The following is a 115,343-nucleotide window of genomic DNA, read 5'->3' as shown; positions in this document are numbered from 1 at the left end:
ATTTTCAATTAGCTTTGTGTAGCTTTTGTTACATTTTAAAACTTCTAATCTTTCTAAAATGGTCTCCTTAATAGAAAAATTACTTTGCAAAGCTAATTCATATAATTCTAAAAGCAACAACCAATCTCCTTGAAATTTGCTATTTAACTGATTAAATATTTCTGTTATTTTTTTATTGGTCGAAGTCTCTTCTTCTCTTAGACACCTGACTTCATCATACAAGGCATACAATTCTTGTTCACTTTCTGAATATTTAATTTTATGTGTTTTGGTTTCAGATACTTTTCCTAGACCTAAAAACGAGTCTACATCAGCAGGACCTGCATAGGCAGAAACTACCTCTTTACCAACTGCCATATCATAAATTCCCCATTCTGGTTGAAACAAAACTTCCTCCTTATAAGTAACCGTGCAATCATCAAAAGAAATAATTAAAATTTTACCTCGCAAATCTCTAGTTCCGGTAATTGCTTTTCCTTTTACAATAACGCCACTCTCAAACTCTAAAGTCATAAATTCACCTTCGTAAATTCCGTACGCTTTTAAATCTCTCGGGCTCATATCTTCTATGGGCAAATTAATTCCTTTTAATTTACCAACCGGACTCCCAAAACCACTAGCATGACTAGTAATTCCATGTCCAATTAATTCTTTATCTCTATTAGACAATGCAGTTGCACCTGTAGTTTGAAAATAAGCTACTTTATTGTTTTTAAACTGAATAACCTTGGTAAAAACACCCGAAATTTGAATTCCCGTTGTCAATTCGATGGTTCCTAAATTATCAGAATTTATCAATTTATGAATACTTTTTAATCCGCCAGTTCTTATTACCATTGTATTGGCAAATTCATCTAACACCAAGCTTAAATAAGCAAAATCTGGCGTTACATATAATTGCGGTTGCGGTTTTGTAATATCAAAATTAACGGTAGCTGCATCAATAGAATACGCAACTTTTTTCACTTCATCTTGCATACACCAGGCACTCTCTCCAATAGAGGAAAGTAAACCTGCTCCGTATATTTTAGGATTCTCTAAAGTACCAATCAACCCGTATTCTACAGTCCACCAATGTAAATTTCTAATTTGTGCCATTTCAGACAATTTCCCCATATTATTTTGCAGATAGGCTACTTTTTGCTCCGCGTCATCTATTTCACTTTCTGTTGAATTTGGATTTTCTTTTAAGATGGATAAAAGCCTGATGGCTTCATACATTTCATAATCTTTAGCAGAGGAAATTGCTTTACTACCTATTTCTCCAAACCTTCGTAAATATTCTGCATATTCAGGATTTGAAATAATAGGCGCATGACCTGCTGCTTCGTGGATAATATCTGGTGCTGGTGTATATTCTATATGATTTATGGTTCGCATATCCGACGCAATTACCAAAACATTATATGCCTGAAATTCCATAAATGCATTTGGCGGAATAAAACCATCAACCGAAACCGTAGCCCAACCAATTTCTTTTAAAATCCTGTTCATTCCTGCCATATAAGGAATGTTTTCTACAGAAATACCCGTTTTTTCTAATCCGCTTATATAAGATTTATGAGCAACCTTGCTTAAGTAATCCACATTCATTCTCATTACATAACGCCAAACAGCTTGGTTTTGTGCTGTATATTCTTCATACGGCTGCTGTACCACAAACTTGTGTAAATGTTTGGGTAATTTTTTAGTGACTTCGTTTAATTCGAAATGGAGACTCATTAAAAAAGTATTGAATTATTCTTACAATAATACGCTTTAAAATAATGATTATTTATTTTAAACATGTTAAAATCACTTTTACACACATTTATCATAATCTATATTTTTTTTATTGTAACAATTAGTCCTTTTCAGCTACCTATAAGTAACAAAAAATAAATACTATGAGTTTTGGAGGTTCAGTTGCTGCAATGATTGCGAGTTTAAAAGCGAATAAAAGAAGTCGTGTTTCTACTTTTGATAAAATCAAAGGCCATAAAAAAAACGAAAAAAGTGAACTTCATTTTGATAAAAAAGCAACTCCATATGAGTTAGAGCAGCTTAAAAAAAAATTGATAGCAGAAAACAACACCATCTTTAAAAGAAAAGTATTGATACTTGTAGTAATGATTACTGCGATATTAATCGCTTTAAACTATATTGAGTAATTCTTTTATCAATAAAACAACCTAAAAATTAGAATACATCATACAGAAATTATACTGCTCTTTTGCAATGTTAATTTACGTTATCGGTTTCGTAAAAATTTAATAAAATCAACATAAACGGCAAAATATTTCTTAATTTTACTGTTCAATTTTAAGACAATGGACAAGAAAGTTATATTAATGATTTTAGATGGTTGGGGAATTACACAAGACCCTAAGGTATCTGCTATTTACAATGCAAAAACTCCTTTTATAAACGGTTTATACGACAAATATCCAAATGCTCAATTAAGGACAGACGGAGAACATGTTGGTTTGCCAGAAGGACAAATGGGAAATTCTGAAGTTGGACACATGAATTTAGGTGCTGGTAGAATTGTATATCAGAATCTAGCTCGTATTAATAAAGCTGTTAAAGAAAATACTTTAGGGCAAGAAAAAGTATTATTAGATACTTTTAAATACGCAAAAGAGAATAACAAAGATGTTCATTTATTAGGTTTGGTTTCTAATGGAGGAATTCATGCACACATTAATCACTTAAAAGGATTATTAGATGTTGCTAAAGAAAATAAAGTAGATAATGTGTATTTACACGCATTTACAGACGGTAGAGATTGTGATCCTAAATCTGCTCCTTATTTCTTAAATGAGGTACAAGAACATATGGATAAAAGTACCGGTAAAATAGCAACTGTAACAGGTCGTTATTACGCAATGGATAGAGATAACCGTTGGGAACGTGTAAAGGAAGCGTATGATGGTATTGTTAATGGAGTTGGTACAAAAACAACTGATATTATTAATACTATAAAAACGAATTACGAAGCTGGTATTACAGATGAGTTTCACAAACCAATCATTGTAACCAATGAAGATGGTTCGCCAAAAGCACAAATTAAAGAAGGTGATGTGGTACTTTTCTTTAACTACAGAACAGATAGAGGTAGAGAATTGACAAACGCGTTGTCTCAAAATGATTTCCCTGAATTTGGAATGAAAAAATTAGACCTTTATTTTACAACCATCACTTTATATGATGCAAGTTTTAAAGGAATTAATGTTATTTATAATACTGATAATATTAAAAATACTTTAGGAGAAGTTTTATCTAAAGCAGGTAAAAAACAGATTCGTATTGCAGAGACAGAGAAATATCCGCACGTTACATTTTTCTTTTCTGGAGGACAAGAAACACCGTTTGAAGGTGAATCTAGAATTTTAAGAAACTCACCAAAAGTTGCTACTTACGATTTAAAACCAGAAATGTCTGCTTACGAATTAAAAGATGCTTTGTGTGAAGATTTAAAGAAAGGTGAAGCTGATTTTGTTTGCTTAAACTTTGCAAATGGTGATATGGTTGGACATACAGGAATGATGGACGCTGCAATAAAAGCTTGTGAAGCTGTAGATATTTGTGCTAAAGAAGTTATAGAAACTGGTTTAGATAATGGATATTCTATTTTATTAATTGCAGATCATGGTAACTGTGAAACAATGATGAATCCTGATGGATCTCCTCATACAGCACACACTACAAACCCAGTTCCTTTTATTTTAATTGATAAAGAAATAAAATCTGTAAACAGTGGTGTTTTAGGTGATATTGCTCCTACAATTTTAGATTTGATGAATGTAGCACAACCAAAAGAAATGACACAACATTCTTTATTATAATTAAAACAACTCAACTTATGAAAAAAGTCTTTTTATTGGCTTGTATTATGGTATTTGCATCTTGCATTAGCCAACAAAAAGTAACTGAAACTCAAAAAGTACTTGCAGTTAAAAATCAAAGTGGGGATTTGATTGGAGTGGCTAACAAAGCCTCTTTTCAACAAATCCCTTATAGCACTTGGTTTAATCAGAAGTTAGAGCGTTATACTCCAGACCCAGCAACAATTACCGCTCTTAAAAGTGAGTTAAAAGGTATTACAATTAAAGGTTTTATGGGAACTTGGTGTGGAGATAGTAAAAGAGAAACACCTCATTTATATAAAATTCTAGAACAAACGGATTTTAACTTAAATAATTTTGAGCTTATTACTGTTGACGTAAGTAAAAAAACTCCTGATAATTTACAGGAAGGTTTCGACATAAAAAGAGTACCAACTTTTATCTTTTATAGAGATGGAAAAGAAATTGGTAGATATGTAGAATATGCCCGTGAATCTTTAGAGAAAGACATACTGAAAATTGTTTCTGGAGAACCTTATAAACATTCTTACGACAATTAATGATACCTAATAACCCACTAATTATTGCCGTAGATTTTGATGGTACCATTGTAGAAGATGCGTATCCAAAAATAGGTGAAGAAATAATTTTTGCTTTCGACACCTTAAAAAGGCTACAATCTCAAGGGCATCGATTAATTCTATGGACTTACAGACACGGAAAAAAATTAGATGAAGCAGTTGCTTTCTGTAAAGAAAACAACATTGAATTTTATGCAGTAAACAAAAATTTCCCTGAAGAGGAATACGATGAAAAACACAGTCGTAAAATACATGCAGATTTATTTATAGACGACAGAAATGTTGGAGGCTTTTTAGGTTGGACAGAAATACACAAAGCTATTTTTAATTACGAGCCACCTAAAAAAAAGAAAAAAGGGTTTTTCTCTTTTTTCAAATAGACAAACCTTACTTCATTCTACCTAAATTATAGTAACTTTGCCATTCAATTTTTTTAACATGATTAAGATAAAAACAAGAGAAGAGATAGAATTGATGAGAGAAAGCGCACTAATCGTTTCTAAAACGTTAGGTATGCTTGCTAAAGAAGTAAAACCCGGAGTTTCTACTTTGTACTTAGATAAACTTGCCGAAGACTTTATTAGATCTGAAGGTGCTGTACCTGGTTTCTTAGGATTATACGATTTTCCAAATTCACTTTGTATGAGTCCAAATAACCAAGTTGTACACGGTATTCCAAATAAAAACCCATTAGTAGAAGGCGATATTATTTCTATAGATTGTGGCGCATATAAGAATGGTTTTCACGGAGATCACGCCTACACTTTTGCTGTTGGAGAGATTGAACCAGCAACTAGAAAATTACTAGATGTAACTAGAGCTAGTTTATACGTTGGTATTAAAGAATTTAAGGCAGGAAATAGAGTTGGTGATGTTGGTTATGCTATTCAAAAGTTTTCTGAAGACCATGGTTATGGTGTAGTAAGAGAATTGGTAGGTCATGGATTAGGAAGAGAAATGCACGAAGATCCAGAAATGCCAAACTACGGAAAAAGAGGTCGTGGTAAAAAGTTTGTAGAAGGTATGGTAGTTGCCATAGAACCAATGACAAACTTAGGTACTCATAAAATTAAACAACATTCAGACGGTTGGACAATTACAACTTTAGACAACAAACCTTCTGCGCATTTTGAGCATGATGTTGCTATTGTAAACGGTAAACCAGAATTACTTTCTACGTTTAAATATGTACACGACGCATTGGGGATTGTTACCGATGAGGAGGATGCATTCAGACAATAGTTTTTACACCGAGATTCACAGAGGTTATTTGATTGTGCTGTAAAAGAGTTTCACGGAGAAATTGTTTATATTATAAAACCATTTTATATATAAACTATGGATACTAAAATAACAGAAAAAATTATAGGTGCAGCCATTGAAGTTCATAAAACTCTTGGTCCTGGTTTGTTAGAATCTGCATATCAAGAGTGTTTATTCTTTGAATTAAAAAATCTAGGTTTAAAAGTAAAAAAGGAAGTTTCATTACCTATTATTTATAAAGATATAAAATTAGATCACGGTTATAGAATTGATTTATTAGTTGAAGATAAAATAGTTTTAGAACTAAAAACTGTCGAAGCTTTTACAGATGTTCATTCCGCTCAAATTTTAACATATATGAAATTAGGTAATTATCCATTAGGATTATTAATTAATTTCCATACAAAACTATTAAAAAACGGATTAAAACGTTTTATAAACACAATTTAAAAACTCTGTGATTCTCTGTGATAATACTCTGCGAATCTCTGTGAAATAGCCATGAAATTTTTTAAATCCATTCTAAATACCATCCCAAGACCTTGGTTAATAAAAGCTAGTTATCTAGTACGACCAATTATTGCTTTTTCTTTAAAAGGCGATAGATTTACAGACCCAATAGATGGCAAGAGTTTTAGAAAGTTTTTACCTTACGGATATGGTAAACAAAGAGAAAACGCACTTTCTCCTTCTACTCTATCTTTAGAAAGACACCGTTTAATGTGGTTGTTTTTAAGAGATGAAACTCCTTTTTTTACATCAACAGAAAAACTAAAAACTTTACACATTGCTCCAGAACAATGTTTTTTAGACATTTTTAGAAAGCAGAAAAACTTAGAGTACATCACCTCTGATTTAGAATCTCCTATTGCAGATGTAAAAGCAGATATTTGCGACTTACCTTTTGATGACAACTCTTTTGATGTTGTTTTCTGTAATCATGTGTTAGAACATATTACAGATGACACTAAAGCCATGCAAGAGCTATTTAGAGTGCTTAAAAAAGGCGGATTTGGTATTTTTCAAATTCCGCAAGATTTATCTAGAGAAACAACTTTTGAAGACGACACCATCACAGACAGAAAAGAGCGTGCAGAAATTTTTGGACAGTATGATCATGTAAGAGTGTATGGTAGAGATTATTTTGACAAACTACGTTCTATCGGTTTTAAGGTGGATGAAGTAGATTACACAAAAAAAATTGCTCCAGAAAAATTAGCAAGATTTTGCTTAATGAAAAATGAAATTCTTCCGGTGTGCTATAAAAATTAGTTCTTTTTGTGTTTTCTTAAAAAATCACTTAATTTTTCTAATTCTTTATCACCCAATACAATTACCTCGTTTCTTATAATTTGATATGTACCCGACGCTAATTGCACCACTTTAGAGTCTCCTGAATATTTTTTATAGCCATCTTTAACATCACTTACTTTCACTCCTTCTGGGTTGATCCAAATAACTTTACCTTTTTTAATCGCCTGAAAGGTTTCTTTATAATAAGCTCCAATATATTCAAATCCAGCATCAGCACTTATTATTTCTTTATTGGTAGAAAACAAGAAAGAACGGACTTTATAACTGTCTTCAGAATATAGTGAATATACGCCTCCTCCTAAATGACCTCCAAACTGATACCAAACTTTATTTATTTTAACCTCACTGTCTTTATTAAATCTGTCAACTACATCTTCCTTTTTTAAGGATTTTAATAAGTCTTCTTCATTAGGAATTTTAATGATTTTTTGATCTTTCAAATCATACACCAACGGCTCAAAAGAGTTATCTGGATACGTAACCACCCAACCATTCCCTCTAGGCAACATTACTTGACCGTAATCTGTGGCAAGTGGATTAAACTCAGTGACATTTGGTAGAACAAACCCTTTTTTATTATTTGTATTGAAAGAATAAATTTGATCAGGATTCACTTTTTTATTCTTTAATAAAATAAAACCTTCGGAAGATATGGCGTCTTTATAATCGGTGGCTGCTACAATAATTCTACCTCTATCATCTATAACTCCAAAATTTCCATCCTTTTTAAAAAGAGCTACATTGTTCGTATTAAAATTATAAATCTTATCTACGTTTATAGAAAGGGATTCAGATTTTTGATTCCAAAGACTTTTAAGTGAATCTATTTTTTTAGACGCTTTCTCTCTTCTAAGACGTTGTTCCTCCTCTTTCTTTAACTTGGTTTCTAAAGATTCTATAGATTCCTGAATTAAAATAAGACTCTCTAAGTTTTTGGTATACCCTTCGGCAGTATTATCTTGTTCTAAAACAAAATACCGTCTACTATAAGTTTCCGAGTTTTTAAGAAATGCTATTTTTTCTTTATCAGTAGTTTGAAATTGATAATTTTCATAATAAATAGAGGAAGCTAAGGTTGCTAAGTTCTTGTCTGAAATTGAATCGACATACTTTAATGCTTTTTCAAATTGCACTAATGCTTCTTTGTAATTTACATTGGTTTCTACCGCTTCTTTTGCTCTCCTTAAATACACATTAGCAATGTCTGTGTTAGACTGCGCATTTGTGAATGTAAAAGAAATTATGCATAAAAGTGTTAGAAGTAATCTCATCATATTAATACCAATTATTCAGCGTTATGTATCTACAATGCAAGATAGCAAAAACACAGCGTAAACGGTGAACTACTGAAAGGCAATTGTTGTGTATTCTTCTAATTCTCCATTCTCGTTATTAAATAATAAGATAGCATCAATGTTTTTATGAATATCTAAAAATTCTTTCGCTTTCTCTAATCCCATGGCCATAAAAGCAGTGGCATACGCATCTGTATCTGCACAATCTATACCCGCTATTACAGAAGCACTCAATAAATTACTTTCTTCAGCATACCCAGTTTTAGGATTTACAGTATGCACGTATTTATGTCCGTCTTTGGTAACTCTAAACTTTCTATAATTACCCGAAGTAGCCATCGATTTATTAGACAAATTTATTTTTCGATATCCTTTTATACTGTCCTTTTTTATAGGATTTACTAATTTTATAACCCAAGGATGATTTTCTTTTTTTATCCCTTTTGCCCTAATCTCTCCACCAATTTCAACTAAATAGTTCGAGATATTTTTACTATCTAGAAAACGAGCTACCACATCAATTCCGAATCCTTTGGCAATAGAGTTAAAATCTAAATAAATGTTAGGATCTTGTTTTTTAATTTTACCATTAACAATAGTCACTTTATCTAAACCAACATACTGCATTTCTTGTTTTACTTGATCTTCGTTTAAATTGATCCTTTCATTCTTTGGACCAAAACCCCAAGCATTAACTAGGTTTCCAACAGTAGGATCAAAATAACCATTGGTTTCCGTATAAATTCTTTTCGATTTTTTAAAAACCTCTAAAAATAAATCATCAACAATAACTGTAGAATCTCCTTTGTTAATTCTAGAAATATCTGAACTAGGAATATAGGTTGATAAGGATTTATTCATTAAAAAAAACAGACTATCTAAAGAGGTTTGATAGTCCTTAGCACCATCTAAATAAACAATCTTATAAGTGGTACCAAAAACGTGGCCTGTTAAGGTATAGTCTTTTGTTTTTTCTTTAGAACAAGAAAGAAACGATAGTAAAACGATAGTAATTATAACTTTATTTTTTAGAATCATAAAATTTAAAATCTTTTACAAACATAGAACATAAAGTTTTCATAAAATATCATTTATACTGTTTTTTGTAGTAACAATTCGTTAAATTTGTTCACTTAATTAAATATTATTACCAATGAAAAAAATATCAATCTTATTATTGACTGCAGTTATAGTTAGTTCTTGTGTTTCTAAAAAGAAGTTTGTTACTTTACAAGACGAACATGATCAAACTACAACAGAATTAGTAGATGTAAAAGCAACTTTACAGAAGTGTTTAATTGAAAGCGAAAAAGATGTAGCTACACTAACAGAGCAAATTAACTCTTTAAAAGAGGATAAAAAAGGTGCTTTAAAACAAGTTGAAAACTTAACGGTTTTAACACAATCTTCTTCTGATAATATTAAAAACGTTATTACACAGTTAAGTGAAAAAGACAAATTTATAAACGGTATTAGAGCTGCAATGACTCAAAAAGATTCATTAAACCTTGCAATTAAATACCACTTAACTAAAAACTTAACAGACGGAATTCAGGATGAAGACATACAGGTTAATGTAGAAAAAACTGTAGTATTTATTTCTATTTCAGACAAGTTATTATTTAAAAGCGGTAGCTATAATGTAACAGACAAAGCATACACTGTTTTAGAAAAAATATCTAAAGTAATTAAAGACCAACCAGAAATGGAAGTTATGATTGAAGGTCATACAGATTCTACACCAATAAAAAGAACTGTTATTCAAGACAACTGGGATTTATCTGCTTTAAGAGCAACTTCTATAACAAGAATTTTACAATATAAATTCGGAGTTAAACCAAGTAGATTAATTGCAGCTGGTAGAAGTCAATATGTTCCTTTAGTAGACAATAATACTGCTGCTAATAAAGCAATAAACAGAAGAACAAAAATTATCATCATGCCTAAATTAGATCAATTCTTTGATTTGTTAGAGCAAGATTCTAATAAATAATCTTTATTGAATAAAAATTTAAAAACCATCTGAAATTCAGATGGTTTTTTGTTTAGAAAAATAGTCAGACTTTAAAAATTTAAAAATGGAAAATTTAAAAAACAAAAAAGCAATTATTACAGGTGGCGGAAGAGGTTTAGGAAAAGCAACCGCTATAGCCTTTGCTAAAGAAGGAATTGATATTGCCATAACTGGTAGAACTGAAGCCGTTTTAAAAGAAACAGTTGCAGAACTAGAAGCATTTGGCGTTAAAGCGATTTACGAAGTTTTTGATGTTGGTGTTTATGAAGAAGTTAAAACAGGAATCAAAAACATTGTAAACTCTTTAGGTACTGTAGATATTTTAGTAAACAATGCAGGAATTGCAGCTTTTGGTTCTTTAAACGACATGGAAGTTAGCAAATGGACCCAAATTATACAAACCAATGTTATGGGAATGTATCATGTAACAAAAGAAGTTTTACCTTATTTAATTGATAAAAATGAGGGTGATATTTTTAATGTTGCTTCTACTGCAGGATTAAACGGAAATGCAACTACATCAGCATATTCTGCTTCTAAATTTGCAGTAATTGGTATGTCGGAATCTTTAATGAAAGAAGTTCGTAAAAACAACATTAGAGTTTGTACGTTAACACCAAGTACTATTGCATCTGATATGTCTGTAGAATTAGGTATTGCAAACAAAGATTCTGAAGACTCTGTTTTACAACCAGAAGACTTTGCAGAGTTAATTGTAGCTGGATTAAAATTACCAAGAAGAGCCATGCTTAAAGGAGCTTCTTTATGGTCTACAAATCCATAAATAGACTTTTATTACCCTAAGGGTATACCTATATTAAATAGCGTAAAAACCACCTCTAATGAGGTGGTTTTTTATGTAAAAGCAAATTTGAATTTGTTAAATAAATACGGTAACTTCGTTTAACTTCTGATATAAAATATTAAAACCCCCGATATCAATAGCGTTGTACCTAACTACTGAACAAAACAATAAAATGGCTAACATTAAATTTCCTTTACTAATTGCTTTTTGCTTATTATTTTGCAACACATATTCTCAAGAAATAGTTGAAAAAAAAATAGCTACCAATGTTAATGAGGTTACTGTATTTCTAGAAGGAGCTCAAATAACAAGAAAAAAAACGGTTCAAGTAAAACAGGGTAAAACAATCTTAAAATTCTCTAATTTATCCCCTTTTATTGATGCTAAAAGTATTCAGGTAAAAGCAGAAGGAAATATTACCGTTTTTGCAGTAAATCATCAACAAAATTTTATAGAAAAATTAGACAAACAACAAGAGTTAATTGATCTAGAAACGAAACTTAAAGAAGTTGATGATAAAATAGTATTAGAACGCACCTATTTGCAAATCTTGAAAGAAGAATTAGCTTTTCTTAAAGAAAATAGAAATATTGGAGGTAAAAACCAAGAGGTAAGTGTTACTAATCTTAAAAATGCATCCATCTTTTTTGGTACTAAACTAAAAGAACTTAAAATTAAAGAGATTGAAAGAAACAATACCTTACAAAATCTGACCATAGCAAGTAGAGATTTAACAAATCAAATAAATACAATATCAGGAAAAAAGGAATTTCCTAATGGAGAGATTTTGGTAAAAGTAGAAGCTAAAACTAATGCTACTATAAATTTTGAATTATCGTATGTTGTAGAAAATGCGGGTTGGTTTCCAACTTATGACATAAGAGCAAAAAACGTAAACGAACCAGTTCAACTTATTTATAAGGCAAATATTAAACAAGATACTAAGATCAGTTGGGATAATGTAAAATTAAACTTATCGTCTGCAAACCCTAATGTATCTGGAGTTGCGCCAGAACTTAAAACCTACTTTCTAAATTACAACACACGTCCTCCTGTTTACAATAGAACCACTAATGAAGTATCAGGAGTTGTATTAGATCAAAACAACGATCCGCTACCAGGCGCTACGGTGTTAATAAAAGGAACCACAATAGGAACATCAACAGATTTTGATGGTAAATACTCAATAACAATTCCTAATAATGAGAGTTCTTTAGTGTTTTCTTATTTAGGATTTATCAGTCAGACCAAACCTATTCAAAGTGAAGTACTAAATATAATGTTAGAAGAAGATTCAGCAACATTAGATGAAGTCGTTGTAATAGGATACGGAACTTCTCGTAAAAGTAAATCTATAACGAAAGCTCTTCAAGGCACAGTTTCTGGGGTTAATATTCGAGGAGCAAGTAGTTTGCCTGTCCCAACTGTTCAAACAGAAAACCAGACCACCGTAAACTTTGAAATAAAAACTCCTTACACGATAAAATCTGATAATAAAAGTTATTCTGTTGATATTGACACTTATAATTTGTCTGCATTCTATCAGTATTACGCTGTACCTAAAATTGATAAAGATGCTTTCTTAATCGCGAACATATCTAATTGGGAGCAATACAATTTATTGGAGGGTGAAGCAAACATCTTTTTTGAAGGTACCTATATTGGTAAAACATTGTTAGATGTTAGATATGCTACCGATACTTTGCAAATATCTCTTGGAAGGGATAAAAATGTAAGTGTAAAAAGAGAGAAGGTAAAAGAATTTATCTCTAAGAATTTTATGGGTAGTAAAAAGGAAGAATCTAGAGGATGGAATATTGATGTAAAAAACAATAAATCACAACAAATTAACATGGTGATATACGACCAAGTTCCTGTTTCGACAAACGATGAAATAAAAATTGAAGTTTCAGAAATTTCAGGGGCGAAAAAAACTCCTGAATCTGGTGAAATAAAATGGGAATTTACAATTGCACCAAATGAAAGTAAAAACTTTATTTTAAGATACCTGGTTAAATACCCGAAAAATAAAACGATAGTGTTAGAGTAGAGTTAGACACATTTAAAGCAACTCTAAAAAGATGTTTTTTTTGCTTTAGAATCTCATTTTAGTTTGTCAAAAAAAATGTTAACTTCGTTTAACTTCTGATATAAAACATTAAAACGTTCGATATCAATTGAATTGTGTGCAATGCGAAAGAGCACTCTCATAAAAAAAAATAAAATCAAATGATATTTAATATTTACTATATCAACTTCCCCAAGGTTTACGAGATTAAAATGATGCTTGGTAATGTAATTGCATTAAGTAGAGAGGAACAAACAGACCAAAATAAAGGGAAAGAAATTGATTATCGAGGAAAATTAGGTGCTAATTTTTTAACGATTTTTAATACGGGAATAGAAGCAGGAAGGAAAAATATTAAATCGGACTCTCAGAAAGTACTTGAAACATTTGAAATAAAAACAACTAAATCAATCATTTTAAATGAGATTATAGAAAAAAGTCAAACGGTTACTGACTTTTCTCAATTAAAAGAAGGAAAATTGATTAAGATAGATAACGTTAATCTTTCTCTAGAAAATGAAGCCGAATTAAGAACAGTTAAATTATTTGCAAGTGGTACTTTTAAAGGAATGAACATCCCTGGTACAGATGGTTTTGATATAAACAACCTGTTCAATTCAATGTTTAAAGATTATGCATATAAAATAAGAGGAACAATTAATGATTCAGAAGAAGAATTATTAGTTAAAATTCCACATACTTTTGAAAGTGAATTTGAAAGCTCATATAGCGTTGACGATTTATTTATAGGTAAAGTTTCGATAGTCGGTCTATATAAAGGAAAAATCAAAGTTGATTCTTTAAAAAATTCTTTCGAATTCTTCCAAGAAGTTGGAAATATGCAAAACCTTAATAATAACCCAAAAAACGAAAAGCAAGAAAATCAAGAAATTCAAGATAGCCAATTCACGACAAAAACAGAAAATTCAAATCATTTGTTCTTCAGTTCGAATCAAGATAATAAAGAATTTCATTATATCGATTTATTAGCAATAGTCCAAAACGTAACACTTCCAGAGTAAAATGATTGACAAACTATTATTTTACAATAAAAATTATTTTGATTTTTATAGAGAACTAAAATCTAAAGAAGGAATAGATATAATTTCAATTACAGAAAGCCTACGCAATTTTGATAATGCATCAGAAGTTAATAAATATAGTCAAATAGTAGATATAAGTTCTTTAGCACACATCAATGGCATTCAATATAACTCTGAATCTTTATTTCCTCTATTTCCACAAGAAACAAAATTTATAGCAGATAATAATTTCAAAAAAAAATTCGAATATGAACTTAGGTTTTGCTTTGAGGAGTTTAAAGATCTTGATATTGTAGAGGAATTCGAAGTAATAGATGGAAAAGAAGTTGAAGGAAATCTTAAGAAATTAAAACACAGAAAAATAATAGATTTAAGTAACAATGAAATTTCCGATTTCACAAAATCATTTGCAGAAAGAATTTATGGACACGATAAGTTTAAAACGGATTTTGAAGAATTAATTAGAAATTTCCGGGTATTCAATAAGTTAGGAGAACATAAAATTCTTTCTATATTCTTAATGGGAGATTCAGGTGTTGGAAAAACAGAGGTTGCAAGAGCAATCCATAAATCATTAAAAGGAAAAGAAAAACTAGCTAAAGTAAATTTTGGTAATTATAGTAGTGATAATTCATTGAATTCATTAATTGGAAGTCCAAGAGGATATATTGGTAGTGATACTGGAGAATTATTTATTAGAGTAAAAGGTTCAGATACTGGATTAATATTAATTGATGAATTTGAAAAATCTAATACAACTTTATTTAATTATTTTCTAGACGTATTGGAAAATGGAAAAATGGGGAGTTCTCTCTCAGAAGATATTGACCTGAATGGGTTTATTATAATTTTCACTTCAAATATTAGTAAAGAAGATTTTCCTAAGATAATATCACCTGAATTAAGGTCTAGATTAGATTACAAAGGCTTCTTCACTTTATTGAGTGCTAAAAATAAAAAAAAGTTCGTTGAATTCCGAGTTACAGATATTATTAAAAAATTTAATAAAAGTTATTCTACAGAATTACCTAAAGAAATTTATAATACTATTTGTAATCAAATTAAAGTTGAGCAATTCGAAAATATGAGAGAATTAAACAAAATTATTAAAGATACATTTGTGAAATGCGTTATGGTTTATACAGCAGAGAAGGAATAAAGCACTGAACACAACATCAAATACAACAACCTCAAACAACTCTACTCCAATATCTTAATAAAATCATCAAAAGCCTCGTAGTAAGGCTGATCTTTAAAAACAGGACTTTCAACACTTTCTGCGTTGGCAATTCCTACGCCAGCAAACCAAACTTTGGCATTTTGTTTTTTAGCGTGACTTTTAAAAGTCTCCATCCAAATGGTATCGTATTCATTCGGATTTTGAATATTATTACTCGCTTTTACCAAGACAAAAATAGTAGGTTCTCCCTTTTTAAATAACACAAATTGGGGATGTCTTTTTAACTGACTGTTTATAGCCTGAAATTCATACCCCATTTTTGTAAGCTTCTTACCAACAATGTTCATTGCCAAATTATGCAATTCTTGTGCTGTTAAAATCTGCATTATTTTTTCTTTTTCTTGTTATGCTTGTTGTAGTTTTTATCTCCTCTTGTTTTAGGTTTCTTATATTTTGCAGCAATTTCTCGTCTGTAAGAACCTCCTAAATTTATTTGGCTATTTTTCTCACTCTTTTCATGAAACGCAGGTCCTGGAACATATTCTAAAGAAGTTCTGTTCTTAGAAATTCCTTGATCTTCTTTCGGACGTTCATCTTCTGTTAATAATTTAGAAATTTCTAAGTCTTCAGGTAAGTCTAAAACCGGAATTTCATAATTCATCAATTCCTCTATACCTTTCTTTGTTTCTTGCTCTTTAGGAGTGGAAAAAAGAATCGTTTTACCTGCTCTCTCTGCACGACCCGTTCTACCAATTCTATGCATATAATTTTCAGGAAATTCCGGAGTATCAAAATTGATAACATGAGAAACATTATCAAAATCTAAACCACGCGCCATTACGTCGGTAGCTAGTAAAATTCGGTTTTTACCTTCATCAAACTGTTTTATAGAACGAATTCTATAATTCTGCGTTTTATTAGAGTGAATCACACACATTTCATCATTAAACACTTCTTGTAAGTGCTTAAATAACAAATCTGCAGTTCTTTTAAAACCAACAAAAATCAATACTTTATTATAGGTTTCTTTATCTGCTAAAAGCTCATGTAACAAATTAACTTTGGTAAAAAAGTTAGGTAAATTATAAGAAACTTGCTCAATATTATCTAGCGGTGTTCCACTTACTGCAACAGATATTTTTTCTGGATTTTTAAAGAAATCGTAAATTAACAAATCTACATCTTCCGTCATTGTAGCAGAAAACAAAACGTTTTGTCTTCTTTCTGGAATCACGTCAAAGATATTCATCAACTGAAAACGGAATCCTAAATCTAACATTACATCTACCTCATCAATTACTAATTTCTGAATAGATTTTAGCTTTAAAGCATTGCTCAACGCCAAGTCATATAAACGACCAGGAGTTGCCACAATAATATCTTGCCCTTGTAAAATAGCTTGTTTTTGGGTATTGATGTTTGCACCACCATACACACCTAAAACACGCGTATTAATATATTTAGATAATTGTTCTATCTGTTCAACTACTTGTAAAACAAGCTCACGCGTTGGCACTAATACCAAAACTCGAGGGTGTTGTTGCTTAGAAAACTTTAATTCTTGCAAAATAGGCATCATATACGCAAAAGTTTTTCCGGTACCTGTTTGCGCAATTCCTACTACATCTTTCCCCGATCTTACAACAGAAAATGCTTGTTCTTGTATTGGCGTTGGCGTTACATAACCCAAATCGTCAATAGCATATTGTAATTGATTAGAGATTCCTAAATCTTGAAAAGTCATTCTTAATATTTTTCTGCAAAGGTACGTTTTATAAAACGCTAAACAATAGCCCTTTTCACTAAGAATAATTTGTAGTTTTGCAGCTGAAATTTTACACAACATGATTACAGATACGCACACCCATTTATATTCTAGTCAGTTTAAAGAAGATCAATCAGAAATGATGCAACGCGCTAAAAACGCTGGTGTTACTCGTTTTTTTATTCCTGCGATAGATTCTACGTACACAGATAAAATGTTACAATTAGAAAAAGACTATCCAAATGATGTTTTTTTAATGATGGGCTTACACCCTACTTCTGTAAAAGAAAACTACTTAGAAGAACTAGCGCATGTTAAAAAATGGATTGATGAAAAGAAATTTTATGCTATTGGCGAAATCGGAATGGATTTATATTGGGATAAAACATTTTTAACACAACAGCAAGATGCTTTTAGAACACAAATTCAGTGGGCAAAAGAAAGAAAAATGCCGATTAACATTCACTGTAGAAATGCTTTTGATGAAGTTTTTGAAGTATTAGAATCTGAAAAAAGTGATGATTTAAGAGGGATTTTTCACTGTTTTACAGGGACTTTAGAACAAGCAAAACAAGCTATTTCTTACAATATGAAATTAGGAATTGGTGGTGTTGCTACGTTTAAAAATGGTAAGATTGATAAATTTCTGAATGAAATTGACATCAAACACATTGTTTTAGAAACCGATGCGCCTTATTTAGCACCAACTCCATACAGAGGAAAAAGAAATGAAAGTGCTTATTTAACCAACGTTGTTGATAAATTGGTAGATATTTACGGACTTTCTTTTGATGAAATTGCATCCATTACTACTCAGAATTCTAAAGATGTTTTTGGTGTTTAAGCAGAGAAAAAAACAAAAAGTTTACATTTAACGAAACTTTTTGTTATCTTTGAATAAAGTTTATAGAAAATGATAAAACGCTTTGAGACTAGATTATTGGAAGAAGCGTTTGAATTTATTCAAAAACAAGATCTTAAAACTAGAAATAAAATTTTTCAAAATATAAGGAGAGCTGAACAACATTCAGATCCAAAATTTTTCAAGAAATTAAATAGTGAAATTTGGGAGTTTAGAACTTTATACTCTGGAAAACAAATTAGACTTTTAGCTTTTTGGGACAAAGAAAACAAAAACGAAACCTTAGTCTTTGCGACTCATGGTATTGTAAAGAAAACTAGTAAAGTAGATAAAAAAGAGCTCGAAAAAGCTGATAAAATAAGATTGAATTATCTAAAAAATAAAAAGAAATGAAAAGCTATACTTTAGATGAAGCAGAAGACCTTTTAATTGGAAAAAAAGGAACTAAAGAAAGAGAAGAATATGAATTTGAATTAAAACTTGAGTTAATTGGTGATATGATTAAAACTGCCAGAAAAAAAAGAAAATTAACTCAAGAACAACTAGGTGACCTCGTTGGTGTAAAAAAAGCACAAATATCTAGATTAGAAAATAGTACTGGAAATGTAACTTTTGAAACAGTTATGAAAATTTTTAATGCGTTAGGAGCAAAATTAAACCTGCGTCTTCAAATATAACAAGCATACACGATCTAATTGACAATAAAAACCACATACTACAAAACACCTTTAGGAACCGCAAAAATTGTCGGTGATGAAAACGGAATCCAATCTGTTTCTGTTATAGATGAAGACTTCTCGAGTGCACTCGAAGTTGTAGAAGTGACGAATTCTGAAATCCCTGAATGTTTACAAGAATGTGTCACTCAATTAGATCAATACTTTTCTGAAGAAAGAACTGATTTCGATTTAAAATTAAATCCACAAGGAACCGAATTTCAGAAAAAAGTATGGGACGAATTATTGAATATTCCTTTTAATAAAACAAGAACCTATTTAGAACAAAGTAAAGCTTTAGGTGACGTAAAAGCCATAAGAGCGGTTGCTTCTGCAAATGGTAAAAACCCAATTTGGATTATTATTCCGTGTCATAGAGTTATAGGATCTGATGGTTCTTTAACAGGTTATGCTGGCGGAATTTGGCGTAAAAAATGGTTATTGTCGCACGAAAACCCAGTAAAACAGCAATCGCTGTTCTAATTTTATTATTCAAACATTAAAAAACATATTTTTACGTTTAAAACGTATAGTTTTTTATGATTCAAAGAATTCTCTTCTTCTTTTTACTTTTTATTGGATTCACGGTCCAATCTCAAACTGTATCTAAAGATTTTAGAGTGCAAAAATATTTGATTGAAAAAGACACTATTCAATTAGATTCTGTGGCTTTAAATCCTGATAAACTCAAAGTCTTAGATGCTTTTTTAAAGGAAATTCCATTTTCTGAATATACCATCGATTTTAGCAATGCCGTTTTAATTATCAATTCAGCAAAACACACTGAAATTACAGTTGAATATTTTAGGCTTCCAGATTTTATCACCAAAGTTTACACACCTTTTGATGAGAAATTTATCCTTCCAAACGGCACAAATACGGGTAAATTATACAGTTTAACCACCAATAAAAAAGCATCGGACATCAAATTATTTGATGGCTTACAAACCAAAGGTTTTATAACGAGAGGAATTACGTCTGGTAATAACCAAAATGCAGTTACAAACTCTGCTTTAGATTTAGAAATATCGGGTAAACTCTCTAAAGACGTCACGTTAAGAGCCAATATTTTTGATACAAATATTCCCATACAAGAAAATGGGTATTCTCAAAACATTACCGATTTTGATCGTATTTTTATTGAAATGTTTACAGATAATTGGCGCGTAAAAGCGGGTGATATTTCATTACAAAATACCAAAAGTTACTTCTTACCATTTACCAAACAAGTTTCTGGTTTATTGGTAGAAGCACAAATTAACGACAATCTTAAAGTTGCTGCGTCTGGTGCTGTGGTTAGAGGACAATTTAGCTCGTATAACATTACGAGTATAGAAGGAAATCAAGGTCCGTATAAAATTTTAGGAGCCAATAATGAAACTGCTATTTTAATGATTGAAGGCAGCGAGAAGGTATTTATCAACGGAATTCAGATTAACCGAGGAGAAGAAAATGATTATACCATCGATTATAATCTAGGAGAAATAGAATTTAACACTACGTACCCAATTACCAATGATATGAGAATCCAGATTGATTTTCAGTATTCCGAAAGAAATTATACGCGTTTTATAACCTACGATGAAGCTTCTTATGAAGGCGATAAATTCAGCATTGCTGGATATTTTTATTCGGAGAATGATGCTAAAAATCAACCTATTCAACAAAATTTAACTGCAGAACAAAAACAAATCTTACAAAGTGCTGGTAACAATACAGATTTAATGATTGCAGAAAGTGCCTATGAAGATGCTTTTAATGAAAATAAAATTCTTTATAAAAAGGTTTTAAACGGTAGTAAAGAAATTTTTGAATACTCCAATAATGCTACAGATGAATTATACACGGTAACTTTTTCTAATGTTGGTAACAATTTAGGAGATTATGTTTTAGATGAAACCACAGCAATCGGAAATATCTTTTTGTTTGTGGGTACAAATCAAGGAAATTATAACCCTATCATTCGTTTAACTCCACCAACAAAATCTCAGTTATTTATTGTTCAATCTGCATACAATCCTTCGGACAAAACAATTATTAATACAGAAGTTGCACTGAGTAATAATGATGCCAATTTGTTTTCTACTATAGATGATGCCCAAAATAAAGCAATTGCAACAAAGGTAAATTGGCAACAAACTTTAATTGATAAAAAATGGAAATTACAAAGTAATGTAAGTCATGAATTTGTGCAAAATAATTTTAAAACAGCTCAACGTTGGGAATCTGTAGAATTTAATAGAGATTGGAATATTTTAACAAACGACGCAACGAAAAGCTACTTTCAGTCGGAATTTAGTTTACAAAATAAAAAGGAGGATTTTATTCTATATCGATACAACAACCTAAATTATAAAGATATTTTTTCTGGTAACAAACATGAACTCCAATCTAAAATGAAGTTAAAAAATACTTCTTTTTATGTAAATGGTAGTTTTTTAAAAAACACCTCAACTACAGAAGATAACTCCTTTTTTACAGCAAAAGCGAAAGCAGAACAAGATTTTAATAAAAAATGGTTGGGTGCGTTTATCAACTTTGAAACCAATAGCAGAAAAGATCTTACTACACAAGAATTTATAAATACCAGTCATAAATTTAAAGAATATGAAGCTTATTTTGGTATTGGAGACTCTACTAATGTATTTGCTAAAATGGGGTTTAATTACAGGAATAACGACAGTATCAAATCGAACAATTTTACAGAAATCAATAATAGAAAAACGTTTTATATCAACAGTAAAATCATTCAGAACAAACAAACCAATTTAAGTGTTTTTGCCAATTACAGACTTACAGAAAACAAGTTTACCGAAAATGAAAAATCGTTGAATTCTAAAGTTGTTTTTAATCAGGAATTATTTAATAGTTTCATCAATTTAGGAACCGTTTATGAAACCTCATCGGGTAACGTTGCCCAACAAGAATATATTTATGTAAAAACAGAACCTGGTTTGGGCTATTATACTTGGATAGATTATAACAGCGATGGCGTTAAGGATTTTGATGAATTTGAAGTTGCAGAATTTCAAGATCAAGCGGAATATTTGCGTTTACCAAAACCAAACTTGCAATTTATTGCCACGCAACGTGCAAAATTTACGCAGTCTATCACTTTAAATCCAAGAATTTGGACAGCTAAAAATGGGGTTAAAAAATTGCTTTCTAATTTTTACAATCAGAGTTTTTTAAGTGTAGAAAATGAACAGCAAAGAATAAGAAATTCTTTTAATTTTAATCCTTTTGATTTTGATGAAAGTAAACTGATTGGTTTAAATTTCAGTCTTAGAAATAGTCTATATTTCAACAGAAACCTTCAAAAATATAGCACAACGTATACCTATGGAAAAAACAGAAATAAGCTACAGTACTTTATCGGAAATCAAGAAAATAACATTGAGTTACATCAGCTAGATTTTGCACATAAATTCGCAACTTTTTGGTTGCTTGAGTTAATGGGTAAAACCGCTGAAAATGATTTAAAAACAGCCAATTTCAACAACAGAAACTACACCATTAGTGCACACGAGTTTCAACCAAAAATTAGTTTTTTATATAATGACAGTAATCGTCTAACTGCTTTTTATCACTTTAAAAATAAAGAAAACCAACTCGCAGATTTCGAACATTTGAAGCAACAAAAATTCGGAATTGAATATTTCTACATCAATAGTAAAAAGAATCAAATTTCGGCCAATGCAAACGTATTTTTAAATGATTTTACAGGAGATACCAACTCGCCCGTTGCCTACCAAATGTTAGAAGGTTTACAAGATGGAAAAAATTACACTTGGAATCTTTTATTCAATCAAAAATTGAATGCTTTTTTAAATCTGAATTTATCTTATTTAGGTAGAAAGAGTGAAAGCACAAAAACAATCCATACCGGAAGTGTGCAATTGAGAGCTATTTTTTAGAAACTTGAGTGCTTTTTTAATACGTTTGTTACATCAACCAAAAAAAACTATTATGAAAAAAATTACATTATGCCTTTTATTGTTTATTTCAGCAATTTCAATTGCTCAAGAAAAAGAAGAACAATACCCACAAGACATCAATAAAAAACACGAAGTAAAATTAAATGTCTTGGGTGCACTAGTTTTTGAATGGATAGATGTTTCTTATGAATACTTAATTAATGATGAATCTTCTTTTGGAGTTGGAGTTTTAGTGGGGTTTGACAATAATGAAGATCTAGATGAGTATCGAAAATTTTCTTTAACGCCTTTTTATAGAAGATACTTCTCTAACAAATTTGCTAGAGGTTTTTTTGTGGAGGGTTTTGGGATGTTACACTCTTATGAAAACAATAATTACGACGTTTATATTACAAACTCTGGAAATTATAATACACAGCGCAATGATGAAACTAAAACAGAATTTGCCGTTGGTATTTCTGTTGGAGGGAAATTTATTTCTAAAAAAGGGTTTACAACAGAAATATATTTAGGAATAGGACGCAATTTAGGTGGAGATAACGGCTCTTTAGAGGCTGTAGGTAGAGGTGGAATCTCTTTAGGATATAGATTCTAAAACCAATCTTATTTATTAGATTTGCACTCTATAAAAATCATTAAATACAAAAAAACAAAAAACATGAAAAAATTACTTTTAGCTTTCGGACTTTTAGCGAGTACTTTAAGCTACGCACAACAAGAAATTAAATTAGACATTGGAGATGCATTGGTTATAAAAAGTTTAGAGTTTTCTTATGAAAACTACATCTCTGAAAGTTCTTCTTTTGGTATTTCTGCTTTATTTAACTTAGCCAATCAAGATGACAGTTTTAGATACAATGAAAACACGATGATTACACCTTATTATCGTAATTATTTTTCTACAAACGAAGAATGGAACTTTTTTGGTGAAGCTTTTTTAGGAATTAATTCTGGAAAAGAAGAGTCTGATGAAGAAAACAACCCTGGAGTTTACGATAACAAATATACAGATGGTGCCTTAGGTGTTGCTGTTGGTACAAAGTATATTACAGGAAGTGGTTTAACTATTGATGTACACGCTGGTATTGGTAGAAACTTATTTGGATCTAACTCACCTACTTTAGTACCTAGATTAGGTGTTAATATTGGTTGGAGATTCTAATACATTTCTTACTTTATAAAACAAAAAACGCACTCTAGGGTGCGTTTTTTTTGTTTTGCTTTTGGTCGTTTATTAATATAAGAAAAATTGTTGTTTGTCAGAAATGAAACGATCTTTAGTTAATCAATAATTTATGGCTTTTGTATACACCCTTAGAAACCTTTAATACTTTGTTTTCTAGTATCAAACATAATTGATTTTCAGGGTCGATTGAAGCTTTAAATCTACTAATTTAAGTATTGTATATCGCTCTCATTGCATTCAAAACTAAAAGGCCTTAAACAGCAAATTACACCTATTAATTTAAGCTAAAAAAAGCAGACTTTTCAGCCTGCTTTCTTTATTTATAATATTATTAAATCTTATAAACCTTTTGTCCAACCATTAGTCCAATCCGGAGCGGCAGCTCCATTTCCTGCACCTGTAGCTGTACCATTAGTAATAAAACTTTGGTTAACACCTATATAATCCGTCATAACAAATCCAGTTACACTATCTGCAAACTCTACATTCGTCATTACTAAATTTCCAGACTCAATTCTAACAGCAGCTTCTGCATCTGTACTTTTTACTTTTACTCCTAAGTTAACACCAGAAACAAATAAGTTATCGACAGTAAAATTACCACCACCTTCTTTAAAGTATAAAGCACCTTCTGTTACGGGACCAACTACTGTAATGTTTTTTAATGTAGCATTTGTTACAGGACTTGCATTTCCATTATCTCCGTTATTAGATCCTTCTATTCCTGCTTTAGCACCACCAGATATATACCAGTATTCTCCAGTTCCTGCCCATCCGTCAGCAAAATCAATTGAATCATCTCCACTATTTGTAGAAACTAAATATTTACCATTAACAGTTCCTCCAAAAAATTCGATTCCGTCATCTCCTCCTTCAAAAGACTGAACATACTCTACAGTAGTACCAGAACCTACACCAAATAAAGATAAACCATTAAATTCTTTAGAACTATTAAAAGTAGCTCCTGAATATTCGATTCTTAAATACTTAATGCTTCCAGAATTATCATTAGAAACTGTTCCTCCGTAAGTAAGATCTGCAACTTCAGAAGTAGCTACATCACCAACATTTGTTGGAGCTTTACCACAAACCACTAAACCACCCCAATCTGAAGCAGATGGGTTCACTGCACCAGAAGTCATTACTACTGGATTAGTAGAAGTACCTTCGATATAAATTTTACCTCCCTGAGCAACTGCGATATACGAACTTGTTCCTCCGGTTGCTTTAATTATTGTTCCTGCAGGAATCGTTAAAGAACCACCATCTTTTACTACAAAAGAACTAGTTAATTCATATTCTACATTAGCATTTAAAGAAACATTTCCTGTTACCTCACCTGCTAAGTTTTCATTAGTAACACCACTATTACTTAGACCTCTTGTCCATCCAGCAGTCCAATCTGGAGCAGCTGCACCGTTTCCTGCACCTGTTGCAATACCTTGTTGTATGAATGACTGATTATCTCCTGTATAATCTGTTTGAACAAAACCAGTTGCGTTGTCTGCAAACTGTACATTTGTCATAATTAAATCACTTGCCTCAATTCTAGCTGCAGCTTCTGTATCTGTATCTTTTATTTTTACTCCTAAATCAGCACCAGCAATATAAAAGTTATCTACATAAAAGTCTCCTCCACCTTCTTTAAAGTATAGTGCTCCTTCTGTTACAGGACCAACTACTGTAATATTTTTTAAAGTAGCATTTGTTACAGGACTTGCATTTCCATTATCTCCGTTGTTAGAACCTTCTATTCCTGCTTTAGCTCCACCAGAAATGTACCAATACTCTCCAGTACCTGCCCATCCATCAGCAAAATCAATAGAATCATCTCCACTGTTAGTAGATACTAAATATTTACCTTTAACTGTTCCTCCAAAAAATTCAATTCCATCATCTCCACCTTCAAAAGACTGAACATACTCTACAGTAGTACCAGAACCAACACCAAATAAAGACAATCCGTTAAATTCTTTAGAACTATTAAAAGTAGCACCAGTATACTCTATTCTTAAATATCTAATACTACCAGAGTTGTCTGTTGAGTTTGTACCACCATAAGTTAAGTCGGCAACTTCAGAAGTTGCAGTAGCGCCTACATTTGTTGGTGCTTTACCACAAACTACTAAACCACCCCAATCTGAAGCAGATGGGTTCGCTGCACCAGAAGTCATAACAACTGGGTTACTTGAGTTACCTTCTATAAATATTTTTCCTCCTTGAGCCACTGCTATATAAGAGCTAGTACCTCCAGTAGCTTTAATTGTTGTTCCTGCAGGAATCGTTAAGGTTCCTCCATCTAGAACGACATACGAAGCCGTTAATTCATATTCTACGCTAGCATCTAAAAGAACATCTCCAGCAACTTCACCTTCTAATATATTACTTTGCTCATCCACACATTCGTTGCAAGAAGAACCTCCACAGTCAATCCCTGTTTCATCTCCATTTTGTATACCATCTGTACATGAAGCTGTAAAAACTGGATCATCACTTCCACAAGAAACTACAAATGCTGTAGAAGCCATTAGTAACATTAATTTTAAAATTTGTTTTTTCATTTTTAAATGCGTTTTATTGTTTTATTTTATTTCCACAAATAACTTACTTGTACTTAAACTTAATGTTGCTTGTAAATTAATGTTTAGTTATTCAAATGTTAATTAAAAGTTATATGAAAACGATAACTTAACATTCATTCCTGCTTTATAAGAAGATACAACTACATCTTGTGTTTCTTGCTTTCTTTCTATAGTAGGGTTTAATAGGTTTTTTGCAGTTAAACTAACCCCAAAGTTCTTACTTAATTTTCCTTTTAGAATAAGATCTAATGTACCAACACCAGCATCTATAAGATCTCCTTTACCTTCTGTACCAAGAGCAAAGATTCTATCTGAAAAATAATTATATGCTACAGTTGTTTGTAGGCTTTTATTATTTTTAAAATCTTTAAAATAACTTACGTCTGTATTTAATAATAAGTCTGAAGCTCCTGAAATTCTACTTTCATCATTTGTAAAATCTACACTCATAGGAAATCCTCTTTCTGTTGTTTCTTTAACTACTTTATCTCCATCTAAATCTTGATTTGATTTCATGTAAGATGCGTTAAAACCTAAAGTTAAGTTGTTTTTAAGCGTAGTGTAATCATCAGTTTCTACCTCTTTATCGAAAAGTGTTTTTCGTATTTCAAATTCTGCACCAAATGCAGTTGCTTTGTCACCAGAGTTTACCCAACTAATATCATTTGAAGCAGAGTTTATTGTTGCTTCATTAATTGGATTTTGAATATATTTCCCGAAAAGACCTAAAGAAATAATTTCACTTGATTTAGGAAAATAATCCCATTTTAAATCGACATTATAATCAGTAGAAGCATATAAAGCTGGATTTCCTATATACGCCTGAGTTACATCTTCGTATTGAAACAAAGCTCTTTCTTTATACTGAGGCAATGTATATGTTTTACTTGTTGCAAATTTTAAATTTTGATCGTCATTTAATATATATTTTAAAGAAATAGCTGGAAGTATTTCAAAAATATTTAAAGCACTAGAATCTCCAGAAGGATCTAAAGATGTAGTCCAAGAGATCGTTTGATTGATATCTTCTCCTCTTACACCAAAAACTCCTGAAAATTTATCAGAAAAAACATATTCTAAAGAAACATAACCAGCATGGATTGTTTGATCTCCGTCATACGTTTGTGGCAATAAAACATTTGTACTTGTTGTTCCCAACCCACCTCTAAATGTTTTTATTTCGAACAAACCTGCATTAAAATTATCTTGATTAAAATAAGCATCTAAATTATAAATATCACTTATAATAGGTTGATTACTTTTATCTAAAATTCTAAAATTAAATTGAGTTGCTCTAAATTTCACATTTTTAAATCTTCCATTATACCCCAAGGTAATTTTACCCTTATATTCTTCATCTTCATTTTTGTTGAATTTATATGAAGTAGCAAAATTAGCCGCAACTTCTTCTTCTTCTAAATTTTGATAAAACCTATGATTGTCAGATTCATTATTTGTTTGTTTAAAAGATTTTGGTCCCTCAGGAATATCCCAATTATCTGGTGTTAAGATAACTTGTCTTCTATTTGGCACTTTATTATCTACAAAATTATATGAACCTCCCCAATTAACTTGAAATTGATCACTTAATCTATGATCTCCTAATAATTGATGAACTATTAACTGTGTTCTTTCAAATGTTTGACGCTGAACAAATGCGCCTCCCTCAGGTGCATAATCAAAAATATCTACAGTACCTGCATATTCATCTTGTTTCTGACTAGAAGTATTTACTCCTAAACCATTATATTTAAAAGTGTGATCTTTATGTTTTAAAACCATATTTCCCATAAAGGTTGCATTCGTTTCATATGCATAACTTTTAAAAGTGTAATCTCTTCTTGCTACACCAGAAACATTTACACTACCTCTAGAAACTCCTTCTTTAAATTTAAACTCATTATCAAAAGAAGCAACTGCAAAAATATTTAATTTTGTATTTTCTCCTAAACTATATGAGTCTCCTCCCTTAATAGAAAAACTAGAATTAATAGGAGTTCCTGTTTTTTCTCTATCCCAACTTGTAGTAAAATTATAATTATTTAAAGGAAATGCAGGATAATTTTTCTTGTAGAAACCAGATGTGTTTGGACCATCAGTTAAGTAAAAATCACTTTGAGAAATTGCTTCTGAATTTACACCAGATCCAACACCTACTTCAAAGAAACCTTTTCCTGTATAATTTTTAGAAGCTATATCAACATTAGCTCCAGCAAAATCGCCATAATTACTAGCATTATACGTCTTATCTATTCCAATATATCCTACAATATCTGTAGAAAAAATATCTAAATCTATATTTTTTCTTGAAGCATTATTAGAAGGTAAAGGCAAACCATTTAAAGTAGTAACATTGTATCTATCTCCTAAACCACGAACAAAAACGCCTCCAGAACCTTGTTCTTTAGAAATCCCTGTTGTTTTTGTTAATGCTACAGCAACATCACTAACTCCTTTTTTTGATAATTCTTGAGCTCCAATTTTTGTTTGTATAGTAACAGCCTTCTTTTGCTCTAATAACAAAGCAGACACTGTTTCTTTACTTTTAAAAGACCTTACGACTACCTCTTCTAAAGAAACTCCTTCTTCTGCAGATAGTATTTGATTTATCGTTAAAGTTTCTCCTACAGCAATTGTAATTGATTTTTCAATTGTTTTGTATCCTAAAAAACTAAAAACAACAGTATGAGTTCCTGCTGGTACTTTTAATACATAATTTCCATCAAAATCGGTAGTTGTACCCATTGCGGTTCCTTTAATAAGAACGTTTGCAAAAGGCAACGGTTCATTATTTGTTTCTTTGTCAGATAGTATACCCTTTAATGTACCTTGACTTTGGGCTACTAATAATTGACTAAAAGCTAAAAAAGTAATAAATAAAAATTTTTTCATTTTTTTCGTATAATTTACTGCCGCAAAAGTCCACCGCATTTGTAAATTCTATGTTAGCTTTAAATTATGCTTGCATCACAAAAACATTAACTAAATGTTAAGCGGGTATAAATCGTTAACATTTTTTTAATTTTGAAAAAACATTCATTTTAATTTTTGGTGAGATATTTGAACTATTCTTTAGAAATAAAGATTACCATAAATTAAATTAGTTTTTGTCGACTACAATTTATGATCTACTGCCTCTCACCAAGGCAGTTTTTTTGTTTACTTAATACTGAATTAACATTAATTTAACATTGTTAACGGTTCTTTGCATCGACAAAAACTAATAATTATGCAATTTCCAACACTACGTAAAGTAGTAGTTCTCATTATTATGTGTGCTTTTTTAAGTATACAAGCACAAGAAACAAACGCACCTAAATTTGGAAATGGCCTCTTTAACTTAATTGGTAAAGACAGTACCTTTACAATGAAGGTTGGATTAAGATTTCAAACACTAGCAATTTCTAAATGGGATGTAAGTAACGGGTTATCTAACCCGGAATCTTCTATGTTAATTAGAAGATCTCGCTTAAAATTTGATGGTTTTGCTTTTTCTCCAAAACTAAAATATAAAGTAGAATTAGGTTTATCTAACAGAGATCAAGCTGGTGCTTCTGAGTTTACACACGATGCACCTAGATATATTTTAGACGCTGTTTTAAAATGGAATTTTTCTGGAAATTTTGTATTATGGTTTGGACAAACAAAGCTTCCAGGAAACAGAGAACGTTTAATTTCATCTGCCAATATGCAAATGGTAGACAGATCTATATTAAATAGTAATTTTAATATAGACAGAGATATGGGAATTCAATTAAAACACCATTTTAACCTTTCAGATCGCTTTCTTGTTAAAGAAACAGTTTCCATTGCGCAAGGAGAAGGTAGAAATATTACAACAGGTAATATAGGAGGACATCAATACACTACAAGAATAGAATTGTTTCCTTTTGGAGATTTTGCAAGTAAAGGAGATTATTTAGGAAGTGATTTAAAATTTGAAAAAGACCCAAAGCTATCGTTAGCTTTTGCTTACGACTTTAACAACAACGCTTCTAAAACAAGAAGTAACCAAGGTTCTTATATGTATAATGATACTGGTTTTTTCTCTACAAATATTTCTACACTTTATTTTGATGCGATGTATAAACATAATGGTTTTTCCTTTATGGCAGAATATGCAAATAGAAATGCAGACGATGCATTAGCTAAAAATTCTGATGGCAGTTTAACTGGAGATGCAGTTCAGGTTGGTAATGGTTTAAATTTACAAACAGGGTATTTAGTATCTAAAACAATAGAAGTATCTGCACGTTACACCAACGTTACTTTAGACAAAAAAATAACAGGTGAAGGAGCCGAAAATGAATATACTTTAGGAGTATCTAAATACATGGCAGGTCATAAATTAAAAGTACAAACAGACCTAAGCTATACTGATATTGGTTTTAGCACAAATAAATTACGTTTTAGGTTGCAAGTAGATATTCATTTTTAATATCGATTAAGATAACATAAACATAACATTAGCAATTTTATATGTTTGTAAATTTGCACAACAAAAAAATTAAATAAACAAAATGGGAGATCCATATATTTTAATGTTAGTAGCTCTAGCTGTTTTAGCTATAGTAGATTTAGTTATAGGAGTTAGTAATGACGCCGTTAACTTCTTAAATTCAGCCATAGGCTCAAAAGCAATATCTGTAAGAAATATTATGATAATTGCAAGTTTAGGTGTGTTTTTTGGAGCAGTTACCTCTAGTGGAATGATGGAAGTTGCACGTAAAGGAATTTTTAACCCTAACATGTTTATGTTCCAAGATATTATGTTCATTTTTATGGCAGTAATGATTACAGATATTTTATTACTAGATATCTTTAACACGCTCGGGATGCCTACATCTACAACCGTTTCTATTGTGTTTGAACTTTTAGGAGCTGCCGTTTGTATTTCTTTAATAAAAATATCTGCTAACGAAGCACAATCTATTTCAGATATTTGGAGTTATATTAACCATGAAAAAGCTTTTGAAATTATTAATGGAATACTATTATCCGTTGTCGTCGCATTCTCTGTAGGTGCACTTGTACAGTTTGTATCGAGACTTATTTATACTTTTAACTTTAATAAGAGAGCTACTTATATTAGTGCGCTATTTGGTGGATTTGCAATTACTGCAATTACCTACTTTATCATTATAAAAGGAATGAAAGGAACTCCTTGGTATTCTGATATAGCACATTTAATTGAAGGAAACACTTTAGCTATTATTTTAGGAAGCTTTGTTATCTGGGCTATAATTTCTCAAATTTTAATTCAGTTTTTTAAAGTTAATATTTTAAAATTGATTATTGGAGTTGGTACTTTTTCGTTAGCAATGGCTTTCTCTGGAAATGACTTGGTAAACTTTGTAGGGGTACCAATTGCAGCATGGAACTCTTACCAATCTTGGAGTATCTCTGGTATTGAAGCAGATGCATTTTCTATGGGTATTTTAGCAAAAAAAGTACCTTCTAACATTTGGTTATTATTAATTGCAGGCGCTATAATGGTAGTTACTTTATGGACTTCTAGTAAAGCACAAAATGTAATAAAAACAGGTATCGATTTATCTCGTCAGGGAGAAGGACATGAAAAATTTCAACCAAACCCTTTATCTAGAGTTGTGGTAAGATTTGCAATGGGTCTTAACTTCGGAATTGCTAAAATTTTCCCGAAAAAAGCATTGAATTATGTAGATTCTAAGTTTCAAAAACCGGTAATAGAATTACCGAAAGATAAAACATACGAGTTACCTGCTTTCGATTTAGTAAGAGCTTCTGTTAACTTAATTGTTGCTGGTATCTTAATATCTATTGCAACTTCTATGAAATTACCATTATCTACTACTTATGTAACATTTATGGTTGCTATGGGTACTTCTTTGGCAGATAGAGCTTGGGGACGTGAAAGTGCAGTTTACAGAGTTGCCGGAGTAATAAATGTTGTTGGTGGATGGTTTTTAACCGCAATTACAGCCTTTTTAGCTGCAGCTTTAGTAGCTTACTTAATTAGTTGGGATATGGTTATGATTCCTATTCTATTGGCCCTTGTTGCATTCTTAATTGGAAGAAACAGTCTAATTCACAGAAGAAGATCTAAAGAAGTAAAAAAACAAGTATATATAGAAAGAGCCGAATTGATTACTATTAATGGTGTAATTGAAGAAAGCGCAGATCATATTTCTGAAGTTATAACCCGTGTAAATAAATTATACACCAATGTGGTAAATGATTTAGCAAACCACGATTTAAATAAATTACGTAAAACAGACAAACACGTTGCCAAACTTAATGATGAAATAGATGGTTTGAAAGATGGCGTTTTCTATTTTATTAAATCTTTAGATGAAACTTCTGTAGAAGCAAGTAGATTTTATATTATGGTTTTAGGGTATTTACAAGACATAGCGCAATCTATTAGTTATATTTCTAGAGCAAGCTACAAACACGTAAATAACAATCATAAAAACTTAAAGAAAGGGCAAATAAAAGATTTAAAAACTATTGATGTAGCCTTATCTGCTTTATTAACTAAAGAAGCTAATATTTTTGAAAAGAGAGAATTAGACAATTTAAACAGCCTATTAATAGAAAAGAATGAGTTGTTACAAAGCGTAAGATCTTCTATTGAAAAGCAAGTTGCAAGAATTAGAACAGATGAAACTAGTCCTAAAAACACAACTTTATACTTTAGTGTATTATTAGAAACAAAAGATTTAATAAAAGCTTTAATGAGTTTATTAGAAACGTATGAAGAGTTTCATTTAAGCACAAAACAAGTAAAATTATAATACTTATTATATTTCAAAAAAAACCATGAAGCGCTCTTCATGGTTTTTTTTGTTAAATACTTTACAGCTTTCTAAATGCAGCTGTTCTTAAGTTTAGTAAATAGAAAGCAAACAGTAACACCGTGTAAGTTAAAGGTGTTTAAATGCATAACTACACACAAATAACAGCAAGCCTTATACTCTTATTCCATAATAAAATTCTTTATTATGAGGTTAGAACTTAGACACGTTTAATATTCTTGCCCATTTAGTTTAATATACAATAGAGTATGTACAAAAAAGAAATCTAGTATTACACTAATAATATCAACAGAAAATAAAAGTTAATTTTAGAAGAGTATTACTAATGTTTATAGGCTTATTACTAAAACCAAAAACCTAAATTAAACAACCAATATTGTTCTTTAGTATCTGGAGACCAGCTATATTTTATTTCTAAAGGACCTACAAAAGAATTATAACTGTAACCAAGAGCGTAACCAGATTTAACATCAGTAAAAAGGTCTATGTTTTTAAAAATATTTTCATCTAAACGTCCGTAATTGGCTATAAAGGTTGCATAATGTTTACTAGCAAAGGCATATCTTAAATTAAACTCGGTCTTAACATAAGTATTATCTGAAAGTTCCCCAAACTCATAGCCGTAGAAAGGCACAAAAGTATTAATATAGTTTTGGTTGTATCCTCCCAAGTAAAAATCAAAAACATCAGAATCCACATCGTTTAATGTAAAACCAGCTTCACTTGTTACCTGTAGAGTAAGTTTATCTAAAAAAGTAGTAGCAAAACCTAAAGTTCCTTTTGTTTGGGCAAATTGCGAGAAATCATCATTATGATCTGATGAAACCATGTACCACTTAAAGTTTAAGTCTGCAAAATATCCTTTTGTAGGAAAATATTTTTTATCATAAGTATCTAACTTTAAATAGCCAAAAGAATTAAAATAGTTACTATTATCAAAAACAGTAGCTTCATTAGTTTCAGAAGCAATTGTTTCTGTAGTTGCCTTTACATATTTATACTCTACACCTAAACCTAGAGCAAATCTTCTATTAAAAGTTGTTTGCAGAAAAAATTGATTGGTAATATCTGTATATTTTAAATTAATACTGCTAACAGAAGGAAACTGAGATATAATGGAATTAAACTTAGAGTTTGTTCTAAAATGATTGTACCTAGATCTAAAACCATAACTAACATAAAATCCATTATCTACAAAATAATCTAAGTTATACCTTAAATTATCTCCTAAAACAAGGTTCAAAGAAAGCATATCATTATTTAATAGAAAGTGTTTCTTATTATAATTTGCCAAAAGACCAGACTTATATAAATAATCATAATGGATACCTAATTTTAGATTAGCACTCCCACTTGATTCGTTTAAATTCAGTTTTAGGTTATACGTATCATCTTCCTTTTTTGTTAAATTATACGTTATTCGTTCGTAATTTTTTGTAGCAGATAAGAGGTGAATTCTTTTTGTAATTTCTTTTCTCGTTAAACTATCTCCAGATTTTATCTTTATTTTACCTAAAACAAAAGCTCTGGTATAGATGTTACATCCAGACAAATTAATATCTGTAATCGAAAATTTTTCTTTATCAAAATTTAACTTTTTACGTTCTCTTTTATGTACTTGCTTTTCTGCTAATTCTTTAAAAACATTGCTAAATTTCTTTCCTTCTTTAATTCCTATTTCTAAAATATTTTGTTTATCATCAAAACTAACCACATTATAATCATTAACAACAGGATGAATATAAACGTCTAATTTTTCTTTTTCCATGTCTGTAGTTTTATACATCTGATAACTAACTATCTGATTTAAAAGAGCCACAATAGAATTTAGATTCTCTTTTTCATATAAATTCCCTTCCACATCAACTCCTATCACCACATCAACCCCTTTAGATTTCATGACACTAATAGGGAAATTATTAGCTATCCCGCCATCTACCAATAATTTATCATCTACAACAACCGGATTTAATAACGTAGGGAAAGATCCACTAGCCCTTAAAGCCAAAGGCAAAGAACCCTTTTCCAATAAAACAGGACTCCCATTTTCTACATCTGTAGCAATACAAAAGAAAGGAATAGGAAATTTTTTAAAATCATTAATAAGTTCTACTGATGATGATAATTCTGTTAAAAAGTTTAAGACATTCTGACCTTTAGAAACGGCCACCGGAAAACCTATGGAGCCTTTGTCAACAGGCAAAGTAATTACTGTCTTTTCGCCAAATTCTTTTTCAAAAAAAGGTTCAGAATTTCGAGGCAACTTATCTTGTAAAAGTGCCATAAAATCAGTTTCTAAAACAATCTGCTCTATCTGATCACCAGAATACCCTATTGAATATAAACCTCCTATAATTGCGCCCATACTGGTACCGCCTACATAATCTATCTGTAAACCTGCTTTATCAATTTCTTTTAAAACCCCAATATGAGCAAAGCCTTTTGCGCCTCCTCCACTTAGAACCAAACCTATTTTTGGCTGCTTTTCTTGACTATTTACAGTTATAGAAAGCAACAATAAAAATGCTAATATTTGTTTTTTCATTTTTTATTCGGTTGAAAATATTCATATACTTTTATAGCTCTTGCATTTCCAATAACTTCTTTTAACTCTTCTAAAGAAGCTTCTTTAACACGTTTTGCCGACTTAAATTTACGCAATAAGGTTGTAATAGTTTGCGCACCAACATCTGGAATTTGTTCTAACTCAGATTTTATAGCACTTTTGCTTCGTTTATTTCTGTGAAATGTAATTCCGAATCTGTGTGCCTCGTTTCTTAGATACTGAGTAATCTTTAGCGTTTCAGATTTTTTATCTAAATATAAGGGAATTGGATCACCTGGATAATAAATTTCTTCTAATCGTTTTGCAATTCCTATAATGGCTATTTTACCTCTTAAACCTAAACTATCTAACGCTTTTAATCCAGATGATAATTGCCCCTTTCCACCATCTACAATAATTAATTGCGGCAAAGGCGCTTCTTCTTCTAGCAAACGCTTGTACCTCCTGTAAACAACCTCTTCCATAGATGCAAAATCATCTGGCCCGTCAACTGTTTTAATATTATAATGTCTATAATCTTTTTTGCTTGGTTTTCCGTCTTTAAAAACCACACATGCAGCCACCGGATTTGTACCTTGTATATTAGAATTATCGAAACATTCTATATGACGCGGTTCTACAGATAAACGCAAGTCTTTTTTCATTTGCGACATAATTCTTTTTACATGTCTGTCTGGATCTACAATTTGTACTTGCTTAAATTGTTCTTGTCGGTAATATTTTGCATTTCTTTCAGATAATTCTACAATACGTTTTTTATCGCCCAATTTTGGGACGGTAACTTTTAATGTTTCACCCAAATCTACTTTAAAAGGAACATAAATTTCTGGTGATTGAGAATCGAAACGTTGTCTAATTTCAACAATAAACAATTCTAATAATTCTTTATCTGTTTCATCTAACTTTTTCTTAATTTCCGTAGTATGAGACTGAATAATAGATCCATTAGAGATTTTTAAGAAATTGGCATACCCATGTGTTTCATCAGAAATAATAGAAAAAACATCTACATTGTTTATAGATGGATTTATAATGGTACTTTTAGATTGATAATTGCTTAATAAGTGTAGCTTTTCCTTAATTTTCTGAGCTTCTTCAAACTCCATGTTTTCAGCAAAACTTAACATCATTTCGTTAAACTTCTCTAAACTTTCTTTAAAATTACCTTTAATGATATTTCTAATTTCTACGATAGAATTACTGTAATGACTCTCGGTTTCTAAGCCTTCGCAAGCACCTTTACAATTTTTTAAATGATACTCTAAACAGACTTTATACTTTCCTTCATTTATACTTTGATGGCTTAAATCATATTTACAGGTTCTTAGCGGATACAACTCCTTAATTAAATCTAACAAAACCCGAACAGTTTTTATAGAAGTATAAGGTCCAAAATATTCCGAACCATCTTTTATAACTCTACGCGTCATAAAAACTCTTGGAAAACGTTCTTTTTTAATACAAAGCCAAGGATAGGATTTATCATCCTTTAGTAAAACATTGTAACGCGGTTTGTATTTTTTAATTAAATTGTTCTCTAACAGTAAGGCATCTGTTTCCGTATTTACAACAATATGCTTTATGCGAACAATCTTTTTTACTAAAACTCTGGTCTTACCGTTCTCATGATTCTTATTAAAATAAGAAGCCACTCTTTTCTTTAAATTTTTAGCTTTACCAACATAAATAATAACGTCTTCTTTATCAAAATACTGATAAACTCCGGGTTCATTTGGTAACGTTTTAATTTGTAGTTCTAAAGGTGTAGGCATAGAACGAAATTACACATTTTTAAACATCCGGAATATAAAAACAAGTGAAAAAAGAAGTTTAAAAAAAAGAGGAAAACTGTTTTTTATATTTAAAATTACGTATTAATAGGGCATCTTAGTTATTTTATATACTTTTAAAACCTAACCAAAATTTTTTATTAACTACCGATACAAACTAATCATGGCAAAAAAAAACACCATTTCATTAAAAACAGCTAAAAAATGGACCAAAAGATGGCGCAAAATGGAAGGCACCTATAATGCACACCGAGATTGCAGAGCTTTTAACATTCCTTTAGAAGATTTAAAAGAGGTAATTGCAGAGGGAGCTGTAACAGTAAGAGCCTATTTAGGGGTGCATAAACACAAAATTGAAGAAGAAACTGTTTTTGAAGAAAAATTAATTATTGTGGGTGTAGATGCTGAAGGAAAAGATATGATTTCTTCTAAAGATGGAAAAAATCTAGATTCAGAGAGTGATTTTATTTACGACCTAACAACTCCTTGCCCTGAAAAATGCGATGCAGAAAGCCCTTTAAATTAAACTGATTATTATGAGTTTAGATGATTTTATTGTAAATGCTGGATATTCATTTTTAGCAATGAATACTTTAGTCTTTATTGTAAGCTATAACAAAAAGCACAAAGCTTTAAAATACTTTATTATGTATTTATTGCTTTGTTTTTTTATTCAGTTTTTATCTACTATTTTAAGTTCATTAAACAATTATAATCTTTTTTTAAGTCATTATTTTTTTATTGGTCAGTTTATTTTTTTAAGCTTATTCTTTTCTTCTCTTATTGATTTTAAAAAGTACAAGCCCTTCATTTTCTTTTTAACGTTTATAACAGCAGCATCTTTTATTATATACCTTTATAATTTTCCTGAGAATATAAATAGATGGAGTGTTTTAGAAATTGCAATTACATCAATACCATTATTATTTTATAGTTTTTTCTTTTTCCTAAAAAAAATAGATGATAATAAAAATAGAAAATACATTTATTTTAACTCTGGTTTCTTTGTCTACACATTGTGTAGTACATTAATCTTCACATTAGGAAATATAGGTTCTAGGGAGTTAAAACTTTATGTTTGGCAGTTTAATTCTATCTTATACCTAATTTTTCAGATAATGATTTTTGTAGAATGGTATAAAAACTTTAGAAAACCAATTCGCAAAGAACACATCCAACTATTTGCATCAAAAAATACAGATTAAATTTTATAGATAGTTCTATTACCAAGTAATAAAATGGCAATCATAAAAGTAAAATTATTTTTATGTAACTTCGTTTTCTTTGATTTAAAACCCCCAAATGAAAAAACTCCTTATTCAAGAAAACCAAGTGATACTTATCGCTCTAATTGGGGTTTTATTACTTCTTTTTATGGGAGTTGCTCTCTTGCTCTTTTTCTTCTCATCAAGAAAAAAAATTGTTGACAAAGAATTAGATAAAAAGAAATTAGAAGTAACACATCAAAAAGAAATTATACAGTCTATCATAATAACGCAAGAAGAAGAACGCAAACGTATTGCACAAGATTTACATGATGATATTAGTTCTAAACTAAATGTAATTAATCTAAATGCAAACCTTTTAAAAGACGGAGACCTATCTCCAGAAGAATACCTTATTGTTAACAATGGTATTTTAGAAGCTACGGATAAAACCTTAGAAAGTGCACGTAAAATTGCACATAATTTACTACCTCCAATTTTAGAAGAGTTTGGTTTTAAAGATGCGGTAGAAGAGCTTTCAGACTCTTTTAATAATAGTAGAAAAATTAATATAACATACAACATAAATTACACCAAGAACCATTTAACCCCACAAAACGAATTACATCTTTTTAGAATTACTCAAGAATTAATTAATAACTCTGTAAGACACGGTAAAGCAAAAAAGAGCACTATAACAGTTTCTCATAAAGACAACAACCTTATTTTTAGCTATACAGATAACGGTATTGGTTTTGATTCTAATAAAGACGAGCATAAAAAAGGACTTGGTATGAAAAACATAGAAAGTAGAGTTTCTTTGTTGAATGGAAAATATAGTTTTGGAAGTGAAGTAGGTAAAGGATTTAATATCTTAATTGTAATATAACCCCCAAATGATGAATAAAATTAATATCATAATTGCTGATGATGAAGAACTTTTTAGAAAAGGTATCCGATTTTTACTAGAAAGAGAAAATAATTTTAATATTACTTATGAAGCTGAAAATGGTAAAGAATTAATTGATTTTCTATCTTATACAGAACATACTCCAGATATTATTTTAATGGATTTAAAAATGCCAGAAATAAACGGTGTAGAAGCTACTAAAAAAATTCATAAGACACACCCAAACATTAAGATAATTGCATTAACTAGTTTTGATGGGAAGTCCTTTATAACCAATATGATTGATGTTGGTGCATCTTCTTACCTTCTTAAAAACACAAGTCCTAAAATGGTAATTCACACCATTAATGAAGTATTTAATAAAGGTTTTTATTATGATGAGAAAGTTTTAAAAATTATTCAAGAAAATATTAATTCATCTAGTGGAAAGCGCATAAAAATCGATTTAGATAAAAAATTGCTTTCTAAAAGAGAAATTGATGTTTTAGAATTAATTTGCGATCAATGCACTACTGCAGAAATTGCAGACAAACTTTTTATTAGCCCCAGAACCGTAGAAGGTCATAGAAACAACTTATTACTTAAAACGCATTCTAAAAACGTTGCAGGTTTAGTTATTTATGGTATTCAGAAGAAGTTAATAGAAATTACACCAGATTTTAATCTTTAAATCCCGCTAATGTTATTCATATCGATTTATAAATTATAGTAAAAATCCCGGTCAAAATAAAATATAAAACTTGTAAAAAAATTACTTAGAAACAGTAATTACAATATAAAAGTTTTAAACTTCTTAATTCATCTTAATAAAACCAAGGGTTTATACCTGTTTTTAAAATAAATTCTATTTTACTAATTTTAAAACGTATATTTAACTGGTTTTAAACAAAGTACACTACTTTAAGGGTATCTGGTGTACCACAAGGAAACACTAATATTACTATTTATAACGTACTTGGTAAAAAGATTATAAATACTTCTTTTACTTACAATGGTGTTAAAGACATTTCTTTACCTACAATAGCCAAAGGCATTTACTTTGTAAAACTTGAAACTAGAAACTAGAAAAGAGAAAGTGAGTAAAAAAATAATTTTTGAAACACAACATCATAAAAAAAAATACAGAAGAAATTACTCGTAAGGAAGCAATAAAAAAAATAGGAAATTATGGTAAATATTCTGCATTAACAGCATTAGGAACCTATCTAATATTAAATCCACAAAAAGCACAAGCGAATTCACTTACGGAACCTGGAAATAATTTTTAATACATCTTAAAAAAAGCTCTAAATTTTATTTTTGAGAGCTTTTTGATTTTTAATTTATAAGTTTTTCTAGAAAACCAGAATTTGTATTATCTATAACTTTCCAATTATAAACAGCAGAAAGTAGATATATTTTAGACAACTCCTCAAACAATCTTGTTTTTGCTTTTTCTTTTAAGTCAGTAACCGTTATGGTTTCTTTAATTTTTTCGATACTTTTTTGGTTGATTTTATTCAACTCGTTCTTGGTAAAAGTATTGAATTGACTTTGTTGTAAGTCGAAATATTTTATATTTGGAGCAATTACAACCTCTTCTTTCGGTATTTTATTGATGTAAATTTTCTTACCTACAGAATCTATCTGAATTTCTAATTTAGATAAATCATAACCAACCTCTACAGTAGCATTTACAGTTACAATAGCTTTTTTATCAAAAGAAAGATAATCGTAAAAATATTTTTTAGAGTCTGTATAATTATAAACTTCAGAAAAAGTTCCTTTAGAAACTACTAGTTTACTCAAATTTTTAATTGAGGTTACTACGACTTGTATTTCTTCTTGTTTATGATTTCTCTTGCTTTTATCACACCAATATTTGGCGATAAAAAATCCCAGAAAAAAAATAATAAGGTATTTTAGAAAGCGTTTCATAAGCTTAAACTTTCTTTAAAGGTAAAAGGTTATTCTTTTAAAGCAACTTCCTCTTCTTTAGGGAAAGCTTGCTTGCTAAAAATAAACAACAATGCCACACCAATACTTATAAAAGCATCTGCCGGATTAAATATATATTGAAAAAAAGTAAACATTTCTCCACCCATAACAGGAATCCAGTCTGGTAAAACACCTTGCCATAAAGGAAAATAAAACATATCTACTACTCTACCATGAAACAATTCGCCATACGGTTTGTCTGCAAATAGCGTTGCTACTTTGTGGTTAGATCCGTCAAAAATAATTCCGTAAAAAACAGAATCTATAATATTACCAACTGCTCCAGAAAAAATTAAAGCAACCGCTATAATTACGGCATTGTGTACCTTCTTTTTAATGTTTTGTATTAACCAATAGATTATTCCAGATACTGCAATCAATCTAAATAAGGTTAAAAAGAGTTTCCCTCCTTTACCTCCAAACTCAAAACCCATTGCCATACCATTATTTTCTGTAAAATGGATTCTAAACCAATCGAAAACAACCACTTCTTCACCTAAAATAAAATGTGTTTTTACATAAATTTTAATTACTTGATCTAAAATAATTGCGATAAAAATTATTAGAATAGCAAGACTCTTTTTTGACATCTGTTTTTAATTTGTGCTCACAAAAATAACAATAATATTGCGTTTATTGGGCTGTTAAGAAAATATTAGCTTTTGCAGAATTTATACGAACTTCTTTCATAGATTTTGCTACTCTTTTTTGATAAGTTTCATCAACTAAAACATCGTTAATTACTATTTTACCGGCTTTAGAAACAATGTCAATACTGGTATTATTTGAAGTTGCATATAAGTTTCCGGCATACATTTTTACTACTAAATTATCAATAATTGTATGTAATTTTAAAATTCCTTTTTCAATAAAAATATTTAAATCTCCTTTATAGCTTTTAGATTCAATATTTATTTCATCGCCAAATACAGTAATGTTTTTATTGCTTGGAATTTTAAGAACTACACTTGCTCTTTGCAATCTTTCTGTTATAAATTTTCTAAACACTTTGTCTTCTGGCAAACTTTCTGGTATTTCAAATTGAATCTTTAAAGTATTAAATTCTTCTTTGTAAATAATATGCTGTTCCGCTATATTTTCTGCAGTTAAAAAAATCTCTATAAAATTAGCGTCTGTATTCTCTATTAAAACATCATCTAACCCAAGTGTAGAAATTTCTATTTCTTTAGATTGAGTTTCAAATTTTTTAATCACTTTCTTTTGCGATAAAACCGTTGCAGAGGTCAATAAAAAGAATAGAAACAGCCTTAAATGCAGATTAGTAAACATTATATTAATAGTATAAAACAAAAAAAGCTTCCTAAAGAAGCTTTTTAATTATGATAAGTAATTTATTATTGTTTACGCTTAGCTTCTATGCTTAAAGTAGCATGAGGTACTATTCTTAAACGTTCTTTCTGTATTAATTTACCTGTTACTCTACAAACACCATACGTCTTATTCTCTATACGTAATAAAGCGTTTTTTAAGTCTCTAATAAACTTTTCTTGTCTAATAGCTAACTGAACATTTGCTTCTTTGTTCATCACTTCAGAACCTTCATCAAAAGACTTAAATGAATGTGAAGTATCATTTGTACCGTTATCTGAATCATTTTTATAAGCAGCTTTTAACAACGCTAAATCTTCATTTGCTCTTGCTATCTTCTTGTCTATAATTGCTTTAAACTCTTGTAAGTCTTCCGCTGAATATTTTTGTTTTACGTCTGACATAAATCTTACATTTTTTCTATTAATATTCTACTTTTTATGGTATCAAATTCAATTTCTGTACCATCATTTAATTCATCAACAAAAACCAATTCCTTAGTTAATGTTTCACTCATTATGTAGTCTTTATTATCCGTGATAGATTTTTGTAAGTTCTCGAAATTTAAAACCGTTAATTTTATTCTATCTGTTACTTCTAAACCTGTGTCTTTACGTGCATTTTGGATTCTATTTACCAATTCTCTGGCAACTCCTTCTTTACGCAAATCTTCTGTTATGGTAACATCTAAAGCAACTGTTAACGCCCCTTCATTTGCAACTAACCACCCTTCTATGTCTTTAGATGATATCTCTACGTCTGAGAGTTCTAAAATAATGCTTTTTCCATTAATTTCTAAAGAAATGTTTCCAATTTTCTCTATTTTGTTAATATCTTCTTGATTAAACTTCTGTACCTCAGCAGCTATAAAACGCATATCTTTTCCAAACTTTGGACCTAAGGTTTTAAAATTAGGTTTTATTTGTTTGATTAAAATATCTGAAGCATCATCTAAAATCTGAATTTCTTTAATGTTTACTTCATTTTTAATAAGATTAGCAACCGCTAAAATTTCTTCTTTCTGTTGTTCATTATCAACAGGAATCATAATTTTTTGTAATGGCTGACGCACTTTAATCTTTTCTTTTGCTCTAAGTGATAAAACTAAAGAAGATATTACTTGTGCATTTTCCATTTTACGCTCTAGGCTCTTATCAACAAAACTTGCATCAAATACAGGAAAATCTGATAAGTGAATACTTTCTGATGTTTCTTTACCAGTTACAGAGTTTAAATCTTGATACAATCTGTCCATAAAAAATGGCGCAATTGGCGATGCTAATTTTGCAATCGTATTCATACAAGTGTACAACGTTTGATATGCAGAAATTTTATCTGTTTGATAATCTCCTTTCCAAAAACGTCTTCTACTTAAACGCACATACCAGTTACTTAAGTAATCTTGCGTAAAGTCTGATATTGCTCTTGCAGCTCTTGTAGGTTCATATTCTTCATAGAATTTATCAACCTTAGCAATTAAAGTATGTAATTCTGATAAAACCCAACGGTCTATTTCTGGTCTTTTTTCTAAAGGAATATCTGCTTCTTCATAAGAAAAACCATCCAAATTTGTATATAAAGTAAAGAAAGAATAGGTGTTATATAAAGTTCCGAAGAATTTACGTTTTACTTCTTCTATTCCTTCTAAATCGAATTTTAAATTGTCCCAAGGATTTGCATTTGCAATCATGTACCAACGTGTTGCATCTGCTCCATACGTAGATAATGTTGTAAAAGGATCTGTTGCATTCCCTAAACGTTTAGACATTTTATGTCCGTTTTTATCTAAAACTAAACCGTTAGAAACAACGTTTTTATACGCTACAGAATCGAAAACCATTGTTGCAATTGCGTGTAAAGTATAAAACCAACCTCTGGTTTGATCTACTCCTTCTGCAATAAAATCTGCAGGGAAAGATTCGTTTCCATCAATTTTTTGTTTGTTTTCAAACGGGTAATGCCATTGTGCATACGGCATAGAACCAGAATCGAACCACACATCAATTAAATCGTTTTCACGTTTCATTGGTTGTCCAGATGCTGAAACTAATACTATTTCATCCACAATGTTTTTATGTAAATCTATTTTTGCATAGTTTTCTTCTGAGTTGTTATCAACTTCAAAATCTTCAAAAATATCTTTCGCTAAAACGCCAGCTGTTACAGCCTTTGCCATTTCTTCTTTTAATTCTTTAACAGAACCAACACAAATTTCTTCTTTACCGTCTTCTGTTCTCCAGATTGGTAATGGAATTCCCCAATAACGAGAACGAGATAAATTCCAATCGTTTGCATTTGCCAACCAGTTTCCAAAACGTCCAGTTCCTGTAGATTCAGGTTTCCAGTTAATGGTTTTGTTTAAACCGTGCATTCTATCTTTAACATCAGTTACTTTAATAAACCAAGAATCTAATGGATAGTATAAAATTGGTTTATCTGTTCTCCAACAATTTGGATAACTGTGCTTGTATTTTTCTACTTTAAAAGCTTTATTTTCTGTCTTTAACTTAATCGCTAACTCAACATCAATAGATCTTTCTGGTGCTTCACCTTCAGGATAATATTCGTTCTTTACGTATTTACCTGCAAACTCGCCCATTTCTGGTCTAAACTTACCTTGTAAATTTACTAAAGGAACTAAATTATCATTTTCATCTTTCACCAACATTGGTGGAATTTCTGGTACTGCTTGTTTTGCAACCAAAGCATCATCCTGACCAAAAGTTGGTGCAGTGTGTACAATTCCTGTTCCGTCTTCTGTAGTAACAAAATCTCCTAAAATTACTCTAAAAGCATCTTGCGGATTATCATTTGGTCTACAGTAATCTAAAACTGGTTCGTATTTAATATCAACTAAATCTTTACCAATAAATTCTTTTATAACATGATAAGGTATTTTTTTATCACCAGAATTATAAGAACTTAATTCTTCCGAAGTTTCAACTTCTACATTATTTTTACCTGCAAATTGCTTTCCAACTAATTTCTTAGCTAAAATTACTTTGATAGGCTCAAATGTATATTGATTAAAAGTTTCTACTAAAACATATTCTATTTTAGGCCCAACTGTTAATGCTGTATTAGAAGGCAACGTCCAAGGAGTTGTTGTCCAAGCGATAAAATAAACCGTTCCTTCGTTTTGTAAAAAGTCTGGAAGCGTATTTTCTACAGCTTTAAATTGTGCAACAATAGTGGTATCAGTTACATCTTGGTACGTACCAGGTTGATTCAACTCATGAGAACTTAAACCCGTACCCGCTTTTGGCGAATATGGCTGAATTGTATACCCTTTGTAAATTAATTTTTTATTGTAAATCTCTTTTAGCAACCACCAAACAGATTCCATATATTTAGGTTCGTAGGTAATGTATGGATCTTCCATATCTACCCAATACCCCATTTTATTGGTTAAATCGTGCCAAACATCTGTATATTTCATAACGGCTTTTCTACAAGCTGCGTTATAATCTTCTACAGAAATGGTTTTTCCAATATCTTCTTTGGTAATTCCTAATTCTTTTTCTACACCCAATTCTATTGGTAAACCATGTGTATCCCAACCAGCTTTACGCTTTACTTGGTAACCTTTCATGGTTTTATAACGTGGAAAAATATCTTTAATAGCGCGAGCTAAAACATGGTGAACTCCTGGAAGTCCGTTTGCAGAAGGAGGTCCTTCAAAAAACACAAAAGGTTTTGCATTTTCTCTAGAAGATACACTCTTTTCGAAGATGTTATTTTCTTGCCAATAGCTTAAGATTTCTTCTGCTACTTTTGGTAAGTCAAGTCCTTTATACTCAGGAAATTTCGCTTTCATTTTCTGTCTTTTCTAATAAGATTGCGAATTTACTGAAATTCTTCTAATTTTTAAGTTTGTTTCTAAAGAAGTTACAAAGCATAAAAAAAGTTACAAAGTTGGGAAGAAGTTACAAAGTTGCAAAGACTAAAAGTTACAAAGTAACTGAGCTTGTACTTTGTTACTCTGCAACTATGTAGCTTTGAAACTTTATTTACAAGCCACGTTCATTTTTTATCTTTTCATAAGCAGCTTGTATGCTTTGGAATTTTTCATTCGCACCTTTTAAATGCTCCTCTCCTAAACCTTGTAATTTATCTGGATGGTATTTTTTCACCATTTTTCTATAACCACTCTTTACTTCTGCATCTGTAGCCGTCTTTTCTATATCTAAAATTTTATAGGCATTTTCTGAAGCATCATGGAACATTGCTTTTATAGACTCAAAATCGTTTTGGTTGATGTACAAATAACCAGCCATCTTTCTAATTTCTTCTATTTCTGACTCTGCTACAAAACCATCTGCTTTTGCAATACCGAATAAGAAATGTAATAATTGCAAACGAGATGCGTGAGACATATTTTGTCTAATCTGTATACAAACTTGACGCGCTGAAACTTCCTTTTTTATAATTCCACTAAAAAGCTTAAAGGCGTTGTTAGCTCTTTCTTTACCGTACATGCCAACAAATTGAGAGCGTACAAAGTCTAATTCTCGCTGATCTACTTTTCCGTCAGACTTTATTACTATTGATGCTAAAACCAATAAACTCATTTCAAAATCTCCAGATTGTGTATCTGCAGCACTACTTCTAGCACTAGATTGTCTGGTTCTTTCGTAATCTAGTTGTTCTTGTGTTAGGTCTTTTATTGAAAAACCATCTACAAAACTACCTACTGCAAAACCAATGGCTGCACCTATTGGACCTCCAAAAGTAAATCCTAATCCTGCTCCTAACCATTTTGTAAAACTTCCCATTATTTATTTTTTATTTGAAGCAGCAAAGTTACAAAGTTTCAAAGAAACAAAGACTTATAGTTTTTGAATTTGAGTTGTTTGATTTTTAAAAATCTAGACACTGCAACTTTATTACTTTTTTTACTTTGTAACTCTGCAACTAATAAACTTTGATGCTTATATGCATGAAGGATTGAAAAGTTTGTTTGAGCTCTCCCGCTTTTTAGCGGGAAGCGAGCTTTGAAAGCCTGACGATTTTTAAAAAAAGTGCAGTGTAAACGGAACTTTGTTTTAAAAATGGGCATGCCCAAAGAATAAAGAATAGCTTTTTAATAATTTATTTGATATCAATTTTATTGATATTTCTATTGAGACAACTATTTTTATAAAGTTGACTTTTCTTTAACTTATACCTATCTTTGCATTTTAAAATTAGAAAATATGTATCCAGAAGAATTAGTAAAACCAATGCGCGATGAGTTAATTAACGCAGGTTTTGAAGCATTATATACAAGTGAAGACGTTGAAAACGCAATGTCTAAAAAAGGAACTACTTTGGTAGTGGTAAACTCTGTTTGTGGTTGTGCTGCAGGTACGGCAAGACCAGGTGCTATTGCTTCTTTAGGAGCAGACAAAACACCTACAAACTTAACAACTGTTTTTGCTGGTGTAGAAAAAGAATCTACACAAAAAGCACGTGAGTTTATGATTCCTTTTCCAGCATCATCTCCAGCAATGGCTTTGTTTAAAGATGGTAAATTGGTACACATGTTAGAGCGCCACCATATTGAAGGAAGATCTGCACAAATGATTGCACAGAATTTAGCACAGGCTTACGAAGAGTTTTGCTAGGCTTCTAAAAATATATTATACAAAAAAAATCCACTTAATAATATAGGTGGATTTTTTTTTCAATAACATTACTTATTATGGCTTCAGAATTTTCTACATACACCAAAGAAGAACTTATAACAAAACTAAAAAAGCAAAAAAACTTTTTTATCATTAAAATAGTTGTCATTCTTTTAATGGTAGTATTTGCTATTTTTTCTACCATTGAAAACGGTACCTCTTTTCATACCTTTTTACCTTTGTTTTTTATACCGATGTCTATTTATATGTATGTTGATATCAAAAATATAAAGAAGGAACTTGCATTAAGGAAATAACTTCTACTACCTCAAACTTTATAGTATCATAATATTTACTTAACATTTACTGTTTTGTAATAGTATTCCTTTGAGTTAAATTATAACTAATTTAATTTACCTATGGAATTAACAGTAATGTATTTAGGGTTTTTCTTAGCAGCATATTCTGTTGTAGGAAATGACACCATACAAACATTAGGAACCTTTTTAAGTTCTAACGAACGTAAAAAATGGTGGGTTCTATGGCTTTTTGCTGGTGGTATACTTGCCGTAACATTAATCTACGGTTACGTTACTCATAACGGAGATGTTTCTTACGGAAGATTGGCAAAATATCCTTTACCACAACCATTTGCTTGGTACTACATTCTACCTCCAATTGTTTTAATGCTTTTAACACGTACTGGAATACCGGTAAGTACCTCTTTTTTAATTCTTACATTTTTTAATGCAAAGAACTTAGGAGATATGGTTACAAAATCTGTTTCTGGTTATTTACTTGCGCTAACAGCATCCATCGTCTTATACCTAATTATCTCTAAATCGGTTGAAAAGAAATTTATTGAAAACCCAATTACAGATAAACAAAGAAATATATGGACAGCCTTACAATGGTTATCTACAGGTTTTTTATGGTCGCAATGGCTAATTCAAGATTTTGCTAATATTTACGTGTACTTACCAAGACAATTAAGTGTTTGGGAGTTAATAGGTTCTTTAGTTGTTATTTTAGGACTTTTGGCTTACATTATTAAATCTAAAGGAGGTGCAATACAAAGCATTATTCGCTCTAAAACAAACACAGTAGATATTAGATCGGCTACATTAATAGACTTTACGTATGGTATTGTTTTATTCTACTTTAAAGAACTAAACAACGTACCAATGAGTACAACTTGGGTGTTTATAGGAATTTTAGCAGGTAGAGAAATTGCCTTAAACTTTGTATTGCGTAAAAACGAAGCTCGTAGAGATATGTTTAAAAGTTTAGGAGTAGATTTATTTAAGGTGTTAATAGGCCTCTTAGTAAGTATTGCACTTGTCTATGGTGTCAAATTTATAGCAACTTCAATTTAACAATCATTCTAAATTAAAACCAATGTATTTTAAATTTAAAACTTGCATTATATTAGTTTATCTACTTTCTTTTACTGATTTAACAATGGCACAAAGCCAAAAAAACGGAATAGATACCGATGAAAAAGGAATCACTATAGCAGATTTTCTTCAAATGTCTGGTAATTGGTTTATCGCTTATAGAGATGGAATTTCTCAAACACAAGCCGATGACGAAATAGGCATTACAAATGATCATCAGAGTGCTTTTGTATTAAAAAGGAGTTATTTTACCTTAAAAAAAGACCTAAACAAAACCTATTCTGTACGTTATACGATGGATTTAACCGTGGACAGAGAAGGACCCGATGCTGGAAATATAGAAACGCGTTTAAAATATTTATATGTAAAAGCAAAACCCAATTTTAATAGTGATGTTTTTACAGGTAACTGGGTAGAAGTTGGTATGGTACATACTCCTTGGTTAGATTTTGAACAAAAAATAAACACCTACAGAGTACAAGACAATATGTTTATTGAAAGAAATAGAATTTTTAATTCTGCTGATTTTGGTATCACCTACGGAGGAAATATTGGTCCTGCAATGGATAAAAAGTTTCTTAAAGAAGTAAACGGTGCTATGCCTGGTAAATACGTAAGTTATGTAGTCGGTTTGTTTAATGGTGGAGGATATTCTGGTGAAGAGAATAACAATAACAAAGTATTTTCTGGGCGTTTATCAGTTAGACCATTTGCTAATAAAGTACCTCAACTACACATAAGTGGATATTTTAATATTGGAAGAGGAAATAGTGAATACAACCCTAAATTTAATCAGGTATTAGGGTTTATTGCATATACAGGAAAACAATTAACTTTAACAGGACAAATGCATAGTGGTATAGGAGATTTTAGAGGAGAATATGTAGATGAAAACGATTTTAGTAAAGCAATTGAAAATGATGGCTATAGTTTTTTTGGAGAATATAAAATTAAAAAATCGCCTTTAGCACTTTGGGCAAGATATGACTCCTTTCATTTAGAAACTTTAGACGATGCGAATACAAAACGTTTTATTGGTGGCCTTTCTTATACCGTAAACAAATATCTAAGATTGGTATTAAATGCAGAACATAACAACAAAACATCCAACGAAAATAATATTTACGAATTAAACCTCGAAGTATCTTTCTAAAACTAAAAATTATGAAAAACATATTATTTCCAACAGACTTTTCAGAAATTTCTTTAAACGCGTTTGCGTATGCAATGGAATACGCACAAAAGCTAGATGCTACCTTAATTATATATCATGCCTATCATGAAGACATATCGGTAGATGAAAAAACAAAATCTATTTATGAAAAAATTGATATTGATAATTTTAGAAATAAAAAAGATAAATTTCCGCCTTTTCAAAAGCTGATAAAAGCAAGTAAAAAAGGAGACTTAAAAGTAAAATATATTGTTGATGAAGGTGTTTTTTCTGATTCACTATTTAAATATGTTGCCAAACGTGATGACAAAATTGACATCATTATAATGGGAACTAGCAAAGGAAAAAATAGCAGCCTTTTTAATATTTTTATGGAGACCAATACCATTAAAATTTTAGAAGAAATAGACAAACCTGTAATCGCAGTTCCGGAAAACGCAAAATTTGATGGTTCTTTAGACAATATTATGTTTTTGGTAGATTATAGAGATGAAGAAATTGAACCTTTAGAAAAAATAACCAAAGTTGCAAAAGAGTTTAGTGCTCAATTACACGTTGTACATTTCGATTTAGCACATGGCGAATCTATTTCTCCATTAATGGATAACTTTAGACAGAACTTAACTTTAAAACATAAAAAAACCAAATTTGTTTCTATAGATACTTTACATTTAAAAACATCTTTAACAGATTATTGTACCGAAAATAAAATAGACATGGTTTGCTTATTAAATCAAGAACGTAACTTATACCAACGTTTATTTACCTTTAGTTTAGCCGAAGATTTAATCAATCATATTGATATCCCAGTAATGGCTATTTATAAAAAGTAACAGATACAAATATCTAGTTTAAAAATTAAAATCTCAGGTTCATGTTAATCTGAGATTTTTTACTTTTGTAACATGGATAAAAACAACATCATACTAAACACTATAAAATTTGTAAAAGAAACCTTAAAAGATGCCGAAGGCGGACATGATTGGTTTCATATAGAACGTGTCTATAAAAATGCTGTTTTAATTTCTAAGGATGAACATGTAGATGCTTTTGTAGTTTCTTTAGGTGCTTTGTTGCATGATATTGCAGATCCTAAATTTTATGATGGAGACGAATCTGTTGGTCCTAAAATAGCTACAACCTTTTTAGAAGAACAAAACGTAGCTAAAGATATAGTAGAGCATGTTATAAATATTATAAAACATATTTCTTTTAAAAATTCTTTAGAGACTAATGTTATAAAATTTACTTCTAAAGAATTAGAAGTTGTGCAAGATGCAGACAGGTTAGACGCAATAGGCGCCATTGGTATTGCACGTTGTTTTAATTATGGTGGATTTAAAAACAGAGCTTTGTATGACCCAGAAATTCTGCCAAATCTAAATATGACAAAAGAAGAGTATAAAAATTCTTCCGCTCCAACAATCAATCATTTTTACGAAAAATTATTGCTCTTAAAAGATAAAATGAATACTCTTGCTGGACAGCAAATTGCTGCAGAAAGACATTCTTTTATGGAATTATTTCTAAAGCAATTTGATGATGAATGGAACGGAGTTAAGTAATATAAAATGCTTAATTCTGAATTAAACTCATCATTTCACTTCTATATTTTGAAGCTGATTTCCCTGTAAATTCTTTAAATAATTTATTAAAGTGAGAAAAGTTATTAAAACCACATTCAAAACAAATATCTGTAATACTCGTTTGGCTTTCAGATAACAATTTAGTTGCATGTACAACTCTATATTCATTTACCAACTTAGTAAACGTTCTTCCTGTTGTTTTCTTAAAAAATCTACAAAACGCAGGAACCGTCATACTTACAAGATCAGAAATTTCATCTAAACTAATATGTTGATTAAAGTTTTCGTTTATATGTTTAAAGATTACATCTATTTTACTACTGTCTTGTGGCTGCGTCTCAAAAGCATAACCATCTGCATTCAATAAAGTATAATCGTCTGATTTAGAAAGTGTGTGTAAAATTTCTAACAAAATCAAAACTTGTTTAAAACCCTCTTTTTCAGATAATTTTTCAATTTTTGGACCTAATTTTTGTTTTGTTTTTACACCAAAAAGAATTCCTTTTTTAGCTTTTTCAAATAAAATACTAATAGGTTTCATTTCTGGAACTTCAAAAAACTCATTTCCTAAAAAATCTGGTTTAAATTGTACCAAGGTTTCAGAACCATTTGTTGTTAGCCTATCTGTAAAACCATTATGTGGCAAATTAGAACCTATTAATAATAACTGACTATTATTAAAGTAAGACAAATGATTACCAATATGTCTTTTACCCTTTCCCTTATTCACATAAACTAATTCGATTTCTGGGTGAAAATGCCAGAATGCTTTTATTTGTTTCAAAAACTCTGTGTGTTTTTTTACAAGTATTGAGCTTCCAAAATCTGGACTAATTTTTTCTAAAGTAGGTTTAACGTTCATAAATAGTACTATTTAACGGCAAATTTACGACACTTAACACTAAAAAGCTGTATAAAATTAACAAAATTATAGACTAAATTATCTTTACTTTCTTTTAACATAAAAATAACAGTTAATCTACTACATAAACCTACCAATTTAGATGTTTTCTAAACAGAATTGCTACCATAAATTTGCAGTGTTATTAATCATATAAATGACAAATAAAATGAAGAAAATTATATTAGTTGCTTTAATGTTCGGAACATTAATTAGTTATGCAAACGAAAACATCAATACTGAAGACGCAAAGAAAACTGTAAAGGTTGAATTTAATAATGTAAAAAAAGGTCAGACTTTAACTATTAAAAATAGTAACGGTTTAACTGTTTATAATAATGAAATTCAAAATTCTGGAGACTATTCTAAAACATTTGATTTTTCTGCTTTAGAAAACGGGATCTACTCTGCTGAGTTAAATAAAGACTTCGAAATTGTTATTAAACAATTTTATGTAGAAAATGGATTGGTAACATTTTTAAACAATAAAGATGAAAAAATATTTAAACCAATCATTAGAACGGAAGGTGAATTATTATTAGTATCAAAAATTAATTTTAACAATGAACCTTTAAAAGTTACTCTTTATTATAATGATGAAGCTGTACTTTCTGAAACCTTATCTGGGGACAAAATTTTAAAAAGAGTTTACAAATTGTCTCAAAAAGAAACTGGTATTTATAAAGTAATTGTTAGTTCTGATGAAAGAACTTATTCAAAAGAATTTAATATATAAAAATTTAGTTAATTGTTTCGTCAAATTACTGCTATAGTTTGATGGTAAAAGCGAGTCCAAAAGGACTCGCTTTTTATGTTTATAAACATCTAGACAAAACCTTTATTGCATAAATTAACACAAACATATACTATATTAACATATTAAAATCCACCAAATAAACACGCTTGTTAATATAACACACAAAAACACCAATTACGATGTTTTCTAAACAAAATTGCTGTCATAAATTTGCAGTGTTATTAATCATATAAATGATATATAAAATGAAAATAAAGAAAATTATATTAGTTGCTTTAATGTTCGGAACATTAATAACTAACGCAAACGAAAAAGACAATACCAATTATAAAGACGCAAAGAAAACTGTTAAGGTTGAATTTAATAATGTAAAAAAAGGTCAGACTTTAACTATTAAAAATAGTAACGGTTTAACTGTTTACAATAATGAAATTCAAAATTCTGGAGACTATTCTAAAACATTTGATTTTTCTGCTTTAGAAAACGGGATCTACTCTGCTGAATTAAATAAAGACTTCGAAATTGTTATTAAACAATTTTATGTTGAAAATGGATTGGTTACATTTTTAAATAATAAAGATGAAAAAATATTTAAACCGATCATTAGAACTGAAGGTGATTTATTATTAGTATCAAAAATTAATTTTAACAACGAACCTTTAAAAGTTACTCTTTATTATAATGATGAAGTTGTACTTTCTGAAACCATATCTGGAGACAAACTTTTAAAAAGAGTTTACAAATTATCTGAAAAGGAAGTTGGTGCTTATAAAGTAGTTGTTAGTTCTGATGAAAGAACTTATTCAAAAGAATTTAATATATAAAAATTTAGTTAATTGTTTCGTCAAATTACTGCTATAGTTTGATGGTAAAAGCGAGTCCAAAAGGACTCGCTTTTTATATTTATAAACATCTAGACTAAAAATATTTATTGTATAAAATTAACACAAACATATACTATATTAACACACTAAAATTCAACAAATAAACATACTTGTTAATATAACACATAAAAACACCAATTACGATGTTTTCTAAACAAAATTGCTGTCATAAATTTGCAGTGTTATTAATCATATAAATGACATATAAAATGAAAATAAATAAAATTATATTAGTTGCTTTAATGTTCGGAACATTAATAACTAGCGCAAACGAAAAAGACAATACCAATTATAAAGAAGCAAAGAAAACTGTTAAGGTTGAATTTAATAATGTAAAAAAAGGTCAGACTTTAACTATTAAAAATAGTAACGGTTTAACTGTTTATAATAATGAAATTAAAAATTCTGGAGACTATTCTAGAACATTTGATTTTTCTGCTTTAGAAAATGGGATCTACTCTGCTGAATTAAATAAAGACTTCGAAATTGTTATTAAACAATTTTATGTTGAAAATGGATTGGTTACATTTTTAAATAATAAAGATGAAAAAATATTTAAACCGATCATTAGAACTGAAGGTGATTTATTATTAGTATCAAAAATTAATTTTAACAACGAACCTTTAAAAGTTACTCTTTATTATAATGATGAAGTTGTACTTTCTGAAACCATATCTGGAGACAGACTTTTAAAAAGAGTTTACAAATTATCTGAAAAGGAAGTTGGTGCTTATAAAGTAGTTGTTAGTTCTGATGAAAGAACTTATTCAAAGGAATTTAATATATAAAAATTTAGTTAATTGTTTCGTCAAATTACTGCTATAGTTTGATGGTAAAAGCGAGTCCAAAAGGACTCGATTTTTATTTGTAAATACTTTTTGATAAAAATAAGATTAACATAAATATACTCTATATTAACTTAACAATTAATTAACATTAATTAATACTGGTAAAATAACATATAATCATACCAATTATGATGTTTTTAGAACTTAACTACCAACGTACCTTTGTAGTGTTACTAACCATTAAATAAGAAAAAAATGAAAACAATAATCAAAACAATTTTAGTAGTAACATTAATGTTTGGAACATTAATTAGTTACGCAAACGACAACAAGGAATCTACTAATGCAGTAGCTGTAAAAAGAGTTAAAGTTGAGTATAAAGCCGTAAAAAAGGGGAATGCTTTAACGATTAAAAATGAATATGGAATAACAATATATAAACAAGTATTACAAAGTTCTGGAAACTATACTAAAACTTTCGATTTAACGAATTTAGAGGATGGTTTATACACAACTGAACTAGAAAAAGACTTCGAAATTATTGTTAAAAAACTAGAGGTTAAAGATGGTTTTGTTACTTTTTATAAGGACGAAAATGAAATAATTTTTAAACCAGTAATTAGAACCGAAGGAAATTTGGTTATGATTTCTAAAATTGAATTTGAAGAAAAACCTTTAAATGTAACTTTATACTACCAAAATAACATTATCCTTTCTGATGAAGTAAGTGGTGAAAAAGTATTAAATAGAGTTTACAAATTATCTGAATTTGAAAAAGGAACATACAAGGTTGTTGTAAACACCAATGACAGAACTTACGTAAAAAATTTTACAATATAAAAATTTAGTTAATTGTTTCGTTAAATTACTGCTATAATTTAATGATAAAAAGCGAGTCCAAATGGACTCGCTTTTTTTGTATAAAATGTTCTCTATAGTTATAATACCAATTATATAACATTATAGATAATTAGCATTAATGTATACTGTATTAACTACTTTAAAATACTTAAATATATTTAATGATAATTTAGAACATAAAGTTACCAATTATGATGTTTTTAGAACTTAACTACCACCATACCTTTGTAGTGTTACTAACCATTAAATAAGAAAAAATGAGAACAACAATCAAAACAATTTTAGTAGTAACATTAATGTTTGGAACATTAATTAGTTACGCAAACGACAACAAGGAATCTACTAATGCAGTAGCTGTAAAAAGAGTTAAAGTTGAATACAAAGCCGTAAAAAAAGGAAATGCTTTAACTATTATAAATGAATACGGAATAACAATATATAAACAAGTATTACAAAGTTCTGGAAACTATGCTAAAACTTTCGATCTAACAAATCTAGAAGACGGCTTGTACAGAACAGAACTAGAAAAAGACTTCGAAATTATTGTTAAGAAATTTGAGGTAAAAGATGGTTTTGTTACTTTTTTTGAAGAAAAAGATGAAATAATTTTTAAACCTGTAATTAGAACAGAAGGAGATTTAATCTTAATTTCTAAAATAGCGTTTAACAATAAGCCTTTAGAAGTAACTTTATATTTCAACGATGCTATTATTCTTTCTGAGAAAGTAGAAGGTAAAGAACTTATAAACAGGATTTACAAGTTATCCGAAGAAGAAAAAGGAACGTATAAGGTTGTCATATTTACAGATAACAGGTCTTATGAAGAAAACTTCAGAATTTAAAAAACAGTAAATTTCATCATCAATCTACTGCCATACTTTGATGCTTAAAGCGAGTCTAATTTAGACTCGCTTTTTTTTTATAACTATCTCTAAAAATTTGGTTTTCTTTTATTTAAAAATGCATCAGTACCTTCTATAAAATCATCTGTTCCAAAACACTCTCCAAATTCATCTACTTCAACATCAAAACCATTAACACCATCTTCAAAACCTGCATTAACAGCTCTAATGGCTGCGCTAATAGCTAACGATGAATTTCTTATAATCTTACTTGCAATCTTTTCGGCTAATGGCAATAACTCCTCTTGGGTAGTAACATGATTCACCAAACCATATTCTTTTGCCTCATCCGCAGAAATCATACCTGCAGTCATAATCATTTCCATTGCTTTTCCTTTCCCCACTAATTGTGGCAAACGCTGTGTACCTCCATAACCAGGTATAACCCCTAAAGATACTTCTGGCAAGCCCATTTTTGCATTATCAGATGCTATTCTAAAATGACAAGACATCGCCAACTCTAATCCACCACCTAAAGCAAAACCATTTACGGCTGCAATAACAGGTGTAGATAAATTTTCTACATAATCGAATAAAGTATCGTGCCCTAATTTAGATAATCGGGTTCCTTCATCTACAGAAAAATCTGCAAATTCAGAGATATCTGCTCCTGCAACAAAAGCTTTCTCTCCGCTACCCGTTAAAATAATTGCCCTAATATTAGTATCATCTTCTAATCCTTCAAAAGCTTCATTCAATTCTATAATTGTTGCCTTATTAAGAGCATTTAATTTTTTGGGTCTGTTGATTGTTATTTGAGCCAAACTATCTTTTTTCTCAACTAAAATATTCTCGAATTTCATTTTTTATAAATTTAGTTGCCTATTCTTCACATTCAAGGCAATGATTAAATTAACTTTTGGCTAAGATAACTGTAAAAACAGTTCCTAATCCTTCTTTAGAAGTAAAAGAAATGGTTCCTTTATAAGCTTCAATAATATTTCTTATCATACCGAGACCTAATCCCATTCCACTAGATTTTGTAGTAAATTTAGGTTCAAAAATTAAATCTTTTAGGTCGTCAGAAATTCCCTTTCCATTATCAGAAACTGTAATCTTTATATTTAGATCTTCAGAAAAAACTTTTACTTCAATTAAAGGGTTTTCCTCAACATTTACGGCCTGAATTGCATTTTTAACTAAGTTTGTAATCACTCTAATTAATTGCGTTTTATCTAAATTAGCGTGCAGTTCTTTTTCTTGCGGATAGTATTTTATATATCGCTCTGAAAAAATATCTAAAGCAAACTTTACAACGCTAATTACATCTAATTGTTCTTTCTTTTGAGTTGGCATTTTAGCAAAATCAGAAAAAGCAGATGCTATAGAACTCATAACATCTATCTGCTGAATTAAAGTCTGGCTAAATTCTTTTAACTTCTCTTTTGCTTTTTCGTCTGTAGGATCAAATCTTCGCTCAAAACTTTGCACTGTTAAGCGCATTGGAGTCAATGGATTTTTAATTTCATGCGCTACTTGTTTTGCCATTTCTCTCCAAGCTTGTTCTCGCTCACTTTTAGCTAATTTAGCAGCACTTTCTCCCAATTCATCAATCATATGATTGTATGCTTCCACCAAAATTTCTATTTCTGAACTAGCCTTGTCTAAAATAATCTTTTCATTCCGTTTGTTTAAACGGGTTTGTTGCATTTTATCTGAAATGGTTTTTATAGACCTAGTAATATAACTTGATAAGAAATATGCAATTGCAATTGCAATTAGAAACATTAATATATACACCACACCCAATCGCAACATAAACTCTCTCAGCTCATGCTCTATCTCCGAGTTATCTTGCGTAAACTGCAACTCAATAATACCGATTCTTTTAAATTTTGGATCATGTATAAACGAGAACGAAGATTGATAACCCGTTCCATTTTCTACACTTGTTTTTAATATTTTATGATTAGAATTTTGCGATAATTCTTTTAAAACATTTATCGGAAGCGGTTTTATATCTACTTTTTCAAAAGCATTTGCCGTAGAAGATTTTAGTAAATTCCCCTTTAAGTCGTAGAACGAGATATTTAATTTATTAATAGATGATATTTCAAAAATACGTTCTTGAAATATTTTAGCTAAATTTTCAGTATTTACTGGGTAGGTGGTTTTGTTTTTAAGCTCTAATTCTATAATTTCTTTGGTAGTGGCCTCTTTCCGCTCAAAACGTTGAATATTGTAGTCTTTTGTCTGTTCATCATACTGATAAATAGTAACCACCAAGATTAATACAGATGCCAATAACACCAATAAAATCATTGATAAAAAGATACGTATTCTTAAGGATATTTTTTTAAAACTCACCAAATCTAATCTAATTTAATTCTCTTTGTCTTCATGGTTAACAGGTCATCAAATTTTCCATCTTCATCCCAATCATACTTGCTTGTACCTATAAAACCTTCTGTAGTCCTTTCAATAAAGTAGCTTACTTTCTTATCTTTTCCTCCATAGTTAAAAGCTACTTTTAAAGAATCTTCCACTACATCCCACTCTCCAATAGCTTTAGATATTTGCTCTCCTTTTGTGTTTTTAAACCAAGCAGAAAAGGTACCATCATTATTATATTGAGATTGTGCTACTAATTCTGGATTATCATCAAATTTGTCTTCGTAAACTTGCAAAGAATCTGTATTATTAACCGTATACATTTCTATTTTTAGGTAAGTGGTTTCCCAATTATCTACCATAAATTCTTTTGTAGAAAGTTCTGGTGTACAACTAGCAAAAAGTATTCCGAAAAGAAGAATAAAAAAATAAGATTTTGTTTTCATAATAAAAGTGAGATTACATAAATTTAAACATTCTAATTTACAACTAATTTAGCTCTTTTTTAGCTTCATTAAACTCTTCCGGAGTATTTATATTTCTAATATAGTCATCATCAATTTCAACAATTTCTACATCAGAATTAATTAACATTTTACGCGGACAAGAATATCCTTGTGCTAAATATTGTAATAAAATAGCGTATGCTTTCGGCTCGTAAATAGTAATTAAAGGTTCCGGAAAATCTTTACCTTTCCCCTTAATTGCCGTTGCTGCCTTACTAGGATTTCTGTATTTTAAAACTAACTGAATAATTTCTTCATTTACAAAAGGAACATCTGTTGCCAACACAAACCAAGCTGAATTTGGATCTTTCTGAAAAGCAGAACAAATTCCGCCAAACGGACCTAAATTGATGAATTTATCTGAAATTTCATCTCCTTTTTCTGATGAATTCTGAACAGAATAAAAGGTTTCTAAAGCATTATTTTCTAACAATTCTTTTACAACTTCTTTCTGTGGTTTTCCAAAATAATCCAATTCAGATTTATCTTGACCCATTCTGGTACTTTTACCACCAACTAAAACCAAACCTTTTACAGGAGCTATTTTTTCTTGAATTAAATTATTGATGTGATTTGAAATCGCATCAATTTCATCAATAGTATAACAAGTAATATTTTTTATCTGTGGGTATTTCTCTTCTAAAAAGTTAAAATATTCAGTTTCTGATTTCAACTTAATTATAAATTGAATGCGATCTAACTGATCTAACCTTTTTAAAACAGAGACTTCTTTTGCCTCATCTAAAATTAGAATTTGTTTTGCTCCTTGATAATGATTTCCGTTGATAAAAACATAATCAAACTTGGCAAAATCTAATCGTTGTTGAAATTTATTGATATTTCCAGATGTGGTAATTTGTAGATTTCCTTCGTGATGAAACACATATTCTGACAAGTTATTCTTCACGACATCCTTAGCATGGGAAGCATCAAAATAAGCCAATTTATAATCTGATAAATTTTTAGAAACCTTGTGAACCAAATCTGAAATAACACCACAATTTGTACCCAAAATTGCAATTTCATTCGGAGCAAAATTATCGTTATCTCTTCTTTCAAGATTGGTATGTTTGCTGTGTTTTTTCATAATATTATTCTATTGTTTCTAAAGCAAGTGTCATTTAGAAATGAGCTTTTTAAGCGATTGAGAAATCTCATCATTTAGAACTCCAAAATTTTATAATTTTCATGTAATTCTCCATAAAGAAGAAATAACAGAACTTCTCAGAATTGGTTGCTCTATAAAATTAGATTCCTCAATCGACGAAAAGTCTCATTTCGGAATGACATTTAATTCTTAATATCAGATTTCCCTCCCGTTTTCTCTAACAATTTAACTTCTTTAATAACCATTTTCTGACTGATGCTTTTACACATATCATAAATAGTTAAACACGTTATGTTTGCTCCCGTTAAAGCCTCCATTTCAACACCAGTTTTACCCGTAATTGTAACTTCACAAAAGACTTCTATATTTTCTGAATCTATAATATTAATATCAATATCCACACCATTAATTAATAATGGATGGCACATTGGTATTAATTCTGAGGTCTTTTTTACACCTTGAATTCCAGCAATAATTGCCGTTTGAAAAACAGGTCCTTTTTTGGTAAATAACTCATCATTTGTAAAATGAGCAATTACTTCTTCTCCTAAAAACATGGTTGCCTTTGCAATTGCCGTTCTTTTGGTAATTTTCTTATCAGAAACATTTACCATTTTAGGATTGTTCTTTTCGTTTAAATGACTAAAATCGCTCATTATCTATATCTTATTATCGGAAAAACCTCTCCTTTTTTAAACTCTGTTTTATCATTTGGCAACTGAATAAAAGCATCTGTTTTTACCAAACTTGCTAAATCTCCAGAACCATTTCCAATAATTGGAGTCGCAATTAAATGCCCAAACCTCGAACTTAATTTTACTTGTAAAAAATACGTTAAATTAGGTTTAAAAGAAACATCAGCATTTAAAATTGCCGTTTCAGTTTCAGCCTTTATGTCTACAGATTTATAATACCAAGGATAAAAATAGGCTACACAATTTACAAAAGTAGAAATTGGATTCCCAGGAAATCCGAATACAATTGTGTTCTTTTTATATTTATCATTTGTCTGATTATCTGAATTTAAATTATTTTCATTAAGAAAAGATTTTCTTCCAAACCAGAATGGTTTTCCAGGTCTTTGTGCTACTTTATGAAACAGTTTTTCAACTCCTAATTCATCAAAAACTTCTGGCAAAAAGTCATATTTACCTTTACTTACAGCACCACTAAAAAGCAAAACATCATATTCTTGTAAGTAGTTTTCTATTTTTGATTTTAAAATTGGCTTATCATCTGTAATATGTGCGGTTTCTGATGGAATATTTAATCTTTCTAACAAAGACACTAATGTAAACACATTGCTTCTTCTTATTTGATGTTCTAGCGGAATTTCATCTACCCCAACCAATTCATCACCCGTAGAAACAATCATTACTTTTGATTGTTTTGCAACTTTTACTGTAGATTTCCCAACGGTAGCTAAAACACCAATTTCTGCTGCAGAAATTATTTTATTTTCTTCAATTAATACATCTCCTTTTTGTCCATCTTTTCCTTTCGAATGAACATTTTGGCCATCGTTAATTGCATCAATATTTATGGTTGCAACTCCGTTTTCTATTGTTACATCTTCGTATCGAATAACAGTATTTGCATTGTTTGGTAAAACAGCTCCAGTCATTACTTCAATACAATTTTCAGTGTTTTTAAGTGTAATTTGTTCACTTCCCGCAGCTTGAATTCCTTCTATTTTGAAACTTAACGGTCTCTTCGAGCGCAGTCGAGAAGTAAATGCAGAATAATCAATTGCAATTCCATCCATAGAAACTCTATTAAATGGAGGAAAATCTCTATCTGCAAAAATTTCTTCCTTTAAAATTCTACCAACAGATTTTATAAACGGAATTTCTTCAACTCCAAAATCTTGATATGAATTTAAAACGGTTTGCAAAGCTTCTTCTACTGAAATCATATTTTAAAAACGTGTAATTGTTTATTTGTTTAATCGTGTAATTGTAACGCTCTGTTTTAAACAATTAAACACTTACACGATTACACTCTTTTTACCCTCCAATAGTACTCATACTCTCTGAAGCACCACCATCTTTTCTATTTGCTTCTGCTATAAAACCATTTTCTGGTTTCTGTTTTACCAAACCTAAAAATAGTTCTTTTAAATCGTCATTAGAAGCACCTTTTCTAATAAAATCTCTTAAATTAAAAACGCCATCATCAAACAAACAGTTTTTAAAAGTTCCGGTAGATGTTATTCTTATTCTATTACAATCGTTACAAATAGTTCTTGTAAAAGCAGGAATTATTCCGAAAGTTCCAACATGATTGTCTACTTTATAATTTCTAGAAGTTGATGATTTTTCTGATTGAATTTCATTAACATCAAACTCAGTTTTCACCTCGTTTAAAATCTTCTTAAAAGTCCAATTTTCTTTCATATCTCGTTGTCCTTTTCCATTAAAAGGCATTTCTTCTATAAAACGGACAGCAACATTTTTATCTTTTGTTAATCGTACAAAATCTACAATTTCATTTGTGTTAAAACCAGATTGTACAACTACATTTAGTTTTAAATTTAAACTACTTTTCTCTAGTAATTCAAAGGTTTTATAAACCTCTGGATACACATCTCTTCTAGTAATTTTCGCAAACTTTTCTCTATTTAAACTATCAATACTTAAATTGATATTTTTCACTTTTTCTAACTCCTCTATTTTAGAAATATGCTTAGAAATCATTGCACCATTTGTAGTAATATTTATGGCGTCTAACAAATCGTTATAAGACAACATTTCTAAAAAACCAACAAAATCTTTACGCACAAAAGGTTCTCCACCAGTTAAACGGACTTTATTCACCCCCAATTCGGTTAACACACGAATTAAACGATACATTTCTTTAAAAGTAAGTAATTCTTGTCTCGGAACAATATCTATACCATGCGCAGGCATACAATATTGGCAACGCAAATTACAACGATCTGTAACTGCTAGTCGCACATATTCCATTTGCCTACCAAAACCATCTACTAATTTGCTCATTTAATTGGGTAGTTTTTTACTTAAAACGCCATACAATAACGTTCCTAAAAGCGATCCGAACAACAAAATTAAAGCAGGAATTAATTCGAAACCAAGTATAACAAAAATTGGAGCTGCACAAGCACCAGAAATCCCCCAACCTAAACCAAAAAAGGTTCCTCCTAAAAGAGTTCTCACAAATCCTTTTTCTTTCGGTTTTGGTATTATTTTATTCCCGTGAATGTCCTTTATTTTTCCACTTTTAAAAAGTTGCATAAAAATCATAGAAATTACAACTGCTCCTCCAATTATTCCAAACATATGAAAAGATTGAAACTTAAACATTTCGTAAAATCGATACCAACTAATTGCTTGTGTTTTGCTTAAAACGATTGCGAAAAAGATTCCTAATATTAAAAATTTAATGTTTTTCATATCTAAAAAATTAAAGGAATTATAAACCAAGTAGCAATAATACCACCAATAAAAAACCCGATTACCGCCAATAAAGAAGGCAACTCTAAATTACTTAAACCTGTAATTGCGTGGCCAGAAGTACAACCGCCAGCATAACGAGTTCCAAAACCAATTAAAACTCCAGAAATAATTAAGATTAAAAATCCTTTTAAAGAGAAGACAACATCTTCACTAAAAATTTCATCAGGAAAATATTGATTTCCAACATTAGAAAAACCTAAATCTGTTAATTCTTGCACCGTTTTTGGGTTTAAATCTATTGCTTGATTTGGCGTTAAAAAATTTGCAGAAATAAAGCCACCAATAATTAAACCGACTACAAACATCAATGCAAAATCTCTGTCTTTCCAATCTTTCTTAAAATAATCCGATACTTTATCTGCACCAGCAATGGTGCATAAAGTTTCAAAATTTGTTGATGCCCCAAAATTTTTACCAAAGTAAAAATATAAGAGTAATGAAATTGCTATTAAAGGCCCACCAACATACCAAGCCCAAGGTTGTAATATAAAATCCATTATTAAATCTTCTCTTTTAAATAATTCATAATTAATTTTGTTGCTCCAAGGTTATCTTGAATATACCTCTTATTAATGACTCCTGTTAACTTTCTAAAGTTTTCATCATTTTTTAGACTGATAAAATTAGATGTAAATTCTTCTTGATTTGAAATTGAAATACAGCCACCTATTTTCACCAAATCTACCGCTTCTTTAAATTTGTCGTAATTATTACCAATCACAACAGGAATACCAAAAGTTGCAGGTTCTAATATATTATGTAAACCTGTTTTTAAACCTCCACCGACATAGGCTAAATCTGCTGCAGCATAAATCTTAGTTAAAATACCAATCGTATCAATAATAAAAACTTGGTATTCAGCGAGGTTTTTATCCGCTTTATCGGAAAATAAAACTGTTTTTTTGTTGATGGAATTCTGTAATTCTAAAATTGCATCGTGTTTAATATTATGTGGTGCAATAATAAACTTCTCATCTGCTGTTGCATTATTATTGATGTAATTTACCAACAACGCTTCATCTTCTTGCCAAGTACTTCCTGCAACAATTGTGTATTTACCATCTTTAAACTGATTGATAAAACCTAATACATTATCTTGTTCTAATATTTTAGAAACTCTATCAAAACGAGTATCACCAGCAATGGTAACGTTTTTAAAGTTGATAGATTCTAGTAATTCTTTAGATTTTTCGTCTTGCACAAAAAAATGATGAAAAGCTTTTAATGCGTCTCTCATAAAACCGCCATAACTCTTAAAGAACAATTGTTTTTCTCTTAAAATACCAGAAACTAAAATTGTAGGAATTTCTTTTGATTTTAATTCATTTAAAAGATTCGGCCAAAATTCATATTTTACAAAAACGGCAAATTTAGGATTTACAGTTTCTACAAATTTTCTTGCTTTTGCTTTAGAGTCTAAAGGTAAATAACAAATAACATCTGCTAAATTATAATCTTTTCTAATTTCATATCCCGAAGGAGAAAAAAAAGTGACTAAAATTTTATATGTTGGGTATTCTTTTTTAATTGATTCGATAATTGGCCTTGCTTGTTCAAACTCGCCTAAAGAAGCTGCATGAAACCAAATAACTTCTGAGTTCTTTAAGGCAGATATCTTAGAAAATGTTTCATTTCTACCAGATACAAAAAGTTTTATTTTTTTATTAAATAAAGCAATTATTGGCAGTAACAGAGCGGCAATAAAAACGACAAAGTTGTATAAAAATTTCATAGCCGTAAAAATACGAAATAGTAACAACTAAGCTTCTACATAATTAACTAGATAAAAAAAAAGCTACCCGAAGAGTAGCTTATTTTTATTTATGAAATTTAACTATTATTAATAACATTCATATTCCCCCGAAAAAAATGTTACAAGTAAATTAAATTTCATGGTTAAATATACAACAATAAAATGACTAGCAGTTGTAAACACCACAAAATACAGTTATAATAATCTAAAAAACACGTACTTACACCCATTCTCTATTACAACAACTTACTTTTATTCTTATTGTGAAATTTATTTAATAGGCTAGATATATACTGATTTATCACCTGAATTACCTTTCTTAAAATAGGAAATGATTCACTTTAGCAATCTAAAAAGTAATTAATTTACTAGTAATAATTTCTAAAAACAGAAACGCTCAAACATTTTCATGTTTGAGCGTTTCTAATAATTTTAAAACTTAAATAGACTAAGCTTCAAATGGAGTAATAGATACATAAGATCTGTTATCCTTTTTCTTACGGAATTCTACAACACCGTCAACTTTTGCATGTAAAGTATGATCTTTACCCATGTAAACGTTTTCTCCCGGATTGTGAGTTGTTCCTCTTTGACGAACAATAATGTTCCCTGCAATTGCAGCTTGTCCTCCAAATATTTTTACTCCTAGTCGTTTCGATTCTGATTCTCTACCATTCTTCGAACTACCTACACCTTTTTTATGTGCCATGTTATTGAGTTTTTATAGGTTAAAGTTAAATTTTTAGGAATTATTTTTCAATACCTCCGTCTAATCTATCTTGTAATTCTTTTAATTCATCCCACTTACCTTCTGCAGCTAAACCAGCTTGTTTAGGCCAAGTAGTTGTTACTAAATGAGATAATCTAGAACTAGCTTCAGTTAAGATTTCACTCAATTTTGCTGGATCTGCTTTTGCTACTTTTGCAAAAGTATCTAATCCTGCAGCTACTAAAGCTTCTGCAGCTTTAGGTCCTGCACCTTCAATTTTCTTTAAGTCATCTGCTTTAGCAGATTTCTTTGGAGCAGCTTTAGTTGCCTTAGGAGCAGCTTTTGTGCTACCAGAAGCAGCAATAGATTCGATAAGAATCTCGCTTAAAAATTGTCTGTGTCCGTTTTTCTTAATGTAACCTTTTCTTCTTTTCTTCTTGAAAACGATTACTTTATCACCTTTTAAGTGACTTAAAATTTGAGCTGTTACTGAAGCTCCTTCTATAGCTGGGGCGCCAATAGTTACATTACCTGCTTCATCAAGTAAAAGAACGTTATCAAAAGTAACTTTTGATCCTACTTCTCCTTGTAAACGGTGAACGTATACTTTTTGGTCTTTTGCAACTTTAAACTGCTGCCCTGCCATCTCTACGATTGCGTACATACTATTTGTTTTGCGTTTATTACTAATTATTTTGCATTATCCTAATGAAAATGCGGGTGCAAATATACATCTTTTTTACAACTAACCAATATTGTTTTTATAAATAATTTTATCAAAATCAGCACAATAAAAGAAATAACCTCCACTTTTTAAGTATATCTTTTTTTATTTTTGAAGTGTACACAAATTGTTTGACAAAAAGTGTAACAAATAAAACCTCCGAGCGTCAAACAGAATATCAATTAATAACTTATTAAATAAATTTTATGAAGAAAAGTATTTTATCTCTTACTTCTGCTTTTTTAGTCGCATTTTCTATAAATGCACAACAAGTAGAATTTGAAGAGTATGACTTAAGTAACGGAATGCACGTTATTTTACATCAAGACAAATCTGCACCCGTAGTTACTACGGCAGTAATGTACCATGTTGGTGCAAAAGACGAACAACCAGACAGAACTGGTATGGCTCACTTTTTTGAGCATTTGTTATTTGAAGGAACAGAAAATATTGATAAAGGAGAATGGTTTAAAATAGTTGCGGCAAATGGTGGAAAAAATAATGCCAATACAACTGATGATAGAACTTATTATTATGAAGTATTTCCTTCTAACAATCTAAAATTAGGTTTATGGATGGAGTCTGAACGTTTATTACATCCTATTATTGGTCAAGATGGTGTAGACACTCAAAACGAAGTTGTAAAAGAAGAGAAAAGATTAAGAGTAGATAACCAACCTTATTCTCGTTTTTTAGAATATGTAAAAAAAGAAATCTTTAAAAAACATCCATATAAAGGAACAACAATTGGAGAAATGCAACACTTAGATGATGCTACTTTAGAAGATTTTTTAGCATTTAACAAAAAATTCTATGTACCAAATAACGCTACTTTAGTGGTTGCAGGTGATATTGATGTTGCAAACGCAAAAAAATTGATTGAAGCTTATTTTGGTCCAATTCCTCGTGGAGCAGATTTAGAAAGAACAGTAATACAGGAAGAACCTATTACTTCTCCAATTGCAGCAAAAGGGTATGACCCTAATATTCAAATCCCAGCGATTATGACAGCGTACAGAACGCCATCTATGAAAACAAAAGATTCAAGAGTATTAGATATGATTTCTTCTTATTTAAGCACAGGAAAAAGTTCTGTACTATATAAAAAGTTAGTAGATACTAAAAAAATGGCATTACAAGCTGGTGCTATTAACTTAAGTCAAGAGGATTACGGAACGTATATTATTTTTGGCTTACCACAAGGTGAAACTAAATTAGCTGACATTGTTACAGAAATTGATGAAGAAATTGTAAAACTACAAACAGAATTAATTTCAGAAAAAACATACCAAAAACTTCAAAATCAATTCGAAAATCAATTTGTAAATTCTAACTCAAGTGTAGAAGGAATTGCAAACTCTTTAGCACGATACAATGTATTATACGGAGATACAAATTTAATTAATACAGAAATTGAGATTTATCGTTCTATTACTCGTGAAGATATTAGAGAAGTAGCTAAAAAATATCTAAACCCAAATCAAAGAGTAACTTTAGAGTATTTACCTAAAAAATAATTAACAAAAGACATACATATACAATGAAAAAACAGATAATATCACTTATCGCACTTATAGCAATGTCTTTTGCTACAACTGCGCAAATAGATAGAAGCCAACAACCTAAACCAGGACCAGCACCAAAGGTTCAATTAGGAAAATCAGAAAAATTTACTTTATCTAACGGACTACAAGTAATTATGGTAGAAAACCATAAATTACCAAGAGCGTCTGCTAATTTAACTATAGATAATAGACCTGTAGTAGAAGGAGATAAAGCTGGAGTTTCTACCATAATGGGAAGTTTATTAGGTAGAGGAACAGAAAACATTACCAAAGATGAATTTAACGAAAAAGTAGATTTCTTAGGAGCCGGAGTTAATTTTTATAGTTCTGGAGCTTCTGCAAGATCATTAACAAAATATTTTCCAGAAGTATTAGAATTGATGGCAGACGGAGTTAAAAACTCTCAATTTACTCAAGAAGAATTCGATAAAGAAATTAAAATAACTTTAGACGGATTAAAATCTGATGAAAAAAATGTTACTAGCACAGCCAGAAGAGTAGAAAGCGCTTTATTGTATGGTAAAAACCATCCCTACGGAGAGTTTATCGCTAAAGAAACTGTAAACAACATTACTTTAGAAGATGTTAAAAACAACTACAACACATATTACAAGCCTAATAACGCTTACTTAATAATTGTTGGAGACATCAACCCTAAAGAAACTAAGAAATTAGTAAAAAGTTTATTTAAAAAATGGAAAAAAAGTGATGTACCAGAAGTTGCTTTTACAAAACCAGAAAATGTTTCTAAAACAGAAATCAATTTTATCAATATGCCTAATGCAGTACAATCTGAAGTGGTAATTGCTAACAATATCGATTTAAAATTAGGTGACAAAGATTATTACGCAGCTTTATTAGCAAACAACATTCTTGGTGGTGGTGGAACCGCACGTTTATTTATGAATTTACGTGAAGACAAAGGTTATACTTACGGATCTTATTCTAGTGTTAGACAAAGTAAGGTAGCTGCAACTTTTAGAGCTTCTGCAAGTGTTCGTAACGTAGTCACAGACAGCTCTATAGTAGAAATTAAAAAGGAAATCGATAAAATTCGTGCTGAAAAAGTTACCGAAGAAGAATTAAAAAATGCAAAAGCACAATATGTTGGTAACTTTGTTATGGATGTACAAAAACCTGCAACTGCTGCTAGTTTTGCTTTAAATATTGCACGTTATAATTTACCAACAGATTTTTACGAAAACTATTTAACTAACATAAATGCAGTTACTGCAGAAGATGTTCAAAATGCAGCTTTAAAATACTTTAAAAGTGATGAAGCTCGTATAATTGTTACAGGTAAAGCGATTGATGTTTTAGATAATTTAGAAAAAACAGGATATACCATTAACTACTTTGATAAAAATGGAAATACTACTGAAAAGCCAGAAATGACTATAGCAATTCCAGAAGGAGTTACTGCAAGTTCTGTTATTGATTCTTACATTGATGCTATTGGAGGAGAAGATAAATTAATGGCAATTGAATCTGTTTCAATTACTTCTGCGGCAAAAGTACAAGGAATGGATATTTCTTTAGTAACAAAAACTGCTGCACCTAATAAAAGTGTTGTTATTGTTTCTGGGATGGGACAAGTTTTACAAAAAATGGTTTTTGATGGTGAAACTGGTTACCAAGAAGCACGAGGTAACAAAAAGGAAATGACAGCAGAAGAAATTACAAAATCAAAAGCTAAAAATACAATTATAGGAGAATTAGCATATAAAGAAGGAGAGCTTTTAAGAATTGAACCTTTAGAAGATAGCAAAGCTTACGTTATTAAATATGATGATAAAGAAATATTTTTTGATGTAAAATCTGGATTAAAATTACAAGAAGTTCAAGTTGTAAAAACTCCAGACGGAAAGGAAGTAAGAGTACCTTCTACTTTTTCTAATTACAAAGAAGTAAAGGGTGTTAAATTTCCATTTTCAATGGGACAAAAAATGGGTCCTATGGACATAAAATTTGAGGTAACAGAAATTAAAATTAACGAAGGTGTTACTGACGAAGATTTTAAATAAGCTACTTTAAAAAAGTATAAAAGGTTGAAAATTTCGGTTTTCAACCTTTTTTTATGTAAAATTAGTACAAAACTCTATAAATATTTAAATACCAACGCATTTATTGATAAATTTGTAAAATAATTTTATAACTTATAATAATGAAAATTCAAAAAATATTATTTTCTTTCGCACTTGCTTGTTTCCTTTTAATAGGATGTAAAAATGAAGTTAAAAAAGAAAAATTACCTGTACAGAAAGAGAACGTTTCTTTAGCTATTTCTGGTATGACTTGCGAAATTGGTTGTGCAAAAACGATTCAATCTAAATTATCTAAAAAGGAAGGTGTTATAGATGCAAAAGTTGTTTTTACAGACAGCATTGCAAACATTGCGTTTGATGCAAACACAACTTCTAAAGAAGATTTAGTTGCTTTTGTTAGCGGTATTGCTGGCGGAGAACTTTATAAAGCTTCTATTGCTCCTAAAAAAGTAGCACATACTTGTACAGAAGATTGTAAAGAAACTTGCCAGAATAAAACAACTGCTACAGAAACAGAGAAAGCTTGTTGCTCTGTTAATGAAGATGGAACAACATTTTGTAAAGAAGACTGTAAAATGGCTTGTTGTGCAGACAAAATAGCAGCATAACACTTATTTTAAAAGCAAAAAAAAAAAGCTGAATCTCAATTGAGATTCAGCTTTTTTTATCCTTAAACTTTAATTACATTTTCTGTAACCAAGTTTTAACTGCTACTTCTGCTTTAATAATTTCTTTTAAATCAGCTATTGCAACACGTTTTTGCTCCATAGTGTCTCTATGTCTTATAGTAACACATTTATCTTCTAAAGTGTCATGATCTACAGTAATACAAAATGGTGTTCCTGCTGCATCTTGTCTTCTATAACGTTTACCAACGGCATCTTTTTCATCGTAAAAAACGTTGAAATCCCATTTTAAATCGTCCATTATTTCACGCGCTACTTCTGGTAAACCATCCTTTTTAACTAAAGGAAAGATAGCTGCTTTAAAAGGCGCTAAAACTGCAGGTAATTTTAAAACAGTTCTTGTAGTTCCATTTTCTAACGCTTCCTCTTGTAAAGAGTTAGAGAAAACAGCTAAAAACATTCTATCTAAACCAATAGAAGTTTCTACAACATAAGGTGTGTAACTTTTATTTTCTTCGTGATCGAAATACTGTAATTTCTTACCAGAAAATTCTTCGTGTGCTTTTAAATCGAAATCTGTACGAGAGTGAATACCTTCTAATTCTTTAAATCCGAATGGGAAGTTAAACTCAATATCTGCTGCAGCATCTGCATAGTGAGCTAATTTATCGTGGTCATGAAAACGATAGTTCTCCGCTCCCATTCCTAAAGATAAATGCCATTTTAAACGCGTTTCTTTCCATTGATCGTACCATTCTTTTTGAGTTCCTGGTTTTACAAAAAATTGCATTTCCATTTGTTCAAACTCACGCATTCTAAAAATAAATTGTCTTGCAACAATTTCATTTCTAAAAGCCTTACCAGTTTGTGCAATTCCGAAAGGAATTTTCATTCTACCCGTTTTTTGCACGTTTAAGAAATTTACAAAAATTCCTTGTGCAGTTTCCGGACGCAAATATAAATCCATTGCAGTTTCTGCAGAAGCACCTAATTTGGTACCAAACATTAAATTAAACTGTTTTACATCAGTCCAATTTCTAGAACCTGTTAAAGGATCTGCAATTTCTAATTCTTCAATTAACAACTTTACATCGGCTAAGTCTTCTTTTTCTAGAGAAGACCCCATTCTAGCTAAAATTGTATTTATTTTTTCTTGATACCCAACAACTCTTCCGTTGGTAGCTAAAAATTCTTCTTTATTAAAAGCATCACCAAAACGTTTTTCTGCTTTAGCAACTTCTTTATTTATTTTACCTTCAATTTTAGCACAATATTCTTCAATTAAAACATCAGCTCTGTAACGTTTTTTAGAATCTTTGTTATCAATTAATGGATCGTTAAAAGCATCTACGTGTCCAGAAGCTTTCCAAGTTGTAGGATGCATTAATATAGAAGCATCTATACCTACAATGTTATCGTGCATTTGCACCATTGCTTTCCACCAATAATCTCTAATATTTTTCTTTAGCTCAACTCCGTTTTGAGCATAATCGTAAACCGCACTTAATCCGTCATAAATTTCAGAAGACTGAAAAACATAACCATATTCTTTAGCGTGCGATAATACTTTCTTAAATTGATCTTCTTGTTTTGCCATGCAGCAAAAATAAATTATTTATATCAATTTTTTATATATTAAAAATTACTTTTGTTAAAACTTTTATAACATGTTAAAAAGCCTTTTTACGGTTGTTTTCTCCTTCCTTTTTATCTCTTTAAATTTTGCTCAGATTAAAAAAACATCAACACCTAATTGGGTTGAAATACAAACGTATGCAAGCGAGCCAAATATTGATTTAGATGAAGTAACACAAGGAACTTTAATTCTCTTATACGATCAGCAAACACAGGTAGATAGCGAAGAGAATTACTTTAAAGTTGTCACTAAAATTACGGAAAATGTAGGTATACAAGAAGCATCGAGTATTAATATTTCTTTTGACCCAAGTTATCAAAACCTTAGTTTTCATGAAATTGATATTATCAGAAACGGCCAAACTATCAGTAAACTCAACAGTTCAGAGTTTCAAACTATAAGACAAGAGTTAGATGCAGAAAATTATATATATGACGGTAGTTTGTCTGCAGTAACCCATATAAGTGATGTAAGAGTTGGAGATATTATAGCCTATAGTTTTACACGAAAGGGCTACAACCCTATTCATAAAAATTATTTTGCAGAATATTATAATTTAGATAACTCCCATCCGATAGGTAAAATAAACATCAAAATTAACTCTAAAAACAAACTTGAAGTAAAGTCATTTAAAAACCAATTAAAATTTAAAGAAACTTTTAATAATAACAAATACACGTATTCTTTATTAGAAGAAAACATAAGCGCTACACATTTTGAAGACAACACACCTTCTTGGTTTCTAGACGCTAACTTTATAGAAATAGGTAATTACAAATCTTGGGAGAATTTAATTGATTGGGGTGTTCAGCTTTTTAAAGTTAAAGACAACCTATCTACTAGTCTATTAAAAAAAATTAAGGAAATTGATAAAGAAAACAATACTAAAGGTCAAAAAATAGAGGCGACATTAAGGTTTGTGCAAGATGAAGTAAGATATTTAGGGTTAGAAAACGGAATTAGCGCCTATAAGCCTTCGTCTCCCAACAAGGTTTATAACCAACGATTTGGTGACTGTAAAGACAAAAGTCTATTATTAGTAACCATGCTTAATCAAATGAACATTGAAGCGTATCCTGTTTTAGTGAGTACTTATCTAAAGAAAACGGTTACCAACTTATTGCCAAATCCTGCTCATTTTAATCATTGTGTAGTTAAAGTTATCGATGGTAATGAAGGTGAGCGTTGGTATGATCCAACAATCACAAATCAAGGTGGTACTTTTAATAAAGTTGTTTTTCCTGATTATAGATTTGGATTAGTTCTTAAAAAAGGAAATAAAGGTTTTGAAGAAATTTTTCCGTTTGCAGAAAATACCATCGATATAACAGATAATTATATTTTAGAGGAAGTTGGCAAAGGTGCAATCTTAAAAATAACTAGTGTTTACAGTGAAGCAGAAGCAGATAATATTCGTTTTTATTTTAAAAACAATAGTATTATCAACATCCAAAAGGAGTTTGAAAAATTTTACTCAGACTATCATGCGAATATAAAAAGTTTAGGTAAACCCGAATATACAGACAATCTTAAAACAAACACATTTACAATAAATGAAACTTATAAGATTGATAGTATTTGGCAACCATCATACATGGAAAACCAGATTGGTGTGGATTTTACACCTTACACAATAACAAATGTACTATCAATGCCTTCTAAAATTGAAAGAGAAACACCTTTTGAACTTAGCTATCCCATTACAAGAAGCCATACCATTAATGTAGAGTTACCAGAAGAATGGAATGTTGATGAAGATAATTTCAACTTGAGTTCTCCAAATATTTTTTACGATTTTGATGTATTATATAATAAGTCTAAAAACATATTAACTTTAAAACATTTACTTAAAATACAAAAAGACTTTGTAAGTGTAGCCGAATTCCCTGCATTTTATAATGACTTAAAAAAACTAGATAGTGAGTTAAACTATAACATTTCCTATAATATAGGAGGTAGTTCTACCTCAACTGGTTCAGCATTAAAATACTTAGGCATTTTTGTATTTATTTGTTTTTTAATCTTTTTTACTTGGTTAGCTTTTAAACTTTATCACTACGATGTAACACCAAAAATTGAATCTTATTATCAAGAAAATAAACCTATTGGTGGTTGGTTAATTTTAATTGGTATTGGACTTTGTATCTCACCAATAAGAGTTTTTATGGATTTATTAAATACAGAAGTATATTTAAATGGAGATTGGTTAGTCTATTTTGGTGGTGCAGACTTTAGTTTCTCTATAGGGCTATTATTGATTATTGAAACAATATTTAACGCAGCAGTTTTAGTCTTTTTACCACTAATTATTCTTTTATTTATAAAAAAGAGAAGTAGTTTCCCAAAAGTATATGCAATCTTTTTAATCGTTTATTTTGTATTTATAGTAGCAGACTCATTTATAGCAACAGCTTTAACAGGTGTTAATAGTTTAACAAGTGTAGAGGAAAATCAATTGATAAAAAGTTTTATTTCTACAGGAATTATTATTCCTTATTTATTATTATCAGAAAGAGTTAAAGAAACTTTTATAAAAAGATATCAATAAAAAATTAACCTACTTTTTTACAATGATAAACAAAAGCTGGAGGAAAATTTAAGGGCTCAAAACCTAAAGATATAGATTCATTAAACACATTTTTAAGTTTTTTAAAATATGTTAAACTATACTGAAACTGAATAAAGGTTCCATTATCTGCTAAAGCATGAAAAGATTTTTCTAAAATTTCATCTGTAACTTCCTCCGGAATGATCGTTAAAGGCAAACTAGAAATAATGTGACACGTTTTATTTAAGTTGAGTTTTTTCAGTTCTTCTTCAATTTTTTCTGCAGATGATTTTACAACAATTAGTTGCTTATTTTTTATTTCGGATAGTTCATTGTAAAAACAATCATTAATTTCAAAACAAATTAGAGTTGCATTAATGGGCAACTTCTCTAAAATAAGTTTGGTTATCGCTCCGTTTCCAGGACCAAATTCTACTAAAACTTCTACTTTAGAAAAATCTATTTTCTTTAACATTCTTTCTGCCAAAAATCGAGAACTCGGTGTAACGGTTCCTAAGGTCTTTAAGTTCTTAATTGACTCTTTTAAAAAATTTATTCTGTTGTTCAAATCTTGTTCTTAAATTATAATCTTATCTTTCTAAAAAAAAGGCTTTGTAAAAATGCGAATTTTAAAAGACTTATTCAATCTTTTTTACCCTAAATTATGTGCAAATTGCGATAATCAACTCATTAAGAATGAAAATGCAATATGTACATTTTGCAGGCACGACTTACCTTTAACTAATTTTACAAACTATTCTGAAAATAAAATAACTAAAACATTCTATGGAAGAATTACCATAGAAAAAGCATATTCTTTATTATTTTACAGAAAAATAGGGATTACCAAAAAATTAATTCACGAATTAAAATACAAAGGAAATGAAGAAGTTGGTGTCTTTTTCGGAAATTGGTTGGGAGAAATGTTAATAGAAAATAATGAATTTTCTGCTATTGACGTTATTGTTCCAGTTCCGTTACATCCTAAAAAACGAAGGGAAAGAGGTTATAATCAAGTTTCAAAATTTGGTAAGGCCTTGAGTAATCATCTAGAAAAACCCTTTGTAGAAGATATTTTATTAAGAACCTCTACTTCAAAAACTCAAACTTTTAAGGCTCGTTTTGAGCGTTTTAATAATAACGACACCAAATTTCAGTTATCTAATGTAGCAGCCTTAAAAAACAAACACATTTTACTAATTGATGATGTTATTACAACTGGCGCAACCCTAGAAGCATGTGCAAAAGAACTGCAAAAAACCGAAGGTGTAAAAATTAGTATTTTAACAATGGCATACACCGAATAAACTTTATGATTTTTAAGTCAAAAATATATTGTTAATTTGTATAAAATTTACTTTTTGTGAGACACTTTTTTAAATTTATTTTTTTTAGCATTTCAATTCTAATTTTAACCAACTGCGCAAGAACAGGAAACCCTGAAGGTGGCCCGAAAGATGAAGATGCACCTTTGTTTGTTACTTCTACACCTGCGTATGAAACTATTAATTTTGATGCAAAAGAAATAGAACTTAACTTTAATGAATACATAAAATTAAAGGATCTAAACACACAACTTATTGTTTCTCCTCCTTTAAAAACACCTTTATTGGTTACACCACAAAGTACAGCCAGTAAATTTTTAAATATAGAAATTCTAGATACTTTAACTAAAAACACTACTTATATTATAAACTTTGGTAACGCTATTGAAGACAATAATGAAGGAAATAAGTTAGAAAACTTTAAATATGTTTTTTCTACCGGAAAATATATAGATTCACTTTCTACTTCTGGAGCAATTAAAGATGCTTCCTCAGACGAAATTCAGAAAAACATTAATGTTCTTTTGTATAAAATTGATAGTTCTTTTACAGATTCTATTGTTTTTAAAAACAAACCGAATTATGTAGCAAACTCTTTAGATACTTCACTTTTTAATCTTACTAACTTAAAAGAAGGTAAGTATTTAATGATTGCATTAAAAGAATCTATTAATGATTACCTTTTTAATCCTAAAGAAGATAAAATAGGTTTTTTTACAGATACCATAACTTTACCTAGAGATAGTATTATAAAAAAACCAATAATATTGTTTAAAGAAACTCAACCTTATTCATTTAAACGTGGAAAAGAAATTACGAGAGGTAAGATTGAATTTGGTTATGAAGGTGAAATAAAAGATTTAAAAGTTCAAATTATTTCTGATACTCCGGATGATTTTAAAAGTGTTTCTAAACTTCAAATGGATAAAGACACACTAAATTACTGGTACAAACCTTTTGAAGCAGATTCTTTAAATTTTATAGTTACAAACGATAGGTTTATAGATACGGTTACGGTAAAACTTCGTAAGAAAAAAACAGACTCATTAATTTTAAGCTCTTCTGTAAGTGGAACATTACAACTTAGAGATACTTTTTTTATAAAAGGAAATAACCCGCTTGTAAAAATTGATACGAGCAAGATTACCTTGATAGATAAAGATACATTGTCAGTTCCTTTTGTTAGTATTATTTCTAACATAGAAAATAAAATAGCCTTTGTTTTTGATAAAGAACCACAACAGAAATATGCTTTTAAGATGATGCCAGACGCTATTTCTGATATCTTTGAACAAAAAAATGATACCTTAAATTATAAATTTACTACAAAAGAAATTGAAGATTACGGAAGAATTACCATGGATATTGTAAACGAAACTTCTAATCATTTAATTATTGAACTTTTAGAAGGAAAAAACAAAGACAAACTTATAGAAAGACGTTTTATTTCAGGTTCTGGTCAAATACGATACAATCTATTAGAACCAAAAACCTATTTTATTAGAGCCATTATTGATGAAAATAAAAACAATAAATGGGACACTGGTAATTACTTGCTAAAACAACAACCAGAAAGCATTATTTATTATCCTCAGGAATTAAAATTACGTGCAAACTACTACTTAGACGGAAATGTGTTTACTGTTAAGAATCCTGAATAAGTATAAAAACTTGAGATGCTAAACTTGTTTTAGCATCTCAAATTTCTAAAATTCAATCTTCATAAGAATCTGAAATAAATTCAGATTGACATAAAAAGGCTTTCTAAAAAGGATTCCATCTTGTCATACTGAACTTGTTTCAGTATCTCAACTTACTGAAATTCGAAAATTATAACAATCTGAAATAAATTCAGATTGACAAAAAAAAGAGCCAATTGGCTCTTTTTTTTATGCTTTTAATGCTTGTTCTAAATCAGCAAGTATATCTTCTATATCTTCTATACCAACACTTAAACGAATTAAAGAATTTGTAATTCCCACTCTTTGTTTTTGTTCTTCTGGCATAGAACCATGAGACATTGTTATTGGATGATTAGATAAACTCTCTACGCCACCTAAAGATTCTGCCAACGTAAATATTTTAGTATTTTCTAAAAATGCATACGCTGCTTCTTGTGTCTCCTCTTTTAATCGGAAAGATACCATTCCGCCAAAACCGTTCATTTGACTTTTTGCCAATTCATAATTTGGATGCTTTTCTAAACCAGGATAATAAACTTGACTAACTTTCGGATGCTTTTCTAGAAATTTAGCTACTGCAATTCCGTTTTCGCAATGACGTTGCATTCTTATATGTAAGGTTTTTATACCTCTTAATGCTAAAAAAGAATCCATCGGACCAGCAATTGCTCCTGCTGCAGATTGAATAAAATGAATGTCTTCTGCCAACTTTTTATCTTTTACAACCAAAGCTCCCATAATTAAATCACTATGACCACCTAAATATTTTGTAGCAGAATGCATTACAATATCTGTTCCTAAGTCTAAAGGTTGCTGTAAGTAAGGTGTTGCAAAGGTATTATCTACCCCTATTAAAATAGTTGAATCAACATCTTTTACAGCTGATGAAATTGCTTTTATATCGGCAATTTTCATCAACGGATTTGTAGGTGTTTCTATCCAAACTAGTTTTGTATTTTCTGTAATGGCATCTGTAATGTTTGTAACATCGTCCATGTTTACAAAAGAAAACTCTAACCCGTATTTTTGAAATAATTTGGTAAACATTCTATAACTTCCTCCATACAAATCGTCTCCTGCAATAATTTCATCACCCGGATTTAATAAACGCAAAACAGCATCTATTGCTGCCAAACCAGATGCAAATGCAAATCCGTGTGTTCCATTTTCTAAAGATGCTAAACTATTTTCTAAAGCAGCTCTTGTTGGGTTTCCTCCTCTTGAGTATTCGAATCCTTTATGTTCTGTAGGACTCGTTTTTGCAAAAGTAGATGTTAAAAAAACTGGAGGCATTACTGCTCCAGTAGTTTCTTCTGGTTTTTGACCTCCGTGAATAGTTTTTGTATTGAATTTCATCTTTAAAAATGTATTGGTAATTTTATATTGCTATAAGTTAGCAAACTAGTTTAGCCCAGATTGAAGTGGCATCCTTTTTATAACCTATAATGAGGAAAATCTATTTTAAGCTATGAGATTGCGAATCTCACAGAAAAAGTGTGATTCGCAATGACAGCTATAAAAAGATATAACGAAAAGCTGGAAATAGCTTCTAATAAACCTATAAAAATTTCTTGATAGATCTTATAATTCCATAGTGAATTCCTTCGTGAAAATTGTTAAAAGAAATAGCAGCTTCTATAGAATTTAGTACAAAACCAGTGCTTGTTGGGTATTCTGCAAAATTCTCAAAAATACCAGCTTCATAATCCTCTTGTAAAGTGTCTGGTAAACCTAAAAGCAACTCTTTAACTTCTTCGAACTCCTCTTCTGTAAAAGTCTTTGTTGGTACCGTTCCTTTTTTATAATCTTCAATTAACTCATCTGGACACAAACAGTTTAAATCTGCTAATTTGTAGTTTAAAAGTTGTTGTGTAACCACTAAATGTGCCACATTCCAAGCAATATTGTTTTTAAAACCTGCAGGAATTGTATGGATTTGCTCTAAAGTTAAGCCCTCTAATTCTTTTAAAACTAGTGTGCGAGATGTTCTTAAAAGATCGAATTGTATGTTCATTTTTTTGTGTAATTTTGGAGATGTAAATATAATCTATAAAAATGAAGAAAGTCTATTTTTTACAAACTTGTGATACTTGCCGAAGAATTTTAAAAGAGGTAAATACCGATGGTTTTGAACGACAAGAAATTAAAGCAAACAACGTTACTGCAGCTCAATTAGAAGAAATGTATGCCCTTTCCGGTAGTTATGAAGCACTTTTTAATAAACGTGCAAAGTTGTATAAATCTATGGATTTAAAAAACCAAATGTTGTCTGAGTCTGATTATAGACAGTTTCTTTTGGATGAATACACGTTTTTAAAGCGTCCGGTTTTTATTGTTGATAAAGAAATTTTTATTGGAAATAGTAAAAAAGTAATTGAAGCTTTAAAAGAGAAGATTAGTTAAACCTTCTCTTTTTATTCTTGTTTTTTAATTTGATGAAACCTTTAAATCTGATGAAGAAATCATTGCCGCTAATTCATCGTGTGTAATTTTAGTTTTTAAACCAAAAAGCACCATTTTATCTGAGTCGCTGTTTGCTCTTATAATTATTTCTCTAATATACTTGCCTTCTTCTATAAAAAACAATTCAGCTTTACTTCCGTTTTCTTTTACTCTAGCAAGTGTTTTTAGGTTATTTTTTCTCCCGAATTTTCTAAAATCCTTGGAAAGATTGCTATCTTCATTATTGAAAATCATCAATTTAAAATCACTCGATTTTCTAATGATGTTCATTAAATCGTCATCTTCTTCATTATCTAAAAATGAACCAGCCAAAGAAGCTGATAAATTGATAGAAAAAGTAGATTTTTCTTTATTTGAATTATAGAAATTTTGAAATGCTGCATCTTGTGCAGAAATTGCAGTTATAAAAAGTGAGAAAAAAATTATTGCTAAATGTTTCATGTTAGTCGGTTTTAAATTGAAGACGACCACCAACTACATTTGTTACAATTGTTTAAAAATTGGAGTTATTAAAAACTCATAGAAATCCCCATAGAAGCCCCTTTTACACTAAAATTAAAAGACGGATTAAGGTTAGAACTTACACTTGGAACATCTACATTATATAAATCTACAGCTTCTTTTGTTTTTCTATTAACGGCTTTTACAATAGGAATTGACGCTACAATGAAGGCTGCTCCTACTCCTACTAAAGCCCATTTTGGTTCTCCTCCGCCAATTGCAGTTCCTACAGGAAACCCAACTAAACCACCACCTGCAACACCTAAAATCATTCCCCAAGTCTGATTTGATTTTGCAGATTTCATTAATTCAAAAGCTTGTTTGTTGTCTTTCATTACTTCTTGCATTTGACTTAAAGTTAAGTTTGAGTCATTTTGAGAAAAGATATAACCTCCAAATACTTTTTTTGTTTCGATTTTTTGAGCATTCGCAAAGGATAATGCAAAAACTGATAAGACAATTGTAAAAATTAGTTTTTTCATTTTAAATGTAGTTTTGGTTAATTGGATTGATATACTTTTATTAAGTTTTCTGCTTCTTTTTCTGCACTCCAATTTTTTAGAATTTCTTCTCTTGCTTCTTTACCTAGAAGTGGAATTTCACTATTTAATGACTGAGATAAAAGTTTTTCTAATTCAGAGATATTTCCTGCTTCAACCAAATAACCATTCTTTTGATTGTCTATTAATGAAGAATGGACTCCCACATTTTTAGTTGCAATTACAGAACATCCACAAGACATAGCTTCTGCAGTTACTAAAGAAAATCCTTCTGAAAAACTAGGTACAACAGCAATTTTTGAAGCTTGATAATAAGAAACAATATCTGATGTTTCATCTACAAAATATACTTGATCTGCAATATGATGTTTTTTAGAAATCGTTTTTAATTCCTCTAAAAAAACGGGTTTATCTACTTTACCAACTATTACCAAAGCCCAGTTTTTATGGTCTTTTAAAACCTTAGCTGCTTCTAATAAAACTACTTGCCCTTTTGCTTTTCGAACTCTCCCTGCACATAAAATAATATTTTCTTGCTGAATGTTTTCTAAAGTAACATCCTTTTTAGGAGAAAACAAATCCACATTTACTCCATGACCAACAATGGTATTTTTTATACCTAAGTTTTTACTCATACTTTCTATGAGTGTTACCACTTTATCTGCTTTTTTTAATAATTTTAAAGTTAAACCAGACGGCGTAGTTTCTGCATGACGTGTTGCAATCAAGGTAAACTTTGCACCTAAAAAACGTAGAAATAACATTCTCATTATTTCATTATTTCTATGACAATGCACAACAACTTCTCGATCAGAAAAAAGAAGTTTCTTTAATTTTGAAGTTGTAATTTTTTTCCCTTCCACATTATAACCATAAATATAGGTTTCATATTCCTTTTCAAAAAAAGGAAGCACGTTTTCTATACTTCTAGTAACTCCGGTTCTTCGTTTATGAAAATGTGTATGTATTAAAATTGGTTTCAAGAGTTGTCCTGTTTTCTGGATTTAATTAATAAAATAGCGCAGCAAATAATACTGTTTTATAAAAATATTTGCGGCGCTACATTTAAAAAAAATTATGCAAATTTACGTTCTACAATTTCTATAAAACGAGCTTCTAATTCTTGTTGAGTAGACCAGTCGTAATCTGGTTTTACCATTTTATTGATAAATTTTAAAGCTTCCTTTTCGGTTCCGTACGTATTTAATTGAGAAACTACTCTATTAAAATCTTCTTGACTCCCATCAAACAAATTCTTTACAAAGGCAATTCTATCATTTAAACCTATTTGAATATTGGCAGAAAATTTATCATTTAATGATTTTGGTGCAGCAACAGGAATATCAAATAAAGTAGCCATTTGATCTACAGAGATAGTGTCTTGCAACTCTTCTTCTAAAGATAAAGTCTTACTTTCTTCAATTTTAACTTCTTCCTTTACTTCAACTGTCTCTGGTTCTGCAAATATAATATCTTCTATTTCATCAAAAGGTTGTTCTATAATTTCTTCAACTACAACCTTCACTTCTTCTTTCACCTCCTCTTCAATCTCTTCTTCTATCTGTTCTTCAATTTCCTCTTCGGCATCTTCTTCTGCTTCTTCTATCACTAACTCCTCTGCCAATTCTTCCTCAATTAATTCTTCTTCAATTAGCTCTTCCTCAATTTGGTCTTCAACAGGTAAAGTTACTTCCTCTTCTTCTATTTCATAAAGCGTTACTATTTCTTCTTCAATATCTTCTTTAACCGACTCAATATCAACCGAAACAACTTCTTGTTCTTCTTTTAATGCGATTCCTTTTTCTACATTTTCAATTAATTCATCTTTTGTTACTTCTAAATTGGGTGTTGTGTTTATATATTCCTCTACAAAAGCTAATAAAGATAATTTCTCATAAATTTCTTTCGATTTTTCTTTTAAAGCAAACACATCTTCTTTATTTTTTAATTGCAAAATGCTGTGTGCTAAACTCATTAAATCGGCTTCTAATTTTTTGTGCATAAGTTGTAAGTTGAAGTTATTTTTTCCTCGTAAATATTCCTAAATTTGTTGAAATTCAAAGTAACATCAAATTTAATATTCTAACGCCTAAAATTACAAAATGTTTCTCGAAAATACAGTAAATCATTCAGAACAATTTGGCTGGATTGAAGTAGTTTGCGGCTCTATGTTTTCTGGTAAAACAGAAGAATTGATTAGAAGACTAAAACGTGCTCAATTTGCAAAACAACGCGTAGAAATCTTTAAACCTGCGGTTGATACACGCTATGATGAAGAAGAAGTAGTTTCTCATAATGATAATAGAATTCGCTCCACACCTGTACCTGTTGCATCTAACATTCGCTTATTAGCCACTGATGTTGATGTTGTTGGTATTGATGAAGCTCAGTTTTTTGACGATGAAATTGTTGCCGTTTGTAACGACCTCGCCAACCGAGGTGTCCGAGTAATTGTTGCTGGATTAGATATGGATTTTAAAGGAAAACCATTTGGTCCAATGCCTGCTTTAATGGCAACTGCAGAATATGTTACCAAAGTGCATGCAGTATGCACACATACAGGAAACTTGGCAAATTACAGTTTTAGAAAAACCCAAAATGAGGATTTAGTGCTATTAGGAGAAACCCAAGAATATGAGCCTTTAAGTAGAGCTGCATATTACAAGGCACTCCAAAAACAAAAAATGTTAACACAAAAAGATGTTGATTCAACTGAGGAATAAATGAATAACCATGTTACAGTTTTAGAAATTGATGGAGATGCTCTATTGCATAACCTAAATTATTTTAAAGGCAAATTACAACCAGAAACAAAAATTTTAGCGGTTGTTAAAGCTTTTGCCTACGGTAGTGATGCCGCACAAATTGCTAAATTTTTAGAAGATAAGGTAGATTATTTTGCCGTAGCTTATGTTCATGAAGGAATTGCTTTGCGTGAAGCTGGTGTAGAAAGTCCTATTTTAGTCTTACACCCACATACACAAAACTTACAATCTGTTGTAGATTATAGATTAGAGCCTTGTTTATACAATTTTAAAATTTTTAATGCCTTTTTAAAACTGTCAGATGAAATTCCGTTAATGAATTACCCAGTTCACATAAAGTTTAATACAGGGTTAAATAGATTAGGGTTTTGGCATACAGATATTCCTAATATAATTGCTGATTTAAAGGAAACAACACACGTAAAAGTAGCTTCTTTATTTTCTCACTTGGCTGCAAGTGAAGATCTAGAGGAACAAGACTTTACCATTAATCAAATAAATAACTTTGCATACATTGCACAACAATTCTACAAACATTTAGGATACGAACCAATGTTACATATTCTAAATACTTCTGGCGTAATAAACTACCCAAAAGCACAATTTAATATGGTTAGAATTGGTATTGGCTTGTATGGTTTTGGTAATGATGAAAAAGAAACTGCTCAACTTAAAAATACACATAATCTAAAATCTATTATTTCTCAAATTCATATTATAGAACCAGGAGAAACAGTAGGCTACAACAGAGCTTATACCGCCAAAAGACAAAGCAAAACAGCAACAATACCAATTGGTCATGCAGATGGTTTGTCTAGAAGATTGGGAAATAAAAAGGGCTATGTGCTTATAAATAATCAAAAAGCACCCATTATTGGTAATGTTTGTATGGACATGATTATGGTAGATATTACTAAAATTGATTGTGCTGAAGGTGATGAAGTAATCATCTTTAATAATCAAGAAATGATACAACATATTGCTGATGTTTCTGAAACCATACCTTACGAAACCTTAACCGCAATTTCACAGCGTGTTAACAAAATGTTAAAGTGATGATTATTTTTATTACTTTTGTATTCTAACAAATAATAAAAATAATAAAAAATGGGAATGCTTAAAGAGTTTAAAGACTTTGCAATGAAGGGAAACCTTATTGACATTGCAGTAGGTTTTGTAATGGGTGCAGCTTTTAAACAAGTTGTAACTTCTTTTACAGGAGGAATTGTTTCTCCACTAATTGGATTAATATTTAATACTGATTTAAAAGATTTGAAATGGATCGCTAAAGAGGGTGTTGTAGATGACGCTGGAAAAGTTGTTGGTGAAGTAGCTGTTTTATACGGAGATTTCTTAACAAACGTTATCGATTTTATAATTGTTGCTTTTGTAATGTTTATGATTGTAAAAGGTATTAACTCAACTAAAAAGAAAGAAGAACCAGCTCCAGCAGCTCCTGCAGGACCAAGTCAAGAAGACTTATTAGCAGAAATTAGAGATTTATTAGCTAAAAAATAAGTTTCTACACTTCTATATAAAACAAAAACCCAAGCAAATGCTTGGGTTTTTTATATAAAATATTTTAACTATTAAGGTTCTAGAGTGTCTTCTTGTATATCTTCAATAAATTGCTCTACTGAAACTCCATTTACAACAGAAAAATCACCAATTTTAGTTCTTCTTAATGCTGATAAATGTGCGCCTGAGTTTAAAGCCAATCCAAAATCATACGCTAAAGAACGAATATACGTTCCTTTACTACAAACCACTCTAAATTCTACTTCTGGTAAATTTATTTTTGTTATTTCAAACTCTGTTATGCTTACAGTTCTTGCTTTAATCTCTGTAGTTTCACCCTTTCTAGCTAACTCATACAAGCGCTTACCATCTTTCTTAATTGCCGAAAAAATAGGTGGTTTTTGTTGAATATCACCAATAAATTGCTTGGTAGTTTCGTGCAGTAACTCTTCTGTTATATGATCTGTAGAGTAGGTTTTATCTATTTCTGTTTCTAAATCGTAACTCGGTGTCGTTGCTCCGATTGTAAATGTACCTGTATATTCTTTTTCTTGTCCTTGGTAAACATGTATTTCTTTTGTCTGCTTACCTGTACAAATAATTAATAAACCTGTAGCAAGCGGATCTAAAGTACCTGCATGACCAACTTTAATTTTCTTAATATTAAAGCGTTGTCTAATTTCCCAACGAAGTTTGTTTACTACCTGAAAAGAAGTCCAATTTAAAGGTTTGTCTATTAACAAGACTTGACCGTTTTTATACTCTTCTGCTGTTTTTATCATTTTGAAGAAAAACTTTTTATGATGAAATCTCTGCTTTCACAGAAATATCAGACTACAATTAATTTAAAAGAGCGTAACCAATAGCTACAAAACCAACAATAGCACAGTATAATGAGAAGTAAGATAACTTACTTTTTTTAACCAATGCAATCATCCATTTACAAGCTAATAAACCTGATAAAAAAGCGGCTACAAAACCAATTGAAATTGGCAACATTTCTGAAGATTGAAAACTTAAATCTCCACCTAGTAAATCTTTACCTATTTTACCAAAAATTAATGGAACAACCATTAAGAAAGAAAAACGTGCTGCTTTTGTTCTATCAATACCTAATAAAACAGAGGTAGAAATTGTTGCTCCAGATCTAGAAATACCTGGCAACATTGCAATTGCTTGAGAAATTCCAATTATTAATGAATTAGAAAATGTTACTTCTTTATTTGTATTTTTTGCTTTATCTGCTAATAATAAAAGTACAGCAGTTACTAACAACATACCCCCTACTAATAGAATTTTTCCTCCAAAAAAAGACTCTAATTCTTCTTCAAAAAGTAAACCAACAGCAACAGCTGGAATCATAGAAAGAATTATTTTTAAAGAAAACTTAGATTCATCATTCCATTTAAATTGAAACAATCCTTTAAAAATTTCTGCTACTTCTTTTCTAAAAATAACCAAAGTACTTAGTGCTGTAGCAAAGTGTAAAACCACTGTAAAGGTTAAACTTTCTTCCGGTACAGAAGTATCTCCTAAAATTACCTTAGCCAATTCTAAATGACCACTTGAGGAAACTGGTAAAAACTCTGTTAATCCTTGTATAACACCTAAGATTATTGCTTCTAATATATCCATTATTATTTTTTTGGATTTGCTAAAATAGCATAAATTTCAATTCCTAAACCTATAATTACTAATGTTGGCGCTAAACGAATGCGTTGCCAATTGTAGATTTCTTCATTAAAAAACTCTGGATCGTCACTTCCGCCACCTGCCATAAATATAAAACCCATTGCAATAACGATGAGTCCAATAATCATAAAAGTATAATTTCTTTTACCAAATAAAAAAACTGGTTGTTCTGTATTTTCGTTTGTCATTGTATTAATAATAAAGTTCGTCTGTTTGTAAGTTTAAAAAACGTTGTGTTGCGAAGTAAGTACTGATCCAAGTAATTAAAAAGGCTGATATTAAAACACCGCCAACTAAATATCCTAAGGTAACGTAGTCTTTAATTAGATGTAAACTAGGTGCAAATTGATCTACATAATAAATAATAACGCCCAATGCTACAAGCGCTAAAAGAGCCCCTAAAATACCCAATTTAATACTTTGCCAAATAAAAGGTCTTCTAATAAAACCCTTGGTAGCACCTACCATTTGCATGGTTTTAATATTAAATCTCTTAGAGTAAATAGACAATCTTATAGAACTATTTATTAAAATCATTGCTATTAAACCAAAGAAACCACAAACCACCAATAGCCAAAAGCTAATTCGTTTTATGTTTTTTGTTAATAAATTAATTAAAGGTTTATCATAAGAAACATCAGAAACAAAAGCATTTTTAAGAAATCTTTCTTCTAACTCTTGCATTTTTTCTGGTGTTACATAAGCTGCTTTTAAGTAGATGTCTATTCCGTTTTTTAACGGATTTTCACCTAAGAATTCTAAAAAGTCTTCACCAATTTCTTCACTATAAATTTTGGCTGCTTTTTCTTTACTGGTATAAATAATTGTTCTTGTAAACTCTTCTTCTAATAAAGAATCTTTAAAACTGTTTCTATTTTTAGTAGAAACATTATCTTTTAAGAACAAAGTTATCGCTACTTTTTCTTTTACTTTATTGGCAACAAAGGTAGATTTCAACAAAATTAACCCTAAAATACCGACCATAAAAAGCACTAAGGCTATACTTACTACTACTGATAAGTAAGAAGATAGCAGTCGTCGTTTTTGATAAGCATCAAATTTAGAAGACATATTATAGAATTTTTTTAAGCCTGCAAGATAATAATTAGAATGCAGTTACCGTAAATGTTAGCAGTATTTTAACTAATCTATTTCTTGACACAACTCAATAAGAACCCCGTTGGTAGATTTTGGATGCAAAAAAGCAACTAATTTATTATCTGCTCCTTTTTTTGGTTCCTTATTTAAAACAATAAAACCTTCATTTTCGAGTCTTTTTATCTCTGCTTTAATATCTGAAACCGCAAAAGCAATATGATGAATTCCTTCGCCTTTCTTTTCTATAAATTTAGCAATTGGACTTTCGGGGTTTGTAGCTTCTAATAATTCTATTTTATTAGGTCCTGATTGAAAAAAAGAAGTTTTTACTCCTTCGGATACTACTTCTTCTGTTTTATAATGTGGTTTTCCAAACAAAGAAGCATACAACGCATTCGATTTGTCTAAGTCCTTTACAGCAATACCAATGTGTTCTATTTTATCCATAGTGTAAAAATAAGAAAACTTCTTAATTTTTCTAAATCAAAAAAACGCATCATTCTTTTGCATTTATTATTACATTATCCAACTCATAAGTTCCATTAAAATTTACATTTCCATTACCTGTATATTTAAAAGCGATAAAAGCAATACCGGAAAAAGCAGATAAATCGATATAAGTAGAATGCACCCAATTTTTATAATTCTCTCCATCAGAAACAATTTTTGCAGGTAAGACTGTCCAAATTGCAGTATTTATATTGTTTTCCTTTCCATTAAAATCTGTAGAAATTAAAACTTGTAACTCACTTCCATTTCCAAAACTATTAGAAGTTTCAAAAGATAAAAACTCTTGAGATGTATTGTCTAAATTAATTCCGCTAGTAATTAACCAAGTAATGGTACTTTCATCTCCAGAATTGATCGAATTAACTCTAGCTGCTTTACTTTGCGCATAAGTATCCGTATAAGACCTCCATGATTTCGTCCCTTCTTCTCTGAAGTTAATCCAATTTAAAACATCAATATCTCCAGACTCATTATCAAAGTTTTCTTCCAACAAAATTGTCGAATATTCTTCCGCAGTTAACGGTATGCACCTTTCATCAATCATAGTAACATCATTGGTATCATTTAAAACAAGCACCATTAAATCTCCACCATAATCTTTAGAAACAACCGCGTTTATAGTACCTGCTTTTTCTGGCAAAGTTTCGTTTGAAAAACGAGAGAAAGAACTCGTTTCTACCAATAATTCATCATACCCCAACCCTAAACAAGTTTTAATTTTACGTTGTGTATCAAAATCTTCTTTTGGATCTACATAAGATTTCCCTAATAATTTGGCATCGAAAAAAACGTTTTCTAGCATAATAAAAGTCCCAATATTAGAGGCATTAATCCCTCCAAATGGAATTAATTTTGGAATAATGTCTTCTGTAATTTCTGTTCTATAAATATGATTTGGAATTTGATTGGTAGTTACATTTTCAATTTCAGTAAGATCTGTAGTACTTATTTTTCCACCAATGGTAATATTACCATCTCCAGAATTTGTTTCGCCAACATACAAACCCTTTAAACGGATGTAAACCTCTCTACCAATATTAAATTTATTATAACTATTACTTAAATTCAAGGCAACTCTTATACCTGCTGTTGGATTTTCTGGAGTATCTTGCATGTAAAATTCTTTATAGAAATTTCCTGACTTATCTGATGAAACAACATAGCCTTTAACAACTATATCGGAAACAATTTCTAAGGGATCATTACCAATTATATACAATTCCTTTAGTTGTTTTATGGTTTTTAATTGAAGAGTGCCAGAAGAAATACTATCTATTATCTTACTTACAGCTTCATTTTCTTCATTCCCTAAACTTTCTGGCACCTTAAAATCGGCATCTTCTATACAAGTTACAAAAGAAATACTTGTTATTAGCGCCAAAACTATTGTGATTATTCTTTTCTTTTTCATCTTTCTATTTTTCTTTTTGTTAAAATGACACACTTACATTCATAAAATAAGTTGCACCTCTACCATACCAGTATTTATTTCCAAAAACAGGTTTGTCTAGAGATTTATCTTCTAATAATTGTCTGTAATTTGCATTTCTTCCTTGTTCAAAACCGCCAGATTTATAAGTTTTATTCAATAAATTATTTACCGTTGCAAAAAAACTAATGTAATAACCATTAATAAGAAAAGATTTCCCTCCCACTAAGTTTACGACAGAATAACTATCGAATTTCTCTTGCTTTAAAAGTCCTTGAGCTATTTCAGTATCATATTCTAAAAAGGGCAATCCGTCATCATCTAAATAAAAATTTTGAGACCTATTTAAAGGCGAAATATCTATAAAGGTGTTGCTAAAAAAGTTAAGTGTTGCTCCGCCCCACCAGTACGAAGGATCTCGGTATTCAAAACCCACGGAATATGCATTTTGAGGTCCGGCAGCTAATTTGTAATTCTTAAGATTTGTGGTTCCAAAATCTTTAAATCCGTTTACAAAACCAGCGACTAAAGATTCATTATCTGCTTCAGTTGTTAAATATAAATTAGGGTTGTTACCATACGTAAACTGACCAATAGCAGCGGCTCCTTTTAAATTTAAGCTAGCTGTAACTTGAGCTTCCAAACCCAATTCTAACCCCATATGTTTTTTACTAATTCCGCTTAAAATTTCTTGTACAAAAGCCGTATTATCTCCTCCAACACCATCTGCAAAATAAAAAGAAATCTCTGTTGCATCTTTTACAGATGTATAGTAAGCCGTAACTTTAGAGGTAATAATCGGACTTCTATATACATAACTAACATCTGTAGAAAGCGTTTTTTCACTTTGTAAATCTAAAACCACATTATTATTTTCTCTAGAGTTAGAAAACGTATTTCTAGTGGTAGGCGCAGTGGTTATATATGCTGCATTTATATCGACTAAATGCCGACCTGTAATTTTATATGTTACTCCTGTTTTAAAACCATAATTCATGAATTTTTGTGCTTCAGACATTCCTAAAGAATTCTCAGAAAAACTACCATTTTTATACAAACCCTCTCGCTGATGTGCTGTGTTAGAAACTTTGATAGCAGCATAAAAGTCTAATTTATTGTATCTAAATTGAGCTTGTGTAAAAGCAGAAATAATAGTAGAATTTAAATTGAAGTTATACTTAAATTCATCTCCTTCCCCTACTATTCTATTCGGATTTAAAAGGTCGTTTTGTTTCTCTTCTTCAGTGGAGCCAAAAGGATCGATATCCAAATATGTATCACCGCCTAATAAATCGATAACGCTTGCAAAATTATGAGAATGTAATTTTTTGTACTCAACTTTTCCGTTGATAGAAATATGATCATTTACCTCTGTATTTAAAATGGTATTTATAGTAAATTGTTTGTCGTCATTTCTATCTTCATACAAAACATAGGCATTTTGTAATCCCACATTATTGTTCGTTCTATTTGCGTCAAAAACCCGATTCCAATTTATCTGTCCGTCATTTACAAAATTATTTTCTGCATCATAGGCTCCTTCAAAATCATCATATCTTAAAAAATAACTAGGTAAATTTTGATAATAAGCAGCACTCGGATTAGCACCTCCATTGTAATCAATTCTACTATTACCAATCTTCCCAAACTGATACGACACATTAGTATTTATGGCCGTCTTTTCAGAAATATTCCAATAATGGTTTAGCATTAAAATAGGCTCGCTAACTTCTTTAATTCTAGAATTTACCTTCTTTCCATTTAAAAAACCCCAATAATCATTGTATTTTATTCCTTTTAAATCGAATACTTCTTGTGTGTTTGGTGATGATTTCCCTCTTTTATTTGGTGTAAAAATCCCTGTAAAATTAATACTACTTTTATCATTTAGCTTTTTTTCGATGGATGTAAAAAAAGCATATGCATTGTAAGAAGTAGCGTCATTAAAACCTTCAGTTCCCGTCCTTCTACTTCCAGAAAATGTAAAAGCCCAATTATTTTTTAACATTCCGGTAGAATACGTCGCCATCATTCTATGCTGATAACTTCTGTTGGAAGAAGAATACGAAATTCGTATTCCAGGTCTTTGTTCTGATGCTCTCGTATTCATATTTGTAGCACCTAAAAGACCTCCAAAAGTAACATCTGAAGGAGTTAAACCGTTTCTAAACTCCTGATTTCTTAACACATCATTCAATCCGCCCCAATTTCCCCATTGTGCTCTACCATCATAGATTTTATTCATTTCTATGCCGTTAATAAGCACTTTACCATTTCCTGAATCCAATCCCTTTATCTTAAAAAAGGAAGAACTAAATTCATAAGCAGCAGTTCTAAGAAAGATATCTTTTGATGCTTGTAGTAATCCAGAAATATTATCTGCAGAGCTAGCATCATCATTTAACTCATCATCTGTTAGTGTAATCAAACTTAAATCTTGATTTTCTATAACTGTTTTAAATAAAAAGATACTTCCTAAATCTAAAGTTTTTCCCGAGAGTTCTATGGGAATATTTTGAGTTTCATACCCAACCAATGTTAATTCTAAAATAGCTTTTCCGTTTTGGAAATTTTTAAATATAAAATTACCATTTAGGTCCGTAGTTTGGTTTTGAGACGTGTTTCTAATTTTAACTAAAACACCTTTAAGCGGTTTCTTAGAATTGTTCCCTAAAATAATTCCCTTCATAACACTCTGTCCATTAACCTCTAAAAATGAAACTAACAGCAAGCATATTACCATAACATTTTTTTTCATAAACCATAAATTGAACTCTAAATTTTCTTTTTCCATTGCACTTAAAGTTAGCGAAAAAATAATAAAGCATTGAATTTCAATCTATCTTAACTAATAAAATAACTTTAGTTTCTTACTTTTACTACTTTATAAAAACACTAAAAATGAATAAGAAAATATTTTTTATTTTTATTTTTTCGCTAACAATTACGGTCTGTAATTCTCAGAAAAACGAAAAAAAACACAACATTAGAACCATTGCTTTTTACAATCTAGAAAACTTATTTGACACAATTAACGACGTAAATAAGAATGACGAAGCAAGCCCAATTATGGAGTTAAAATCGAATAAATCTAAGGTTTATTGGGATAAAATTGAAAAACTAAGCAGTACAATTGCTCAAATTGGAGAAGATAAAACAAAAACAAGTCCGGCTATTATTGGTGTTTCTGAAGTCGAGAATTTAAATGTACTAGAAGATTTAATACACTCTAAACATTTAGTGCAAAATGATTACGGGATTATACATTACGATTCTCCTGACAAAAGAGGAATAGACGTTGCCTTATTGTATCAGAAAAAATACTTTAACCCTATTCATCATGAAGTGTTTAACCCTAAAATATTTAAAGATAATTACCCTATTTATACTAGAGACCAATTATTAGTTTCTGGGTATTTAGATGATGAATTGATACATATTATTGTAAACCATTGGCCATCTAGAAGAGGTGGCGAAGCTGCAAGTAGGCCCAATAGAGAAAAAGCTGCCTACCAAAATACTAAGATTATAGAACAAGTTAGAAAACAAGACGCCAATGCTAAAATATTAATTATGGGAGATTTTAATGATGATCCTAATAATTCTAGCTTTAAAAATGTGCTAAAGACTAAAAGTAGAAAGAAAGAAGTGGCAGAAGGTGATTTATATAACCCTTATGAAGACATGTTTCGCAGAGGGTTTAACACATTAAAATATAGAGATAAAATAAATTTATTTGATATGATTTTCTTTACGTCTCCTCTATTAGATAAAGGTGAAAAAGATTTTTCTTCTTACAAAATGTACAAAGCAATGATTTTTAACAAGCGCTTTTTAACCACTAAAAAAGGAAAATATAAAGGATATCCTTTTAGAAGTTTTTCTAGCGGAAACTATACCGGTGGTTATTCTGATCATTACCCAGTCTATTTGTATTTGATTAAAGAGGCTGAATAGTTTTAAGAATAAAAACATTTTTCTTAATACTATTTATATAATAGCCCCTTCTGGTTTTTTAAACCAGAAGGGGCTACGTTATTTTTCAGTTTGTCATTTTGGATCTTTTTGCGGAGAAACCTCATAAATTTTGGTAATTGTTGTGCTATCACAGTTATAGGATTTCTCAATACTTCGAAATGACAAATTGCAGGGGTTTCTTTTGCATTCTGTATTAACATGCTGTGTGTCATTTCGAAATGAGCTTTTTTAAGCGATTGAGAAATCTCATAAAATTACTCAGTTTTGGGTTGGATTATTTATACGATTTCTCCTAGCGTCGAAAGGACTAACTGAGTATTTAACATTAAATACCTCAAAGGTTTTAAAAACCTTTGAGATCTGTGTTACTCTAAAATAACTTACTTTTCTAGTATTCTATACGCGTTAAGGATAGAGCCTTTCGACTACGCTCAGGACAGGCTCAATTTTTGAGCTCTTTTTTATTCTTTTTCTGAATAAAAAAAGCGAGTGCGAAAGCCTGACCCTTGTGGTAACCTGCCTACCGGCAGGCAGGCGCCCAAAAAGAATCTTTAAAATAATTACCAAAACCTTATAAAAACACAAAACCCCGAAACATAGACGTTTCGAGGTTTTTTGATAAAAAATTATTGCCTTTATTTTATAAATTAAATCTATTTAGATTTAAATTTATAATTTAAGTATGTGTAAGCGTCACGAGGTATAATTGTAATCCACTTTTTATGTTTTAAATACCATTTAAAACGTATAGAATTCACTCCTTTTGTTAGATAAGATGCAATAAAAGGGTGTACATTTAACTGTACTTTTCCTGCTTTAGAGGTTGACATAAATTTCTCTAAATCTGCTTCTATTTTGTCTAACAAAACAATAGGTGCTTCTACTTCTCCATTTATATTTGGGTTGGCTTCGGTAGTTTTTATACTTAACTCTGGTCTTACCCTTTGTCTTGTAATTTGTACCAATCCAAACTTACTTGGAGGTAATATTTTGTGCTTTGTTCTATCTAAAGCCATTTGATCTTTCAAGTGCTGAAACAGTTTATTTCTGTTTTCTGCTTTGTGCATATCAATAAAATCTACAACAATAATACCTCCCATATCACGCAGTTGTAACTGTCGTGCTATTTCGGTAGCTGAAATTAGATTTACTTCTAATGCAGTATCTTCTTGAGAGCCAGCTTTATTAGAACGGTTTCCGCTATTTACATCAATAACGTGTAATGCTTCTGTGTGCTCTATAACTAAATAGGCACCTTTACTCATAGAAACTGTTTTTCCAAATGATGTTTTAATTTGTCTTTCTATTCCGTATTTTTCAAAAATAGGAGTTTCAGATCTGTGTAATTTTACAATTTTCTCCTTTTCGGGATAAATTTCATGTAAATACTCTTTTATTTCTTCTTTCAAAGTTTCATCATTTGTTACAATACTAGTAAAAGAATCATTCATAACATCTCTTAAAATAGACGATGCTCTGTTTAACTCGCTTAAGATTTTTGTTGGCGTGTTTGTATTTGGTATACTTTTACACATTTTTACCCAACGTTCTAATGAGTTTTGCAAATCTTTGTCTAGTTCTGCAACTTTTTTGCCCTCGGCAACAGTTCTTAAAATAACACCAAACCCTTTAGGTTTAATGCTTTTTGCTAATCTTTTTAAACGTTCTTTTTCTTTTGGGTCTGCTATTTTTTGAGAAACAGAAACTCGGTTAGAAAAAGGAACTAAAACCAAATATCTACCTGCTATAGACAACTCTGAACTTAATCTTGGTCCTTTTGTAGAAATTGGTTCTTTTACTATTTGTACTAATAGGTTTTGCCCTGTTTTTAGTACTTGGTTAATACTACCGTCTTTGTTAATGTCTTCCTCTTTTTGGAAGTTCTTTAAAGTGAATTCTTTATACTTACCTGTGCTTACTTTCTTAATGAACGAATTTAATGAGTTTACTTGCGCACCTAAATCATGATAATGTAAAAACCCATCTTTTGGGTACCCTACATTTACAAAGGCTGCATTTAAACCAGTTAAAACTTTTCCTATTTTAGCTAAAAATATATCGCCAACCGAGAATTTGTTATCACTAGTTTCATTATTTAATTCAATAAGTTTTCCATCTCTTAATAAGGCAAAATCAATATCAGATGAATTTGAACGAATTATTAATTCTGTTTTCATGCTGAAATGGTTTTAACTCTACACATAATTGTGCAGATGGGATTAATATTGTCAGGTATTTTGTAATACCGTGTGAGATTGTATAATCTCTTATGTCAATGAACTTTTTTGTTTTTTCGCTTACAATAAACGAAAAAGTAAGCGGATGCTTACTTTTTCTTCTTGTGTCTATTTGCTCTTGCTCTTTTCTTTCTCTTGTGTGTAGAGATCTTAGCTCTTTTTCTTTTTTTACCGCTTGGCATAATGTTTAGAATTTTTAAATCCGTTAAGATTTAGATTAATATTGTGTGTTTGTTACTTAACTACTACTTTACTTTTCACTCCTTCTGTAAAAGTTTTTGCCGGTTTAAAGGCAGGAATATTGTGTGCTGGAATCTTAATTGTAGTATTCTTAGAAATATTTCTACCTGTCTTTTCTGCTCTTGTTTTGATAATAAAACTACCAAAACCTCTCAAATAAACGTTGTCGCCATTTTCTAATGCATCTTTCACTTCAGTCATGAATGCCTCTACAGTTGCTAATACATCTGTTTTTTCGATTCCTGATTTATCTGAAATTTTTGATACTATATCTGCTTTCGTCATGTCTCTATATTTACTATATTTTTATTAATTTACTTTCAAAAATGCGGATGCAAATATATGATAATTAATCAATTCGAAGAAAAAAAAGAATATTAAAGTAAAAATTAAATTATTCAAATAAAAAAGTCCTAGATTTTCTACAAAACCTAAGACTTTCTTATAGTGTTTTTCTTTATGCTAAAGATACGTTTATAATTTGATTACAAACCAAGCATTAGCATCAACTGTACTAGTTAATTTAACTTCTGTTGGATTTGTTGGTGTAGCTAACTCTGCAGTGTATGGAGCATTATCTACAATATAATCTACTAAAGGATTTAAATGAGTGTAATAAGACCAATTTAAACCCTCACCAGCTTTAGCAATTGCTATTTGATCTGAATTACCTAATACAGCTGAAAATGCTAAATTATACTCAGAAGTCCAGAAAGTAGATGGTCCTTCTAATGACTGAAATTGAATTCCACTTCCGTTTACAGTATTACCAAATGAAATAGATCTTTGTAAAGTTTCTCCATAAAGAGCACCATTAGCATCATATATCTCTATATATTTACTAAAAAAGTTTGCTGAAATATCGGGTAAAAATGTACTAATAGTCCAATCTTGATTTATATCAAAAGGAGCAATAATTAAATCTATAATCAGAGAACCATCAATAGATATCAATTGGTTTTTAGCCTTATCTAAAGTAAATTCTAATATTTCATTACCGTCAATAGTAATTGGTTCATATAATTTAATACCTGTAGTAGTAAAAATATATGCCACATCAACAGCTTCTTCTCCTGCGATTGAAAAAGCCAAATGACGGCCACCTAAAGCAACATTATTATCTTCTCCATTAACAGCAACACCAGATGCTAATGACAATACATAACTAATACCGTTTACGTCAGTTAAAAAGTCATCCGCAACTCCAGAAAACTTAACCATCCTCATAATATTACCAAATTTCTTGCCTTTCATAGTAATAACATCGTCAGTCATAGACAATAAGAAGAATTCGTAATCTCCTTCAAACCCATCAGCATTAGTTGGACTTGGAGTAGCAAAGAAGTGCGTAAGCCAATTATATGTATTAAAAGTTAAAACAGGTCCTCCTGAAGCAATAACATCATACATATTAGATTGAGAATCATCAAAAGCTAATTCCATTAACACATTTGATGTTAAATCTTCATTAAATTTCATAACAAAATTAAAACCTCCGTTAGATTGATCTATTCCTGCATAGTACTCAACAACCCAACCATTTTCTGATGAAGTTAACAGATCTTTGTACTCACTAATTGCGTTTTGAATTCTGTCTGAACTAGACTCTTCAAATACCATTTCTTCCGTATTATCAATACAAGAAGTTGCCATTACAATTAACAGCAAAAAAGCTAATGATTTTTTTATATATTTTTTCATGTGTCTTTTTAGTTTATATTATCTAAATCTTGCGAAGATAAATTAGCATACCTGTTTTGTATTTCAGCTCTCAACTCATCCATATCAATACTCCAGCTACTTGTTAAATAAGCTTTAATTATTGCTATTTTTTGATTAATTAACGGTCCACCTACATCACCTGCCTCTTCAATTGTAGTTGCCCAATCAGACTCTGTAGATAATATATAATGAGATATTAACTCTACAAAATCATCACTAACCTGATTACTAGAGTAATCACTAATAAAACCTGCCTGTAAAGACTCTCCTGCTCCCCATGCAGTACTCCATTCATCTCCAATATAACCCGCACCTACTATCTGAGTAAAATCTGTAGAGAAAGGAATGTTTTGATGTAACACATGTCCAAACTCATGATGTATAGTATTAAAGTAATAATTATTTAATTGCTCTGGGCTTGTTTCATCTAAATCGTTAACCCCATATAAAGAAACCTTTAAACCACCTTCGGCAGTTCCTAAAAGAATTGTTCCATTAGAATTATATCCAAAAGAACCCACAAATACTAACATCTTAGGAAATGTTTTCTCTAAAAAACCTGCTGGAGCAACAGCACTATAAGCATCTAAACATAAATATTTAATTAAGTTAGCTAACTTAATAGATTTCTCATATTCCGCTGGTACTAGCGTATAATTATAATTAGATTCTATATCTGGCAATTTATATAAAACCTCAATATTATACGGTTCTACAAATTCTCTCGCCAAAAACTTATCAAATTGGTTTTGGTATCCAAAATCTGTGCTAATAGCACTCTCGTCTGGGTTTGGTACATCATTCTCTTCACAACTACTAAACGTAATTACTAAAATGAATAATAAATATTTTATTTTTTTCATGATTATCATAATTATATAATTAATATTTTATCTAGGGTTTGGCGTTAAACCCGCTGAAATAACATCTAGAGGCAATTGAATTGCTTTTCTAGGATCATCTGCCGTAAGCACATCTACAACAATTGGTTCAGAATCTGTATACTGATATCTCGGTACAACCATACCATATCTTTTGTTATCAAACCATCTTAAACCATCATGCATCGTTAATATTCTTCTTAATTGAAGTGTATAATGCAACATATTTTCTTGTGTACCTGCTTCTACAGTAAACTTAGGACTTAACACCTTTTTTTGTGTTGCATCATCTTCAGTAGAATAAGCTACACCAGTATAAAAAGTATTAATTTGATCGATAGTTGTAATACCACCACCGTAATTATAGTAATTACCACCAAAAGTATTTAAATCTTCTAAAGCAGCATTATAATCCTTTAACATTACATTTGCCTCTGCTCTAACCATTAAAGTTTCATCATAAGTAAAAGGGCTTTTAATTGTTTTACTAAAACCGATACCTGCAACAGCATCTGTATACTCAAACAAATAAGGCATTTTCATAAATAATGTTTTATTTAAGTTAGCTGCATTATATACAAATGCTCTGTAATAAGGATATAAACCAGCATTACTTGCCCATGGCAAAGCAACACCAAGAGACTCTCTATCAGAAAGTTGACTTGTATGATTAAAACGAGAACCCGTATAATAAGCCCCAAAATGCACTCCTGAAGCAGAAGAGTAAGCTTGTGTTAGTAAGTTACTAGTATCTTCATAAAATGCAGTTGACGCAGGTAATTGACTTCTTACAACTAAACTTTGCGCTTCCCAATCTCTTAATAAACTAGAAGGGTTTGCTGTTAAAACTTTAGTTGCATACTCCTTTGCTTTTTCCCAATTTTCATAATATAAATTAAACCTTGCTGCAAATGCGTATGCTGCTTTTACATTAAAGTGATACTTAGGCACATCGTAAATATCATCTCTAATAAGCGGTAAAGCTGTTTCAATATCTTTATTTATCTTTTCATATACCTCAGAAACAGAACCTCTATCGTACTGAGGGTTAAGTGTTGTTTCTGCAGTCTCTAAATAAGGAACCCCTAAATCTGTATTACTACTTTGTGTATTATAATGTTTACTAAACATATTTACCAAAACAAAATGCGCATAAGCTCTTGCTATTAAAGCTTCTCCTTTTTCTGCTGATAAAGAATCATCATTAAGAGCCTCAATACCTTCTAATGCTTGATTTGCATTCGCAATTGCACTATAACATCCTTCCCAAACATACGTAGGACTATCGTTATCTGTTTCTGTAACATCCTCCCAGAACACAACTTGCTCTGTAAACCTATCCGAATAAGGGTTATCTGCTCCTATATCGTCTACATTATCAGAAGACAACTCTGCAACCATTCCGTATGTTGTTGAAGGATAGGCTGACACTAATATTTTTCTAACCTTCTCTGCTGTATCTACTTCTGTTCTGTTATCTGGGGTTTCATCTAAAAAATCTTCACAAGACACCACAAAAAGAGAAAAAAGAAATATTACAAATAATATTTTTTTATTATTTTTCATTTTTTATATATTTTATATTTTATAAACCTAATTTTAATGTAAATGTAAATTGCTTAGCTAAAGGACTTGCAACACCACCTGAGTTAAAAAATTCTGGATCTTGTCCATTTAATTTATCATCTGAATATAATAAAAGTAAATTAGTAGCTTGTAATTTTACAGAAAGGCTATTAAAATTTAATTTTTCTACAAGTTCTTTAGGAAATTGATATGCTAAAGACACTTGTTTAAGTCTAATAAAATCTCCTTTTGCAATTCTTTCGGTAGAATAATTATAAGCATTATAAGCAGTTCTTAGATCATATGCTCCATAAGTATCCTGCTGTCTCGTTGTTGCTATTACCGGCACATTTGTTGTATTTTCATCTCCTGGCAACACCCATCTATTTTCAAATTCTCTTGGTAAAGCCGTAAGGTCTGAATAAGAAGAACTAAAAACAGGGTCTAACCTTACTACATTTCCAAATGAAAATGTTGTAAACACATTAAATGTTAAATTTTTATACTTAAAAATATTACCAAAACTACCTACATCTGTAGGGTCTGCAGATCCAGAATACTCTAAAAAGTCTAATTTATCTCTTTCCTGAAAGTAAACATCACTAATAGAAACATTACCGTCTTGATCATAAAAAGTAGGCAACCCTTCTTCATTTAACCCTGCAAAAGGGATTGAAAAAATAGATTTTACTGAATACCCTTCTCTTGCAAAACCATAACCTGTAACTAAATCTATTACTCTTTGCTGAGTATCTAACCTCGTTACCTTGTTACTTGTTTTAGAATATATAAAGTCTGTTTGCCAAGAAAAATCTTCTGTTTTTATTGGGGTAGCAGAGATAGATAATTCTAATCCATCAGATTCCATTTCAGCAACGTTACCATATTTTGTAACTTCTCCACCAATACCTTGCGTATTAATTCTACCAATTAAATCAAAATTATTTCTAGTATACCAGTCTACACCTACATTAATACGGTTTTTAAGAAAACCAGCATCAACACCAATATTTAATTCGTGTTTTTTCTCATAAGTCAATTCACTATTTTCTAAAGAACTAACGTACAAAGCACTTTCTTTAACACCCGAAGAAGGTCTCCAAGGATTAATACTTCTAATATCTGCTAACGAATTAGACACATAATCTGGACCTCTATCTGCTGTTAAACTATAAGAAGCTCTAAAAGTAAGCCTATCTAAAGCACCTAAATGCTCAAAGAAATCTTCTTCATGCACATTCCACGCACCAGACACATTCCATGTTGGCAACCATCTAGACGCTGTAGATTTCCCTAATTTATTAGAACCTTCATAACGCAATGTACCATTAAGCGTATAACGTCTTTTCCAAGAATACGTTGCATTACCAAAAAAGGCTAAGTTTCTGTATCTAGTGTTACCCAAACCATAGTACAAGCTATTCTCTTCAACTCCTTTTTTAAATAATTCATATCCATAAAAAGGAACCTCTCCTAAAGAATATTGTAATCCCCATCCGGTAAAATTAGATGTATGTCTATCTGCTGAATTAAGCTCTGCTCCTGCATAAAAGTTTACAGTATGATCCTCTTTAATAATGTCTTTATAAGAAAAAGTAGATCTAAAATCATATCCTAACATACTAAAATCTGTACGTCTATAAATACCTCCTTCTGGCAAAACACTAATTGGCACAGCATATTGATCATCTGGATCTGTATATAAAAATGGATTTGCACCTCTAATAATCTCATTATCCATTGCTCTAAAAGCATTGGCTTGATTTGAAAATTCTGTAGAATTATGCTCTAAAGATGTAGATTGATATTTTAAGGCTCCTAAAAAACTAACGTTTGTTTTTTCACTAAGTTTATACTTTAGTTCTGCCTGAAACTTTAAATCCACAACATTAATATCAATATAGTTTTCTTCTAATTCTTCAATGATATTAAAGTCAGTATAATTTCTTGTATAATATTTTGATGGATCTAAAGCTCTAGAAGAATTAAGAGCAAATGAATACGGATTAATATCAAAATCTCTTTTTACAGTTCCAGTTACCACATCTACATCTTGAGACAATGTTCCTGGTGCTTTTTGTTTTCTAAAAGAAGCTGTACTTATAGTATTAAATGATAACCTATCATTAACTTTAAATAAAGACTTATAATTTGCTGTATAACGATTAACATTACTAGATTTAGTCCATCCCGGATCTATTAATGCACTAATAGAACCATAATAAGTTGCTCTATCGGTTCCAGAAGACATATTAACCGAATGACTTTGCATTGCGTTAACATTAAACAACTCGTTAAACCAGTTTGTATTTCTTAACTCTGCTTGTCTTAAAAAACCTGCTTTAGCTTCTGGCGTATTTGCAAGAACAAAATTACCATTACTATCTAACTGATTTAATGATTGATACATCTCTCCATAAACACCACTTTCACTAGCATTTGCAACAGTACTGTAATTTAACCATCCACCAGAACGCATTTCTTCATAAACAGACATTTGTTCTTGAGAATTCATTATATTAAAATCATTATAAGAAGGTCTCATTCTAAACGTAGTTTCAGTAGTATAATTAATACTACTCACACCAGCCTTACCTTTTTTTGTTGTAATTACAATTACACCAGCCATTGCTCTTGCTCCATAAATTGAGGTAGCAGAACCATCTTTTAAAACTTCAAAAGACGCAATGTCATCTGCATTTAATCCAGCAATAGAAGAACTAATTAATGTAGTTGCATCTCCAGACGCTAAATCTCCAGAAGAAATATCAATAGCATCTTCTAAAATAATACCATCTACTACCCATAATGGTTTAGAGTTACCATAAATAGAAGTAGCACCACGAACTCTAATTCTTGGAGCAGCACCAAAAGTACCCGAAACATTTTGCACAGTAACACCAGCAGCCCTACCTTCTAACGCTCTACTTATTTCTGGAACACCATCTAATTTAACATCAGAAGCTTTTAATGAAGTAGAAGCACCCGTAAAAATACGCTTATCAGTCTCTGTAATACCAGTAATAACAATTTCATCTAACACGTTATCATCTTCCTCCATAACAACATTAAGAGTAGTACCAACTCCAATAGTTCTTGATAAAGACCTCATTCCTAAATACCTAAAAACTACAACATCACCAGATTCTGCAAATATGGAATACTCTCCATCAAAATTAGTTTCTGTACCTTTCTTAGTATTCTTCACTACTACCGAAACCCCTGGTAGAACTCCCGTTTTATCGGAGACAGTTCCCGATATTTTTTTACCTTGCGCAAAAGTTACTTGCACCACAAACGCCAAAAACAGCGTTAGAATAAAGTTTGTTTTTAATTTCATTTATATCTTGTTTGAATTAATTCCCGTAAACATCACAATTTATTGTTAATAAAGCAAGGTAAATGTTAATTTTAACTATGATAATACCAATAATTGCCAAATTAGTTAAAACGCCATATGAATTTTAACATAAAACTATATTTTAACATAAAATCTATTAAAAATTGAAATTCCATAAAATACTAATATACTGGTACTTACAAAACAACCGAGATCTACCTTGGCGTAAAACTAAAAACCCATATTTTATTTGGTTGTCAGAAATTATGTTACAGCAAACAAGAGTTGCTCAAGGTTTGTCCTATTATCTAAAATTTACAACAGATTTTCCAACTGTTTTTAACCTCGCTAAAGCGGATGAAAGTACCGTTTTAAAAATGTGGCAAGGTCTAGGATATTATTCTAGAGCAAGGAACCTACATTTTTCTGCAAAACAAATTGCAAACGAACTTAATGGCGAATTTCCTACTACATATAAAGAGATTATAAAACTAAAAGGAATTGGAGATTATACCGCCTCTGCAATTGCCTCTATTTGCTTTAACGAACCAACTGCAGTTGTAGATGGCAACGTTTACAGAGTACTTTCTCGTTATTATGGTATAAATACACCTATTAACTCATCCGCAGGAATTAAAGAGTTTAAAACATTAGCGCAATCATTAATTGACGAAACGCAACCTGGAACATATAACCAAGCCATTATGGATTTTGGTGCATTACACTGCAAGCCTCAAAACCCGCTATGTGAAACCTGCCCTTTTTCTGATAGCTGTGTGGCATTAGAAAAAAAGCTAACCAAAGAACTTCCTGTAAAAGAGAAGAAAATAAAGGTAAGAAAAAGATACTTTAATTTTCTTGTGATAAAAACGGATGACGACACCACTATTTTATCAGAAAGAAAAGGAAAAGGAATCTGGCAAGGTTTATACCAATTTCCATTAATAGAAAGTGATAAAATCATTAATAAAGAAGAATTAGTTTCATCAGAAGAATTTATAAATTTATTTCCTTTAGAAACCACCATTTCACTTTTTAACCCAAAAGAGATTGTACATAAATTATCTCATCAACATTTATATACCCAATTCTGGATTGTAGAAACTGCAAATACTGCCGAAACAACGATAAAATGGAATGAAATTGAAAAATATCCTGTTCCTATTTTAATTGCAAATTTTTTAGAAGCTTTTCAAGCTAAAAAGTAATTGATATTTTTAGTACTTTTGAGGTACAGTTATTAAACAAATTAAGTTTGTCTACTCAAGTAGTACTAAAATTAAAATAATTAAATATTTTAATTGCATTTAGCAACGTAGTTTCTCGAAGGTTTAAAATCGATAGATATAAACTAAACAAGACTTAATACAAAAAAAAGAAAGCGATGGCAGCAGGAACAATAAACAAGGTGATTTTAATTGGTAATTTAGGTGACGATGTTAAAATGCACTATTTTGATGATCAAAATTGTGTAGGTAGATTTCCAATAGCAACCAGTGAAAGCTATACAAATAAACAAAACGGAGAAAAAGTTACTTCTACCGATTGGCACAATCTTGTTGTAAGAAACGGATTGGCAAAAGTGTGTGAAAAATATTTATCTAAAGGAGATAAAGTATATATAGAAGGGAAATTAAGAAACCGCCAATGGGAACAAGACGGAGTAAAACGTTACGCTACAGAAGTTCATATAAATGAAATGACCATGCTTTCTACCAAGAAAAACGCGGATAATTCAACCCCTGCTGCACCACAACAAGAATCTAAACCTTCTGCACCAGCACCAAAAGCTGAAACCCCAGAAGAAGACGATGATTTACCATTTTAATTAATCTAACTTATAACAATTGGACCCAGATCCCGAAATATTACTTTCATTATTTGCCTCAATAGATTTTGTAACTACGTTTAATTCAGTTTTTCTAATTGTTTTACTTGTTAGCTCTGCTTTAGTTTCTGGAGCAGAAGTTGCTTTTTTCTCACTTTCACAAACAGATTTAAACGAACTTTCTAACAACGGTAAAGATCAAAACATAGTCGTTAGTTTATTAGAAAAACCTCGAAAGTTATTAGCCACAATTTTAATAACCAACAATTTTATAAATATCTTAATTGTATTATTGTTTGCTTCATTGGCAGAAACCTTATTTGGTAGTTTCGACTTTAAACTAGAACTATTTTCACTTTTAATTCCTACTCGTTTTTTATTAGAAATTGTTCTTGTAACCTTTCTAATCCTATTATTTGGCGAGGTTTTACCAAAGGTTTACGCTTCTAGAAATGCACTTAGCTTTTCTAAAACAATGTCTAAGTTTATACACACCATAAACATTTTACTAACACCTTTTAGCTTACCTTTAATTACACTAACAAAGTGGATAGAAAAAAAATTAGGTAGTAAAAATTCTAATTTTTCAGTAGAAACGCTATCACAAGCACTAGAGCTAACTTCTGAAGGCGCAACCACAAAAGACGAACAAAAAATTCTTGAAGGAATTGTAAACTTCGGAAATACAGAAACCGTACAAATCATGGTTCCTCGTATAGATATTTTTGCACTTTCTGATACTGAATCCTACGAAGTAGTTTTAGAAAAAATCCTAAAAAACGGCTACTCTAGAAACCCTGTTTACAAAGATAACATAGACAATATTGTTGGGGTTTTATACGCTAAAGACTTATTAGCTCATTTAAATAAAACAACTTTTAAATGGCAAGAATTACTAAGAGAAACTTTTTTTGTACCAGAAAACAAAAAGTTAGATGATTTATTAGCCGATTTTAGAGAAAAGAAAAATCACTTAGCAATTGTTGTTGATGAATATGGAGGAACAAGCGGCTTACTGACTTTAGAAGACGTAATAGAAGAGATTGTTGGCGATATAAATGATGAATTTGATGATGAAGATTTACATTATTCTAAAATAGACGCTAACAATTATATTTTTGAAGGTAAAACAAGTATTAAAGATTTCTGCAAAGTTTTAGATGACGAGGATGAAGAAATATTTGAACAAGAAAAAGGAGAAAGTGAAACCTTAGCCGGCTTTATTTTAGAGATTTCCGGTAAATTCCCTAAGAAAGGAGAGAAAATAAACTTCAAGAACTATACGTTTACCATAGAAGCGTTAGATAAAAAACGCATTAAACAAGTTAAAGCTACACGAAATGCGTAATATTTTTCTATTAATTTTTGTAACCCTATTTCTATCTTGTAAAGAAGATGTTTTGCCCAAACCAAAAGGATATTTAAGTTTAACATACCCTACAAAAGCATATAAAAAATTAGACCTAGAAAGACCTTATACCTTTGATATCTTAGAAAACACAAAAACTTATGACGACCCTAAAAATTGGCTTACCATAAAATACCCTAATTTAAAAGCTTCTATAGACATTACCTACAGACCTGTAGAAAATAACATTAAAGAACTGCTAACAGAAGCAGAAAAATTGGTTTTTAAACACACTATAAAAGCAGAACAAATTATTCCAAAAGATTTTGTAAATCCTAAGAAAAGGGTTTTTGGTAGCATGTATGAAATAACAGGTAATGCAGCCTCTCAAATTCAATTCCACATAACAGATAGTACCAAAAACTTTATAAAAGGATCCTTGTATTTTTACGCAAAACCAAACTACGACTCCATTTTACCTGCAGTAGATTATGTTAAAAAAGACATTTTACGTTTAGTAGAAACACTAGAGTGGAAACAATAAATAAGGCTTAAAACCCCTACCAAATCCCATAGTTTCTTTAATGGAAAATACTCACGTAAAAAATTTATCCCTCTTAATTTTAGCAACATTATTTATAAGCACCTCTGGTGTTTTAGGTAAATATATTGCTTTACCAGCGGAAGTAATTATTTTATGTAGAGCTAGTTTTGCCGCCGTTTTAGTTTATATTTTTTGTAAAGTCCAGAAAATAGATTTAAAAATAAAATTTAAGAAAGATTATTATTCTTTTGCAATTAACGGTTTTTTCTTAGGAGCTCATTGGGTAACCTATTTTTATGCTTTAAAGCTATCTAACGTTGCTTTAGGAATGTTGTCTTTATACACATTCCCAGTAATGGCTGCGCTTTTAGAGCCCTTTTTCTCTAAACAAAAACTAAATAAAATTCATGTTTTATTAGGAATCTTTGTATTAATTGGCGTGTATATTTTAGTACCAGATTTTTCTATAGAAAACAACGAAGCCAAAGGAGTTTTATTAGGTATTTTATCTGCTCTTTGTTATGCTTTAAGAAATTTAACTACCAAAAAGCACGTTACCAACTATAACGGGAGCACAATTATGCTTTACCAATTAATTATTGTGACTCTATTATTAATACCTGTTTTATTCTTCAGTGATATTTCTAACTTTGAAAGTCAATTGCCTTTGTTATTATTAATTGCTTTATTAACAACAGCCATTGGCCACACCATGATGATTCACTCCTTAAAACACTTCACTGTCGCTACAGCAAGCATAATTAGCAGCGTGCAACCTGTTTTTGGTATTATTATCGCTTACATATTTGTAAATGAAATTCCGAGTATGAATACAATTATAGGAGGAAGCTTAATTTTATTTACAGTAATTGTCGAAAGCGTAAGAAGTAAAAAATAAAATTACAAATCACTATTCCCCTCTATCTTATTTAACTACTCACCTGTATTTATTCTTCTCAAAAACTAAAATAAAATCATTTATATAAGATAATAACGCTTATAAAACAGCAAAAAGAAAAACCCACTATATAGAATCATTAAAAATAGTATGTGTTTTTTTAATTATTATCATTATCAATACTTAAAAATTATCACATACCCCTTAAAAACCCCTTTAAAAAAATAATCTATCAAAACTGTTAAGTTTATTTAGACTCGTTATAAATAGTTTTATATTTGTCGAAAAATAAAACGAATGCCATCTTTTTTTAAAACATTTTTACTGTTACTTGTATCATATACCGCTTTTGGTCAAGAAGGAGATTTTTACGGAAAAGTAAAAGTTGACGATAATGAACCAGGTATAGATGTTTTTGTCGTTATAAAAGGAGATCATTTCTACAAAGAAACGGTTACCGACTTTAATGGAGAATTCTATATAAAATCAGTTCCTTACGGAACCCATAAAATTCAATTCCATTCATTAAACTCAAAGTCTAAAACAATTACCACTCAACTCAATTCAAATAAAAAGGAAGTAAATGTTTTATTAGAAAGTATAAAGAATCAGTTAGATGAAGTACGTATAACTACCAAAACAGAAGAAACTAAAAAAGAAACCCAAGGTTTTGCTGTAAATGTTATAAAAACTGAAGAAGCTGGTCTTAGAAACGTTCAAACAAACGATTTATTAAACACTACAGTTGGCGTAAAAATTCGTCAAAATGGTGGTTTAGGATCAGAAGTTAGTTATAGTTTAAATGGATTATCGGGTAATGCTGTACGAATTTTTATTGACGGAATCCCTAGCTCTATGTACGGATCTTCTTACAACCTAAACAGTATTCCGCCTTCCATGATTAAAAATATTGAAGTGTATAAAGGAGTGGTTCCTGGACATTTGACAGATGATGCTTTAGGAGGCGCCATTAACATCGTACTTCGTAATGATACCAAAACAAATTTAAACGCATCTGTTTCATACGGATCATTCAACACCCTGCAAGCTAACGTTAATGGCTTATATCGTTTTGAAGAAACTGGATTTACTGTAAAATCTTCTATATTTCATAATTATTCTGATAATGACTACGAAGTATCCGGAAGAAGTGTTGTAGACACAGGCTTAGGAGGTGTACAAACTCCAATTACTGCAAAAAGATTTAATGATGCCTATAGATCTACAGGCGGAATGTTTCAAGCTGGTTTTACAGATGTAAAATGGGCAGACCAGTTTTTAGTTGGTTTTAACGCTTCTAAAGACTACAAAGAGGTGCAACACGGGGCATTTATGACCATCACGCCTTATAAAGACCGTTTTTTAGAATCGGACGCTTTGTTGGCAAACATAATTTATCAGAAGAAAAATCTTTTCACCAAAGGGCTAGATGTAAAAATAAACGGGTTGTACGGAAAAAGAAACCGTGCTATTAACGATACCGTTGCTTGGGCTTATAGTTGGACTGGAGATAGAGCCATCGATTTTAGAGGTAACGAATACAAATATACTTGGGGATCTCAACAAGAAGGAGGACCAACATTGGCCAAAATTAAAAGAAAAGTAGCTTCTATTAGAACTGGTGTGTCTTATGATTTTAATGATCACCATAAAGTTTTAGTAAACCACGTATACAGCGGAGTTGACAGAGAAGACAGCGATGTTTTAGTTTCGGTATTAGAAAACACCTTTAAAGGCACAAGAAATATTGACAAAAACATCTATTCTTTAACCTATGAATTTAAAGCTTTTGATAATAGATTAAGAACAAGCATATTTGGAAAACATTATCAACAAAAAACAACAAGTATAGATCCTGAAATACAAACAGACACAAACGGAAACAAAAGTATCGTTGATGAAATTATAAGTAGTAATAACAAAAAAGATGGATACGGTTTTGCAGCTTCATATGCTATTTCTCCAAAAGTTACACTGTTAACTTCTGCGGAAAAAGCTGTTCGTTTACCTGATGAAACTGAAGTATTTGGTAATGATGGTGATAATGTAGTAGCAAACCCAACTATTAAACCAGAACAAAGTAACAACTATAACTTAGGTTTTAGATTTGGAACATTTAACATAAAAGACCATGATTTCTCTATCTCTACCAATGTATTTACAAGAAACATTAAAGACAGAATTGGCTTACCTATAGAAACATCTTTTAATGTTGATGACGAATTAATTGTATACGTAAACCAAGGAACCGCAACTTCTAAAGGGATAGACGCACAATTAAATTATACCTATGACAGAAATTTTGGAGTAAATTTTAACGTGTCTCGTTTCGATTTACAAATTATAAATAGCAATGTAGAAATAGATGTACCAAACACACCTTTTTTTACCATGAATGGTAGTTTACGCTACTCTTTTAAAGATTTAATACAGAAAAAATCTAGACTAAACCTATTTTACTCGATGTACTTTACAGATGAGTTTTCATACTTAGTTCCTCAAGGTTCTAATACAGTTGGTAATGATTTTTTTGAAGTACCGAAACAATTTTCTCAAGATTTTGGTCTTAGTTATTCTTTTCCAAACAAAAAACTTGTTGCTAGTTTCGATATTAAAAACATATTTGACAAACCTGTATTCGATAATTTATCTGTACAAAAACCAGGTAGAGCTTTTTACATAAAATTAAATTACACAATCAATAAATTTAACTAAATAAAATAAAAATGAAAAGATTTTTTTTAAACCACAAAGCATTAGCCCTTGTATTATCATTAGGCCTATTTACGGCATGTAGCGAAGATGTTAACGATGATCCAATTGATACCCCAGAACCAGATGCTACTAGATGGATAACAATTGCTGGAGCTAAAATGGGAGACAATCCTGGAGACGGAAATGGTGGAACACTAATTTATAGTGTATCTAGTGAAGACGCAAAAGACCCAACAGTGTCTATAGATCCTTTCGAAAATGGATTTATTGCACCTTCAAACAGAACCGCTAGATTACAAGCTTCGGAAGACGGAGGTACAATTTTTAATATTAGCTACGCAGGAGATACAGGTGGTAACTACACTAAATACACTGTAGAAGGTGGTCAAAATTTTACACCAACAGGTACAGAAGTAAGTATTGCTCCTTATGTAGGAACTGCTCCAAGATGGATAAAATTATTTGACGGTGACAAAACTGGATCTGCAGTATACGTATCTACAGAACACCAAGTGGATGATAACGGAACACCAGATGATGTAACAGACGATGTTTATACAAATACAGAAGCTACTATAGGTGTAGTAACTTTAGATTTAGAAAATTCAACAATAATTGAGTTTAAAGAACACGTTGTTCCTTTAAGTGCTGAAGAAGAAGCTGCTGGTTATTATTTTTCTAGAATTGACATGCCTACTTTAAATGCTGCAGGAAATAAATTATACATCGGTGGTCGTTTAAGCAAAGTAGATCCAAGTACCGTAGAAAGTGATAGCGATTATGAAATTTTAGGTTCTAAAACCATCGTTTTAGATTACCCATCATTAGACAACCCAACAGTAATCACTTCTGCTGTAGGACATGGAAACACAAACGGATACAGAAGTATTAATGCTTTTGAATATAACGGAAGTGTTTACCAAGCTAACCAAAGTGATCCAGAAGGTTCTTATATCTTAAAAATTGGAGCAGATAACCAATATGACAATTCTTACGACTTTAATTTAGACGATGCTTTAGGCGTAACAGGAGCCTATGTTCTTGCTTGGAGACCTGCAGCAAACGGAAAAGCAGTATTAGCGTATCGTCATGAAGGTTCTGCTGATGGTTTAGCAGGAGCTCAAGGATTTTTTGCTTTGGTTGATTTAAATGCTAAAACAGCTGTAAAAATTGAAGATATTCCTTATGATCCAGATTTTTACTTATTCCAATACCAAGGTTTTGCGGTTGATGGAAATGAAATCTATTTAACGCAAGCGCCTGTTGGGCAAAACGGAAACATTTATGTTGTAGATACTGAAAGTGGTGCTGTAACTAAAGGTGCTGAGTTAGTAAACGCAACAGGAAGTCATTTTATTGGGGCTTGGTAATATTAAAATAATGCCAACTAAAAAGGACGTAAATTAATTTTTACGTCCTTTTTTTTATTTTAAGATGATAATTGGACCTCTATTACAAAACGCCAGCAAACAAGTTTAGCCCTGATTGAACGGTTTGCCTGAGCTCTTTTTTATTGTCCTTTCGAGTGAATTTTGAAGAATGAAAAATTTGTATCGAGAAAGAGCAATAAAAAAAGCGAGTAGTGAAAGCAGGAAACAGCTTCTAAAACAAATCTTTATTACTAATATCTAAATAATTACGCTTTACAAAAGATAAAATAGTATCTA

Annotated in this window: 105 protein-coding genes and 1 pseudogene (2 of these 106 running past the window's edge); 56 read left to right on the top strand and 50 right to left on the bottom strand. The window is 30.4% G+C overall.

Annotation, left to right across the window (positions count from 1 at the left end):
- On the bottom strand, nucleotides 1-1,722 hold the 5' portion of the coding sequence (locus WHD08_RS13935; protein WP_208890411.1) for an aromatic amino acid hydroxylase. 24 nt of this gene lie to the left of the window's left edge; only the first 1,722 of its 1,746 coding nucleotides appear in the window; its start codon is at nucleotides 1,720-1,722; its stop codon lies beyond the left edge, outside the window.
- A gap of 164 nt (nucleotides 1,723-1,886) precedes the next feature.
- On the opposite strand from WHD08_RS13935, the gene WHD08_RS13930 reads away from it, so the two are divergent.
- From WHD08_RS13930 to WHD08_RS13900, 7 genes are all read left to right on the top strand, one after another.
- A complete protein-coding gene (locus tag WHD08_RS13930; RefSeq protein WP_208890412.1) occupies nucleotides 1,887-2,150 on the top strand; it encodes a hypothetical protein in 264 nt (87 codons plus the stop codon).
- A 159-nt stretch (nucleotides 2,151-2,309) separates the two neighbouring features.
- A complete protein-coding gene (gene gpmI, locus WHD08_RS13925; protein WP_208890413.1) occupies nucleotides 2,310-3,827 on the top strand; it encodes a 2,3-bisphosphoglycerate-independent phosphoglycerate mutase in 1,518 nt (505 codons plus the stop codon).
- A gap of 17 nt (nucleotides 3,828-3,844) precedes the next feature.
- Nucleotides 3,845-4,387, top strand: a complete 543-nt coding sequence (locus WHD08_RS13920) for a thioredoxin family protein (protein ID WP_208890414.1) — start codon at nucleotides 3,845-3,847, stop codon at nucleotides 4,385-4,387.
- Entirely contained in the window at nucleotides 4,387-4,788 is a 402-nt protein-coding gene (locus WHD08_RS13915) for a BT0820 family HAD-type phosphatase (RefSeq protein WP_208890415.1), read from the top strand. Before WHD08_RS13920 ends, WHD08_RS13915 begins: the two co-directional genes overlap by 1 nt.
- A 58-nt stretch (nucleotides 4,789-4,846) precedes the next feature.
- Complete coding sequence (gene map, locus WHD08_RS13910; protein WP_165731842.1) at nucleotides 4,847-5,650, top strand: type I methionyl aminopeptidase; 804 nt, start codon at nucleotides 4,847-4,849, stop codon at nucleotides 5,648-5,650.
- A 96-nt stretch (nucleotides 5,651-5,746) separates the two neighbouring features.
- On the top strand, nucleotides 5,747-6,121 hold the full coding sequence (locus WHD08_RS13905; protein ID WP_208890416.1) for a GxxExxY protein: 375 nt from the start codon (nucleotides 5,747-5,749) through the stop codon (nucleotides 6,119-6,121).
- Between the two features lie 51 nt (nucleotides 6,122-6,172).
- On the top strand, nucleotides 6,173-6,943 hold the full coding sequence (locus WHD08_RS13900; RefSeq protein WP_208890417.1) for a class I SAM-dependent methyltransferase: 771 nt from the start codon (nucleotides 6,173-6,175) through the stop codon (nucleotides 6,941-6,943).
- Here the strand turns inward: WHD08_RS13900 and WHD08_RS13895 are convergent.
- Nucleotides 6,940-8,259 (bottom strand): hypothetical protein, encoded by a 1,320-nt coding sequence (locus WHD08_RS13895; protein WP_208890418.1) that lies wholly within the window; start codon nucleotides 8,257-8,259, stop codon nucleotides 6,940-6,942. The two genes, WHD08_RS13900 and WHD08_RS13895, sit on opposite strands and share 4 nt — an antisense overlap.
- A 69-nt stretch (nucleotides 8,260-8,328) precedes the next feature.
- Nucleotides 8,329-9,318, bottom strand: a complete 990-nt coding sequence (locus WHD08_RS13890) for an FAD:protein FMN transferase (protein ID WP_165731839.1) — start codon at nucleotides 9,316-9,318, stop codon at nucleotides 8,329-8,331.
- A gap of 115 nt (nucleotides 9,319-9,433) precedes the next feature.
- Between WHD08_RS13890 and WHD08_RS13885 the strand changes: the two genes are divergently transcribed.
- The 5 genes from WHD08_RS13885 (at nucleotide 9,434) to WHD08_RS13865 (ending at nucleotide 15,369) form a co-directional block, all read left to right on the top strand.
- Nucleotides 9,434-10,273 carry an OmpA/MotB family protein gene (locus tag WHD08_RS13885; protein WP_208890419.1) on the top strand — a complete coding sequence of 280 codons (840 nt, stop codon included), beginning with the start codon at nucleotides 9,434-9,436 and terminating at the stop codon, nucleotides 10,271-10,273.
- 85 nt (nucleotides 10,274-10,358) lie between these two features.
- Nucleotides 10,359-11,078 carry a 3-ketoacyl-ACP reductase gene (locus WHD08_RS13880; protein WP_208890420.1) on the top strand — a complete coding sequence of 240 codons (720 nt, stop codon included), beginning with the start codon at nucleotides 10,359-10,361 and terminating at the stop codon, nucleotides 11,076-11,078.
- A gap of 193 nt (nucleotides 11,079-11,271) precedes the next feature.
- The gene (locus WHD08_RS13875; RefSeq protein ID WP_208890421.1) at nucleotides 11,272-13,149 is read left to right on the top strand and encodes a mucoidy inhibitor MuiA family protein; all 1,878 of its coding nucleotides are present in this window, start codon (nucleotides 11,272-11,274) and stop codon (nucleotides 13,147-13,149) included.
- Nucleotides 13,150-13,328: 179 nt separating this feature from the next.
- A complete protein-coding gene (locus tag WHD08_RS13870) occupies nucleotides 13,329-14,189 on the top strand; it encodes a hypothetical protein (protein ID WP_244183310.1) in 861 nt (286 codons plus the stop codon).
- Between the two features lies 1 nt (nucleotide 14,190).
- Complete coding sequence (locus WHD08_RS13865; RefSeq protein ID WP_208890422.1) at nucleotides 14,191-15,369, top strand: AAA family ATPase; 1,179 nt, start codon at nucleotides 14,191-14,193, stop codon at nucleotides 15,367-15,369.
- A 41-nt stretch (nucleotides 15,370-15,410) separates the two neighbouring features.
- Here WHD08_RS13865 and WHD08_RS13860 read toward each other — a convergent pair whose 3' ends face one another.
- Both WHD08_RS13860 and WHD08_RS13855 read right to left on the bottom strand, forming a co-directional pair.
- Complete coding sequence (locus WHD08_RS13860; RefSeq protein WP_208890423.1) at nucleotides 15,411-15,776, bottom strand: Na(+)-translocating NADH-quinone reductase subunit F; 366 nt, start codon at nucleotides 15,774-15,776, stop codon at nucleotides 15,411-15,413.
- Nucleotides 15,776-17,134: a DEAD/DEAH box helicase gene (locus WHD08_RS13855; RefSeq protein WP_165731833.1), complete on the bottom strand. Its 1,359-nt coding sequence runs from the start codon at nucleotides 17,132-17,134 to the stop codon at nucleotides 15,776-15,778. The genes WHD08_RS13860 and WHD08_RS13855 overlap by 1 nt, the downstream gene beginning before the upstream one ends.
- Before the next feature lie 100 nt (nucleotides 17,135-17,234).
- Between WHD08_RS13855 and WHD08_RS13850 the strand changes: the two genes are divergently transcribed.
- From WHD08_RS13850 to WHD08_RS13820, 7 genes are all read left to right on the top strand, one after another.
- Complete coding sequence (locus WHD08_RS13850) at nucleotides 17,235-17,999, top strand: TatD family hydrolase (RefSeq protein WP_208890424.1); 765 nt, start codon at nucleotides 17,235-17,237, stop codon at nucleotides 17,997-17,999.
- Between the two features lie 69 nt (nucleotides 18,000-18,068).
- Nucleotides 18,069-18,410, top strand: a complete 342-nt coding sequence (locus tag WHD08_RS13845) for a type II toxin-antitoxin system RelE/ParE family toxin (protein WP_166387587.1) — start codon at nucleotides 18,069-18,071, stop codon at nucleotides 18,408-18,410.
- Nucleotides 18,407-18,694: a helix-turn-helix domain-containing protein gene (locus WHD08_RS13840; RefSeq protein WP_166387585.1), complete on the top strand. Its 288-nt coding sequence runs from the start codon at nucleotides 18,407-18,409 to the stop codon at nucleotides 18,692-18,694. Before WHD08_RS13845 ends, WHD08_RS13840 begins: the two co-directional genes overlap by 4 nt.
- A 24-nt stretch (nucleotides 18,695-18,718) precedes the next feature.
- Nucleotides 18,719-19,216 carry a methylated-DNA--[protein]-cysteine S-methyltransferase gene (locus WHD08_RS13835; RefSeq protein WP_208891177.1) on the top strand — a complete coding sequence of 166 codons (498 nt, stop codon included), beginning with the start codon at nucleotides 18,719-18,721 and terminating at the stop codon, nucleotides 19,214-19,216.
- 56 nt (nucleotides 19,217-19,272) lie between these two features.
- Nucleotides 19,273-22,650 (top strand): hypothetical protein, encoded by a 3,378-nt coding sequence (locus WHD08_RS13830; protein WP_208890425.1) that lies wholly within the window; start codon nucleotides 19,273-19,275, stop codon nucleotides 22,648-22,650.
- A gap of 52 nt (nucleotides 22,651-22,702) precedes the next feature.
- A complete protein-coding gene (locus tag WHD08_RS13825; RefSeq protein ID WP_208890426.1) occupies nucleotides 22,703-23,266 on the top strand; it encodes a DUF3575 domain-containing protein in 564 nt (187 codons plus the stop codon).
- 63 nt (nucleotides 23,267-23,329) lie between these two features.
- Nucleotides 23,330-23,833 (top strand): DUF3575 domain-containing protein, encoded by a 504-nt coding sequence (locus WHD08_RS13820; protein WP_208890427.1) that lies wholly within the window; start codon nucleotides 23,330-23,332, stop codon nucleotides 23,831-23,833.
- A 362-nt stretch (nucleotides 23,834-24,195) separates the two neighbouring features.
- On the opposite strand, the gene WHD08_RS13815 is transcribed toward WHD08_RS13820, so the two are convergent.
- The gene (locus WHD08_RS13815) at nucleotides 24,196-26,418 is read right to left on the bottom strand and encodes a hypothetical protein (protein ID WP_208890428.1); all 2,223 of its coding nucleotides are present in this window, start codon (nucleotides 26,416-26,418) and stop codon (nucleotides 24,196-24,198) included.
- 102 nt (nucleotides 26,419-26,520) lie between these two features.
- Entirely contained in the window at nucleotides 26,521-29,331 is a 2,811-nt protein-coding gene (locus WHD08_RS13810) for a TonB-dependent receptor (protein ID WP_208890429.1), read from the bottom strand.
- A 337-nt stretch (nucleotides 29,332-29,668) separates the two neighbouring features.
- On the opposite strand from WHD08_RS13810, the gene WHD08_RS13805 reads away from it, so the two are divergent.
- The gene (locus WHD08_RS13805; protein WP_208890430.1) at nucleotides 29,669-30,877 is read left to right on the top strand and encodes a porin; all 1,209 of its coding nucleotides are present in this window, start codon (nucleotides 29,669-29,671) and stop codon (nucleotides 30,875-30,877) included.
- Nucleotides 30,878-30,959: 82 nt separating this feature from the next.
- The gene (locus WHD08_RS13800) at nucleotides 30,960-33,215 is read left to right on the top strand and encodes an inorganic phosphate transporter (RefSeq protein ID WP_165731825.1); all 2,256 of its coding nucleotides are present in this window, start codon (nucleotides 30,960-30,962) and stop codon (nucleotides 33,213-33,215) included.
- Between the two features lie 364 nt (nucleotides 33,216-33,579).
- Here the strand turns inward: WHD08_RS13800 and WHD08_RS13795 are convergent, their stop codons facing one another.
- Both WHD08_RS13795 and uvrC read right to left on the bottom strand, forming a co-directional pair.
- Nucleotides 33,580-35,781, bottom strand: coding sequence for a patatin-like phospholipase family protein (locus tag WHD08_RS13795; RefSeq protein WP_208890431.1), 2,202 nt, complete (start codon nucleotides 35,779-35,781; stop codon nucleotides 33,580-33,582).
- The gene (gene uvrC, locus WHD08_RS13790) at nucleotides 35,778-37,574 is read right to left on the bottom strand and encodes an excinuclease ABC subunit UvrC (RefSeq protein ID WP_208890432.1); all 1,797 of its coding nucleotides are present in this window, start codon (nucleotides 37,572-37,574) and stop codon (nucleotides 35,778-35,780) included. The genes WHD08_RS13795 and uvrC overlap by 4 nt, the downstream gene beginning before the upstream one ends.
- A 181-nt stretch (nucleotides 37,575-37,755) precedes the next feature.
- Between uvrC and WHD08_RS13785 the strand changes: the two genes are divergently transcribed.
- The 6 genes and pseudogenes from WHD08_RS13785 to WHD08_RS13765 all read left to right on the top strand — a co-directional run bounded on the left by WHD08_RS13785 (nucleotide 37,756) and on the right by WHD08_RS13765 (nucleotide 40,975).
- Nucleotides 37,756-38,118 carry a hypothetical protein gene (locus WHD08_RS13785; RefSeq protein WP_208890433.1) on the top strand — a complete coding sequence of 121 codons (363 nt, stop codon included), beginning with the start codon at nucleotides 37,756-37,758 and terminating at the stop codon, nucleotides 38,116-38,118.
- Nucleotides 38,119-38,128: 10 nt separating this feature from the next.
- Nucleotides 38,129-38,797 (top strand): hypothetical protein, encoded by a 669-nt coding sequence (locus tag WHD08_RS13780; RefSeq protein WP_208890434.1) that lies wholly within the window; start codon nucleotides 38,129-38,131, stop codon nucleotides 38,795-38,797.
- 97 nt (nucleotides 38,798-38,894) lie between these two features.
- Complete coding sequence (locus WHD08_RS13775; protein WP_208890435.1) at nucleotides 38,895-39,686, top strand: sensor histidine kinase; 792 nt, start codon at nucleotides 38,895-38,897, stop codon at nucleotides 39,684-39,686.
- A 7-nt stretch (nucleotides 39,687-39,693) separates the two neighbouring features.
- The gene (locus WHD08_RS13770; protein ID WP_422894392.1) at nucleotides 39,694-40,377 is read left to right on the top strand and encodes a response regulator; all 684 of its coding nucleotides are present in this window, start codon (nucleotides 39,694-39,696) and stop codon (nucleotides 40,375-40,377) included.
- A 239-nt stretch (nucleotides 40,378-40,616) separates the two neighbouring features.
- Nucleotides 40,617-40,772, top strand: a pseudogene (locus tag WHD08_RS18640) (T9SS type A sorting domain-containing protein); the annotation flags it as partial.
- Between the two features lie 29 nt (nucleotides 40,773-40,801).
- Nucleotides 40,802-40,975 (top strand): hypothetical protein, encoded by a 174-nt coding sequence (locus WHD08_RS13765; protein WP_208891263.1) that lies wholly within the window; start codon nucleotides 40,802-40,804, stop codon nucleotides 40,973-40,975.
- A 49-nt stretch (nucleotides 40,976-41,024) separates the two neighbouring features.
- Here the strand turns inward: WHD08_RS13765 and WHD08_RS13760 are convergent, their stop codons facing one another.
- The 6 genes from WHD08_RS13760 to WHD08_RS13735 form a co-directional block, all read right to left on the bottom strand.
- Nucleotides 41,025-41,495, bottom strand: a complete 471-nt coding sequence (locus tag WHD08_RS13760; protein ID WP_208890436.1) for a DUF4230 domain-containing protein — start codon at nucleotides 41,493-41,495, stop codon at nucleotides 41,025-41,027.
- A gap of 158 nt (nucleotides 41,496-41,653) precedes the next feature.
- On the bottom strand, nucleotides 41,654-42,274 hold the full coding sequence (locus WHD08_RS13755; protein ID WP_208890437.1) for a lipoprotein signal peptidase: 621 nt from the start codon (nucleotides 42,272-42,274) through the stop codon (nucleotides 41,654-41,656).
- A gap of 43 nt (nucleotides 42,275-42,317) precedes the next feature.
- Complete coding sequence (locus tag WHD08_RS13750; protein ID WP_208890438.1) at nucleotides 42,318-42,974, bottom strand: hypothetical protein; 657 nt, start codon at nucleotides 42,972-42,974, stop codon at nucleotides 42,318-42,320.
- A gap of 65 nt (nucleotides 42,975-43,039) precedes the next feature.
- Nucleotides 43,040-43,417, bottom strand: a complete 378-nt coding sequence (locus WHD08_RS13745; RefSeq protein ID WP_165731815.1) for a TraR/DksA family transcriptional regulator — start codon at nucleotides 43,415-43,417, stop codon at nucleotides 43,040-43,042.
- Nucleotides 43,418-43,422: 5 nt separating this feature from the next.
- A complete protein-coding gene (ileS, locus tag WHD08_RS13740; protein ID WP_208890439.1) occupies nucleotides 43,423-46,830 on the bottom strand; it encodes an isoleucine--tRNA ligase in 3,408 nt (1,135 codons plus the stop codon).
- 193 nt (nucleotides 46,831-47,023) lie between these two features.
- Complete coding sequence (locus WHD08_RS13735; RefSeq protein WP_208890440.1) at nucleotides 47,024-47,788, bottom strand: TerB family tellurite resistance protein; 765 nt, start codon at nucleotides 47,786-47,788, stop codon at nucleotides 47,024-47,026.
- A gap of 420 nt (nucleotides 47,789-48,208) precedes the next feature.
- Between WHD08_RS13735 and WHD08_RS13730 the strand changes: the two genes are divergently transcribed.
- The 6 genes from WHD08_RS13730 to WHD08_RS13705 all read left to right on the top strand — a co-directional run bounded on the left by WHD08_RS13730 (nucleotide 48,209) and on the right by WHD08_RS13705 (nucleotide 52,755).
- The gene (locus WHD08_RS13730; RefSeq protein ID WP_165731812.1) at nucleotides 48,209-48,619 is read left to right on the top strand and encodes a BrxA/BrxB family bacilliredoxin; all 411 of its coding nucleotides are present in this window, start codon (nucleotides 48,209-48,211) and stop codon (nucleotides 48,617-48,619) included.
- A gap of 77 nt (nucleotides 48,620-48,696) precedes the next feature.
- On the top strand, nucleotides 48,697-48,936 hold the full coding sequence (locus WHD08_RS13725; RefSeq protein ID WP_165731811.1) for a hypothetical protein: 240 nt from the start codon (nucleotides 48,697-48,699) through the stop codon (nucleotides 48,934-48,936).
- Nucleotides 48,937-49,038: 102 nt separating this feature from the next.
- Complete coding sequence (locus tag WHD08_RS13720) at nucleotides 49,039-49,995, top strand: hypothetical protein (protein ID WP_165731810.1); 957 nt, start codon at nucleotides 49,039-49,041, stop codon at nucleotides 49,993-49,995.
- Nucleotides 49,996-50,080: 85 nt separating this feature from the next.
- Nucleotides 50,081-51,169, top strand: coding sequence for a hypothetical protein (locus WHD08_RS13715; RefSeq protein WP_208890441.1), 1,089 nt, complete (start codon nucleotides 50,081-50,083; stop codon nucleotides 51,167-51,169).
- 11 nt (nucleotides 51,170-51,180) lie between these two features.
- On the top strand, nucleotides 51,181-52,023 hold the full coding sequence (locus tag WHD08_RS13710; protein WP_165731808.1) for a universal stress protein: 843 nt from the start codon (nucleotides 51,181-51,183) through the stop codon (nucleotides 52,021-52,023).
- A gap of 72 nt (nucleotides 52,024-52,095) precedes the next feature.
- Nucleotides 52,096-52,755: an HD domain-containing protein gene (locus WHD08_RS13705; protein WP_208890442.1), complete on the top strand. Its 660-nt coding sequence runs from the start codon at nucleotides 52,096-52,098 to the stop codon at nucleotides 52,753-52,755.
- Between the two features lie 10 nt (nucleotides 52,756-52,765).
- On the opposite strand, the gene WHD08_RS13700 is transcribed toward WHD08_RS13705, so the two are convergent.
- The gene (locus tag WHD08_RS13700) at nucleotides 52,766-53,638 is read right to left on the bottom strand and encodes an AraC family transcriptional regulator (protein ID WP_165731806.1); all 873 of its coding nucleotides are present in this window, start codon (nucleotides 53,636-53,638) and stop codon (nucleotides 52,766-52,768) included.
- Between the two features lie 208 nt (nucleotides 53,639-53,846).
- On the opposite strand from WHD08_RS13700, the gene WHD08_RS13695 reads away from it, so the two are divergent.
- The 5 genes from WHD08_RS13695 to WHD08_RS13675 all read left to right on the top strand — a co-directional run bounded on the left by WHD08_RS13695 (nucleotide 53,847) and on the right by WHD08_RS13675 (nucleotide 57,809).
- Complete coding sequence (locus tag WHD08_RS13695; RefSeq protein WP_208890443.1) at nucleotides 53,847-54,413, top strand: hypothetical protein; 567 nt, start codon at nucleotides 53,847-53,849, stop codon at nucleotides 54,411-54,413.
- A gap of 266 nt (nucleotides 54,414-54,679) precedes the next feature.
- The gene (locus WHD08_RS13690) at nucleotides 54,680-55,258 is read left to right on the top strand and encodes a hypothetical protein (protein WP_340832793.1); all 579 of its coding nucleotides are present in this window, start codon (nucleotides 54,680-54,682) and stop codon (nucleotides 55,256-55,258) included.
- Between the two features lie 269 nt (nucleotides 55,259-55,527).
- Entirely contained in the window at nucleotides 55,528-56,106 is a 579-nt protein-coding gene (locus WHD08_RS13685; protein ID WP_340832792.1) for a hypothetical protein, read from the top strand.
- Between the two features lie 255 nt (nucleotides 56,107-56,361).
- Nucleotides 56,362-56,946: a hypothetical protein gene (locus tag WHD08_RS13680; protein ID WP_208890445.1), complete on the top strand. Its 585-nt coding sequence runs from the start codon at nucleotides 56,362-56,364 to the stop codon at nucleotides 56,944-56,946.
- 278 nt (nucleotides 56,947-57,224) lie between these two features.
- On the top strand, nucleotides 57,225-57,809 hold the full coding sequence (locus tag WHD08_RS13675) for a hypothetical protein (RefSeq protein ID WP_208890446.1): 585 nt from the start codon (nucleotides 57,225-57,227) through the stop codon (nucleotides 57,807-57,809).
- A gap of 89 nt (nucleotides 57,810-57,898) precedes the next feature.
- Here WHD08_RS13675 and WHD08_RS13670 read toward each other — a convergent pair whose 3' ends face one another.
- From WHD08_RS13670 to rplU, 12 genes are all read right to left on the bottom strand, one after another.
- Nucleotides 57,899-58,672 (bottom strand): enoyl-CoA hydratase/isomerase family protein, encoded by a 774-nt coding sequence (locus WHD08_RS13670; protein WP_208890447.1) that lies wholly within the window; start codon nucleotides 58,670-58,672, stop codon nucleotides 57,899-57,901.
- Nucleotides 58,673-58,721: 49 nt separating this feature from the next.
- Nucleotides 58,722-60,131, bottom strand: coding sequence for a sensor histidine kinase (locus WHD08_RS13665; RefSeq protein ID WP_208891180.1), 1,410 nt, complete (start codon nucleotides 60,129-60,131; stop codon nucleotides 58,722-58,724).
- 50 nt (nucleotides 60,132-60,181) lie between these two features.
- Nucleotides 60,182-60,646 (bottom strand): hypothetical protein, encoded by a 465-nt coding sequence (locus WHD08_RS13660; protein WP_208890448.1) that lies wholly within the window; start codon nucleotides 60,644-60,646, stop codon nucleotides 60,182-60,184.
- A 43-nt stretch (nucleotides 60,647-60,689) separates the two neighbouring features.
- On the bottom strand, nucleotides 60,690-61,793 hold the full coding sequence (locus tag WHD08_RS13655; protein ID WP_208890449.1) for an NTP transferase domain-containing protein: 1,104 nt from the start codon (nucleotides 61,791-61,793) through the stop codon (nucleotides 60,690-60,692).
- 203 nt (nucleotides 61,794-61,996) lie between these two features.
- The gene (moaC, locus tag WHD08_RS13650) at nucleotides 61,997-62,470 is read right to left on the bottom strand and encodes a cyclic pyranopterin monophosphate synthase MoaC (protein ID WP_208890450.1); all 474 of its coding nucleotides are present in this window, start codon (nucleotides 62,468-62,470) and stop codon (nucleotides 61,997-61,999) included.
- Nucleotides 62,470-63,729, bottom strand: coding sequence for a molybdopterin molybdotransferase MoeA (locus WHD08_RS13645; RefSeq protein WP_208890451.1), 1,260 nt, complete (start codon nucleotides 63,727-63,729; stop codon nucleotides 62,470-62,472). The genes moaC and WHD08_RS13645 overlap by 1 nt, the downstream gene beginning before the upstream one ends.
- 91 nt (nucleotides 63,730-63,820) lie before the next feature.
- Nucleotides 63,821-64,813 carry a GTP 3',8-cyclase MoaA gene (moaA, locus tag WHD08_RS13640; RefSeq protein WP_208890452.1) on the bottom strand — a complete coding sequence of 331 codons (993 nt, stop codon included), beginning with the start codon at nucleotides 64,811-64,813 and terminating at the stop codon, nucleotides 63,821-63,823.
- Nucleotides 64,814-65,227, bottom strand: a complete 414-nt coding sequence (locus tag WHD08_RS13635; protein ID WP_165731796.1) for a DUF6691 family protein — start codon at nucleotides 65,225-65,227, stop codon at nucleotides 64,814-64,816.
- Between the two features lie 2 nt (nucleotides 65,228-65,229).
- On the bottom strand, nucleotides 65,230-65,787 hold the full coding sequence (locus WHD08_RS13630) for a YeeE/YedE family protein (RefSeq protein WP_208890453.1): 558 nt from the start codon (nucleotides 65,785-65,787) through the stop codon (nucleotides 65,230-65,232).
- A gap of 2 nt (nucleotides 65,788-65,789) precedes the next feature.
- Nucleotides 65,790-67,022, bottom strand: a complete 1,233-nt coding sequence (locus WHD08_RS13625; RefSeq protein ID WP_208890454.1) for a 3-deoxy-D-manno-octulosonic acid transferase — start codon at nucleotides 67,020-67,022, stop codon at nucleotides 65,790-65,792.
- Between the two features lie 469 nt (nucleotides 67,023-67,491).
- On the bottom strand, nucleotides 67,492-67,752 hold the full coding sequence (gene rpmA, locus WHD08_RS13620) for a 50S ribosomal protein L27 (protein WP_036782547.1): 261 nt from the start codon (nucleotides 67,750-67,752) through the stop codon (nucleotides 67,492-67,494).
- A 40-nt stretch (nucleotides 67,753-67,792) separates the two neighbouring features.
- Complete coding sequence (rplU, locus tag WHD08_RS13615) at nucleotides 67,793-68,416, bottom strand: 50S ribosomal protein L21 (RefSeq protein WP_208890455.1); 624 nt, start codon at nucleotides 68,414-68,416, stop codon at nucleotides 67,793-67,795.
- Nucleotides 68,417-68,682: 266 nt separating this feature from the next.
- Between rplU and WHD08_RS13610 the strand changes: the two genes are divergently transcribed.
- The 3 genes from WHD08_RS13610 (at nucleotide 68,683) to WHD08_RS13600 (ending at nucleotide 72,694) form a co-directional block, all read left to right on the top strand.
- Entirely contained in the window at nucleotides 68,683-69,993 is a 1,311-nt protein-coding gene (locus tag WHD08_RS13610; RefSeq protein ID WP_208890456.1) for a M16 family metallopeptidase, read from the top strand.
- Nucleotides 69,994-70,016: 23 nt separating this feature from the next.
- Entirely contained in the window at nucleotides 70,017-72,065 is a 2,049-nt protein-coding gene (locus WHD08_RS13605; protein ID WP_208890457.1) for a M16 family metallopeptidase, read from the top strand.
- Between the two features lie 140 nt (nucleotides 72,066-72,205).
- Nucleotides 72,206-72,694: a cation transporter gene (locus WHD08_RS13600; protein WP_208890458.1), complete on the top strand. Its 489-nt coding sequence runs from the start codon at nucleotides 72,206-72,208 to the stop codon at nucleotides 72,692-72,694.
- A gap of 73 nt (nucleotides 72,695-72,767) precedes the next feature.
- Here WHD08_RS13600 and WHD08_RS13595 read toward each other — a convergent pair whose 3' ends face one another.
- Complete coding sequence (locus WHD08_RS13595) at nucleotides 72,768-74,309, bottom strand: glycine--tRNA ligase (RefSeq protein ID WP_208890459.1); 1,542 nt, start codon at nucleotides 74,307-74,309, stop codon at nucleotides 72,768-72,770.
- A 70-nt stretch (nucleotides 74,310-74,379) separates the two neighbouring features.
- Between WHD08_RS13595 and WHD08_RS13590 the strand changes: the two genes are divergently transcribed.
- Nucleotides 74,380-76,896, top strand: coding sequence for a DUF2569 family protein (locus tag WHD08_RS13590; protein ID WP_208890460.1), 2,517 nt, complete (start codon nucleotides 74,380-74,382; stop codon nucleotides 76,894-76,896).
- 4 nt (nucleotides 76,897-76,900) lie between these two features.
- Here WHD08_RS13590 and WHD08_RS13585 read toward each other — a convergent pair whose 3' ends face one another.
- A complete protein-coding gene (locus WHD08_RS13585; protein ID WP_165731787.1) occupies nucleotides 76,901-77,464 on the bottom strand; it encodes a class I SAM-dependent methyltransferase in 564 nt (187 codons plus the stop codon).
- 52 nt (nucleotides 77,465-77,516) lie between these two features.
- Between WHD08_RS13585 and WHD08_RS13580 the strand changes: the two genes are divergently transcribed.
- Nucleotides 77,517-78,203, top strand: coding sequence for a ComF family protein (locus WHD08_RS13580; protein ID WP_165731786.1), 687 nt, complete (start codon nucleotides 77,517-77,519; stop codon nucleotides 78,201-78,203).
- Nucleotides 78,204-78,259: 56 nt separating this feature from the next.
- The gene (locus WHD08_RS13575; RefSeq protein ID WP_165731785.1) at nucleotides 78,260-79,882 is read left to right on the top strand and encodes an Ig-like domain-containing protein; all 1,623 of its coding nucleotides are present in this window, start codon (nucleotides 78,260-78,262) and stop codon (nucleotides 79,880-79,882) included.
- A 228-nt stretch (nucleotides 79,883-80,110) separates the two neighbouring features.
- Here the strand turns inward: WHD08_RS13575 and WHD08_RS13570 are convergent, their stop codons facing one another.
- Complete coding sequence (locus tag WHD08_RS13570) at nucleotides 80,111-81,280, bottom strand: cystathionine gamma-synthase (RefSeq protein WP_302849291.1); 1,170 nt, start codon at nucleotides 81,278-81,280, stop codon at nucleotides 80,111-80,113.
- A 181-nt stretch (nucleotides 81,281-81,461) separates the two neighbouring features.
- Entirely contained in the window at nucleotides 81,462-81,917 is a 456-nt protein-coding gene (locus WHD08_RS13565; RefSeq protein WP_165731783.1) for a DinB family protein, read from the bottom strand.
- 41 nt (nucleotides 81,918-81,958) lie between these two features.
- Here WHD08_RS13565 and WHD08_RS13560 point away from each other — a divergent pair, with 41 nt between their 5' ends.
- Nucleotides 81,959-82,306: an arsenate reductase family protein gene (locus WHD08_RS13560; RefSeq protein WP_165731782.1), complete on the top strand. Its 348-nt coding sequence runs from the start codon at nucleotides 81,959-81,961 to the stop codon at nucleotides 82,304-82,306.
- Between the two features lie 24 nt (nucleotides 82,307-82,330).
- On the opposite strand, the gene WHD08_RS13555 is transcribed toward WHD08_RS13560, so the two are convergent.
- The 4 genes from WHD08_RS13555 to WHD08_RS13540 form a co-directional block, all read right to left on the bottom strand.
- Nucleotides 82,331-82,807 carry a DUF4252 domain-containing protein gene (locus tag WHD08_RS13555; RefSeq protein ID WP_165731781.1) on the bottom strand — a complete coding sequence of 159 codons (477 nt, stop codon included), beginning with the start codon at nucleotides 82,805-82,807 and terminating at the stop codon, nucleotides 82,331-82,333.
- Between the two features lie 68 nt (nucleotides 82,808-82,875).
- Nucleotides 82,876-83,349, bottom strand: a complete 474-nt coding sequence (locus WHD08_RS13550) for a hypothetical protein (RefSeq protein ID WP_165731780.1) — start codon at nucleotides 83,347-83,349, stop codon at nucleotides 82,876-82,878.
- Between the two features lie 17 nt (nucleotides 83,350-83,366).
- Nucleotides 83,367-84,350, bottom strand: coding sequence for a glycosyltransferase family 4 protein (locus WHD08_RS13545; RefSeq protein ID WP_165731779.1), 984 nt, complete (start codon nucleotides 84,348-84,350; stop codon nucleotides 83,367-83,369).
- A gap of 92 nt (nucleotides 84,351-84,442) precedes the next feature.
- A complete protein-coding gene (locus WHD08_RS13540; protein WP_165731778.1) occupies nucleotides 84,443-85,369 on the bottom strand; it encodes a hypothetical protein in 927 nt (308 codons plus the stop codon).
- Between the two features lie 100 nt (nucleotides 85,370-85,469).
- Here WHD08_RS13540 and WHD08_RS13535 point away from each other — a divergent pair, with 100 nt between their 5' ends.
- The 3 genes from WHD08_RS13535 to mscL are packed head-to-tail and all read left to right on the top strand — an operon-like array spanning nucleotide 85,470 to nucleotide 87,650.
- Nucleotides 85,470-86,090: a thymidine kinase gene (locus WHD08_RS13535; RefSeq protein WP_165731777.1), complete on the top strand. Its 621-nt coding sequence runs from the start codon at nucleotides 85,470-85,472 to the stop codon at nucleotides 86,088-86,090.
- Nucleotides 86,091-87,188 (top strand): alanine racemase, encoded by a 1,098-nt coding sequence (alr, locus tag WHD08_RS13530; protein WP_165731776.1) that lies wholly within the window; start codon nucleotides 86,091-86,093, stop codon nucleotides 87,186-87,188.
- Nucleotides 87,189-87,245: 57 nt separating this feature from the next.
- Nucleotides 87,246-87,650 carry a large conductance mechanosensitive channel protein MscL gene (gene mscL, locus WHD08_RS13525; RefSeq protein WP_165732024.1) on the top strand — a complete coding sequence of 135 codons (405 nt, stop codon included), beginning with the start codon at nucleotides 87,246-87,248 and terminating at the stop codon, nucleotides 87,648-87,650.
- Nucleotides 87,651-87,721: 71 nt separating this feature from the next.
- Here the strand turns inward: mscL and truB are convergent, their stop codons facing one another.
- The 7 genes from truB to WHD08_RS13490 all read right to left on the bottom strand — a co-directional run bounded on the left by truB (nucleotide 87,722) and on the right by WHD08_RS13490 (nucleotide 95,173).
- The gene (gene truB, locus WHD08_RS13520) at nucleotides 87,722-88,432 is read right to left on the bottom strand and encodes a tRNA pseudouridine(55) synthase TruB (RefSeq protein WP_208890462.1); all 711 of its coding nucleotides are present in this window, start codon (nucleotides 88,430-88,432) and stop codon (nucleotides 87,722-87,724) included.
- Nucleotides 88,433-88,490: 58 nt separating this feature from the next.
- Entirely contained in the window at nucleotides 88,491-89,285 is a 795-nt protein-coding gene (locus WHD08_RS13515) for an undecaprenyl-diphosphate phosphatase (protein WP_208890463.1), read from the bottom strand.
- A gap of 2 nt (nucleotides 89,286-89,287) precedes the next feature.
- Nucleotides 89,288-89,530, bottom strand: a complete 243-nt coding sequence (locus WHD08_RS13510) for a DUF3098 domain-containing protein (protein ID WP_208890464.1) — start codon at nucleotides 89,528-89,530, stop codon at nucleotides 89,288-89,290.
- Nucleotides 89,531-89,534: 4 nt separating this feature from the next.
- The gene (locus WHD08_RS13505; RefSeq protein ID WP_208890465.1) at nucleotides 89,535-90,413 is read right to left on the bottom strand and encodes a cell division protein FtsX; all 879 of its coding nucleotides are present in this window, start codon (nucleotides 90,411-90,413) and stop codon (nucleotides 89,535-89,537) included.
- Nucleotides 90,414-90,485: 72 nt separating this feature from the next.
- Nucleotides 90,486-90,887, bottom strand: coding sequence for a methylmalonyl-CoA epimerase (gene mce / locus WHD08_RS13500; protein WP_208890466.1), 402 nt, complete (start codon nucleotides 90,885-90,887; stop codon nucleotides 90,486-90,488).
- Nucleotides 90,888-90,936: 49 nt separating this feature from the next.
- Nucleotides 90,937-92,361, bottom strand: a complete 1,425-nt coding sequence (locus tag WHD08_RS13495) for a DUF5689 domain-containing protein (protein WP_208890467.1) — start codon at nucleotides 92,359-92,361, stop codon at nucleotides 90,937-90,939.
- 19 nt (nucleotides 92,362-92,380) lie between these two features.
- Nucleotides 92,381-95,173, bottom strand: coding sequence for a carboxypeptidase-like regulatory domain-containing protein (locus WHD08_RS13490; protein ID WP_422894391.1), 2,793 nt, complete (start codon nucleotides 95,171-95,173; stop codon nucleotides 92,381-92,383).
- A gap of 107 nt (nucleotides 95,174-95,280) precedes the next feature.
- Here WHD08_RS13490 and WHD08_RS13485 point away from each other — a divergent pair, with 107 nt between their 5' ends.
- Nucleotides 95,281-96,336: an endonuclease/exonuclease/phosphatase family protein gene (locus tag WHD08_RS13485; RefSeq protein ID WP_208890468.1), complete on the top strand. Its 1,056-nt coding sequence runs from the start codon at nucleotides 95,281-95,283 to the stop codon at nucleotides 96,334-96,336.
- Between the two features lie 674 nt (nucleotides 96,337-97,010).
- On the opposite strand, the gene WHD08_RS13480 is transcribed toward WHD08_RS13485, so the two are convergent.
- The 6 genes from WHD08_RS13480 to WHD08_RS13455 form a co-directional block, all read right to left on the bottom strand.
- Entirely contained in the window at nucleotides 97,011-98,534 is a 1,524-nt protein-coding gene (locus tag WHD08_RS13480; RefSeq protein ID WP_165731767.1) for an Rne/Rng family ribonuclease, read from the bottom strand.
- 294 nt (nucleotides 98,535-98,828) lie between these two features.
- Nucleotides 98,829-99,119 carry an HU family DNA-binding protein gene (locus tag WHD08_RS13475; protein ID WP_036824254.1) on the bottom strand — a complete coding sequence of 97 codons (291 nt, stop codon included), beginning with the start codon at nucleotides 99,117-99,119 and terminating at the stop codon, nucleotides 98,829-98,831.
- Nucleotides 99,120-99,308: 189 nt separating this feature from the next.
- Nucleotides 99,309-100,535 carry a DUF4302 domain-containing protein gene (locus WHD08_RS13470; RefSeq protein WP_208890469.1) on the bottom strand — a complete coding sequence of 409 codons (1,227 nt, stop codon included), beginning with the start codon at nucleotides 100,533-100,535 and terminating at the stop codon, nucleotides 99,309-99,311.
- An 8-nt stretch (nucleotides 100,536-100,543) separates the two neighbouring features.
- A complete protein-coding gene (locus tag WHD08_RS13465) occupies nucleotides 100,544-101,419 on the bottom strand; it encodes a zinc-binding metallopeptidase (protein WP_208890470.1) in 876 nt (291 codons plus the stop codon).
- Between the two features lie 27 nt (nucleotides 101,420-101,446).
- Entirely contained in the window at nucleotides 101,447-103,003 is a 1,557-nt protein-coding gene (locus tag WHD08_RS13460; protein WP_208890471.1) for a RagB/SusD family nutrient uptake outer membrane protein, read from the bottom strand.
- Nucleotides 103,004-103,022: 19 nt separating this feature from the next.
- Entirely contained in the window at nucleotides 103,023-106,343 is a 3,321-nt protein-coding gene (locus tag WHD08_RS13455) for a SusC/RagA family TonB-linked outer membrane protein (RefSeq protein ID WP_208890472.1), read from the bottom strand.
- 164 nt (nucleotides 106,344-106,507) lie between these two features.
- On the opposite strand from WHD08_RS13455, the gene mutY reads away from it, so the two are divergent.
- From mutY to WHD08_RS13420, 7 genes are all read left to right on the top strand, one after another.
- Nucleotides 106,508-107,551 (top strand): A/G-specific adenine glycosylase, encoded by a 1,044-nt coding sequence (gene mutY, locus WHD08_RS13450; RefSeq protein WP_208890473.1) that lies wholly within the window; start codon nucleotides 106,508-106,510, stop codon nucleotides 107,549-107,551.
- Between the two features lie 176 nt (nucleotides 107,552-107,727).
- The gene (locus WHD08_RS13445) at nucleotides 107,728-108,171 is read left to right on the top strand and encodes a single-stranded DNA-binding protein (protein WP_208890474.1); all 444 of its coding nucleotides are present in this window, start codon (nucleotides 107,728-107,730) and stop codon (nucleotides 108,169-108,171) included.
- Between the two features lie 19 nt (nucleotides 108,172-108,190).
- Complete coding sequence (locus WHD08_RS13440; protein ID WP_165731764.1) at nucleotides 108,191-109,519, top strand: gliding motility-associated protein GldE; 1,329 nt, start codon at nucleotides 108,191-108,193, stop codon at nucleotides 109,517-109,519.
- Nucleotides 109,512-110,063 carry a gliding motility lipoprotein GldD gene (gldD, locus tag WHD08_RS13435; protein ID WP_208890475.1) on the top strand — a complete coding sequence of 184 codons (552 nt, stop codon included), beginning with the start codon at nucleotides 109,512-109,514 and terminating at the stop codon, nucleotides 110,061-110,063. The genes WHD08_RS13440 and gldD overlap by 8 nt, the downstream gene beginning before the upstream one ends.
- 40 nt (nucleotides 110,064-110,103) lie before the next feature.
- Nucleotides 110,104-110,961 (top strand): DMT family transporter, encoded by an 858-nt coding sequence (locus WHD08_RS13430; RefSeq protein ID WP_208890476.1) that lies wholly within the window; start codon nucleotides 110,104-110,106, stop codon nucleotides 110,959-110,961.
- Between the two features lie 297 nt (nucleotides 110,962-111,258).
- Nucleotides 111,259-113,676, top strand: a complete 2,418-nt coding sequence (locus tag WHD08_RS13425) for a TonB-dependent receptor (protein WP_208890477.1) — start codon at nucleotides 111,259-111,261, stop codon at nucleotides 113,674-113,676.
- Between the two features lie 11 nt (nucleotides 113,677-113,687).
- The gene (locus tag WHD08_RS13420; RefSeq protein WP_208890478.1) at nucleotides 113,688-115,046 is read left to right on the top strand and encodes a hypothetical protein; all 1,359 of its coding nucleotides are present in this window, start codon (nucleotides 113,688-113,690) and stop codon (nucleotides 115,044-115,046) included.
- A gap of 232 nt (nucleotides 115,047-115,278) precedes the next feature.
- Here WHD08_RS13420 and WHD08_RS13415 read toward each other — a convergent pair whose 3' ends face one another.
- A protein-coding gene (locus tag WHD08_RS13415) for a hypothetical protein (protein WP_165731759.1) crosses the window boundary here: on the bottom strand, nucleotides 115,279-115,343 show its 3' portion. 1,003 nt of this gene lie beyond the right edge of the window; only the last 65 of its 1,068 coding nucleotides appear in the window; its start codon lies off the right edge, out of view; the stop codon is at nucleotides 115,279-115,281.

Source organism: Polaribacter sejongensis, assembly GCF_038024065.1.
Taxonomy (GTDB): domain Bacteria; phylum Bacteroidota; class Bacteroidia; order Flavobacteriales; family Flavobacteriaceae; genus Polaribacter; species Polaribacter sejongensis.
The sequence above is the reverse complement of the archived record's forward strand: the minus strand, read 5'-3'. Positions and strand labels throughout refer to the sequence as shown.

Coding starts and splice junctions, on each gene's coding strand:
- WHD08_RS13560 (WP_165731782.1), top strand. CDS start 81,959: ATGAAGAAAGTCTATTTTTTACAAACTTGTGATACTTGCCGAAGAATT.
- WHD08_RS13465 (WP_208890470.1), bottom strand. CDS start 101,419: ATGAAAAAAATAAAATATTTATTATTCATTTTAGTAATTACGTTTAGT.
- WHD08_RS13550 (WP_165731780.1), bottom strand. CDS start 83,349: ATGAAAAAACTAATTTTTACAATTGTCTTATCAGTTTTTGCATTATCC.
- WHD08_RS13660 (WP_208890448.1), bottom strand. CDS start 60,646: ATGAAAACAAAATCTTATTTTTTTATTCTTCTTTTCGGAATACTTTTT.
- WHD08_RS13590 (WP_208890460.1), top strand. CDS start 74,380: ATGTTAAAAAGCCTTTTTACGGTTGTTTTCTCCTTCCTTTTTATCTCT.
- WHD08_RS13595 (WP_208890459.1), bottom strand. CDS start 74,309: ATGGCAAAACAAGAAGATCAATTTAAGAAAGTATTATCGCACGCTAAA.
- WHD08_RS13495 (WP_208890467.1), bottom strand. CDS start 92,361: ATGAAAAAGAAAAGAATAATCACAATAGTTTTGGCGCTAATAACAAGT.
- WHD08_RS13480 (WP_165731767.1), bottom strand. CDS start 98,534: ATGAAAACAGAATTAATAATTCGTTCAAATTCATCTGATATTGATTTT.
- WHD08_RS13905 (WP_208890416.1), top strand. CDS start 5,747: ATGGATACTAAAATAACAGAAAAAATTATAGGTGCAGCCATTGAAGTT.
- moaC (WP_208890450.1), bottom strand. CDS start 62,470: ATGAGCGATTTTAGTCATTTAAACGAAAAGAACAATCCTAAAATGGTA.
- WHD08_RS13470 (WP_208890469.1), bottom strand. CDS start 100,535: ATGAAAAAATATATAAAAAAATCATTAGCTTTTTTGCTGTTAATTGTA.
- WHD08_RS13460 (WP_208890471.1), bottom strand. CDS start 103,003: ATGAAAAATAATAAAAAAATATTATTTGTAATATTTCTTTTTTCTCTT.
- WHD08_RS13770 (WP_422894392.1), top strand. CDS start 39,694: ATGATGAATAAAATTAATATCATAATTGCTGATGATGAAGAACTTTTT.
- WHD08_RS13610 (WP_208890456.1), top strand. CDS start 68,683: ATGAAGAAAAGTATTTTATCTCTTACTTCTGCTTTTTTAGTCGCATTT.
- moaA (WP_208890452.1), bottom strand. CDS start 64,813: ATGAGCAAATTAGTAGATGGTTTTGGTAGGCAAATGGAATATGTGCGA.
- WHD08_RS13420 (WP_208890478.1), top strand. CDS start 113,688: ATGAAAAGATTTTTTTTAAACCACAAAGCATTAGCCCTTGTATTATCA.
- WHD08_RS13900 (WP_208890417.1), top strand. CDS start 6,173: ATGAAATTTTTTAAATCCATTCTAAATACCATCCCAAGACCTTGGTTA.
- WHD08_RS13920 (WP_208890414.1), top strand. CDS start 3,845: ATGAAAAAAGTCTTTTTATTGGCTTGTATTATGGTATTTGCATCTTGC.
- WHD08_RS13750 (WP_208890438.1), bottom strand. CDS start 42,974: ATGTTTACTAATCTGCATTTAAGGCTGTTTCTATTCTTTTTATTGACC.
- uvrC (WP_208890432.1), bottom strand. CDS start 37,574: ATGCCTACACCTTTAGAACTACAAATTAAAACGTTACCAAATGAACCC.
- gpmI (WP_208890413.1), top strand. CDS start 2,310: ATGGACAAGAAAGTTATATTAATGATTTTAGATGGTTGGGGAATTACA.
- WHD08_RS13875 (WP_208890421.1), top strand. CDS start 11,272: ATGGCTAACATTAAATTTCCTTTACTAATTGCTTTTTGCTTATTATTT.
- WHD08_RS13540 (WP_165731778.1), bottom strand. CDS start 85,369: ATGCACAAAAAATTAGAAGCCGATTTAATGAGTTTAGCACACAGCATT.
- ileS (WP_208890439.1), bottom strand. CDS start 46,830: ATGAAAGCGAAATTTCCTGAGTATAAAGGACTTGACTTACCAAAAGTA.
- WHD08_RS13795 (WP_208890431.1), bottom strand. CDS start 35,781: ATGAAAAAACAAATATTAGCATTTTTATTGTTGCTTTCTATAACTGTA.
- WHD08_RS13670 (WP_208890447.1), bottom strand. CDS start 58,672: ATGAAATTCGAGAATATTTTAGTTGAGAAAAAAGATAGTTTGGCTCAA.
- WHD08_RS13690 (WP_340832793.1), top strand. CDS start 54,680: ATGAAAATAAAGAAAATTATATTAGTTGCTTTAATGTTCGGAACATTA.
- WHD08_RS13605 (WP_208890457.1), top strand. CDS start 70,017: ATGAAAAAACAGATAATATCACTTATCGCACTTATAGCAATGTCTTTT.
- WHD08_RS13685 (WP_340832792.1), top strand. CDS start 55,528: ATGAAAATAAATAAAATTATATTAGTTGCTTTAATGTTCGGAACATTA.
- WHD08_RS13815 (WP_208890428.1), bottom strand. CDS start 26,418: ATGAAAAAACAAATTTTAAAATTAATGTTACTAATGGCTTCTACAGCA.
- gldD (WP_208890475.1), top strand. CDS start 109,512: ATGCGTAATATTTTTCTATTAATTTTTGTAACCCTATTTCTATCTTGT.
- truB (WP_208890462.1), bottom strand. CDS start 88,432: ATGATAAAAACAGCAGAAGAGTATAAAAACGGTCAAGTCTTGTTAATA.
- map (WP_165731842.1), top strand. CDS start 4,847: ATGATTAAGATAAAAACAAGAGAAGAGATAGAATTGATGAGAGAAAGC.
- WHD08_RS13715 (WP_208890441.1), top strand. CDS start 50,081: ATGGCACAAAGCCAAAAAAACGGAATAGATACCGATGAAAAAGGAATC.
- WHD08_RS13515 (WP_208890463.1), bottom strand. CDS start 89,285: ATGGATATATTAGAAGCAATAATCTTAGGTGTTATACAAGGATTAACA.
- WHD08_RS13870 (WP_244183310.1), top strand. CDS start 13,329: ATGATATTTAATATTTACTATATCAACTTCCCCAAGGTTTACGAGATT.
- WHD08_RS13775 (WP_208890435.1), top strand. CDS start 38,895: ATGAAAAAACTCCTTATTCAAGAAAACCAAGTGATACTTATCGCTCTA.
- WHD08_RS13625 (WP_208890454.1), bottom strand. CDS start 67,022: ATGAAATTTTTATACAACTTTGTCGTTTTTATTGCCGCTCTGTTACTG.
- WHD08_RS13885 (WP_208890419.1), top strand. CDS start 9,434: ATGAAAAAAATATCAATCTTATTATTGACTGCAGTTATAGTTAGTTCT.
- WHD08_RS13555 (WP_165731781.1), bottom strand. CDS start 82,807: ATGAAACATTTAGCAATAATTTTTTTCTCACTTTTTATAACTGCAATT.
- WHD08_RS13855 (WP_165731833.1), bottom strand. CDS start 17,134: ATGACTTTTCAAGATTTAGGAATCTCTAATCAATTACAATATGCTATT.
- WHD08_RS13680 (WP_208890445.1), top strand. CDS start 56,362: ATGAAAACAATAATCAAAACAATTTTAGTAGTAACATTAATGTTTGGA.
- WHD08_RS13510 (WP_208890464.1), bottom strand. CDS start 89,530: ATGACAAACGAAAATACAGAACAACCAGTTTTTTTATTTGGTAAAAGA.
- WHD08_RS13800 (WP_165731825.1), top strand. CDS start 30,960: ATGGGAGATCCATATATTTTAATGTTAGTAGCTCTAGCTGTTTTAGCT.
- WHD08_RS13455 (WP_208890472.1), bottom strand. CDS start 106,343: ATGAAATTAAAAACAAACTTTATTCTAACGCTGTTTTTGGCGTTTGTG.
- mscL (WP_165732024.1), top strand. CDS start 87,246: ATGCTTAAAGAGTTTAAAGACTTTGCAATGAAGGGAAACCTTATTGAC.
- WHD08_RS13705 (WP_208890442.1), top strand. CDS start 52,096: ATGGATAAAAACAACATCATACTAAACACTATAAAATTTGTAAAAGAA.
- WHD08_RS13860 (WP_208890423.1), bottom strand. CDS start 15,776: ATGCAGATTTTAACAGCACAAGAATTGCATAATTTGGCAATGAACATT.
- WHD08_RS13430 (WP_208890476.1), top strand. CDS start 110,104: ATGGAAAATACTCACGTAAAAAATTTATCCCTCTTAATTTTAGCAACA.
- WHD08_RS13675 (WP_208890446.1), top strand. CDS start 57,225: ATGAGAACAACAATCAAAACAATTTTAGTAGTAACATTAATGTTTGGA.
- WHD08_RS13445 (WP_208890474.1), top strand. CDS start 107,728: ATGGCAGCAGGAACAATAAACAAGGTGATTTTAATTGGTAATTTAGGT.
- WHD08_RS13730 (WP_165731812.1), top strand. CDS start 48,209: ATGTATCCAGAAGAATTAGTAAAACCAATGCGCGATGAGTTAATTAAC.
- WHD08_RS13890 (WP_165731839.1), bottom strand. CDS start 9,318: ATGATTCTAAAAAATAAAGTTATAATTACTATCGTTTTACTATCGTTT.
- WHD08_RS13830 (WP_208890425.1), top strand. CDS start 19,273: ATGATTCAAAGAATTCTCTTCTTCTTTTTACTTTTTATTGGATTCACG.
- WHD08_RS13535 (WP_165731777.1), top strand. CDS start 85,470: ATGTTTCTCGAAAATACAGTAAATCATTCAGAACAATTTGGCTGGATT.
- WHD08_RS13475 (WP_036824254.1), bottom strand. CDS start 99,119: ATGACGAAAGCAGATATAGTATCAAAAATTTCAGATAAATCAGGAATC.
- WHD08_RS13850 (WP_208890424.1), top strand. CDS start 17,235: ATGATTACAGATACGCACACCCATTTATATTCTAGTCAGTTTAAAGAA.
- WHD08_RS13930 (WP_208890412.1), top strand. CDS start 1,887: ATGAGTTTTGGAGGTTCAGTTGCTGCAATGATTGCGAGTTTAAAAGCG.
- WHD08_RS13665 (WP_208891180.1), bottom strand. CDS start 60,131: ATGATTTTATTGGTGTTATTGGCATCTGTATTAATCTTGGTGGTTACT.
- mce (WP_208890466.1), bottom strand. CDS start 90,887: ATGGATAAAATAGAACACATTGGTATTGCTGTAAAGGACTTAGACAAA.
- WHD08_RS13580 (WP_165731786.1), top strand. CDS start 77,517: ATGCGAATTTTAAAAGACTTATTCAATCTTTTTTACCCTAAATTATGT.
- WHD08_RS13805 (WP_208890430.1), top strand. CDS start 29,669: ATGCAATTTCCAACACTACGTAAAGTAGTAGTTCTCATTATTATGTGT.
- WHD08_RS13485 (WP_208890468.1), top strand. CDS start 95,281: ATGAATAAGAAAATATTTTTTATTTTTATTTTTTCGCTAACAATTACG.
- alr (WP_165731776.1), top strand. CDS start 86,091: ATGAATAACCATGTTACAGTTTTAGAAATTGATGGAGATGCTCTATTG.
- WHD08_RS13810 (WP_208890429.1), bottom strand. CDS start 29,331: ATGAAAAAATTTTTATTTATTACTTTTTTAGCTTTTAGTCAATTATTA.
- WHD08_RS13725 (WP_165731811.1), top strand. CDS start 48,697: ATGGCTTCAGAATTTTCTACATACACCAAAGAAGAACTTATAACAAAA.
- WHD08_RS13710 (WP_165731808.1), top strand. CDS start 51,181: ATGAAAAACATATTATTTCCAACAGACTTTTCAGAAATTTCTTTAAAC.
- WHD08_RS13695 (WP_208890443.1), top strand. CDS start 53,847: ATGAAGAAAATTATATTAGTTGCTTTAATGTTCGGAACATTAATTAGT.
- WHD08_RS13745 (WP_165731815.1), bottom strand. CDS start 43,417: ATGTCAGACGTAAAACAAAAATATTCAGCGGAAGACTTACAAGAGTTT.
- WHD08_RS13505 (WP_208890465.1), bottom strand. CDS start 90,413: ATGTCTTCTAAATTTGATGCTTATCAAAAACGACGACTGCTATCTTCT.
- WHD08_RS13780 (WP_208890434.1), top strand. CDS start 38,129: ATGAGTTTAGATGATTTTATTGTAAATGCTGGATATTCATTTTTAGCA.
- WHD08_RS13655 (WP_208890449.1), bottom strand. CDS start 61,793: ATGAAAAAACACAGCAAACATACCAATCTTGAAAGAAGAGATAACGAT.
- WHD08_RS13565 (WP_165731783.1), bottom strand. CDS start 81,917: ATGAACATACAATTCGATCTTTTAAGAACATCTCGCACACTAGTTTTA.
- WHD08_RS13490 (WP_422894391.1), bottom strand. CDS start 95,173: ATGGAAAAAGAAAATTTAGAGTTCAATTTATGGTTTATGAAAAAAAAT.
- WHD08_RS13865 (WP_208890422.1), top strand. CDS start 14,191: ATGATTGACAAACTATTATTTTACAATAAAAATTATTTTGATTTTTAT.
- WHD08_RS13840 (WP_166387585.1), top strand. CDS start 18,407: ATGAAAAGCTATACTTTAGATGAAGCAGAAGACCTTTTAATTGGAAAA.
- WHD08_RS13720 (WP_165731810.1), top strand. CDS start 49,039: ATGGAATTAACAGTAATGTATTTAGGGTTTTTCTTAGCAGCATATTCT.
- WHD08_RS13635 (WP_165731796.1), bottom strand. CDS start 65,227: ATGAAAAACATTAAATTTTTAATATTAGGAATCTTTTTCGCAATCGTT.
- WHD08_RS13755 (WP_208890437.1), bottom strand. CDS start 42,274: ATGTCAAAAAAGAGTCTTGCTATTCTAATAATTTTTATCGCAATTATT.
- WHD08_RS13700 (WP_165731806.1), bottom strand. CDS start 53,638: ATGAACGTTAAACCTACTTTAGAAAAAATTAGTCCAGATTTTGGAAGC.
- WHD08_RS13825 (WP_208890426.1), top strand. CDS start 22,703: ATGAAAAAAATTACATTATGCCTTTTATTGTTTATTTCAGCAATTTCA.
- WHD08_RS13645 (WP_208890451.1), bottom strand. CDS start 63,729: ATGATTTCAGTAGAAGAAGCTTTGCAAACCGTTTTAAATTCATATCAA.
- WHD08_RS13845 (WP_166387587.1), top strand. CDS start 18,069: ATGATAAAACGCTTTGAGACTAGATTATTGGAAGAAGCGTTTGAATTT.
- WHD08_RS13785 (WP_208890433.1), top strand. CDS start 37,756: ATGGCAAAAAAAAACACCATTTCATTAAAAACAGCTAAAAAATGGACC.
- WHD08_RS13915 (WP_208890415.1), top strand. CDS start 4,387: ATGATACCTAATAACCCACTAATTATTGCCGTAGATTTTGATGGTACC.
- WHD08_RS13425 (WP_208890477.1), top strand. CDS start 111,259: ATGCCATCTTTTTTTAAAACATTTTTACTGTTACTTGTATCATATACC.
- rplU (WP_208890455.1), bottom strand. CDS start 68,416: ATGTACGCAATCGTAGAGATGGCAGGGCAGCAGTTTAAAGTTGCAAAA.
- WHD08_RS13820 (WP_208890427.1), top strand. CDS start 23,330: ATGAAAAAATTACTTTTAGCTTTCGGACTTTTAGCGAGTACTTTAAGC.
- WHD08_RS13895 (WP_208890418.1), bottom strand. CDS start 8,259: ATGATGAGATTACTTCTAACACTTTTATGCATAATTTCTTTTACATTC.
- WHD08_RS13630 (WP_208890453.1), bottom strand. CDS start 65,787: ATGGATTTTATATTACAACCTTGGGCTTGGTATGTTGGTGGGCCTTTA.
- WHD08_RS13880 (WP_208890420.1), top strand. CDS start 10,359: ATGGAAAATTTAAAAAACAAAAAAGCAATTATTACAGGTGGCGGAAGA.
- rpmA (WP_036782547.1), bottom strand. CDS start 67,752: ATGGCACATAAAAAAGGTGTAGGTAGTTCGAAGAATGGTAGAGAATCA.
- WHD08_RS13735 (WP_208890440.1), bottom strand. CDS start 47,788: ATGGGAAGTTTTACAAAATGGTTAGGAGCAGGATTAGGATTTACTTTT.
- WHD08_RS13600 (WP_208890458.1), top strand. CDS start 72,206: ATGAAAATTCAAAAAATATTATTTTCTTTCGCACTTGCTTGTTTCCTT.